Origin of the sequence: Thiothrix sp., assembly GCF_028714775.1 — a bacterium.
Classification (GTDB): Bacteria; Pseudomonadota; Gammaproteobacteria; order Thiotrichales; family Thiotrichaceae; genus Thiothrix.
In genome coordinates, this window is sequence record NZ_JAQTLS010000018.1 from 1 (window position 1) to 87,244 (window position 87,244).

Genomic DNA, 87,244 nt, shown 5'->3' on the forward strand with positions numbered 1-87,244 from the left:
ATCAGCGGGCGTTTTGCAATCGGTTAAAAGCTCATCCATCAGGACGGGATCAAGGGTTTCCATGTGACTGCTCCTTGCGGGGGGTCCGCTGTTATATAGCAGTTACACAGTTCAGTTTACAGTCTCCGTTCCTACAATTACACGTCTTGCCTAAAAAACTTTCCAGATAACTAATCTTTAGGCCGTCATCCAGACATTCCCGTTCCATCTGTTCCCAGTAGCGGCGAACAGGTGCGTGTTCTAGGAAGTAACACATGCCTTGTGCCCAATAACGCCAAGTTTCCTCGGGAATACGCCCTTTTTTGTATAACTGATACTCTTCAAGACAGAGATCAAAATACTGATGTACAACGGGTGGGAGAACCTCGACACGTTGCGTATCAACAGGGTCTTTGCTATTGAGGACATCATGGAGCTTGCCACTAAGCTCATGAAACCGTTTATTAAATTTCTCAAAGGAGTCTAAAAATAGTTTGTCTTCTTCAAGTTTTTGTTTTTGGAAGAAATACGTCCAACCTAATGCACCAGTGATTAGGGTCAGCCATAGTGGTTGATTTTCCTTATCCAGCCATTCCAGTCCGAGAGCAATTAGCAAAGCTAAGAAGACCACCACTGGAACAACCCAGTAGTAAGCAAACAGAAAAGTTTTTGCCTTATTACTCATTTCAAGTTCCCTGAATCAACAATGTTTCATTTTTCATAATCCAACACCTCCCAACATCCGCCTTTGGCAGAGCCAACCCGCTGAATTTTGTTTTCTTTCTGCAAGTTTTGGATATTACGTTCTATTGAACGCTCGGTAATGCCAATTGTGGCAGCAAGCTCAGGAATCGTGATTTCAGGATTATCGAGCATCGGCATTAGGATTTTCCTCGATGGTTTCTTTAAAATGGCAGCTTGTTTGTACTCAATGCGGCTGGGTTCGGTCATATTGGTTCCCCATAACCCAACACCGCCAAATTTTTACGGATCACCGCATCCAGCGTTTCCGCCTGCTGCATTTGTTGGTAAAGCGTGCGCGTGAGTTCTTCCATCTTGGTTTCAAACGCGATGCCATCGTCTTCGATTTCCGCCGCGCCGACATAGCGCCCCGGTGTCAGCACGTAGTCATTGGCCTTGATGTCAGCCAGCGTGGCGGCTTTGCAAAATCCCGCTTTGTCTTCATAGCTGCCGTCTTTCTTTTCACCCCGCCAAGCGTGATAGGTGCGGGCAATCTCGGCGATGTCGTCGTTGGTCAGTTCTTTGTGGGTGCGGTCAACCATTGTGCCCATGTTGCGGGCATCAATGAACAGCGTTTCACCTTCACGGTTGCGGAAATCGCGGTTGCTGTCCGCCCGTTTGGATTTGGTCAGGAACCACAAACACACCGGAATCTGCGTGGTGTAAAACAACTGCCCCGGCAACGCGATCATGCAATCGACCAGATCGTTTTCGACCATCTTCTGCCGGATCAAGCCTTCACCTGTGGTATTGGTCGACATCGAGCCATTCGCCAGCACAAAGCCCGCCACCCCATTGGCGGATAGCTTGGAAACCATGTGCAGAATCCACGCATAGTTGGCGTTGCCGATTGGCGGCACTTCGTAGCCTGCCCAGCGCGGGTCACTGGTGAGTTCATCCGCGCCGCGCCAGTCCTTCAGGTTGAAGGGCGGATTGGCCATGATGAAATCGGCTTTCAGGTCGGGGTGCTGATCCTTGAAAAAGGTATCGGCTGGCACATCGCCCAGATTCCCGGCAATGCCCCGGATGGCGAGGTTCATTTTCGCCAGCTTGTAGGTCGTGCCAGTATTTTCCTGCCCGTAGATGGAAATGTCTTTCTGGTTGCCGTGGTGGCTTTGCACGAACTTGATCGACTGCACGAACATGCCGCCCGAACCGCAGCAGGGGTCGTAAATCTTGCCCTTGTACGGCTCGATCATTTCCGCAATCAGGTTGACCACGCACTTGGGTGTATAGAATTCGCCACCGCCTTTGCCTTCCGCCGCCGCGAACTTGCCGAGGAAATATTCATACACCCGCCCGACCACATCGTTTTCCTTATCGTGGGTGGTGTCGATATTACTGATGGTGTCGATCAACGCCGCCAACTTGCTGGGGTCAAGACCAAGGCGCGAAAAGTAGTTGTCCGGTAATGCGCCTTTCAGCGCCTTATTGTGCTTTTCCAGCGTCGCTAGCGCGGTGTCGACCTTGAGGGCAATGTCGGGCTGTTTGGCGTAGGTCTGGATGTAGAGCCAGCGGGCGGTTTCGGGCAGGTAAAACACATTCTTCATGGTGTAAAATTCCACCATGTCGAGATAAGCCTCTTTGCCTTCGTCAATCAGCTCCTGTTCGCGGTCGGCGAACTTGTCGCTGGCAAATTTCAGGAAAATCAGGCTCAAGATCACGTGCTTGTATTCAGAAGATTCCACCGTGCCGCGCAATTTGTTGGCGGTATCCCACAGGGATTCTTCAAAACCTTTGGAGGTTTGCTGTTTGGCTATTGACGCCATGTCGTGCCCTTTTTGAGGTAGCGGTAAAGATGCCTATAAGAACCGGAGGCTGCACCAGCCATCCGAACACACCAGACGTTTGCAAGCTGCCCCAGCAGTTCGTGCCCTTTGCAGCCCTTTGGGGTAAGCCTGTTCCTTTATCCTTCCCCTTCCGTTATGCCCTTTTCCTTTTCTGGCTGCTCATCGGGAGGGAGGGTGATGCCTGCTTTGGCAAGTTCTTGGTGGACAACTTCAACCATCAAGTCTTTAACAACATCATTGAGAACAGTGCAGATAGTCCGCAATATTGTACCCTCAAGTGCCGTGGCGACATCGGTAGAATCCATTAGAGGATGTGGCAACCCCATTGAGCTAGGTGTCCATTTAAACCTATCCACTCCATCTACCAGTAATCCGAGTTTTCTCAGTTCCACAGCCCCTACGGCTTTTCTTACAAGCCGCTCAAAATCGGTCTCGGATTGTAGCCGCTTTTGCTCTTGTTTTTTCAGTAATTCATCGTATTCAGTGTCGATTAAGCCGCGTATTTTTTTAGCAGTTTTCGTGCCTTTCGTGTCACTTATCGCCAGTGGCGGCAATATTTTATCGTCGTTCTGCACGGGCTTCCGCTTGGCTTCTTCTTTCTGCTGCCTATTTTTTTCCTCTAAGTACGCAATCATCCGGGATTCTGCTGGTTTCCCTATCATAATGTTGGGGTTCAGGCCAGCAGCTTTTATAGCAGTTTCAAGTTCTGCGCGTAACTTTGGGTTAAGTCCCGTAGGATATGGAGCGGGTTTCAGTGATGAGTCAAGCCTCATGGCAATTTCAGCATTTAGCGAACGACCGTTCGCCTTGGCTATGGCTTCAAGTTCTGCGCGTGTGTCTGGCTCTATGGAGAAGAAGTCAGATGAGAGGGGGGCAACCTGATACCTTTCCCCTTTTCCAGTCAGAATCCAATCAAAAGATACGCCGAACTCTGCGAACACATATTCACACTCTGCGTAAGGAACACTTTGCCGTCTTCTCCAATTACCAACTGTTGATCTTGGTAAGTCCCGTAAAACCGCATAGTCGGTGTCATTTTTTGCCCCACAAACCAGTAATAAACGATCAATAACATCGTTTACGTTAATGGGTTGTTCTTTTTGAGTATCATCTGTTGACATATTTACCATAAAAGAGTAAAATTACTCATATTGAAGCTTTTGAATAAACATGAACACAGGATAAACCAGCATGAACCAAGAGTCATCTAGAGTAACCACAATAACCGCTCGCATCCCTGTCTCAATCGCCGATGAATTAAGGGCGGTGGCGCAACGAGAAGGGCGCACGATTAACAATTATCTTCGTAGGATGTTGCCAATTTGGATGCAACAAGAGAAGGAGGGAGAGAAGCAAAAACAGCTATCAGCATAAAAAGTTCGCCCCACCCCAGAGCTTCGACCTTCTGAGGTAGGACTTCACGACCCAATTTCACAGGAATTGAATCATGCAACGTCAAAGAATACACGATGCACGCCTATCTGTGCGTGCGAATTTCACACAAAAGCAGAGGGATACTACCCTGCATATCACTAGCCCAAAAGGGCGCATCACCCTCCACAGGATCATCGGGAGGGCAAAGCAATGAACGGACTACTTATATTTTTCCTTGGTATTTTTGCCGGTCTATGGGTATCTGCCCAAGCCAAAGTATTGCACCTGCCCGTGTTCCATCACGTCGATCCGCTTGCAGTCATTTTGTGTGCTGGTGTCGTGCTGGTTGCTCTGTCAATGCGCGGCAAACGCAATGGAGGCAGATAGATCATGAACAAGAATGCCAAAAAGTGGGTTGTTGCAGCATGGGAAACGGCGGCGGAAAAAAACACCGTTGAAACGTGGATTAACCTGCAATCAATGCTCTTAGTGCTCCAGTGTTGCGCTGGCAAGCCTCAAGAATCCGACGATTATTACACGCTGGTGCGCTTGTCCGGCGAACGCGCAAGGATGTTATTCATCAAGGATGGTGTTTAATGAAAAAGTACCAACACCATCAAGGCGTGTGCTACGGCATCAAGCCGGGTTCAAAGCGCAAGCCAGTAACCATCACCATTGAACCGCTGAAAGTGACAACACACGGAACTGAAAAGCCGCAGGACGGCGGAAAAGTTTTTGCTGCCGTGTTGTTGGTTCTGTTTGGTGCATTTGCCATTGCCATGCTGGTAATTGGGGGCAAGCCATGACAACACCAACAAAAGCAGCGGCGGCGGCTGGCATGATTGCAGGGCATAAGCTCTACGCAACCCGTGCAAACGGTGCAATCAGTAACTCCAGCATCCCAAACCCATACTACCGCAGCAAAACCATACCGGGTGCAATCTGTGAAATGGCATGGAGCGAAGGTCTTGCAGAAGGCATGAAGCTAGCCAAAGACGGCGTGACATTCAGAAAACTGTGCAAAGCTTTGGAGGTGTGCAAATGACCATGACACGACAAGAAAAACACAAGGCGCTGATGCAATGGGTAAGCCCGTATAGTGATGAACACCCACAAACCGAAGCGCCAGCAACAGCGCGTGAGGCATTCGCCGCTTTCATGGCGCGGCTAGACTGGCATCGGGTATTCGTTTTTGCAGTGGCAATAGTGGCACTGGCTAGCGTCCTGTTCGCCAGTTACAAGCTGATGGCGATTTATTGGGAATATCCCGGTCTTGCCTTCCTGCCATTTCTCGATATGCACTACCCGCTGATGCTGTTCAGTGCGGTATTCACCGCCAACTACATCCAGCACAGGGAAACCGAAGGCATGGCGCTTATCGCCCTGTTTTCCACCCTGCTGAATACATTGCTGGTTTAAGGGGGCAATCATGGAAAACAATACACTAGAGGCTAAAAAGCTGGAAATCCACCAAGAGCAATTGGCGGTTCATAAGGCGCAAGACAGACGGGCAGGCATGTTGCTTATCTTTGCAATGATCCTAACCGGGCTTTTGTACTTCATGTTTGAAAAGCACCTGTTTTTGGGTGAGGCGATCACATGGGGCGCATATTTTCAGGAATGGCATTCAGCGCTGGATTTTATGCTGATGTTTGTCATTGTGGTCATGAGCGCGGTTTTCTTGGCATGGACAAAACACCACGCCTATCTGCACTTTGGGCTGTACGGCTCAATAGGGCTGATTGTGGTAACGGTTATCGGCTTTGCACTCTTTGCTGAATTCTTTTCATCATCGGCAAGCCAAGACACGAAAAGTCGCGTGCTGCTGAACAATGACAAGGCATATCAAGCCACCATTGCCACAGCGGCTACCACACCAAGCCCTGCCCTGTTGGGTGACGGTAATGCTGCTGCCATTGCCAAAGCGGAACAGGTGTATGCACGGTGTCAAGCCAATTTAGGCAAGCCGGGATACAAGCATTGCAACGGCGACAAAGCGAATCTGGAAAGCCTGAAATCATCCGAAGCGCAAACCCTGCAAGCTGCCAAAGAAATAGCGATACAGACAAATGCCACCAACCAGAAAGCCAATTTTGAGCGTCAGGACAAGCTCAAGGCCGACAGTTACAACGCGGTTATTGTCTCCATTGCCCGCTTTCTTGGGGCGATAACTGGCACGGATTACAAGGACAACATCAAGACCGCTATTGTATTGACCATGCTGATAGTCGCTGCTGCCTTTGAAATTCTCCACCACTTCCTAAGCCATGCCAAAGAACGCGCACAAAATGCCGTGTACGGGCTTGAAATGGAACTGGCGAAGTATGGCGGGTTTGACGTTCCTGAAAAGCCAAAGAGCGTAATCCCCCATGCTGACGGCGCATTTAAAGAATCCAGCATCGGATTTACCGCACCCATCGGCAAATCTGCCACGGCCCAATACTCACCGGCTGACGCGGGAAATGGAAAGCCCACGTTCAAATACCAGCGTGATACCGGCGATATACCGAAAAAGCAGCCATTCGGTTTCATCCCAAATTGCACAGAAATGCCAGAAAGTGAGCATATCAAGCGCGACATACCCAAACCTGAACCAGTGGAAATACGCCAAGCTGATGGCTTCAAACAGTTACCCGGACAACTTGCCAACGTCCACATGCTGGCAGTGCAAGCGCGGGCAGAAAGTGCAAGTGAAGTGCAAGCTTGCACTTTGCCAGACAGTACTGGGGAAAGTGCAAGTAAACCGCCAGCTTGCACTTCTGAAGGGCTTTACCCGGCATGGGTGCAGGCAGTCAGGTCAGGCAGTTGCAGGCCATCGGTAAACGAAGCATGGCACTGGATACAAAAACACATTGCTCCCAACCAAAACGGCAGCAAGACCAACGACCCCACCCGAATAGGCAATATGCAGAAAGCTTTCTTTTCGCGTGCGATCCGCGAAGGGCTAATGCAGGTCAATGCCAACTACAAGCGGGGTGGCAAAAAATACATCTGGATAGGTTAACTATGGACACAAGCAACGAAACACCCAAAACCCAAACCATCTACTACTGGCGTGATGGTTACTGGATTACCGACAAGGCAGAAGCCGAACTGATGGACGAAATAAATGCCTTCGGTAGTCAGCACCAGTGGGCAGAGTTCCCCAAGGATGCTGACCCAGCATTAATTGATACCGAAATAGCCGCACTGTTGGCGGCATAACTCAACCGGGCAGAGGGGGGCTATCCTTTGCCCATTTATAAATCTAAATGGAGCTTCCAAAAATGGCAAAAGCCAAGAAAATGCAAGTCCTTAACATCGAGGATTATAAGCGTAAAGTTCGTAACACCAAACCTAAGCAAGAGATCGGTGAGCACTGGTTGGGTATTAATGAGATGCTAGTAAAACTAAGCACAAGCAGGTCAACTTTCAACAGAAAACGTGATGAAGGATTAGTGCCGAAGCCAACATATTTTGGGCTATCCCCTAAATGGTTGCTATCGGAAATAGATGCGTGGATGACCTCCGAAGAGGGTAAATTATGACTGCTACAAAAAGAAAAGTCCCTAGTGTTACCAGCACCAGAGACTATTCAAAGACCAACGATTTAAGCTCACATTATAGCGTAATTGGTGATAGTGTTGAATTACCATCTAATGAAATTTTACGAAATTTCCGGCAAGCAGTATTAGAAAATATCGGTTATGCACCTGACACTATCAACACATCGGGAATATTGCAACGTTTCTCTAGCAACGGTAAAGCCCACGATAAAGCAGGCTGGTACGTCTGCCACGAAACCCACCTATTGATCAATGGCGCGAACAAATGGGGTATTATTGGCACGTTTGGCGACTGGCGCACGGGCAACACCCACCAATGGAACAGTTACAGCACGTTTTTCAGGTTGTCCCGCGAAGAACGGAGCGAACTGGTACACCGCCAACAGGTGCAAGCCGCACAGTTACGGGCGCAACGCCAAGCCGCCGCCGACCAAGCCCACCGCAAAGCAGTGAAAATGTGGCTGTCTGCCCAACCAGCCAGCACTGCGCACCCTTACCTGATGCGCAAACGGGTAGGGGCGTACAACATTCGGCAGGTGGGCAACCTGCTACTCATCCCTCTGTGTGACCTTGACGGTACATTACACAGCGTCCAAACCATTGTCCCTAATGGCACAAAACATTTTTTATCCGGCACACCAAAGCGCGGCATGTTTCACCTGATAGGCGACCGCCTAGACCACCCACAAGGCGTTTATTTGTGCGAAGGTTACGCCACCGGAGCAAGCCTGTATGAAGCCTACCGTCTTCCTGTGCTGGTAGGCTTTGACGCAGGCAACCTGTTCCCTGTGGTTAGTGCTTATCGGGCACGGTTCCCGCACACTCCATTGACCATTTGCGCAGATAACGACCGTGATCCTGCCAGTAAAGGCTATATGGTTGGAGTGAAAAAGGCGCGGGAAGTGTGCGCAGCATTTCCCGGCGTGGGTTTGATCGTGCCAGAGTTTCCTGCTGCGGCTCCCCTGAAGCTGTCAGATTTCAATGATCTGGCTACGTTACTAGGTGGCAGCGTACACAAGGAGATCATCCCATGAACGCCCCAATACCAAATAATAATGGTAAGCCAGCCTTGTCCATCGTAGGCGGCTTTGTTCGCACCGAGAAACCAACGGTTGACGGTTGGGGAATTCCTGAAAGCCTGCTGGATATAGGCAGTGAGAGCGCAAGATACCCGCTTAATGTGCTTCCCGGCGTTGTCGGCGCGGCAGTGCGTGAAGTAGTGGAAATCGTCAAGTGCCCCCCGGCACTAGCAGCAAATTCGGCATTGTCGGTGCTGGCAGTCGCGGGGCAGGGTATAGCAAACGTGCAACCGAACATCAGGATAAAACCTTCACCATTAAGCCTTTACCTGCTTTCTATTGGTGAGTCTGGCGAACGTAAGACGACGGCGGATGACTTCTTTTCGGGTGTGCTTGATATGTGGGCACATCAGAAACAACAGGAAATAGAGCCAGACCTGATAAAAGGGCGGGCTGATGTTGTGGCATGGAAAGCAGAAATAGAAGGTATTAAAGATTCCATCAAGCAAGCTGCCCGGAAAGGGCAGGATAACCGTGAAAACCGCGAACGCTTAGCATTCGCGGAAGCCACACAGCCCAAACCAATATATGCCCCTAATATGGTTTCTGAGGATACCACCCCGCAATCTGTCGCTTTTGATTTGGTGCATGAATGGCCTAGCGTTGGCATCCTTTCCAGTGAGGCGGGCGTGGTATTTGGTGGGCATGGCATGAAAGCGGATAACATCACCGGCAATTTAGCCACCCTGAATAAACTTTGGGAGGGTGGCACGTTATCAGTAAAGCGGCGGGGTGAAGGTGGCAGTTTCAATGTTAGGGATGTACGTTTGTCTATGGGGCTTGCCATTCAACCGAGCATCATACGGGACTTTTATGAAATCAATGGTGAGAAAGCCAGAGGTTCAGGGTTTGCGGCACGTTTCTTGTTAGCGTTTCCCGCATCCACCAAGGGCAACCGGATTGAAACTATCGAAGAAATCAGCCAACAACATCCCAAAAAAGCCTTGAACCTGTTTTATGCAAAATTGCATGAAGTGCTAGAACAGCAATATGCCAACGCGAAAAATGGCAAACTGGAAAACCTGCCTATTCTGAAACTCTCAAGCGATGCCAAGGATGTTTGGCTAGAATACCTGAATAGCGCAGAAATCGAGCTTAGGGCTGGTGGCGATATGGCAGATTACAGCGATCTAGCCAGCAAAACCGCTAACAACGCAGCGCGAATTGCTGGATTGTTTCACTTGTTTAATGGCGGCGATGTGTTGGATACCATCAGTGGCAATACGATGGAAGCCGCTACCATGTTGGCAGGTTGGCACTTGTATGAAGCACGGCGGTTTTTCAGTGAAATTGCTGTACCCACCGACATCTCCAACGCCATCAAGCTGGATGCTTGGATTATTGATTATTGCCGTACCCACTATACGGACAATATAAGCCGTCGTGACCTTCAACGCCTTGCTCCCAACAAGGTGCGCAACGGCATAAATTTAGATAAGGCACTTGATGAGCTAGCGGATGCAAATCGGGTGCAGGTGCGTACTGAAGGGCGTAAATCTATCATCGACATTAACCCAGCATTGCTAGGAGGGTAGACTATGGCGTTACGTGATTGGCTGGTATGGGAAACGGATGCCCATAAACCAGCACCCCAAACACTTCAAGGCATACGCCTTTTGCGTGATTGGCTGACGTGGGAAACACCACCAAAGCCAGACCCAGAGGCATTGGCAGAACGGGCGGCGATCATGGAGCATGATGGCGGGTTAACCCGACAGGAAGCGGAAAGGCTCGCAGCCATCAAATGAACGTCAACCTTCACCAGCCGGGCATAGACCCGGTTTTTTTTATGCCTGCACTTTCTACTGTCGCAAGTGTCGCAACTGTCGCAGTCGCAAATGCTAAAGTGAGGAAACCAAGGGTGGATGGGTGGTTCTTATGATGGTTAATCTATATATAAATAATAAAAACAATAAGTTATATTATTTATATATAGATTAATTATTATGCATACCATCAATCTTACCCCTGAAAGACCGCTAACTGTCGCAAGTGTCGCAAGTGTCGCAACTTTTTTTGAAGAAAGCCGCCCCTTACAAAAAGCGAACCAAAACACCCACTATCATGGATGCAAGAAAGCCGGAAACTTGCCCGGCTTTCGTTGATGGTTTGTTGGTACTGGAAACCTACCCCGTTTTGGTTTTGAAGGTTAGAATTTGCCCTGTGTTGGCTTTCAGGTCGTCTAAGTAGTCTGCCCACACTTGCAGCATTTCACGTCGTTCGTCCAAATGCTCTTGGTGGTTGTAGATGCCCCTTATACTGGTGTCCTTATGGGCTAATTGCCGTTCTATGGCCTCCTTGTCCCAACGCCGCTTACCATCCGCCCCTTTCATGCCATTGAGTAGGGTTGATGCCATAGAGCGGAAACCGTGCCCCGTCATTTCCGTTTTGGTATACCCCATGCGCCGTAATGCCGCGTTTATGGTGTTATTGCTCATCGGCTTATCCGGTGTGCGGATACTGGGGAACAGATAGCCGCCACGGCTTCTGCCAGTGAGTGGGAACAAATCTTGCAGAATTTCTACCGCCTGAATGCTCAGTGGGATGTAATGGGATGTCAGGTTAGCTTCTTTGATGTGCGTCCGTGCCTTCATGCGCTTAATGGGGATTGTCCACAAGGCGTTTTCAAGGTCGATTTCAGACCATTGGGCATTAATCAGTTCAGATGGCCTAAGCATTACCAATGCCGCCAATTTCAGGGCGCAGCATGTCGTGAACTGTCCTTGATAACCGTAAATGGAACGCATCAGCCCGCCGACTTTGCCCGGTTCTTTGAGTGACGCAAAGTTGATTACTTGCCGTGGTTTCAGGATTAGTGATGTTTTCACATCCCGTGCTGGGTTGCGGATCGCTACGCCTATCGCTATGGCGTAATCGTACACTTGCTGGATATGTTGCTTTACCTTGCGAGCAGCACCACCAGCGCCGCGTTCATCCTGCCTGCATATCACTTTGACGATTTCCGGGGCTTCGATCTCGGCAATGGGGCTTGCACCAATCCACGGGAAAACATCTTTTTCAAAGTACCCCATCATTTTGTCAGCGTAGCTTTTCTGCCATGTGGGTAAAAACTTGCGGTGGTACTCCCTTGCGATGGCTTCAAAGCTGTTTTTTGATAGGGCCGCTTGTAAGTTCTTTTGTGCTTTCTTGTGGCTGGAAGGGTCAATGCCACGCGCCAGCAGTTCCCGTGCCTCTGTGTGTCGTTCCCGTGCAGCTTTCAAACCTACTTCAGGGTAGCTTCCAATAGCTAAGGTGTTGCGCTTGCCTTCATGCCGATAATTATAGCGCCAGTATTTACCAGACTTTTTTACCAGCAGGTAAAGCCCGCCACCATCAGTTAGGTTTAGGGGTTTGCCGTCGGGTTTGGACTTTGCGCTCTTGATGATTGAATCTGTTAGATTTCTTATCATTTTGGCTGTACCTCTTCATGTGTAATGTTGAAGTACAGACAATAATACAGTCTTTTCGGTGGGCCAGTATGGGTCAACATGATACACCCTGACACACAAAAGCCCTTGCAGATTGTGGCCTGCAAGGGCTTTTGGGGCATCATGATACATCATGAAACAGTGTATTGGTGGCTAAGGTGAGATTCGAACTTACGACCCCAGCATTATGAGTGCTGTGCTCTAACCGACTGAGCTACTTAGCCAAGAGCGGCGAATAATACGCTACTGTTTTGGTTTCTGTCAACGATAAAAGCCGCCAAATACGGCGGCTTTTATGAGCAAATGCCGCTGCGGGAAATTAACGCCCGAACAGTTTGCTTGCCAAGCCGATTGCGCCAGAAACGCCACCGACTGCATCCAACATACCGCCCAAATCAAGGGAGCCGTTAGGTGATGCTTTGTCGACGACTTGTGGGACTGCTGCTTGCAGGCCACTCAGGGCTTGATCTTGGCTGATGCCCAGTTGTTGGGCAAATGCGGCGATTTTGTCCTGACCGAACATCTGGGTCAGTTGCCCGCCGGAAACAGGTGCATTAGGGCCATTGCCTAACCAAGAAGCTGCCATTGACATCAGGTCTGAATTGCCGCTGCCTTGCATACCTGAGAGCATGGAGGCAATGCCACCCAGCCCACCAGCTTGTGCTTGGCCTTGTTGGCTGTTGCCCATCAGACCCATCAGCGCAGAAGCAATTTCAGGAAGTTCCAGTTGTCCGTCGTGGTCTTTATCCAGTTGGCTTTGGAACAGTTGTGCACCAATTTGCATTAAATCCATGTGTGCTCTCTCCAGTTAGATACTTTTGGGGATGCGAATTTTCTGACCTGGGAAGATCAGGTCAGCATTTTTGATAACTTCGCGGTTCACTTCAACGATTTTGGTGTACTTCGCGCCATTACCGTAAGCGTGTTCAGCGATTTTCCACAGGGTATCGCCTTTCTTGATGATGTAGAATTCATCATCGCCGCCTACTTGGCTACCGTCTGCGATGCTCATGCCATCAGCTTTGACTTCTTCGATGCCGAGCGCATTGCCCGCCATCAGTACTGCCTTCTCCAACGCTTCTGCCGAGGTGGCTTGACCTGTCAGGGTAGCTACGCCGTCTTGTACCTGTACCTGCAAACCGCTTACACCTGGATTGTCTTCATTGATGTGCTGCTCCAGCGCTGCCGGTGCTTCTTCTTCTTTACCAAACAGCTTTTTGCCAATATTACGGGCGAAATCAAACAGTCCCATTTGTTGTCTCCTTCGGGTTATCATATGGATGAATTTCCATGGGTAGTATAGCCGTTTTATTTCAAATAAACACAGGCTTACCCCTCAGTCGATGAACTGTTCCCGAAGGTTCAAATGCTTACGCCATGAATGTGCCAAACTTCACGAAGCGTTGCCGCCAGTAGCTTCTGTCTAGGCTATCGACAGTCACTTTCGCACCGCCCGAAGCTGCATGGATGAACTGCCCGCGCCCAATGTAAATGCCCACGTGATTGACACTGCTCCCGCTAGTACGGAAAAAAATCAGGTCGCCGGGACGCATCTGCTGAAAACTGATGGTGCGGCTGGCGCGGCTTTGTTCGGCGGCAGTGCGGGGCAGGGTGATGCCATTCGCATTTTTGTACACGTATTGTGTTAAGCCACTGCAATCAAAGCCTTCCCGGGGTGTTTCACCACCGAGGGTGTAACGTGTACCGAGTGCTTGGTGTGCTTGGGCAAGTAAGGCGCGGCGTGCTGGCGCGTCGGCGGGTTCGTATTGCTGCGGATAAAAAGGCTGTGGATTGTAGGCAAGTTGTGGATGGTAAGAGGCAAGATAAGGTCTTGCGCCGTAATTCTGTTGTGGCGGTGGCATGTATGCATACATTGTCCCTTGTGGGTATGGTTGCATAGGCGCACAGCCCCCCAATAAAGCTGCTGTAGCGCCCAGCCACAGCGTCGCTTGTAGTTTCCCCATGTTTTAACCCCTGTTTTTTGTTATGGATTAGGACAGGAATTAATTCTATAAGTTCTAAGCTGAATACAAACAAAAAAACCCGACCCCAAGCGATAACAGGTCAGGTTTTGGGAGAAATAGAGATTTTTTTTACCAGCGAGTGCCGAAACTTTTATCGGTTTCATGCCCCAAATTAGGTAAATCAGCTAAATCATGGATGGTGCTCAATGGCCCGTTGGGGAAAAGTTGGTACAAGTATTTGCGGCCTCCGCGTGTGCTGAATTCCGCTTGCAGCATGTCGGCTAAAGCGCGGGCATTTTGGCAATCATCGCAGTGTTCGTAAAAGTCCAGCACGAAATTGATGGCTTCCATGTGTTCATCGGTCAGGGCGATGCCTTGCGCGGCGGCATGTTTGCGGATACGGTTGTAAATGTTTTCGGTTTTTAGGATGGGAAGTGGGGCACGCATGACTGGCAGGGCGCGTGGGAACATTTCATCCAAAGTAACATTACTGAACATCATGGCTTGATCCTCCTGAGGGCGGTTTACGCTTAAGCGCTAAGCGCCATCTATCTCTATTGGTGTTGGTTTGGTGTGTTTGCGTACCTCAAAGGTAATATTTCCTAGTGATTAAGTCAAGTTAATCCTTGGCGCACATTGTATGGAGCATGACAGGTGACAATAACTCGCCCGCGTTTTTCTAGCCTTACCTTGGCAGCTTATGGTTGGTGTCCGGCAGATTGGTTGCAGGCTTTCTATCCTGATGATTTACCAGAAGATTGGCGTAACACGTATTACGCGAATGAGTTCAGCACGGTGCTGTTAGCAGCAGGGGATTGGGTGAAACCGGATGCACAAGCCAGCCGTTGGCGGGAAGATTTGCAGGCCGATTTCAGTTTCTATGTGGAAATTACCCCCGCGTTGCTAAGGGCTGACCATTGGAAGGCGGTGCTGGCGGCGATTGAAACCCATTTGTCGGGGCAAGTGAAAGGGTTATTACTGCCGGAGGCGTGTGTATCCGAGTTGCCTGCAAGCTGGCAGTTCCCGTTACACCTGTTATCCCCGGAACGTTTGTTAGCGGCAATGCCAGCAGGTGCAGAAGCACAAACCGGCATCCTCAGGGCAGAAACGCGGCTCTCACCGCAGGAATTGCGCAATACCTTTGAGCATTTGCAGCAAAACACGGCGCACAAGGATGTTGTCTTGTTTCTGGATACGCCGTGGGTAACGCTGGAGCAAATACGCCTGATGCAACAGCTTTACGGTGTTTAACGCGAATAGTTTTGGTTGCTCTGGTAAGGGTTACGGTGGCGGGGTGTAACCGGATGGTACTGCGGCTGCGGTACGGGTGGCTGGTAGTAAGTTCCCGTGTCCTGTTGTTCTACCGTTTGGTCGAACATGCCATTTTGATCCATGTAATAGCCAACACCGAACAGTATGCTCAGCCCGAGCACAACCGCGAGGGCGATCTTAATCACGCTGTAAGGGCGTTCACCTTGGGTTTCGCCATTACGCCCGTTGATGACGAAGCGGTAAGTTTCGCCATTGTAGCGGAACGCGGCAGACCATACGGGCAGCAACACATGCTTGAAGGTCGTGCCGGAATGTTGGGTTTCCAAGCTGCTGATGCGCTGTTGGTCGCCACCAATGTCACTGAGGACGGCACTGTTGATGCGCCCATCCATGATGCTTCGGGCTTGTTCAAAGCCTTCATCAAGGTCAACTTGGTAGATTTCGCTTTGGAAGCCACTGAGGTAGCTTTCGTTGTAGGGTACGAGATTGGGCAAATCCCACGGTTCCAATTCATCGAGGATCGCGCGGGGCAAGGTTTGGGTTGCACCGACCAGTACATCGTCGAAAAACAAGCGTACCCGCCCGCTGACGGGTGTCCAACGCACACGCGCAACGCTTTGCACTTGCTGGCGCGGTTGCCCGTTGACCATCACGGTGACGGTTTGTTGCTCGTAATAGACCGTACCGCGTTCACCCCGGTAGAAGGTGTCGGTATTGCTGTCATACGTCCAGTAAGGCACGTAGATGCCCAATAGTTTGTCATCCCGTTTCGCCTTGTTTTTCAGGGCGGAAGGTGCAAACCACAAGCCACCGATCCACTTATCAAAGGCGGCATGGGCATCCTTGTCGGTAATGATAAACGGCAGTAAAGATTTGGGTTGGAACAGCCGTATATGTTCGCTGCCTGTAACCACAGGCGTGCCGCAAAACGGGCAATCCCCGGCGTTATTATTGGTTTTTAGCTCGAAAGTGGCAGCACAATTCGGGCACTTGATGACTTGCGTATTATCCAGCGGGCGCAGTTTCACTTGTTCCATCGCACGTAATGCTTGGGCGAAACTGTATTCTTGGATTTTTACCGTACCTGTTTGGATAGCGTTCTGATGCCCGCAATAGGTACAGGCCAGCGTCTGCGTCCCCGGTTGGTAAACAAGGTCAGCGCCGCACTCCTCGCAGGGGAAGTGCTGTTGTTTTTCAGCGTTGTTATTGGTGGTTTCTGCCATATAAATACCCTAGCCCTCGCGAGTCAATGCCACGTGAAAGGGGCGTATGCGCCACGCCCCTTTCAGCGGATGTACTGTATTTCTTATTGCGTACTTTGTGGCGGCAGCGGCGGCGGTGTGTGCGCTGCAAATAAGCTATTCAGCGCGGCGACTCCCCCGGCTGCTTGCCACGTCGCCATGCCCGTTTGCCAAACCAGTGTTTCCGCTGTTAAGGAGCCACTTTGCACCATTTGTTGCAATTGCTGGAGGGAATGCGGGCCACTGGATGCCTGCCCAACAGCAACGTGCCAGTTGGTATCCGGTAATGGTGGTGGGGCAGGGGCTGCCGTGGGGGCGCTAGCAGGCTTATTCAGCACTTCCGCCATTTTGTTGGCGACAGCAAAGCCCATGCCCATGTCCAGGGCACTGTTGGAGTTGCCATTGCCGATACCTTGCGCCGTTTGGAATTGCAGGTATTGGTCAAGGTTGCCGATCACACCCATGCTGGTGCGTTTGTCGAGTGCTTCTTCCACTTCGCTAGGCAGCGAAATGTTTTCCACCAGAATCGAGGTCAGCTTGACGCCGTAAGCCTGAAATTCCGGGGCGATGCGCTGGGTGACAAATTGCCCAAACTGTTCGTAGTTGGCAGCCATATCCAAAACCGGGATATGGGCGGAACCGACCACGCTGCTGAAACGGGTGACGATCAGGCTGCGGAGTTGGTTGCTGATTTCATCGACGGTGAAATGCCCATCCGTGCCCATGATTTCCTGCATGAACTTACGGGCATCTTCAATACGGATCGAGTACGTGCCGAAAGCCCGCAAACGCACTGCACCGAATTCAGCATCCCGCGTCATGATCGGGTTGCTGGTTCCCCATTTCAGGTTGGTGAACTGTTTGGTGTTGAAGAAGTAAACTTCCGCCTTGAATGGGCTTTGGAAGCCATGATCCCAACTTTGCAGGGTGGAAAGCAGTGGCAGGTTTTTGGTTTCCAGCACATACATGCCGGGGGTCAGCACGTCCGCGACTTCACCTTCGTTGACGAAAATCGCCACTTGCGATTCACGCACGGTGAGTTTTGCGCCGTACTTGATTTCGTTGCCTTGGCGCTCGAAGCGGTAGACCATGGTGTCGCTGCTGTCATCTGTCCATTCGATGACATCAACGAATTCACCCATTAATTTGTCCCATAGTCCCATATCATGCTCCTGTGTTTTGGGTTGGTGCGTCGGCTTTGGCTTTGGCGGAAATCAGGGCTTGGCGTAATTCGCTTTCCATGACCTTGATTTCTTCTTGGGCTTTGGCACGCATGATTTTGCCTTCGTCGGCAATGCGCAGTGAGTCGTTGATGGTTTCGATCAAGGTTTTGTTGGCCTTTTTCACCGATTCAATATCGAATACGCCGCGTTCCATTTCTTTACGGGTCGCTTCGTTGCCCAAACGCAGGGTGTCAGCATTCTTTTCCAACAATTCATTGGTGAGGTCGGAAGCTTCTTTGACGACTTTGGCAGCGTCGCTCATGCGGAAAATGGTGACGGCTTGCGCCAACTGGTTTTTCCACAATGGCACGGTATTGATCAGGGTGGAATTGATCTTGTTGATCAGGGTTTTATCGTTTTCTTGCACCAAACGGATGCTGGGCAAGCTTTGCATGGCAACTTGGCGGGTCAGGCGCAGGTCGTGGACACGGCGTTCGAGGTCGTCACGCGCGGCACGCAAGTCACGCAGGTTTTGCGCCATGATCATGTCTTCTGCTTTGGCTTCGGCTTCAGCCACCAGCGCAGGGATTTCATGGGTTTCCAAGCGGCGCAGTTTTTCTTCGCCAGCGGTAATGTAAGTTTCCAGTTTGTGGAAGAAATCGAGGTTGGCTTCATACAGCTTGTCGAGCGTGATTACGTCGGTCAGCAGTTGGGTCTTGTGGCCTTCCATTTCATCGGTGATGGTGTCGATTTGCTTGCGCACGTCTTCGTATTGGTTGAGGAATTCGACCACAGGTTTGGCTTTGCCGATGAGCTTTTCCCACCAGCTTGGCTCGTCGCCGGGGTTGAGGGAATCAATGTCAAAACCTTTGATGGCGGTAATCATGCTGGTGAGGGATTTGCCCGCGCCACCGATGTCTTTGTTTTTGACGCCTTCCAGCATCTTTTCGGAAATGACCGTCATCTGTTCTTGGGTTTTCGTGCCGAAGAACATGATGCTGCTGCGGTCTTTCATGTCGATTTCGGTGATGATGCTTTCAATCGCTTGTTTTTTAGGGGCATCGGCCTGATCGTAGGCAACCAATTCGGTAGTCATTTCTGGCAGTGGAGCCAGTTCAGTGCCGGGGACTATAGCTGGCATGGTTTGGGTGGCAATGTTTGTTTGTGTTTCACTCATGATGGTAATCTCCGGGAAAATAGTTATGGTTAGATGACGCCTTCGCGTTGCAATTGGGTTTGCAGTACTTCTATTTGCACATCCAGATCAAAATGGTTGTCTTCCAGTAATTTAGTCTGTTGTTCTGTGAAAGTCTGTTCAATCGAATCCAACACCCGGCTGAAATTGGTTTCCAGTGCGGCGGGTGTTTGTTGCCCCTTGTGGGTGCGGGCGTAGCCTTCCGTCACCTGTTGGGTTCCATCCAGATACACTTTAAGGAACTTGCGGGCGCGGCTCAAGCGGGTTGGGTCGTCTTCAATGCTGTCCAGCACTTCACGCGCTTTGTTGGTAATGCGTTGCAGGCGGGCGCTGAATTCCGGGTTGTGGATGTTATGCCGGGCGTTTTCAATCGCGTCGATTTTGACGTTGGCAGAATCCAGCGCTTCCAGCACTTCTTCGATGGTGACGCCGAGGGAAAGCCCGGTGGCCTTATCTTTGCGTGGGTCAAGCCCGTAATACAGGGCAAACCCTAGGAACGTTGCCGCTCCCACCAGTACGGATGGCAGGATGGCTGACAGTGCAAAATTGGATGTCCACCAATCCAACGTACCTGTTGCCACACTGATGAACAGGGCAGCAATGGTTTTGTACGGGGTGGAAGGTGCACGGGCAATCTTGCGCCGTTCGTATTCACCTTGCAGCTTGAAACCGTGCCGGGCAATCGTCGCCCCTAGCATGTAGGTGGCAAATACCCCGCCCGTCACCAGCGTATCCATGACCGCGCCATGCATCAGCGAGGCCAATGCCGTGATCAGGATCGGTAAGGGTAATAGGAACAACAAGATACCTTTGATGCCGTAGCGCACAGCATGAAGGGTAGGGTCATAACGTGTTGCAGAAGCCATGATGCGCCGTTCCTAAAAAATGGGGGGGATGAGGTGGACAATGGACGATAAACTTACGCCACCAATGGTGACAAGCAACAAAATGAAACCAACCGTCTTTTTTAATGTATAGGCCATGTATTGAGTCGTCCCTTTTTGGTGAGCCAGTGTGCCCAGTATGTAGGTTATAGCCTACGCTATTCAAGTATTCTAGGGGCAAATAAGCTATCCGCTGAGCATGAACATTCTGTAACAAATCCGCAAGCCTGTTGTAATGTTGTTCCTGCGAAACTATCCGCCATGTAACAAGAATCCTCTAAGGAGAAAATCATCCATGTTTAAGCGTAACAAACTAGCGTTGGCAACCGGACTGTTGGGTATGGCAGTGCTAGGCGTTGCTGCCCTGCCAGTATTGGCGGAAACATCGACTGCTGTCCAACCAGCCCCGGTTCCAGCACCTGCGGTTGTAGCTGCACCTGCGCCCGCACCTGTTGCTCCGGCTGCACCTGCTGTAGCAGGAACCTTGCCAGAATTGACTACCCTGATCAAACAGAACAGCCCAGCGGTAGTAAGTGTCAGCGTGGAAGGTAAAGCTGGCGGTGGCATGGGAGGTTTGCCCGACGATCTGGAATTGCCCCCTGAACTGGAACGTTTCTTCCGGGGAATGCCGGGCATGGAAGGCGGCGACGGCAATGATGGCGGCGGTAAACGTTCCTCACAGGCGATGGGTTCCGGTTTCATCATTTCGGCAGATGGCTACATCGTAACCAACGCGCATGTGGTGGAAGGGGCTAAATCGGTCACGGTCGGCTTAGGCGACAAGCATGACGTGCCTGCTGAAATCGTGGGCATGGATAAGCTCAGTGACATCGCCTTGCTGAAAGTGAAAGCCGATAACCTGCCGGTGGTGCAAATGGGGGATTCCAAGGCGCTGGAAGTAGGGCAATGGGTCGTCGCCATCGGCGCACCGTTTGGCCTTGACCACACCGCTACCCAAGGGATTGTCAGTGCCCTGTCACGCAGTTTGCCGGATGGGACTTACGTGCCGTTCATCCAAACGGACGTGGCGGTTAACCCCGGCAACTCGGGCGGCCCTCTGTTCGACCTGAACGGGCGTGTCGTCGGTGTGAATTCACAGATTTACAGCCGTAGCGGCGGCTACATGGGCATTTCGTTCTCCATCCCCATTAACGTGGCGAAAAACGTGGTGGAACAGCTCAAAGCCAAAGGGCAAGTCAGCCGTGGCTGGTTGGGCGTCGGGATTCAGGACGTGAGCCAAGAATTGGCAGCCTCTTTCAACCTGAGCAAACCGCAAGGGGCGTTGGTTGGTAGTGTGGAACCCGGTGGCCCTGCGGATAAGGCGGGTATTCAAGCGGGCGACGTGATTATTGGTTTTGGCAGTGGCGAAGTGAAATCCGCCTCCGATCTGCCGTTGCTGGTGGGTAATACGCCAGTGGGGACGAAAGTTCCGGTCAAAATCCTGCGGGCAGGTGCGGAAAAAACGCTGGACGTGAGCGTTGACGAATTGGCGAATGCCGATGGCAAGGTGTCAAAGCCGCAGGCTGCTACGGATGCGAATCAAGGCGTATTGGGTTTGGTCGTAAATGACCTCACTGAAGCCGAACGCAGATCAAACCAATTAAGGGGCGAAGGCGTAATGGTGCAGGAAGTCCGTTCCGGCGGCGCAGCAGATGATGCGGGGCTATCGAAGGGCGACATTATCGTGTCGGTCAACAATACCCCGATCCATTCAGCGGATGAACTCAAATCGGTGGTTAATGCATCCCCGGCGGGTAAGCCGCTGGCGATGCTGATTATTCAGGATGGGCAGACACGTTTTATTGCGGTTAGTAAGCCGTAATAGCGGGCAGGGAAGCACATACAGGGCAGGCTGCGTCTCGGCGCAGCCTCATTTCCCGCCACTGCATATACTTCGCATCCAGTAACAACAAGCGCCCGCTCAAGGTTGGTAAATCCAGCAATACCTTGAGTGCTTCCGTGGCCTGCATACTGCCAATAATCCCCGCCACGGGGGCAAGGATGCCGGTGGTGCTGCACGTATCTTCCGTTTCCCCCTCTTCTCCATACAAGCAGCGGTAACACGCCACATCCGGCTGGCGGAAGTCGAAGGTGGTGATTTGCCCTTCAAGGCGGATGACCGCGCCCGATACCAGCGGTTTGCCCGCCGTTTTGCAAGCAAAGTTGATGTCGAAACGGGTCGGGAAATTGTCGCTGCAATCCAATACCACATCGTGTGCTTGCACCAATTCCAGCAAAGCATCGTATTCCAAACGTTGGTTTACAGTATGAATTTGGATGTGCGGGTTCAATGCGCGTGCTGCGAGCGCTGCGGATTCCACTTTCGCTTGCCCAATACTGGCGGTGGTATGGATGACTTGGCGCTGCAAATTGGTCAAATCCACCGTATCGAAATCGACCAGCGTCAATTGCCCCACTCCAGCGGCAGCAAGATACAGCGTGACGGGTGCGCCTAGCCCCCCGAGGCCGATAATGAGCGCCTTGGACGTGAGCAAACGTTCCTGCCCACTGATGTCGACGGCGGGTAGCATAATCTGGCGGCTGTAACGCAAAAGCAATTCATCGTTCATGGCAATCTATTCAGTCACGGTTCGGTTGGTCGCGGTATGATTTTCAGTATAGGCAAGCGTAATGCTTGGATTAATAAAATAATTTCGATCGTACATCGGGGCTGTCATGATAACAATAAAACCAAGGCACTGGACATTTTCCTTGTTGACATCCAAAGCACTGGTCTTGGGTGTGGCATGTGCGGCTGCACTACCTTCATTCGCCGCCACCCAAACTTTCAAACCCGTCGAAGCCGTCAATATGCAAGAGGCCGCTCCCCCGTGGGATGCCCGCCCGGACGCACTTGACCAAGCCGAAGCCCAACCCGAAGCGGCTGATACTGAGCAACCCGCAGCAGCAAACCAGCCTACTGCCGAAGCAGATGGGCCAGAAGAAGTTGCTGCGCCCGTAGAAACCGCAGAAGCAGCATCTGCCGCTGAACCAGAACCTGCCCAGCCAGTTGTTCTCGCCAATCTTGATACTAACGCCAGCCCCAGTACCAGCAGTGCCAAAGCCGAAGGCAATTCCACGATGGAAAACTGGTATCGCAACCGCCGCGAAAAGTCTGCCAAACCCGCCACCGCCATCAGCGAAATCGAAGCCGCTGCCAAAAGTGGTGATGCTGATGCCCAATACGAATTGGGGAGCATTTACCAAGGGGGCAGGGGTGTTGCGCAGGACATGGCGCAAGCCAAGCAATGGTTCACCCAATCCGCTCAGAAAGGCAATGCCCGCGCCCAATACGCCTTGGCCTTGCTTTACCGCAGCGAAGAGGGTGGCAATATCAGCCAGTCACTCAACTGGCAACGCCAAGCCGCGCAGTCCGGTTACGCGGAAGCACAATATGGCTTAGGTTTGCTGTTCGCCAATGGGCAATACCTTGGGAAAGACCCCGCCAAAGCCCGCGAATGGTTTGAAAAAGCTGCCGCGCAAGGGCATGTTGCTGCCCGTTTGGCCTTGTTGTCGCTGGGTGGCTCGGCTCCAGCAGTAGCAGCAAACGATGCCGCCGAACCAGTACCAGCCAGTGCAGCGGCGGAACCTGCCAAGCCTGCGCAGGAAGAAACCGCCGCCGTTGAAACAGTGCCCGATGAGCCGCCAATCACCGTGGCAGCGGTTGCGCCTGCACCGGCATCTGAGAAGACACCAGAATCCACTACGCCGCCTGCCGCCACGCAAGAACCAGATGCACCGGATGCAGGGGCTGCTGCCGACACATCCAACAGTGTAGATTTCACTGGCGTTGAACCAGCAGTGGTTAAACAATCTGCCGAAGCGGGCAATAAAAACGCCCAGCTCATGCTCGGAACCATGTACGAAGATGGCTTGGGCGGTTTACCCATTGACCTGCGTGACGCCGCTTACTGGTACGAACAAGCCGCCAAGCAAGGCTACCCCAAGGCGCAGTACAACCTCGGTTTGCTGTACGAAGATGGGCGCGGGGTAAAACAAAGTTACAAACAAGCCGCCTTCTGGTATGAAAAAGCTGCCAAATTTGGCTTCACCGAAGCACAGAACAATCTGGGCGTCTTGTACGTGCTGGGTAATGGCGTGAAAAAAGACCAGAAACGCGCCAAACAGTTATTCAGCGATGCCGCCGCCCAAGGCAACAGCAACGCCGAACGCAACTTGTCGATGCTGAAAAAGGGCTAAATATGCCCGGCGGTTTTCCGCTCCTTGCCTTGTTGCAACCAGCCCTGCGCGTGTTTGGTGATCGCCTCCACCGCAGGGTTGGCAATGCGTTTTTCCAACGAAATGGCGAAAAATTGCTGGGTAATTTTTTCTTCCCGCCCCAGCAAGATCAGGTCAGGTTCACGCAATAGCATCGGCTCCAACGCCGTAGGGGCAACGAATATCCCCGTACCGCCCAAGCCAAACGCCTGCATCAGGGCGCTATCATCAAATTCACCCACGATCCGGGGATTCACCTGCTGGTTGAAAAACCATTGGCGTAATTTATTGCGCATTGCTGTCCCCTCGGTGGGCAGCAACAGCGGGGCATTATCCAAACAGTGCGGAAACGGCTTGTCCAGTTCAGCCTGTAGCCGTCGGTGGGCGAAGAAGCTGATGCCGCTGATCCCCAATTCGTGGTTGAAACAGGGCACACCTAAGCTGGGCTGCATGGGGCTATCCGCAATGACCAATTCCATCCGGTGTGAAATCAAGGCATCCAATAAGTCGGGCAGTTTGCCTTCGGTGCAGACAATATTGACGGGGGATTGCAATTGGGTGGATGGTTCGAGCAGTTTGTAAGCAATGGCTTTGGGCACAATGTCGGATACCCCGACGCGGAACAACTGCGCCCCGCCTTTTAAGTACGGGCGTACTGCTTCCCGTAATTCCGTGCCTTGCTGGAAAATCTTGTCAGCGTATTCCCGTGTGACCCGCCCAGCTTCGGTCAGGCGCAAATTACGTCCGCTGTGTTGGAAGAGTTTTACTTCTAACGCATCTTCCAATTGCCCCAATTGTCCGCTGATGGTCTGTGGTGTCAGGTTCAGCATCTCGCTGGCGCGTGCAATGCTGCCAGCGTTGGCAACGGTGTGGAAGTAATACAGGTGTTTGTAGTTCAACATGCGGTACTCCTCAAAGCATCAAGTTTTCTCGATGTATTCATGTATTAAATTCGACTTTTTCTTATCTTCGGTGGCGACTATAGTTGTTGTCAAGGAAAAGAAAACGGAGACAGGAATCAAGAAATGAAACTATCCACTCAAGGTCAGCACGCCATTATGGCTATGTTGGCGCTGGCGATTCACGATGATGAAGGCGCTTTGCGTCTGGGTGATATTGCGAAACAGCAGGGGATTTCATTGTCCTATTTGGAACAGATATTTGCCAAGCTGCGCAATGAAGGGCTGGTTGAAGGGATCCGTGGCCCAGGCGGCGGCTACTGTTTGGTACTCGCGGCGGATGAAATCACTCTGGCGGAAATTGTGTCAGCAGCGGAAGATGAGGCCGAAGAGCCATGCGTTACTGGCAGTGCCGAGCAGCAAGCCATTTTGGGCATGTGGGAAGACTTAAGCAGCCAGTTTCACGAGTTCCTCAATGGGATCAGTTTGGCGAGTTTGATGGCAGGCCATAAGTTGCCGCGTAAAGTTTATAGGATGGGGGAAACTGCGAGCTTGATTGCGCGTATGTTCCCGGCACGGATGCCAATGTCAACCCCCGGCATGGCACATCACGCGGCGATGTAAACCCGCTTTTACTATACTAACAGTCACCTCCGATGTGCCGCCCAATACTCCTCCGGGGCGGCCTCTCCCCAGCGGGATTGCGTTTGAGCCACGTAATCCCGCTGTTTTTTTGCCTGTAACTCGCCCAATAAAAAAGGGAGTGCAAGCACTCCCTTTTAAATGGACTCCGTTTTAGTTAAGCGAGTTGTTTAACCGGAGAGTTTTTTTATTATTTCAGTCCATCAGCAGACAAGGTTTGCAGTTCAGCCGCTGCTTTAGCAGTTGCGTCACGCTTGTCTTTAGGCATTGGGATAAAGCCTTTGTCAGCCAGATAGCCATCATCGCCCCATGCTGCTTCGCTGGTAAATTCAGCTACGAATTCCTTGATGCCTTTCACTTGGTCAACGTGCGCGTTTTTCACGTACATGAACAGTGGGCGGGAAACCGGGTAGCTGCCGTCAGCAATCGTTTCAAAGGTCGGGGCAACGCCGCCAACTTTAGAGCCTTTCACCTTGTCTTCGTTCTGTTCCAAGAAGCTGTAGCCGAAAATGCCCAGTGCATTGGCGTTAGCTTCCAGTTTTTGCACGATCAGGTTGTCGTTTTCGCCTGCTTCGACGTAAACGCCATCTTCACGGATGGTTTGGCAAGCCGCTTTATGCTCTTTTTCTTTCGCTTCAGCTTCGTCTTTCTTGCCAGCTTCTTTCAGTTTGCCTGCTTCGGCTTTGATGGCGTCCAGTGTGGCAATACCTTTACAGCCGCCTTCCATGACCATTTCGGCGAAAGCGTCACGAGTACCGGAGGTTGGCGGTGGGCCAAGCACTTCGATTTTCGTGTCTGGCAGTGTGGCGTTGACTTCTTTCCACGTCTTAGCGGTGTTGTCGACCAGTTCGCCTTTGTCGTTAGGGACTTTCTTAGCCAGTGCCATGAACAGGTCTTTCAGGGTCAGGTCGTAAGCTGCTGCACTTTTAGCGTTAGCAATGGCGATGCCGTCGAAACCGATTTGTACTTCAGTGACTTTGTCGACGCCGTTTTTGCTGCAAGTTTCAAACTCGCCTTTTTTCATGCGGCGTGAAGCGTTAGCAACGTCCGGGGTGTCGATGCCTGAGCCTGAGCAGAACAGTTTGACGCCGCCGCCAGTGCCAGTCGCTTCGACTTTCGGGGCTGCATTGCCAGTTTTCTTGGCAAATTGCTCAGCAACGGTGGTGGAGAATGGGTATACGGTGGAAGAACCAACGATTTCGATGTTGTCACGGGCTTGCGCAACAGTAGCAGACAGCGCCAGAGCCGCAGCAATAGCCAGAGCGATTTTCTTCATGTGATAGTCTCCAAAGTTTCAGGCCAGTAATCAGACCAATTCAGTATCAGGGTTGAACTGCTGCGTACTTTACGGCTTGAATATGACAACTTTGTGACAAGCAGAAAAAATTTGTGTTGCGCACTTCCACTAGCAAGCAGAACCCCCTACTCTCGGCGGCCTGAACAAGGAGAATAAGATGAAACCATTACGCCGCGCTTTGCGCTTGAGCCGTCTGAGCCTGCATATCGTGAACGGCATTGTGCTGACGGCTGTGTTGGCGGGGGTATTGCGCCGTTCGTGCGATGAGCCGTTTTACCAGCAGTTGATCCGTTGGTGGTTGGGGAAACTGCCGCGCCTGATGGGGGTGACGGTGACGGTCAAAGGTGAACCCGCTAGCGAAACGGTATTAATGGTTGCTAACCACATTTCGTGGCTGGATATTCCGGTGTTGGGGAGTGTTGCCAAAGTCCGTTTTCTGTCCAAACAGGAGGTGCGCCATTGGCCGGTGGTTGGCTGGCTGGCGGATAAGGCTGGCACGTTATTCATTACCCGAGGGCAAGCGGGGGCAGCAGCGCAAGCCGCCGCGACCATTTCGCAGGCATTACAAGCGGGCAGGGCGGTACTGCTGTTCCCGGAAGGTACGACCAGTACCGGCAATGCGGTGCGCACTTTCCATGCGCGGCTGCTGGCTCCGGCGATGGATGCGCAACTGCCGGTGCAACCTGTGGCGGTACGTTATCCGGGTGCGGAAGGGCTGACCAATCCGCTAGTGCCTTACGTTGACCAGCAATCCTTGTGGGAAAACCTGCGTGCTATTTTGGGGGAACGCGAAGTGCTGGCAGAAATCCATTTCCTGCCGCTGGTGCAAACTGCCGGGCAAGAGCGCAAGGCAGTGGCGGCAGCGTGCGAACAGCACATCAGGCAAGCGCTATGGCCTTGAATTTACGCCCTTTAATTTTGCCGTTTTGCAGGCACGCGAGCGCTTGTTTGGCAACGCTGCGTTCCACCGCGACATAGGCAGCGTAATCCAGCACGTCGATTTTGCCTACGGCTTTGCCGTTAATACCGCCTTCGCCAGTCAGTGCGCCGAGGATGTCGCCGGGGCGGACTTTTTCCTTACGTCCGGCAGCGATACTCAAAGTAACATTCGGGGCGGGACGCGGGGTGAGGGTTGCGCCGCTGATGGCGGAAATCACTTCAAAATCCAGTTCGGTTTTTTGCGCAATGCCAATGTCGGCGAGCTTATGGCGCTCAGCATCGGTGAGCAGGTTGAGTGCCAAGCCTTCTTTGCCCGCCCGCCCGGTGCGCCCGACGCGGTGGATGTAAATGTCGGGGTCGTGTGGCAATTCGTAGTTGATCACGCAGGGCAGGTCTTCAATGTCCAAACCGCGTGCGGCGACATCGGTGGCAATCAGGAAGTTGAAGCTCTGGTGTTTGAATTGCACGAATACTTCGTCGCGGTCGCGTTGTTCCATTTCGCCATGCAGGGCTTTGACGCTGAAACCACGTTGCTTGAGGTGTTCGGCGACTTCGCGCACGCCCACTTTCATGTTGCAGAAAATCACCGCAGAACGTGGCTGGAAATGCGCCAGCAGGGTTTCGAGCGCGGGCAGGCGTTCGCTTTTGTTGCAGATGAACGATTGCTGGTTGATGGCGTTGGCTTGGTGCAAGGTTTCGGCTTTGACCTGTACCGGGCTGCGCTGGAATTGCTTGCTCAGGGCTTTGATGTCGTCGGGGTAGGTGGCGGAAAACAGCAGCGTTTGGCGGCGCGGAGGGGTGGTGCTGATGATCCGCGCGATGTCTTCCATGAAACCCATTTCCAACATTCGGTCGGCTTCGTCGAGTACCAGCGTGTGGATGCGGGTCAGGTCGAGGGTGCGTTTGCCGAGGTGGTCGTTGATGCGCCCCGGTGTGCCGACGAGCACGTGTGCGCCGTGTTCCAACGAGACGGCTTGCGGTGCGAGCGGTTGTCCGCCGGTTAAGGTCACGACTTTGATGTTGGGCTGGTAACGCGCCAAACGGCGGATTTCATTGGCGACTTGCGTGCTGAGTTCGCGGGTCGGGCACAGTACCAAGGCTTGCGCGGCGAAATTTTGCGGGTCGAGCTTTGCCAATAGGGTAATGGCGAATACGGCGGTTTTTCCGCTGCCGGTTTTGGCTTGCGCAATCAGGTCAGCACCTTGCAGCGCGTGCGGCAGGGCTTCGGCTTGGATCGCGGTCATCTTCTGGTAGCCGAGGTTGTCGAGGTTGGCAAGCTGGGCTTCGGGCAGGTTCAGGGTGGCAAAAGAGGTTGGCATGAGGCGGCTCGTAGGTTGGGGAGGTGCATGATAGCGGGTTTTGGGCGGGATGGTGCAGTGAAAATGCGATTGCCGTTTTAAGGGGTAAAGGGTTGGCAGCTACTTTTGCTCTTTGCCCGTTTGATGAGCTTGTCATCGAAGGTGGCAAACCGTCCGCAGTGTTGGCTCAGTGCTAAATGCCACGCATCGGCAAAGTCCATATTTTGCTGCCCGAACCAATCCAACGCCAGTTTGACAGCGAATGCATCGCGGACATGCACATTTTCCATCCCCAGCAGGTTGAGGAAGCCTTGCAAGATGGCATCTGGTGATAATCCATAAGCAAAACGCAGCACCCATTCCGTTTCGAGCATGACAGTATCGGGGATGTAAACGTCATGATGAGTAAGCAGTTTTTTTGCCCGTTGAAATTGTTCTGCGTCATCTTGTACCAGAAAGCGCACGAGGATATTGGTATCAACCGCGACCATATTGCGCCTCAATGCCTTGACGGATAGCGGCTTCCATCTCCTCCAGTGTTTTTGCTTCGCCAACATAGCTGTGTTTGAGGCAGCCAGCCGCTTGTTCCAGCGTTGTTTTGGGGAATAGGGCGAGTTTTAGCGGGCGAAGCAGGATGCCATCGGGAGTTTCTTCCACCCTAAATTGCTGGCCGCTTGTCCATTGGTGAGTGCGGCGGATACTTTTGGGGATAACGATTTGCCCTTTGCTGGACAGGTGAGTAACTTGTGCGGATTGCATGGCTTGCCTCAAGGTAAGACGAAAGTAAGTCAATTGTTTCATGTCGGTGTTTGCACTGTCAATGCCACTGTTGAAGTGGCAGGCTATGCCCTACCGTCCATCTGCTTGTGACTTGTTCATCATAAATTCCTTATATAACATAAGGCCATGCAGACAATAAAAATTTAAGCAGGTAGCCTACATGCAATATCCCCCTATCTCCCGCCCAACAGGGCAGGGTAGCCAACAGTTTCCCCATTTCCTAAAAACCATGCTGTTGTTGGCTTTCATGCTGCTGTCACCATTGACGCAAGTGTGGGCAGCCCCCGCCTCCTGCGGGTCAGATTACAGCTCTGCCATGAATAACTATGGTGGCTTTTACAATTCACCCAATTATCCTAATTCTGATACCTTTGTCGCACTCAAGGCTGATGGTTCTATCACTGCGTGGGGGACACGCACTATCGGTGTCCCCGCCGACAATGGGTTTGTCAGTATCGCCTCGAATGTATATGCTTTTGCAGCCCTCAAGGCTGATGGCTCCATCGCCGTTTGGGGGGATAGTGGATACGGTGGCAGCGGCGCACCAACCGAGACAGGCTTTGTCAGTATCGCCTCAAATGGATATGCTTTTGCCGCCCTCAAGGCTGATGGCTCCATCAAAGCTTGGGGGAACGTCAGCTACGGTGGCAGCGGCGCACCAACCGAGACAGGCTTTGTCAGTATCGCCTCGAATGGATATGCTTTTGCTGCCCTCAAGGCTGATGGCTCCATCAAAGCTTGGGGGGACGGCTACAAAGGTGGCAGCAACGCTCCCATCACCAGCAGCAACGGCTTTGTCAGCGACGGCTTTGTCAGCATTGCCTCGACAGATGCTGCCTTTGCCGCACTCAGGGGCGATGGCTCCATTAAAGTTTGGGGGGACAGCAGCAAAGGTGGCAGCGGAGCACCAACCGAGACGGGCTTTGTCAGTATCGCCTCGAATCAAAATGCTTTTGCTGCCCTCAAGGCTGATGGCTCCATCAAAGCTTGGGGGAGCGTCAGCTACGGTGACAGCGGAGCACCAATCGGGACGGGTTTTGTCAGTATCGCCTCTACTGGTGGAGCTTTTGCCGCCCTCAAGGCTGATGGCTCCATCAAAGCTTGGGGGGGCAGCAGCTACGGTGGCAGCGGAGCACCAACTGATACAGGCTTTGTCAGCATCGCCTCGAATTCAGTTGCTTTTGCCGCCCTCAAGGCTGATGGCTCCATCAAAGCTTGGGGGGGCGGCGGCTACGGTAACGGTGGCAGCGGAGCACCAACTGATACAGGCTTTGTCAGCATCGCCTCGAATTCAGTTGCTTTTGCCGCCCTCAAGGCTGATGGCTCCATCAAAGCCTGGGGGTACAGCGGTTACGGTGGCAGCGGAGCACCAACCGAGACAGGCTTTGTCAGTATCGCCTCGAATGGATATGCTTTTGCCGCCCTCAAGGCTGATGGCTCCATCAAAGCTTGGGGGGACAGCAGCAAAGGTGGCAGCGGCCTTCCCACCAGCAGCAACGGCTTTGTCAGCATCAATGGGGTTGCTCCCAAAATGCCGACCAATTGCCGTTTTACCCTCAAACAGTTAAATACAGTACCGTCAATTAGTTCTAATGCTGGCCAGCCGTTGTCAGTGAGTGTGCCTGAGAACGTTACTGTCGTGACGGACATTAATGCCAGCGACCCTGAAGATGGGAACGAAACCAATCTCCGTTATCGCTTGGAAGGTGTTGATGCTGCACTTTTCCAGATTGGGGTGGATGGAAAACTGGCTTTCAGTGTGGCTCCCGATTTTGAGAAACCACGGCAACAGGGAACGTCATCGAATGTTTACACCCTGATCGTGAAAGTCACGGATAAAGGTGGTTTGAGTACTAACCAATCCATCACTGTGACGATCAGGGATGTGTATGAGCCACCGCCTGTTTCACTTCCCCCGACGTTCACCTCATCTAACAACATCACGTTTGCTGAGAACAGTACCAGTGCAGTCATTGATGTAAATGCTACCGACGACAAGGATAGTGAAGGCAAGGGGCTGACCTACCAGTTGGACAGCAGTGTTGCATCAACGGACAATGCCCTGTTCAACCTTGACAGCACCACGGGTATCCTTGGCTTTAAAACCCCGCCTGCTTATGCCTCGCCTAAGGATGCGAACAAAGACAATACGTATATCGTCGCTCTGAAAGCGTGTGGCAGTGACAATGCTTGTACCACACAAACCGTGTTGGTGGCTGTTACCAATGTTCCTGTTCCTCCCCCGCCACCCAATGTTGGCGAACCGCTGGTGCTGGAATACAGCATCCGCCGTGATGGCGATTCCAACCGTTATCGTGTGTACATGCGTCCGCAAGCGACCCCGACCAAAAACATCAGCGTCACAGGGCAAATCACCCTTAAAGTGCCACATGGGACAGGCGTCAGCAAATTCGGCATCAGTGACCTGCAAAGTACTATCGGCAGCGTGACCTGGACACAAAACTCACGTAGCGATGCCCCCACGGAAGGCAGTAATGCCGACTACATTTCCTTCACCTTCTCCCCGGAAGGCAGTAATGCGTTTAACTGGAAAGCAGGGCAAGAGTTGGAGGTCTTCAACTTTGCCACTACTACCAACCAATGCAACGGTCTGGTCAGCGTGATGGAAAACACCGATGCGTTCAATACCGTGCCAAACTCGCGCAACAGCAATCCCGGCAACCAGTTTAATAATATGGGCTGGGGAGCTACCGGCGAGAATCATTACTTGGGTAACTACGGCACACCGCAGGATTGCACCACCGCTGTCAATGTTAAGGTACGCGCCTTCCTGCAAGGCTCTTACAGCAGTGTGGATGGTGTAATGGGCGATGGCTTGCGCAGTGCAGGATTTATCCCACCTACCCAACCGTACAGTATTGCACCGTGGGTATATCGCGGGGCGGAAAAACTGGGGTCAACAGTAAATGGCATGATGGGCAAGAATGCGGTGACTGACTGGGTATTGGTGGAATTGCGTGATGCTGCCAACCCGGCAGTGATAGTTGCAACCCAAGCCGCCATCTTACAGCGTGACGGTGATATTGTGGATGCAACAACCGGCTCACCAATCCTCGCTATCAGTGGGGTTAGGGCAGGCAATTACTACGTCAGCGTGCGTCACCGTAACCATCTGGGGGTGATGAGCAAAACTGCTTTAGCACTCTCCAAAAATACGCCGATAACCGTGGTGGACTTTACCCGCCCCACAACCGCAGTGTACGGCACTTATGCCCGTTTGGATGGTGCAACCGTTTCCCTGATGTGGGCGGGCGACACCAATGCTAACGGCACTGTCGTTATCAGCGGCGGTGGAAATGATATTTCCCTCGTGTTGGGAACCGTGCTGGGGCAATCGGCGAATACCGAAGCCAACGTCAATTACCTGCTCAAAGGGTATTACGGCACGGATGTGAACATGGATGGGCAGACCTTGTATGCAGGCCCAAATAATGACATTGCCCAACTGGTAGGGAATGTCTTGCTGCATCCGGGCAATACGAGCTTTGCGGCTAACTACATCATTAATGGGGGTATCCCAAAGTAATAGGGGTGCTCGTTTTACAAAGCGGGGCAGTAACAAGCCCCGCTTTCAAACGGAACAATAGTCACCGACGCTCCAGCTTCCATTTAAATCCCAGAAAAAAGCATATCCAGTGCCGCCATGATTTCTTGGCGTTGCCCCGCTAACGAGCAGACGTATTCACCCAGCGAACGGGCATGAATGCCTGCCAATTCCGGGGTAGACATCATCACGGTCACGCCTTCGATACGGAATGTTGGGGTAAGCCGTTGCGCGGCTGGGAATTGGCTGCATTCTTCCAGCGGTACAACCACGCGGGTTTTCAGTAGGTCGAGCAAGCCGGTTTGCACATCCAGCAGGTAGGGGATTTCTGTGCAAGTGGCGGGGTTAGTGTTGCGGTAAACGTCGAATTGAGCCATCAGAAACGCCTCAATCCATCGCTGAATACGCCGCGTCCTTCAATCCGTTGGTTGTAAGCTTCCAATGCGGCGCGGTTCTGCGCCAACCATTCAATACGCTTTTTCTCGGTGAGTGTTTCAACCAGTGCTTGTTCCAGCAATTTGGACAAGTTGACTTTGTACTTGCGGGCTTCTTCCTGCAAGTTGCTGTTGATGCTGAGGTTCAAGGCACGTTTGGGGGCATCGGCGTCGTAGATCAGCGTTTGCATGGTACTACCTCCATATTCTATTGCGCCTAGTTTATGCGTATTATTGGTGCGCATCAATGTGAGGCAGTAACAAATTTCGCTTACAGCAACCCTTCAAACGGAACAATAGTCACCGCCGTTCCCGCTTCCACGTCGCCCCATTCGAGCGGCAAGGCGATAAAGCAATTGGCTTGGCTCATGGAGCGCAAGATGTGTGAACCTTGCCCGCCGGTGCTGGCTACCCGCCATTGCCCGTTGGTATCGCGTTGGCAGATGCCGCGCTGGTAATCTTTACGTCCGGGGGCTTTTTTCAGTTTGCTGTCACAGATGGCACTGTATTCGGGCACGAGCGGCACGCTTTCCCCGCGCATTTTGAGGATGGCAGGGCGTACCAGCAGCAAGAAAGTTGCCATGACCGCCACCGGATTTCCCGGCAGGCCAAAGAAGAAACAGTCGCCCAGTGTGCCAAATGCCAACGGTTTGCCCGGTTTGACGGCAATTTTCCAGAAGTTGACTTGCCCCAAGCGTTGCAAGGTTTGGGCAACGTGATCTGCTTCCCCCACCGAAACGCCGCCGCTGGTGATCAATACGTCAGCGCTTTGGCTGGCTTGTTGGAAGGCGTGTTCCACCGCTTCTGGGGTGTCGCGGATCATGCCTAGGTCAATGATTTCCACATCCAGCTTTTGCAACAGGCCATACAAGGTGTAACGGTTGCTGTCGTAAATGTCGCCGGGTTGCAGGGTTTCGCCGATGCTTTTGAGTTCGTCGCCTGTTGAGCAAAATGCCACACGCGGGCGGCGCAATACGTCCACTTCGCCGATGCCGAGCGATGCCAAGAGTCCCAAGTCAGCAGCATTCAGCTTACGTCCCGCCTCCAGCACGGTGTCGCCAACGCGCATGTCTTCGCCGGGATGGCGCACGTTTGCCCCTGCTTTGGGTAGGGTGGAAAGCTGGATGTGCTCACCGTCACGCTGTACATGTTCCTGCATCACCACGGTATCTGCACCCTCCGGGACGGTCGCCCCGGTCATGATGCGGATACATTCACCCGCTTGCACCGCGCCCGCAAACGGGTGGCCTGCGAACGAACTACCCACGACCCGCAACGGTTGGTTGCTGGCAAGGTCAGCGTGGCGTAGCGCGTAACCATCCATCGCGGAATTGCGGTGCGGCGGCACATCCAGCGGTGCGGTCACGGTTTGCGCAAGAATACGCCCCTGCGCCTGCCACAGGCTTGCCCGTTCTGTCGCCTGCAAGACAGGGATGCTGTCAAGGATACGGACTTGCGCCTGTTCGAGGCTTAGCATCATTTAAACTACTGACCCATCGGCATTCATGCCTTCGATCTTTTCCTCTTCTTTCGGGATCATGTGTTCGCGCTTGAGACCAAACAGCAGCAGCAGCGGGGAGGCGACTAGTACGGATGAGTAAATACCGAACATGATACCGATGGTCAATGCCAGTGCGAAGTTATGCAGCGCTTCGCCACCGAACCACAGCATGGATGTGACCATGGTCTGGGTTGCCATGTGGGTAATGATGGTACGTGACATGGTGGTGGTAATGGCGCTGTCGATAATGTCCGGGATGGTGGTGTCACGCATCATGCGGATATTTTCCCGAATCCGGTCAAACACGACCACTGATTCATTCACCGAGTAGCCTAACACCGCCAAGATGCCTGCCAATACCGTCAGGTCAAACTGCCATTGGAAGAAGGCAAACAAGCCGAGGATGATTACCACGTCATGCAAGTTTGCCACTGCCGCAGAAATGGCGAAGCGCCACTCGAAGCGGAAAGCGAGGTACATAATGATCCCCGCCGCGACCAGCAACAGTGCCAGCCCGCCGTTTTCATACAATTCCTTACCGACTTGCCCGCCAACGAAATCCACCTTGCTGAGTGTAACGTCCGGTGCTTGTGCTTTCAGTGTGCCCATGATTTGCTCGCTGACTTGGGCGCTGGAAACGCCTTCTTTCAGTGGCAAACGGATCAGCACGTCCTGTGTGGAACCAAAGTTCTGCACGGAGACTTCGTGATAACCCACGGTTTTGATGGACTCGCGGATATTATCCAGCGGCGCAGCCTGTGAGTAACGCACCTCCATCACCGTACCGCCGGTGAAGTCTACGCCCAGATTCAGGCCGTAATAAAACAGCGAGAACACCGCGAACAGGAAAGTTGCCAGCGAGATGGCGGTCGTTACTTTGCCATACCGCATGAACGGGATGGCGCTTTTAAAATGGAAAAACTCTATCATGACCTTAAGCCCTTAAATCGCGATCTTTTGCAGACGTGGTTTGTAACCGTAAACGAGATTTACAATCGCACGGGAAACCGTTACGGCACTGAACATGGAGGTCAGAATGCCAAGGCACAATACCACCGCGAAGCCTTTGATCGGCCCGGAACCGAGCATGAACAAGGCAATACCGGCAATCAGTGTGGTCACGTTGGAGTCAAGGATAGTGCCCCACGCCCGTTCGTAGCCTGCAAAAATCGCTTGTTGGGGCGGCATTCCTGCCCGCAGTTCTTCTCGGATGCGTTCATTGATCAGAACGTTGGCGTCAATCGCCATACCCAAGGTCAAGGCAATACCCGCCAAGCCGGGCAAGGTCAGGGTTGCTTGCATCACCGACAGCAACGCAAACAGGAATACCCCATTGATTGCCAGTGATATGCTCGAAATTACCCCGAACATACGGTAGTAAACCAGCATGAACGAAACCACCGCGATAAAGCCCCACAAGTTGGACTGGAAGCCTTTGGCAATGTTTTCTTTACCCATGCTCGGGCCGACGGTGCGTTCTTCCACCACGTAAACCGGGGCAGCCAATGCACCTGCACGCAGCAACAGCGCTAAGTCGCGTGATTCTTTGGGGGAATCCAGCCCGGTAATCTGGAAGCGTTTGCTCAACTGCTCCTGAATCCGCGCTACATTGATGACTTCTTCGGTGGTTTTGCTGGTTTTAACCTGTTTGCCGTCGACTTCCTTGCTCTCGATTTTGGTTTCGATGAACACGACCGCCATCAGCTTTTGCACATTTTCACCCGTGGCTTTGGCGAAACGGCTAGCGCCTTTGCCATCCAGCGAGATGTTGACCGATGGGCGGTTGTTTTGGTCAAAGCCGGATGATGCATCGGTAATGTAATCACCTGTCAGCATAACCTTGCGTTTTAGCAGGATCGGGCTACCGTTACGCTCTTTGTACAGCACGGAACCAATCGGCGGATGCCCGGATTCCACCGCTTGCGCAGGGCTGTTTTCTTCATCCACCATGCGGAATTCCAGCGTGGCGGTTGCACCGAGGATTTCTTTGGCGCGGGCGGTATCTTGCACGCCGGGCAATTGCACCACGATGCGGTTTAAGCCTTGCTGCTGGATGACAGGTTCTGCCACACCCAGTTCATTGACGCGCTTACGCAGGGTGGTGATGTTCTGTTGCAGGGCAAACTTCTGGATATTGATCAGCGCCACTTGGGAAATGCTGGCCTGCACGTCATTACTGCCTTCCGGTACACTGAATTGCAGGGTGTCGTTGTATTCCTTGCGCAAGGTTTCCATCGCCAAGTCACGCACGCCAGCATCAGCAAATTTGGTCAGCAGGGTATCGCCTTCGCGGGCAATGCTCAGGTATTTGATGTCCTTTTCGCGCAGGGCATCACGGAATTCATCTTCATAACGGTCAATCTGCTTATCTAGTGCTGCCTTCATGTCCACTTCCATCAGGAAATGCACGCCGCCGCGCAGGTCAAGGCCGAGGTACATGGGGTTGGCATTCAAAGCACGTAACCAGCTAGGGGTGGAAGGTGCTAGGTTGAGTGCCACCACAAATTGCTGGCCTACCGCTTCTTTCAGTGCTTCGGCGGCTTTGAGCTGTACATCCGTATCTTCAAAGCGAAACAGCGCTTCGTGCCCGTTGTTTTCACTGGCACGCACGGTCAGCCCCTTGGCCTGCAATGCCTGCTCGAACCGTTGCATGGTTGCCGGGTCAATCGCTTGGTCAAGCTTTGGGCTTAACTGGACGGCAGGTTCGGAGGGGAAAAAGTTAGGAACAGCGTAAATCACCCCAACCAGCAGGATGACTGCGATCATGAGGTATTTCCAAAGTGGATAGCGATTCATTGTTATTTATTCCGTTAGGTTGGGGTGAGGGGGATACCCTCACGCGCCTTTCATCGTGCCTTTGGGCATGACAGAAGTGATGGCCTGTTTTTGAACCTTAATGGTCACATTGTCAGAGACGCTCAGTTCAACGAAGTTTTCGCTGATGCCTGCGACTTTACCGAGGATGCCGCCGCCAGTGACAACTTCATCACCTTTGCTCAGTGCATCCAGCAGTTGCTTGTGTTCTTTAGCACGTTTTTGTTGCGGGCGGATGATCATGAAATACATGATGGCGAAAAATACTGCCATCATCAGGATCATTTCGATGCCACCACCGGCTGGTGCAGCGGCAGCGCCTTCTGCGTAAGCGTTAGAAATCAGAAAGTCCACGTTAAATCTCCTTGGTCTTTATTGCGGTGGCTATTATGCCACCTCCCATGAAAAAGCGATAACCTGTTTCAGGTCATTTACTTGCATCCGGCACATCAATACACGGTCAATGCCGATGGCAACCCCAGCACATTCGGGCAAGCCTTGTTCCAATGCGACGAGAAAATGTTCATCAACCGCTATCCCGTCGCCGCGTGTTTGCGCATCTTGTTGCAGAATCTGGCGGTTACGGACGGCATCGGTTTGTTCCTGATAACCGTTGCCAAGTTCCAGTACACCGAGATAAACCTCGAAACGTTCCGCCACCCATTGCCCGTTTTCTTGCCGAACCTTCGCCAATGCGCTTTGTGACGCCGGGTAATGGTAGAGGAAAGTTAGCCGGTCGGTGGGAAATCGGGTTTCCACGCAGTGCGTCAATAATAGGTCACGCCACGCTTGCGCGGGCATATCACCGTCAATATTAATGCCATTAGCGCGGGTGCAAGCCGCCAATGCCGCCTCATCCGCAGTATGGGGATCAAGGTGCAGGGTTTCAAGGAAGGCGTCCCGGTAGGTCACAAAGCGCGGTGGCTTTTGTAAGTGCGGGATCAGCGTATGCAGCAACTCGGCGACTTCCTGCATCAGTTGCTGGTAAGTAAATCCAAGCCGATACCATTCCAGCATGGTAAATTCGGGGTTATGCCGCCGCCCGGATTCATCTTTGCGCCACACTTTACAGAGCTGGTAGATGTCGCCAGAACCCGCCACCAACAAGCGTTTCATCGGGTATTCGGGGGACGTATGCAGCCAGCGCAGCCCTTGTGCGGTATTGACGCTGAAACTGTCAATAAACGGGTCAGTATTGCCCGCTTGCGAGAGTGCTGGGGTTTCAACTTCCAGCACATCACGCTCGGCAAAAAAAACGCGCACCTGATGGTTCAGTTGTGCGCGTTCTTTGAGTACGGCTAGATTCACGCCTTGACGCGGGAAACGTATTCGCCAGTGCGGGTGTCGATTTTGAGGATTTCGCCTTCTTCCATGTAAAGTGGCACTTTCACGACTGCGCCAGTTTCCAAGGTGGCAGGTTTTGTGCCGCCAGTGGCAGTGTCACCACGCACACCGGGGTCGGTTTGGGTGATTTTCAGTTCGGCAAAGTTGGGGGTGGTAACTTGCAACGGTACGCCATTCCACAGGGTAACGATGCACTTTTCGTTGCCTTTCAGCCATTTGACGGCATCAGCCATCGCGGTTGCATCGGCTTCAAGTTGTTCAAAGCTGCCGCTGTCCATGAATGTCCATACGCTGCCATCGGTGTAGAGGTATTCCATGTCGCGGTCTTCAACATCAGCACCTGTGACAGTTTCGGTGGATTTGAAGGTTTGCTCAATGGTGCGCCCAGATTTGAGGTTGCGGACGCGGGCGCGGGTGAAGGCTTGGCCTTTGCCGGGTTTTACGAAGTCACTTTCTACGACCGTGTAAGGGTCGCCGTTGATGATAATTTTTACACCGACACGTAAATCATTTGCACCATAGGTAGCCATTGTCCATCTCCAAAATCGTTCATATCCAAAATAGCCCGCTATGATAACCGCAATCAGGGGGGAAAATCATGCCTAGAATTTGCGAATTCCGTGCTGATTAAAATAATTGCTATGCTTTTCAAGGGTATTGATACCGTAACACGGACTCGTCATAAAACGCCTATTGAATGTGATTAGAATCTTTACTAGAGTTATCGGCAGGCTGCTGGGTAGGTCAGCACTTTGCGAGGGTTAAGCGCTATGAAAGATAGGAAAGTACAATACCTGCTGTATTGTTTACTGAGTGTTATGCTGTTGTTTTGCAGCCCTTCCTCGTGGGCAGCTACGGCTTGCCAAGTCAGTTATAAAATACCTAACCAGTGGGGCAACGGTTTTACGGGTGATGTCACCCTTACCAACCTTGGTGATGCGTGGAAAAATTGGACAGTCACTTGGGATATGCCCAATGGGCAGAAGGTTACTGGCCTGTGGAACGGTAACGTTACCCAAACGGGCGCGGCAGTCAAAGTCACCAACGTCAGTTGGAATGGCAGTGTCGCGAAGAATGCCGCTGCCAAATTCGGTTTCAACGGTTCCCACACTGGCACAAACAATATCCCCACCAATGTTTCCGTGAATGGCGTGTTGTGTTCTGGCAATGCCGCACCGCCCAAACCGCCCGTTGTCGCTTGTGACGTGAAGTATTCGTTGGTTACGGAATGGGACACGGGTTATACCGCTGATGTATCCATCAAAAATACCGGCGATGTGGTCAGTGACTGGACGGTAGCGTGGGATATGCCCGATAGCCAGCAAGTGATCGGGATGTGGAATGGCGTTTACAAGCAAACCTTTGGTCGCGTGGATGTTACCAATGCGGGATGGAATCGGGTGGTCACAGCAGGTTCCACGCTCCAGTTTGGCTTTAATGGCCTGCACTTCGGCTTAAACCGCGTACCGGGTAATATTTCCCTCAATGGCGTGAAATGTACTGGGCAGGTTGATCCGCCGCCACCGCCACCACCGTCCTGTGAAGTGAAATACCAAATCCAAACCCAATGGGACACAGGTTTCACAGGTACAGTAGACATCAAAAATACTGGCGTGCCGTGGAATACGTGGAGAACCACATGGACAATGCCGACAGGACAGCAAGTCACTTCCGGTTGGAATGCGCAAATCAGCCAAACTAACGATAAGGTTACAGCGGGCAACGTCGACAGCAATAAAATTATCCGTCAAAACGGCAGCATTTCTTTTGGTTTTAATGCTTCCCACACGGGTCTGAATATTGTCCCGATTGATGTGGCAGTGAATGGCACACGTTGTAACGGTCAAGCCGATAAGCTGGTATTGCCGCCCAAAGCACCGACACAGTTGCAGGGTTCGTTGGTGGATAACAGTTACGTTAACCTGACGTGGCAGGATAACAGCACCGACGAAGCCAATATGGTGCTGGAACGCCGTGAAAACGCGGGCAATTGGGCTGTGCTTGCGACTTTAGCGGCGGATACCGTCACTTATCAGGACAAAACACTGGTGATTGGCAGCACCTATGAGTATCGGGTGAAAGCTGCCAATACTGCTGGTGCATCGGCTTACACCAATACGCTCAGCTTCAAACGCCAAGACCGCACAGACATCCGCGCCGCGATGCTGGTCAACAACTGCGCGTCTTGCCACGGTACGGACGGCTACAGCTCTGGGCCGGGCATTCCGTCGATTGCTGGTTTGAACAAAAACTATTTGGTCAAAACCATGAAAGCCTACCGTTCCGGTGAACGCTATTCCAGCGTGATGGGGCGCGTTGCCAAAGGTTACAACGACACACAAATTGAGCGCATGTCGGATTACTTGTCCAAATTGACCTTCAAAGCGGCAAAGCAAACCACCACACAAGCACTGGTCAACCGTGGTAAGGCCGTCCACGAAAGCAATTGCGTGTTCTGCCATGCCGGGACTGGTAATGACCCAACCTTGACCGGCACACGGCTGGATGGGCAGTGGTCAACTTACCTGCACGCCACGCTGGAAGATTACAACGCAGGCCGTAGCAGCAATATGCCGGTTGAAATGGCGAATCAGATGAAAAACCTGAAGACCCTGTTCGGCGATGACGTGCTGTTGGCATTGGCGCAGTACTATGCGGCGGATGCTACAGCTAAAGCCGGGGGCGATACTGGCGGCGGTAATACAGGTGGTGGTACTGGCGGCGGCGGTTCAGGTGGTGATCCGGGCGTGGCTCCTGTTGCCCCAACTGCGATGACTGCTACGGTGGTTGATAACAGCAAAGTAAATTTAAGCTGGAAAGACAACAGTAATAATGAAACAGGTTTCCGCGTCGAACGCCGTGCGGCAGGCGCAAGTGATGCAGATTGGGCATCCATCGCGGTACTGGGCAGTAATACCCAAGCTTACACCGATACTAATGTGGTGATGGGCGTAGGTTACGACTACCGTGTGTTTGTATTTAATGCGGTGGGCAGTACTGCCAGTACGGTTGCTACGGCAAGTTTGTCAACGGCATTGCAATACGGTCAGACACAGTACCAACGCCAAGGTTGCGCAAGTTGCCACGGTGCGGATGGGCAAGGTGGTTTCACCAAAATTTCGTTGACCAAATACTCTGCTACAGACTTGGCGAACCTAACAAAAATTATCCACGATACCATGCCGCCGGGGAATCCGGGTGCGTGTAGCGGGACGTGTGCTTCCACGATTGCCTCGTACATTACCGATGTACTGACACCAGCCGCGAATGGTGGCACTGGCGGGGGTGGCACTACCCAAGCGTGCCAAGGCACACCACCTGCTGGAATCCGCAGCCTACGCCTGCTGACCCGTCTGGAATACCAAAACACTGTCAATGACTTGTTCGGCCTGAACCTGAATCTGGTCAATAGCCTGCCGGATGAAAACCAAGTTGGTGGTTTCGACAACAATATCGCCCAGAACCAAGTTTCCAGCCTGCGTATGGATGCCTACCTGACCCAAGCGGAAAAGGTCGCGGCACAAGCGGTGCTGAATAGTTGGGGCAAGATCGTACCTTGCACCCAGCAGGATACAGCTTGCGCACGGCAATTCATCCAGACCTTTGGCAAACGCACTTTCCGCCGTCCGCTGACCACGGCTGAGGTGGATGCGTTCGCTACTAACTTCAACGCTGTGGCTTTCAAAGATGCGGTGGAAAAAACCGTGATGGCAATGTTGGTGTCGCCCAACTTCCTGTACCGTTCCGAACTGGGCGAATTACAGGCGGATGGAACCTACAAGCTCACTCCGTATGAAGTTGCCAGCAGCTTATCGTACCTGTTCTGGGGTTCGATGCCGGATGATGCGCTGTTCCAAGCAGCCGACCAGAACGCACTGGATACGCCTGCTCAACGTATCAGCCATGCTTCGCGCCTGTTGGCAGCCTCTCGCAGCCGCCAGCAAGTGGGCAATTTCGTCGGGCAATGGTTGCTGAAAGCCAGCCCGTTCAGCCTGCCATCCAAGGATGCGACGGTTTACCCGGCCTATACCGATGCGGTGAAAGCGGCGCTGTCACAGGAGTTGATCAACTTCTTCAACTACGTGACGTTTGATTCCACCCAGTCGTTCCGTGAGCTGTATACGGCGGATTATGTGATTGCCAACAAGACGCTGGCGGACTTCTATCACCTGAGTGGGCCGACAGGCAGTGCGTTTGAGAAAACCCCGGTCACGGATGGCACACGCAGCGGTTTGCTGACGCTGGGTTCGGTGCTGGCACGCTATGCCAACAGTAATGAATCGCATCCATTCAAGCGCGGGCGTTTCTTCTTCGAGCGCATCCTGTGCCATGACTTGCCGGAGCCTGCCAACTTTGGTCTGGTGCAGCCGCCTGACCCTGACCCGAACATGACCACGCGGCAACGCTTTGATTTCCACAGCAAGGCGTTCCCGAGCTGCTATAGCTGCCACCAATACTTGGATGGCCCTGGCTTCGGCTTCGAGAATTATGATGGGGCAGGGCAATACCGCCAGACTGAAAATGGCAATGTGATCAGTGCTAGCGCTATCCTGCGTGGCATGGAAACTTACACGCCGACCGAGGAGTTGACCTTCAACGACCTTAACCACCTAGGCCAGTTAGTGGCGGATAGCCCGACCGCAGCGCAATGCGTGGCGCGGCAATACTACCGCTATACCACCGGGCATCAGGAAACGGCGGCAGACCAGTGTGCGCTGGATAGCTACCTGCAAACCTACAAGGACAATGGCTACAACCTGCAAACCATGTTGCTCAGCATTGTCAATGCACCCAACTTTACTTCGCGTCGGGCGCAATAAGGGGATCGTGACATGAATATCCATCAGGAACGCCGCAATTTCATGAAATGGGTCGCTGCTGCCGGGTTGGGCACAGCCGCACTGCCGTTTGCCAGCATGGCCTATGCCGGGGAAGCCCCGCGCCGCGCCATTTTCGTGTTTTTCCCTGACGGAATGCGCCCGGAAAACTGGCACGCTGTCGGCACAGGTACGAATTTTACCCTGCCACGCATGACCGCGCCGTTGGAGCGGGTACGCCAGCATTGCGTGTTCCTCGGCGGGGTGGACATGAAAGGCCCCGGTTCCACCCATGAAGGCGGAACCCTGAAACTGCTGACCGGCGCGGATGGCATGTCATCTGACAAGGCAGTGTCGCTGGATTATCATCTGGCGCAGGCATTCAAAACCCAGACGGTGCGCCCGCACCTGAACCTCGTCATTGTGCCGACGTGGGGCGTTACCGCCATCACCTATGATTACAACGGTGTGCAAGTGTTGCCGGAACCGAATCCGCTGGCAGCGTTTGAGTCGCTGTTTGGTTCCAATGCGCAAAGCAATTTCCTCGCCCAGCGGCGGGTGAGTGTGTTGGATGCATCCCTTGCCGAACTGAATGCCCTGCGCAGCAAACTGGGGGCGGTGGAAAAGACCAAGCTGGATGCCCACGCCGAATCCATCCGTGAACTGGAGCAGCGTCTCAATGCTAACGCGGGGGCGTGTGCGCCGTGGAACTTCAACCCGACCGGCTTTACGGTTGATCCGAAGAAAAGCTATTGGCAGGGTGCTGAATACCGCGACCCGTACAAGATGGGAACCATCAGCGACTTGCAGCGTGACATTGCCGTCCATGCGTTGGCTTGTGATTTGACCCGTGTTGTTACCCTGAAATGGTCGCAGGGGGTGAATGAAAACCTTGTGCCGGAATCGGGCAGTTCCATGACTTGCCACGGTGCATCCCATGCGGGCGGGGAAGATTTCATCAAGATCAAGGCGTGGTACACCGAACATCTGGCGCGGCTGGTGGAACAGCTTGCCAGTGTGCCGGAAGGCAATGGCACGTTGCTGGACAACACCGTCATCTTCGTCGGCAGTGACCTTTCCAACGGTGGCTGGCATAACCACACCGACATGCCGTTCATCCTTGCCGGTGGTCATGCGGCTGGCATCAGCGGTGGGCGCAGCCTGAAGTTCAGTGGCACGCCACACAACAAGATTCTGGTGTCCATCGCCCAGTTCATGGGGCTGAACATCAACAGTTTCGGTAATCAAGACAGCACTCCAGGGCCATTGCCCGGACTGTTGGGTTAAGAGGGGCAGACCATGATGGACATGCACAATATTCGCCGTCGTACATTTCTGAAAACCCTCGCCGCAGGCACTGCCGCCAGTGTCTTAGGATTCCCCGCTATCGTTGGCGCTGCCAGCCAGCGCGTGGTCGTGATCGGTGGTGGTACGGGCGGGGCAACGGTTGCCAAATACCTGCGCCGCCTCGACAGTAATTTGGATGTGACCCTGATTGAAAAAAGTGCGATTTACACTACCTGTTACATGAGCAATGAAGTGTTGAACGGCGAACGCACGCTGGAATCGCTGCAATTCAATTACGATGGTTTGAAAGCGCACGGCGTGAAAGTTGTGGTCGACGAAGTGACAGGCATCGACTACAACGGCAAGTTGGTATTGACCAAGGGCGGGATCAGTTACCCCTATGACCGTTGCGTGCTGTCGCCGGGAATTGATTTTAAATACGACGCGATTGCGGGTTTCAGTGAAGCGGCTATCGACACCGTTCCCCATGCGTGGAAAGCGGGGCCGCAAACCCTCGTGCTACGCGACCAACTGAAAGCCATGCAAAACGGTGGCACGGTGGTGATTGCCGCACCGCCCAACCCTTACCGCTGCCCGCCCGCGCCGTATGAACGTGCCAGCCAGATTGCCTATTACCTGAAAAAGAATAAGCCGAATTCCAAGGTCATTATCCTTGACCCGAAAACCAGCTTTACCAAACAGGCGCTGTTTGAACAGGCGTGGACGGAGCTTTACGGTTACAAAACTGACAATGCCATGATTGAATGGTGGGCGGGTGACACCAAAGCTGCGGGCGTGGTGGAAGTCGATGTGGCTTCCAAAACCGCCATTACCCAGTTCGGCGACCGGGTGCAGGGCGCGGTGCTGAATGTGATTCCGCCGCAGAAAGCAGGCAAGTTGGCATTCGACGCGGATTTGGTGGATAGCACGGGCTGGTGTCCGGTCAACAAGCTGACATTTGAATCCACCCGCCATGCCAATGTGCATGTGATTGGCGATGCGTGCATGGCGGATTCTTTACCCAAGTCCGGTTTTGCGGCGAATTCGGAAGGTAAAGTCTGCGCTGCTGCCATTTACGCGCTGCTCAATGGGCAGGAAGTGGAAAGCCCGTCGTTCTCCAACGGTTGTTACAGTCTGGTCGGCAAGGATTACGCAATTTCCGTCGTGGGCGTGTATCGCCTGTCGGATGACGGCAAAATCGTCGAAGGTATTCCGGGCAGTGGCGGTACGTCATCGCTGACCGCTACGGCGCAAGACCGCTTGTTTGATGCCAGTTATGCGTACAGTTGGTATAACAATTTTACCCAAGATGTCTTCAACTGACGGCACTGCTTTGCTGGGGCAGCGGTAGGGTAATCTCTACCCGCAGCCCCTGTTCTGCCCGGTTGCTGGCGCGGATCGTGCCACCGTGGCTTTCAATCGCCCGCCGCGCAATTGCCAACCCCAAGCCATAACCGTTGCGGCTGTTGCTGCCCGTGCTGCTGCGTTGGAATGGCTCGAAAATATTCTGCAATTCCGCTTCCGGCACACCCGGCCCTTGGTCATCCACGGTGATATGCAGGTTGGATGAGCTTGCGTCCCGGTAAACGCCCAGTGTCACCAGCGTATCCGGCGCAGTATGGTGGATGGCATTGCGCACCACATTTTCCACCGCCCGGTAGAGCAATTCACCACGCCCTTGAATGACCGGGGAATCTTCCAAGTCGCACTGGAACGATACCCGCCGTGAGAGCGAATTGGCTTCAAACCGCGCATCGTCAATCACGGTATCCAGCAATTCCAGAATGTCGATGTATTCGTCCATCGGTTGCGGCACGCCGGATTCAAGGCGCGAAAGGGTCAGCACTTCCCCCACCAGTTTGTCCAAACGTCCGGCTTCGTGTTCGATGCGCTCAAGGCTGCTGGCGATCTTTTCCGGTTGCTGGCGGGCAAGGCCGATACTGACTTGCAGGCGGGCGAGGGGGGAACGCAGTTCGTGTGATACGTCGTGCAGCAAGCGTCGTTGTGATGACATTAGGCTTTGTAATTGCGTTGCCATGTCGTCGAAATCGTGTCCAAGGTCAGCTAATTCATCGCGCCGCGAACCCATTTCTGGGGCAACCCGCCGGGTCAGGTCGCCATTTGCGAGTGCGCGGAAGGCTCCACGTAGCGAACGGATCGGATGGGCGAAATACCACGCCAGTAAAAAGCTGGAAACGAAACTGGCAATCATGCCAGCGGCAAATAGCGCGAAGGGGAAATGACGCGGGGGATGATGGTTTGCTGCATTGGGCGGCGGGGGCGGGGGATGGTCGCTAAAGGGGGTGTCTGTGCGTTGGTGCTGCCACCACACCGCGATGCCGGATGCAGTGCCAGCAACTAGCAGGGTGAGCCAGAAGGTGAAGAATATTTTCCAGAATAGCCTGCCCATTGCTTACTCCCGCACCAGTTGGTAGCCAACGCCGCGCACGGTTTGGATGCAGGAATGCCCATCCGGTAGCTGCCCCAGTTTGTGGCGGATGCTGCTCATGTGGACATCAATGCTGCGGTCGTAACGGGTCAGCGGTCGCCCCAATCCGTGGGTGGATAAATCCGCTTTACTGACGGTTTGCCCTGCCTGTTGTGCGAGCACTTCCAGTAAGTTGAATTCGGTGCTGGTGAGGTCAAGCGTTTGCCCGTTGAGTGCGGCGTGGCGTTTTTCAGGCCACAGGGTTAATGCGCCGATTTGCAAGGGATCGTGGCTGGAAATAAGGCTTTCCGGGCGGGCGCGGCGCAAAATGGCACGGATACGCGCTACCAGTTCGCGGGGCATACAGGGTTTCGGCACGTAATCATCCGCTCCGAGTTCCAGACCGATGATACGGTCAATATCATCGCCGCGTGCGGTCAGCATCAATACTGGCATTTGGCTGTGCATACGGATGCGGCTGAGTGCTTCGATCCCGGTCATGCCGGGCATCATCACGTCCATCACTGCCAGCGCGTAATCTCCGTGCAGGGCTTCGCGCACCGCAGATTCGCCATCGTTGACGGCGGTGATGCTGAAGCCTTCGCGCTCCAGATAGTCTTTCAGCATGGTGGTCAGGTCGACATCATCATCGACCAATAAGAGTTTGCTCATGGCGGCTTGCCTTTGCAGCGTTTATATAAGAAGGATAATACGGGGATTGTGGAAAAAAGCAGGGTGTTTTACATCCCTTTACATTCCATTTACCCATTTTTACAGTCCATCGGTGGATACTTGTAGGCTCTACAATAAGATGAGGCTATCAAGATGAAAAAATTACTGATCATGACGTTGCTGGCAAGTTCTCTCGTTGGCTGCAATGGTGCGGGGGCAGCGCCAGACGGTGTATCCGGCGCGTCGGCTGTCAGGCCATCCCACGAGGGAGGTCGCCATACGGAACGTTTACAAACCGAACTGGGGTTATCGGCGGAACAAGCCAGCCAAATCGACGCGATTGAACAATCCCAACGTGGGCAGATGGATGCTATGCACGCGGATTTCCAAGCACGCATCAAAGCGGTGTTAACGCCCGAACAAGCCGCCAAGTTTGAGCAAATGCGTCCGCAACGCCCAGACGGTCAACGGCACGAAGGGCATCGCCCGCCACCGATGGGCATGGGCAATCCACCGGATAACATGCAGCAAGGCAGGGGGCAAGCGCTGATGGGGGGTATGGCAAGCCGGATGCAGGCCGACCTTGGCCTGAGTGCTGAACAAGTCAGCCAAATTGATAGCATCCAGCAAGAACAGCGCCGCCAAATGGATGCCCTGCACAGTGACAGCCAAGCCCAGATCAAACAAGTGCTGACCCCAGAACAGGCGGCAAAGTTTGAGCAAATGGAATCACAACACCGACGCGGTGGGCGTGGCGGTTTTGACGGGCAACGCCCTCCGCAGCGTTATTCGGATGGGGTCGCGTAAACCTTGCGCCAGAGTTCGCCTAACGCGGTTTCCCGATAGATGGGGTAATCGCGGTACTGCCCGAACGCCCATGCCGAATCGGGTGCAAACAAGGCCAAGCCGCATAAGTCCGTGCTGGCTTGGCTGTTGCGGTGTGCCAGCGCTACGATGAGCCGCTGTTGCAGCCACGTTTTGAAAGGTTCAAGTGCTTGCAAGTCGCCGCCGTTTTGCTGGAAAGTTGCTTCCAGCCATGCCAATAAATCGTAATTGCATTCATTGCCGTGCCGAAAGCAGGGTTCGATACCTGTCGCGGGTAGCGGGGTTTTGCCATCCCGCAGCAGTTCTGCAACCACGGGAGCAAGCGCGTTGGGCAATTCGTCCAGTATTGCGCCATCCACACACACGTAAAGGCTGAAATCCGTATCGTTTGCCATGATCTGGCGGGCAAGTTCTAGCCCGGTGGCGATTTTGTTGGCGGCGAGCCATCGCAAGGTGGCGGCGTAGTAAGTGTTGGGTGCGCCTACTTTCAGCGGGGAAGCCATGATCGTGGCGGCAGTTCCCTGGAAATTGTAGAGGTTTTCGACAGTACCCCGTCCGCATTGCTGCAAAAACAGCAGTTCAAGTTTGCCTTCCGTCGCGGCACAAAACTGCCTGATGACCGATCCGCTCAATTGGGCGCTGAGCCAGTGCTTCGTTTCACCTTGTCCGGGTGATTCGTCGAGGCACATTTCATCCAGATTGCCACCATGATCAAGAAAGCAGAGGGCGTAATGCCGTGCAGGGTAGTGTTCCGCCACCCACGAGAGGTAGTCGCCCAATACGCTTTCAGAGGCGCTGTTGTCGGTTGTGAGCAGCGCGGTTTCGTGTGCTTCGGCGCTCAGGGTATGGCGTTTCAAACCCGTTGTCGCTTTATCATCCTGCAACACTGTCACCAGCAAGTCGCTGTTTTTCACCCCGCATTCCAACGCTGACAGGATGGTGGGCGCGTGGGGCGCAAGGTCATTGTCGTAAGACATGTAGTACACGAGTACCCAGTCGCGGGTCGGCGGTGTTGGTGCGGGCATTGGTGTTACCAGTTGGAAAGGGCGTGTTTGGAGTGTAGCAGGTGGGGGTGGGGCATAAGTATCTATACAATTTTGTGGGCTATATTCACTGTCTCACTCCGAACTTCCCCCCATCCCCAACCCTTCCCCCGCAAGGGGTGAAGGGGGCAAGAAGTGCTGTCTATCGGTGAATGTTGCATGACAGGGCGGGGTTGCTGACACTGACGGGATGGACAAACAACACAACAAGATTCATCGCGATCTTGCCCGAAACCTGCGCAAGAACATGACGACACCAGAACAGCGGTTATGGGAAGTTTTGAGAAAACGTCGACTCGATGGCTACCGTTTTCGCCGTCAAACGCCACTGGGACGTTACATCACTGATTTTGTTTGCCTAGAAGCGCGGCTAGTGATTGAGCTGGATGGCAATCATCATCTTGAACAGCAAGATTACGACAGCGAACGCGACAACTGGATGCGGCAGCAACAATTCAGAGTGCTACGCTTTTGGAATGATGAAATTCTGAATTATCAGGAAGCCGTTTTACAACAAATTCGTCATGCCTTACACAGCCAGTTCCGGCATGTCTTAGCCCCTTCACCCCTTGCGGGGGAAGGGGTTGGGGATGGGGGGGAGTTCGGGGTGGGGACGGAATCGTTTCAGGTTACATCGCTAGAAGGTTGTTCCAACCCGGCTACTTGCCCAGTTACAATGGGTGCAATGATCACCTACACCCCCCCACCCAACACCGGCCTCCAAATCCTCCACCTCGACGATTCCCTAATCATCGTGGACAAGCCCGCTGGCCTGCTTTCCGTCCCCGGTCGGGGTGCGGATAAACAAGACTGCATGATTAGCCGCGTACAGGCGGAATTTCCCGATGCACTGATTGTCCACCGCTTGGACATGGGCACATCCGGCATTCTGGTATTGGCGCGGGGCAAGGAGATGGAGCGGGCGTTGAGCATCCTTTTTCAAAGCCGCCAAGTGCATAAGCGTTATGTCGCGGTGGTGGCGGGGCGCGTCGAACCCGCTTGCGCTGAAATCAACTTGCCGCTGATTACCGATTGGCCTAACCGCCCCAAGCAGAAGGTAGATTTTGAACTGGGCAAGCCATCCTGCACGCGCTATCAGGTGTTGGCCTACGATGCCGCCAGCGACGCCACGCGGGTGGAACTCGAACCTGTCACCGGGCGTTCCCACCAGTTGCGGGTGCATTTACAGGCATTGGATCACCCGATTTTAGGCGATGAGTTGTATGCCAGCGAAGCTGTGTGCGCAAAGGCTGGGCGCTTGCTGTTGCACGCCACCGCAATCCGTTTCCCGCACCCGTTGACGGGGGAGGTGCTTTCAGTCAATAGTGCCGTTCCTTTTTAACAACACCCGTAAACTGTGTAAGCCGTATGCAAATCCGCGAAAATGTCAGCTTGAAAGCCCTCAATACCTTTGGTTTGGATGCCAAGGCGCGTTATTTCTGTTCCCTGCACAAAATGGGCGGGCTGCGCAGTGTCATGCAATGGGCGCAAGAACACCCTGATTTGCCAGTGATGTTCCTTGGTGGCGGCAGCAATATGCTGTTCGTGGCGGATTTTCCGGGGCTGGTGGTGCAAGTGCGTTTGCTGGACAAGGAAATTCTGGGGCAGGACGACAACTATTTCTACGTGCGGGCAGCAGCAGGCGAAAACTGGCATGATTTCGTGCGTTGGACAATCGACCAAAACATGGCAGGGCTGGAAAACCTGTCCCTGATCCCCGGTACGGTGGGGGCAGCGCCGATGCAAAATATCGGTGCGTATGGCGTCGAGGTGAAGGACTGCATTTACGAAGTGCAGGCGATTGATTGGCGCACCGCCGAAATCCGCGATTTCAGCGTGGAAGAATGCCGTTTTAGCTACCGCGACAGTTTCTTCAAATCGGTCGAGCCGGGGCGCTGGCTGATCGTGACAGTGGTATTCCGCCTGCCACGCAAGCCGCAGTGGAAAACCGCTTACGCTGGGGTGCGCGAACAGCTCGAAGGCAAAACGCTAAATGCCCGTCTGATCAGCGATGCCATCATCAATATCCGCCAAAGCAAGCTGCCCGATCCGGCAGTAATTGGCAATGCAGGCAGTTTTTTCAAAAACCCGATGATCCCGCAAGCGAAGTGGGAAACGTTACAAGCGCAATTCCCCGGTATTCCCGGCTGGCCTCAAGGCGACGAGGTGAAACTTTCCGCAGGCTGGCTGATTGACCAATGCGGTTGGAAAGGCAAGCGCGACGGCGATGCGGGCACGTTTGAAAAGCACGCTTTGGTGCTGGTTAACCACGGCAATGCCACGGGGGCGCAAATCTGGGATTTTGCCTACGCGATTGTTACCTCGGTACAAGCTAAGTTTGGCGTGACCCTAGAGCCAGAGCCATGGGTAGTTAAATAATTGTGTTACGTTTCACCATTTAAGCATGGAAACCTAGCAGCTATACCTATAGAATTCCCTGATTGCAAAAATGCAAAATTATATGCAAGCGAGGGATATGATGGGAATGCAAGCTCTGTGGCAGCGTGTTGTCCTGAATGGATTGTTTTCAATTTTCCTATTTTTAGGGAGTGCAGGCGCAAGCGTATCCGCTGAGGATTTCGCTAGCCACGCTTATGCGCTCTATCCTACTGATCCTACGCTGGAAAAAATCAGTCCATTACACCGTATTTCCCTCCAACAACTGACCGATCAGGCCAGTATCAGCCAAGCGGTCAGTGCTGCGTTTGCCGCTGCCAATACGATGCCCGTAGGCCACCGCGCCTTCCTGAACCTCGACCTTGATTTCCTGCAAATCGCTAAAACAGCCAACCTGTTGACGGATGTTAATGGCAAGCCTTTGGTAGTCGTGGTGGGTGACGGTTCTAACTTGCCTGATCATGGTATTTGGCTGGATAAGGGCGTGACGGCGGTTGCGGCGCGGGTCAGTGAGTTTTTCCGGCAATACAAAGTTGCGGGTGGGGCTGCGGATTTCATTAGCTTGGATTACCGCGCTCTGGCCTTGAATGCGGATGAAATCAAAGCGGCGGGTGAAGCTTCCGGCGACTTGGCAGCTTATTTACTGGCGATCCAAACCGATACACGCTTTGCTACTGTCCAGACCCAGTTGGGTTTTTCTGATTTGATGTCCATGTATGCGGGGGATGCGCAGGCTACCCAGCGCCAGCAAACGTGGAATGCGGTAATGAAGGCGCGGATGGCGGCTTACTTGAACCAAGCGTTCTACACACCGTTGCAAGCACAATTCCGCTCGGCGCAAGTGGTGGCGCGTGACCAAGCCTATTATTCAAGCAGCGTGGCGATTCCCGGCGAAAACACCAAGGCCAGTGCTGCTATCGGAACAGGGCAGAGCAAGACCTTGAGCGGGCAAATGCCGGATGCAGGTTTGTCGATCAACCAAGCCACCTATGCTGCCAGCGCGTTTAATGCTTTCCGCTATGAAGTCAACCGTTTGCGTGGTTCGGCCTTGGCTTCTACTACGCGCCCGCTTTACCCGTATATGGGCGGCAAAAGCCAAGCAGCGGCAACGCCGGGGTATACTGCGTTGTTGACGGGTTCCGACCTGTATCAAGAAATGCTTATTCACGCCGGGCTGACCGGGGCACGGAAATTCGTGTACTGGAACGGTACGAATTCAGCAACCGACGATGCGCTAGTAAACAAGGTATTCCGCGAGTTTGACCAGCAGGTGGGGACGACCGCCGCGTTGGGGCGTTTGGCAGATAACGGGGTGGATTGGGCGCAACCGTTTGTGCTGACTCCTGCGACTACCGCGAATGGCAAGGTTTGGCGTTTTACCCCGAATTTGGCGGCTGGTGCGGACGTGGCGAGCGTGACGGAAAGTGCCTATCCGGCTAAGTTTGCCTTAGATGGCGGAATGCACGTTACCGTGCCGGGTGCGCGGCTCCAAACTGTTGATGGTGCGGTGTCGAACCAAGGTGCTTGGTTGCGCGAAGAGGCTTCCGCCCCACTGCTTTCCTGTCAGCAACCTGTTGCAGGGCAGTCTTGTGTGGCGTATTACAAGGGTACGGATACTAGCACTCAACCGGGCTTGATTGTGGAGCAACCCGCAGGTGTGGATGACACTGGCAGCAATTCCCCCTTGTTCGTGAAGAACTGGACTTCGGGCGGGCCGGATGCGGGCGTCGGGGCTGATGGGTTTACCGCGCAATACAATGCTTCGATGACTTTGTTGGGCGGCGATTACCGCTTTACCTTGAAGGCGGATGACAGTGTGCGCCTGTGGGTTGACGGCGTGTTGGTGGTGGATGGCAATGCGGCAGTGGCGACTGCTACCCGCACCTTGACGGCAGATTTGTCGTTGGCAGCGGGGGCGCATACGGTGCGTTTGCAATACACCGACATCAGTTCCAGCGCAGCGGTGGATTTGTCGTTCAAACGGCTGGCTTGTAACTTGTCTAATGGCAAAATGTGTCTGACTTTCGTCGATAAAACCAGCAAAATACTGATTGCCGATACGACTCCGACCCAAACGGCGAATGGCCTCCAGTTCGATTTCAGTAAGTTTGCCTTCCCTGCGGGAATTGACCTTTCCAGTGGCCTGTTAATGCGTTGGGATAGCATGTTCAATGTTGCCAATGCTGGGGATTATGCGTTTGAAATCCGTCACGGGCGGGGGGCGCTGAAAATTTGGGTGGACGGTGTATTGCTGTACGAAAGTTCCGGTTCCACCGCGAGCACTATCAGCCAAGCCCTGAAAAACCTGTCGGCGGGTGATCACCGCGTGCGCGTGGAATTGAAGGCTGTACCGGGCAGTTATTTGGATGTCCGCTGGAATCCTGCTTTGGTGGATTGCGCCACCGTGCCTGAAGGTTCGTTTTGCGGAGAATTCTTCGACAATATGACGGCGACAGGGACAGCGAAACGTTTCCAAGCCACCGATGAGGTCAATTTTGATTGGGGTGGTTTTGCACCTGTAGCGGGCGGCACGATTCCCGTGGATCGCTTCTCAGCGCGTTGGACAGGTGATTTCACCTTTGAGGCAGGCAATTATACGTTTACCACCACTACCGATGACGGGGTGCGGGTATGGGTGGATGACCGCTTACTGATTGATTCATGGACAGACCAGTGGAACGGCATCAATAAACAAGGTATGCCGATCAGCGCCGGTAAACACCGCGTGAAGATGGAATATTACGAGAACGGCGGTGGTGCGCTTGCCAAGCTTGGCTGGGTAAAAGTGGCTGATGGCTGCACGACAATCCCGGACAATAAGTTTTGCGCGGAGTATTACGCCAACAACGGCCTTGCGGATGGCCCTGTCAAAGTGGTGGAAAACGCTAAAGTAGATTTTGCTTGGCAAGATGCTTCCCCAATCCCTGACGTGATCCCGGTGGACAAATTTTCAGTGCGCTGGCAAGGCAATTTCGACTTTACGGCAGATAAGTACCGTTTCATTGCCCAAGCAGATGATGGGTTGCGCTTGTGGGTGGATGGCAAGTTGGTACTCGACCAGTGGCAGGCTAACGGCAATCTGGAATATACCTACGATATGCCCATGACCGCAGGTAAGCACCTGATTAAGGTGGAATACCACGAGGAATCCGGTTGGGCAACGGCGCGTTTCTCATGGGAAAAAATGAATGAATGCAGCGGAGCGCCTGTCGGTAGTTTCTGTGGGACATTCTTCGACGGCGATGCCTTGGCAGGAACAGCGGTACGTACCCAAGCGGCTCCAGCAATTGATTTTGACTGGGGTGCAAGCCGCCCAATGCAGGGGCTGAAATCTGACCTGTTCTCGGCGCGTTGGTTGGGTGCATTTGATTTCAACGCAGGTTATTACCGTTTTGCAGGTGAGGCGGATGACGGTATCCGCATCTGGATTGACGACGTACTGGTAGTTGACCATTGGGCGATGGATTGGCAGTGGCAGGGCAAGATACAAGCCGTGCCGTATGTGTCCGCCGGGCGGCACACTATCAAGGTGGAATACCGCGAAGGTTACGGCAGTGCCAAAGTTAAGCTGGGCTTGGAAGAGGTCGGTGGTTGCGCGGTTACACCTGAAAATGCTTTCTGCATGGAGTTGTTCAACAACCAAGATTTGAGCAGTTTCTCCCGGCAAGTGCTGAAAATAGATGCCGTGAATTTTGATTGGGCAGAAGGGCAACCCGACCCGCTGGTTGGCAAAGATGGCTTCTCAGCACGTTGGACAGGTAAATACCAATTTACTGAAGGTAACTACCGCCTTGTTACCGATACTGACCAAGGGGTACGTTTGTGGGTGGATGGCGTGCTGGTCATTGACAAATGGGCGCAGCAAAACAGCAAACAGCAAAAAATCCTCAAGTTGGCGGAAGGCTGGCACACGCTCAAAATGGAGTACTTTGATTCTTGGTCAGCGGCAAAAGCCAAGCTGAACTGGGAAAAGTTACCTGAATGCAGCGCCACCCCAGAAAACCAGTTGTGTGGCGAGTTTTACGCAACACCTGATTTTACGGGCGACGTGGCGGACATCGTGCTGGCAGACCAGATCAATTTCGATTGGGGTGCTAATGCCCCTAGCGGCTTTGTCCAACCTGACCGCTTTACTGCCCGTTGGACGGGGAATATCCGTTTTGACCAAGGTTCATACCGTTTCCTCACCGATGCGGATGATGGTGTCAAAGTTTGGGTAGACGATGAATTGCTGATTGACGCATGGACAGCCAAATGGCCTTGGTATGGCAAGCAACGCAGGCTCAAAACCATGACGGCTGGCCTGCACAAAGTCAAAGTGGAATACCGCGAAGATTGGGGTAGTGCCAAAGCCAAAGTCTGGTGGGAAAAGTCGCCGGATTGCAGCACGGAAATCCCGCAAGGCAAATTCTGCGCCAGTTTCTATAACAGCAATGATTTGAGTGGCGAAACAGCGGATACCCGCTATGACGATGCCATTAACTTTGATTGGGCAAGCGGTTCTCCGCAAGATGGCCTCAATACAGACAATTTCTCCAGCCGTTGGCAGGGTAAGTTCGATTTTGCCGAGGGTGAATATACGTTTACTGCCAGAAGCGATGATGGTTTCCGCTTGTGGGTAGATGGGCAAAATCTGGTTGATGCATGGAAGCCGCAAGCCGCAACCACTTACACCAAGCGCGTGTTCCTGACGGGTGGGTTGCATACCGTCAAAGCGGAATACTATGAGCTGGGTGGTTATGCCGTAGCGCAAGTGGGTTGGAAAGCCGAGCAATTGAGTGAGCCGCAAATTCCGGCAAACTTACGCACCACTGCTTTGGCTCAGGATAAAGTCACCTTGGCGTGGGATAGCCAGCCCATCGTTAACCAGTACAACATTTATAAAGATGGCGTGTTGTTGACGACAGTGACAAGCAATAGTGCGGTTGATACGGCGGTTCAAGCGGCTAAAACCTATGCTTACACCGTGGCAGCCTTATGGCCTAATGGTAAGGTATCGCGCACTGCGGCACTCAATGTCACGGTTCCCGACACCCAAGCGCCGATTGTCCCTGCGAAACTGGCGGTGCAAGCACTGACACCCGTATCTGTGACGCTGGCGTGGACTCCTTCCACGGATAACGTCGCCGTTAAGAACTATCAGGTCTGGCGTGATAATAAACTGATCGCAGAAACCAGCACGGCTGGGTTTGTCGATACCAGTTTGCAAAGTGCGGGCAAGTATTCTTATAAAGTGATGGCGGTGGATACCTCCGGCAATGTTTCTGCCCCGTCTGCTGCGCTGAGCGTGACCACTAAAGATGGTACGGAGCCAACCACTCCAACGGGTTTGGCTGCGGATGTGCTGACACCAACCCAAATTACCTTGGCGTGGGCGGCTTCGGCGGACAATGTGGGTGTTGCCAGTTACCGAGTCCTGCGGGATGGGGTGCAAGTGGGTACTAGCACCCAAACCCGTTTCACGGATAAGGCTGTCCAGCAGGTCGCACTGTACCATTATCAAGTGGTAGCACTGGATGCAGCAGGTAATGTTTCTGCACCTTCAGCAGCGGTGGAAGTGACCAGTGGTGATGCTACTGCGCCTAGCTTACCAACCAACCTGACGGCACAAGTCAATGCTGCCCAACAAGTACGTCTTGAGTGGGGTGCTGCGACTGACAACAAAGCAGTCAGCAAATACCGTATCGTGCGCGATGGACGCTTGCTTGGCCTGACTGATCTGTTGGCCTATACCGATGCCACCGCCCAAACGGGGCACAGCTATACCTACACCGTCAAAGCCTTGGATGCAGCGGGTAACGCTTCACTCGACAGCAATGCCGTGACCATCAGCCCTGATGGAATTTGTGAAACCACCCAGTTGTATTACCAACAGCATGTGGAAGGTTCGATGAATAACTGTATCACTTGTCACGTGGCGGGCGGTATGGGTCAGAACACCCGCTTTATCCTGTCCACGGCAGCGGATGCCAGCGCCCGTAATCTCGGCGCAATCAGTAGCATTACCCAAACTTTAGGTAAGCAAGCCGTGCTGGATAAGGTCAGTGGCAGGGTAGCGCACGGCGGCGGTGCGGTGTTCGCGGCAACTTCCAATGACTATACGATGCTGTCTGGCCTCTTAGGGCAATTGGAATCACCGGGGCAATGCACCAATGTGCCGGATGCTAATGAGCCTGTTATGACTGCTTCATTGGCAGCTAACTGTGCCACTTGCCACGGCACGGGCGGTGTTAGTGGTGGCCCCGCAACCCCCGGACTGGGCGGGATGGGTAAGCAATATTTGGGCAAAGTATTGGCGGATTACCAAACTGGTAGCCGCGCATCCACCGTGATGGGGCGCATTGCCAAGGGGTATTCTGCCGATGAGATCAGCCGCTTGGCAGAGTTTTTCTCCCAACAACCTTTTGCCGCAGCTATCCAAGAAACGGATGCTGTCCAAGTAGCGCGGGGCAAGGGTTTGCACACGCAATATTGCGCTTCTTGCCATACCGCAGATGGGAAAGATGTCAGCCTGACTGGGACACGTCTGGCAGGGCAATGGAAGCCCTACATGCAGCATACCCTGAAAGATTACGCCGCAAACCGTAGCCAAACTAATACCCAAATGGCGACGGCAATGCGTACCTTGTTTGCAGCGGAAGGCGATGATGGCATTGCGGCACTGACGGAATTCTACGCCAGTACTTCACAGGATACCCAGCCACCGGAGCAACCTGCTGGATTGGATGCGGTTTCCTACACACCGACCAGCACGACGCTGACGTGGATGGACTCCAGCGACGATTGGGGTACGCTCTACTACGACATTTACCGCGATGGCGTATGGGTTGGCAGGACGCGCTTCAACACGTTCACCGATTCTGGGTTGAAGGCAGGTAACTACCACTACACCGTGGTGGCAGTGGATGTCTTCGGCAATAAGTCGGTAGTAAGCGACAGCGTAACGGCGACTATCGCCAGTGATGAGGCTGCACCTGATGGCGTGCAATTGCTGAGCTACCCTGATACTTTGCGTAAGGCATCATTGATCCTGCTCAACCGTTTGCCGACGCAAGCAGAAACGGATACGACGAGTACCGAAGAAGGTTTCCGCACAACCTTGCGTCAGATGATGGATACGAAAGGGGCGATGGATCAGTTTGTCTACCGCGCAGGACATGAAGTGTTCCTGAGTGGCGGGGCGGCAACTATCGGTGCTGCTTCGGGGCTTTCTGCCAACGACTTCCCAGCTATTAATAGTCTGACACCGGAAGAGAAAAATGCTGCCAGCGATGCCGAGCGCAAAGAGCCGGTATTCTTGCTGCAATATCTTGTGGGCAATGATAAGCCGTGGACGGATGCGTTAACGGCTGATTACACCGTGACGAACCCGCAATTGGCGAAAGCCTTGGGTGCGCAACCTATTGGTGGTGGTTTCAGTAATGCCGCAGATGCCAAAGAACTGCGTCCAGTACGCATCCCGCAAGTGTCTGCCCGTTATCCGGGTAAAGCATTTGCCCATGCTGGGGTGTTAAGTACCAATTCATGGTTGTCACGTTTCCCAACCACGGACACCAACCGTAACCGTCACCGTGCATCCAAGGTGTACAAGCAGTTCATGGCGCTGGACATCGAAGCCTTGGCGCAACGTCCGCTGGATGACAGCAAGAACGGCAATTACCTCGTGCCTACCATGCAGAACCCTAACTGTATGGTTTGCCATACCATTATGGAGCCTGTGGCAGGGGCGTTCCGCGACTGGGGAACGAATGCCCGTTACTTGCAAAACTTCGACGGGACTAACGGTGGCAAGGATTCCTTAGCGGGCGTGTACAAGTCCGGTAGCTACCCGTTGGATAACAATGGGCAACCTTGGTATCACACGGGTGATACGTGGTATCGGGATATGTTCCCGGCAGGTCTGAACAACCGTTCCGCGCCCGGTGGCTATGGTGCTTATGGCAGTGCGACATGGGCAAGTTCCGCGAACTTGCTGCAAAGTCCATCGGCTGAAAACGGTGTGACAGGCTGGGTAGTGAGCAAAGGTGTGCTGGAAGCGGGTAATACTGCATCCTGTTCGCGTATCCCCCGCGCCGCGAAGACGGGCAGCAAGCTCTACCAACTGGGTTCTTGCAATACGCAATTGAATGAAACCTTGGCATGGCAGGACGTGGACATCAGTTCATCTGCCACCACAGTTGACCAAGGTAAGGCGGAAATCGACTTCGGTGCGTACTTCACATCCTTGGGTGGGCAGGATACCCCGTCAATTTGGGTGGAATATCTGGACAATACGGGTAAGAGCCTTAGCAAAACGGCAGTGCTGACGGATAAGACTTCGTGGACGTGGACGAACAAGACCGCGACAGCGAAAGTGCCGAAAGCTGCCCGTAAGCTGCGCTTTACCGTGCAGGGGCTGCGTTCTGCCCAAACATGGGCGGATAAGTATGTCGATGCCTACGTTGATGATCTGTACCTGATTTTCAGAGTGCCTGACAGCAATGTGCTGAACATTCCGGGGACGCAAGACAACCTGCAATGGATGGGTAAACAGTTGGTGCAAGACCCACGCTTTGCCAAGGGCGGTGTGTATTTCTGGTACAAGCCGTTGTTCAAACGCGACCCGCTGAAAGCGCCAGTTGACCCGAATGCCGCAGGCTATGCAGCCCAGATGACGGCCTACAATGCGCAGGATGAAATTCTGGAGCAGTTCGCCAAACGCTTTGCCTACGACCAAGGGCACGGGGCATGGAACGTCAAAGATTTGCTGGTGGATATGACGGCAAGCCCGCTGTTCCGCGCCAAAGCAGGCAACTTGTCGGCAGAGCAAAAGCAGGCATTGCCTGACACCGGGCTTGCCCGCTTGCTGACACCGGAAGAGCTGAACGCCAAGGTCAAATCCCTCAGCGGCACTGACTGGTCTTCCTTCCGCCCAGAAAATGCGTGGGGCAGCAGCATGGGGCTGTTCTACGGCGGGTTTGACGGCGGCAGGTTGCAAAGCAAGCCGAATACCGACATGAACAGCTTGATGGGTAACATCCCTGAACGTATGGCAATCGAACTCAGTTGCAATGCGGTAGCGGACGATTTCCGCCTCTCCGCAGGCAGCCGTAAGCTGTTCCCATTTGTGGAGGCGACCGATACGCCGGTATATGAGGAAATTGATACCAGCGTCCTCAACTTGCTGGTCAATGCTGGCGCGGAAGCGGGCATGGATGGTTGGACTGTTGAGCAAGGCACGGCGCGGGCACTGTCCGGTAAAGCGGGTTGTGACGGCGGGCCTTCCATCAAGAGCGGTAAGGCGATTTTCAACCCTGGCAGTATTTGTACTAACCCGACTCCGCTGGGACGCATGTACCAAGATGTGGATGCCACCGCTTGGGACGATTCTATTGATACCGGGCAGGCCAAAGTGCTGTTCGGTGCGGCTTTGCGCGGCTGGAGCGTGGATAACGACGAGGCCAGTGTGTACCTGAGTTTCCGCGATGCTGGTGACAACGAGTTGGGTACTAGCCAGTTGCTGTCCGGCAAAGAAGGCTATTGGAAAACGGAAATGGCTTACGCGCCTGTTCCAGCAAAAACCCGTAGCATCCGCTTCTATATGCAGGGAAAGCGCATCGACACCAGCACTAACCCGAACAATGACTCGTTCGTGGATGATGCTTACTTGCGCGTGGTGACACCGGACAGTGGCTACATGCCAGCCGGGGAAAAACGTGTGCGTGCCAACTTGCAATACCTGTACCGGCAATTCCTGAATGAGAAACTGGCAGTGGATGACCCTGAAATCACCCGCAGCTTCAACTTGTTCAGTGAAGCGTGGGCAAGCCGTAGCGACAGTGCCGATGCTGCCTGCCGCCTGTATTCCAGTTGGGAAGACCCGACCTACACCCAACGGGCGTGGGGCGTGGTGATGATGTACCTGATGAACGATGCCCGTTTCCTGTATGAATAATCAGCGTATAGGAAAGGAGGATAGGCCATGAATAGACGTAACTTTCTGAAACTGGCGGGCGCTGCGGGGCTGGCTGGTGTGTTCGGCGGGGCAGGGCATAGTGCCTATGCGGCTAACTTGCATACCGGCAAAGTGTTGCTGACCGTGCATCTGGGCGGGGGCTGGGATCACAGCTCCTTTTCCGACCCGCGTGAAAATCCTGCCATTAACCGTTGGGCGAGTACCCTGAAAGCTGGGGTGGCAGGCAACTTGCGCTACGCGCCGATGGCGGAGAACGCGGCTTTTTTCAATAAGTATTACAACTCGCTCTTGCTCATCAACGGGATCGACATCCAAACCAATGGGCATGATGCCGCTAGCCGTACCCGCAATACCGGCAACTTGATGGATGGTTCGCCTTCCACCAATGAGTTGTTCGCAGCGGCGGTGGGCGCAGGCTTGCCGATGCCGTTCGTGCGCCAAGGCGGGTTTGATGGCACGGTCGGGATTATGCCGTTTACCGCATTGCCGGATGAAAACCTGCTGCGTACCTTGGCGAACCCGAACTTTAATTACGGCACGAAGACCTATTACGCGCCATCCCATCTGGATTTGCTGCACCGTTACGAGCAGGAACGTTTGGCGGTGCAACAGCAGCAGCCGGACAACTTGCCGCGCTGGCAGCGTAAGTTAGATGAATTGCAACGCGCCCGTGCTGGCAGTGCGGACATCAAAGCCTTGGGGACTGTGTTGCCTTCTACCCTAGATACCAATGACCTGTCAGGTGTGCGGCGCAATGGCATCCGTGAATTGCACATGTTTTTGGTGCTGGCGGCAGCAGGGATGACCGCGACGGGGAGTTTCAGTACGGGCGGCTGGGATTCGCACGGCAACCACGATACGGCTCACACTAACACCTTGACTGACATGACCCGCTTGCTGGATTACTTGTGGACGAAAGCTGATAGCATGGGGCTGAGTGATCGCTTGGTGGTGCATGTCACCTCCGATGTCGGACGTACCCCCGGTTACAATTCCACTAACGGTAAAGACCACTGGTCATTGGGCAGCGATTTCATCATGGCGAAAAACGCACCGTGGGCAAACCGTATTGTGGGTATCAGCGGCCCCGGACACGAGCGCGTCAAGATCAACCCTGACACCTTGTTGCCAGATGCTAACGGTGTTTATTTGCAGACCAAACACGTCCACGCCGAGTTGCGTAAGTTGTTAGGCATTGACGGTCATGCGTTGGCGCAGCGTTACAGCCTCAAGGCGGAACCGATGGCCTTGTTTAACCCCGCCGTTTCCAGTGGCATCACGGTTTAAGGAGAAAATAACTATGACACGAGTAAACCGTCGGGACTTCCTCAAAGCCTTGGGCGCGGGTGGTTTGGTGTTGATGTCCGGCATTTCGGCGCGTAGCTGGGGTGCAAACGCGAATGTGGTGATTATCGGTGGCGGTACGGGCGGGGCGACAGCAGCCAAGTATTTGAAGCTGGCAGACCCGAGCATCAATATTACGCTAATCGAAAAGAACCCGTTCTATTACACCTGCTACATGAGTAACGAGGTGCTGAGTGGTGACCGCACGCTGGATTCCCTGAAATTCGGTTACGCTGAATTGCAAAAGCGCGGTATCAATGTGGTGCAAGCCGAAGTCACTGCCATTGATGCGAGCGCGAAAGTGGTGAAAACCAGCGCAGGCGATTTCAGCTATGACCGCTGCATCGTGTCGCCGGGGATTGATTACCGCTACGAAACCGTTGCGGGTTACAGCGCAGAGGTTGCCCAGCAAATTCCTCATGCGTGGAAGGCGGGGGAACAGACCACTATCTTGCGTTCCCAGCTTGAGGCTATGCCCAACGGTGGTACATTCGTGCTGGTTGCGCCACCTAACCCTTACCGTTGCCCGCCCGCACCGTATGAGCGTGCCAGCCAAGTTGCCAACTATTTCAAAAAGCACAAACCGAACAGCAAGGTCATTATCCTTGACCCCAAAGCCAGCTTTACCAAGCAGCCCTTGTTTGAAGAGGCGTGGATGAAGCTCTACGGTTATGGCAGCAATAATGCCATGATTGAATGGGTTTCCGGTGCGGATAAGACCGTGGTTAGCCTTGATGCCGCGAATAAATCTGTTACCACCGTAGGCGGGCAAACTGTCAACGCGGGTGTCTTGAACCTGATTCCGGCGCAGAAAGCGGGGGCGTTGGCATTTACTGCTGGTTTGACCGACGCCAGTGGTTGGTGTCCGGTGGGTTTTGCCAGTTTTGAATCTACCCTGCGTGAAAACATCCATGTCATCGGGGATGCTTGCATTGCCAGCCCCTTGCCCAAATCTGGGTTTGCGGCAAATTCTGAAGCGAAAGCCTGCGCATTAGCTGTAGCGGCCTTATTGAATGGGCGTGAACCGGGGCGGACTTCGTTCAGTAACGGTTGTTACAGCATTGTCGGGGATGGTTATGCCATTTCCGTGGTCGGCCTGTATCGGCTAGCAGCAGATCGGCAAAGTATTGAAACCCTGCCGAATTCGGGCGGTATGTCGCCGTTGGCGGGTTCCGATGAAGATCATCTGATTGATGTGCAATACGCTTATAGCTGGTACAACAACTTTACACGTGATGTCTTTTTCTGATCGTTAGCAGGCCAACGTAACGGTTGGCCTGTTTGCTTAGGCAACGGCTTCGACTTGTTCCAACCAACGTTTCACCAGCTTCAATAGCTCATCTTGCTTGACGGGTTTGGGCAGGTAATCGTCCATTCCCACAGTTAGGCATTTTTCCTTGTCACCTTTCAACGCATTGGCTGTCATGGCAATGACAGGGGTGCGGTCTTTGAGGAGACCTTCTTTTTCCCATTTGCGGATGTAGCGGGTGGCGGTGTAGCCATCCATTTCCGGCATATTGATATCCATCAGTACCAGCTTGTAAGGGCGGGTGCGCATGGCTTTGAGCGCCAGTTTGCCGGTGGTGACGTGATCAACTTGGATAGCGACCTTTTCCAGCATGGTAATAGCGATCAGGGCGTTGACCGGGTTGTCTTCTGCCAGCAGGATGGCGGGTGACTGTATCTGTTTGGGCGGTGGTTTGACGGCAACAGGTTTGCTGGGTTCGGTTTTGGGGCGGGCGTAACGCCGTAAGGTGTCGCTTAGCACATCACGCAAGGTGACGGAACGCACGGGCTTGGTAACGGCAGATTGCACCCCGGCCTGTTTCTGCTTTTCCTGTGAAATGCCGTAAGAGGTGAGCATCACAATCGGGGTGTGGTCATGGCGCGGGTCAGAGCGGATAGCTTTCGCCAGTGCGATGCCATCCATTTGCGGCATAAACCAGTCCAACAGCAGGATGTCGAACGGTTTGTCTTCCAGCAAGGCTTCATCCAACTTAAGTAAGGCATCAGGGCCATTGCTGAGGATCACGGCTTCCGCTTTCCAAGCGTGCAGGTAGTTTTCCAAAATCCGCCGGTTGGTTTCATTGTCGTCGACCACCATCACGCGGCAACCTTCGAGTTGCTGGATTTTGGTGCTGGCATGGTGGTTTTCAACAATCAAGGTGGGAATTTCAAACCAGAAGACACTGCCTTGTCCGATAACGCTTTCCAGCCCTACGCGCCCGCCCATCATTTCGGCAAACTCGCGCACGATGGTCAAACCAAGGCCCGTTCCCCCGTAACGGCGGTTGATGCTGGCATCGACCTGCACGAAGGATTCAAAAATGCTTTTGTGCATGGCGGCGGGAATACCAATGCCGGTGTCGCGTACTTCAAAACGCAGTACGGCATGTTCGCCCTTGACTTCACGCAGTTCCAGCCCGGTATAAACTTCGCCTTGGTCGGTAAACTTGATGGCATTGCCGATCAGGTTCATCAGCATCTGGCGTAAGCGTGCTGGGTCGCCTTTAACGCGGGCAGGGATGGTTTCAGGAATGTAGGATTGGACTTCGAGGTTCTTTTCCTGTGCCATCGTCGACATGATGCTGCTGATGCTTTCCACCAATTCACGCGGGGAAAACTCAATGATTTCCAGCTCAATATTGCCCGCTTTGAGTTTGGAAAAGTCGAGGATGTTATTGATGACATCCAGCATGACTTCGCAAGAGGCGTAGGCGGTATCGACAAACAGTTTTTGGCGGGTATCGAGTTCTGTGCCCTTGACGATTTCCAACGAGCCAAGGATACCGTGGATCGGGGTGCGCAACTCGTGGCTCATGTTGGCCATGAAACGGGTTTTCTGCTCGGACTTGTGCAGGGCTTCGATGCGCTGTTCGGTTTCGGCCTTGAGGTCATCGTAGAGCTTGCGCATTTCCTGCGAGGAAACTTCCAGCGAACGTTCCAGCAGGTATTGGGCATCACTCGACCCGACGTAGGAGCGGTCAACCAAGTGCAGGAATTCCTGCCACTGGCTTAAGTCGTTGGGCAGGTTGCTGTCGGTCAGGCCGCTACGCTTGAGTTGTTTTTCTAAGCGGCGGTTGAGGGGCTTAACTTCCTTCATACAATACCGTCAATGTCATGGTGGCGTTTTGGTGGGCGCAAGCACCCCCCTGTTCGGTGGGCGCAAGTTCGCCGAAGGTATAGAACCCGAATTGCTGGCTACCGGGTGGTAAGGTATCCAGTACGGTTTCCAGCTCTTGGTCGGTATCATCGCCCATTGTAAGTTTGCGCACCGCACAACTGATAGTGAGTGCCAAGATCGGGGTATTAGGGGGCAAGTGCCGGATAAGGTTACGGGCAGCGGCTTCCGCACTGTCAACCAAGTCGTCAGTATTGCCGTACATAAATTGGGTGCGGTAGCCCGTGGGGATGTCCGCCACGAAACTCAAGCTATTGTCGGCCTCATTCACCGCGACTGGGACGCGCACTGCGTAGTGCCTTTTGTCATCCTGCCAGATTGCCAGCGGGTAATGCAGCGCAGAGGCAGGCAGGTCGTTAGCGTGTTCGCCAAGGTATTCCTTGTAAAGTTCCAAGGCTGGGCGATGGTCGATTTCGTACAGGGTACGGTCATCGGCGCGGGTAATCAGGCGTTCGGGGCCGAAAGGTTTGAAACCGTCTTTGGCTTGCCCCGCAAATACCATATTTTTACCGTAAAAGCCGATACCGCAAACCCGGTGGGAAGCGGGAACCCCATCACACAGTACCCACGTTGATTTAAACTGCATGGCGTCGCTGGCTAAACCACCTACAACATTCACCTGCTGCGGGTTGATGTAAGTGCTCATGCCGCGCAGCAACTCTGTGCCGTGGGTATTCAAACCATCGGTGAGGATGAGGATGCCTTTCAAATCGGGGGCATTCAGCGTTTCCGCAATTTGATGGCCCGCGCGTTGGGAATCACTTTGGTCGCGCAATTCAGCAATGGCTAGTGATACGCGGCTGGTTTTGAAACGGATGACACCGACCACTAAAGCGTTTTCCAACACTTTCTCATTGAAGATGCCAGCAACGGTGGAACAGCCTACAATCACGGATGTAGGGTATTTGCGCCGAAGCTCGTCGAGTGTGTGTTGGTAAGGTTTGCCATCGGGTTCACCAAATACCAGTACCAACGTTTGCGGCGAATCAAGGTCAGGCAGCGGTTTATGCCATCCCGTCGTTTGCGTGAAAAATGTTAACACAACCTGCATTGGTCATTATCCCCTGTCGCGGCGGGTGCGTTACCCGTGATTTTTATGTATTTTTGCTCAAAAAATAATATCACAGGAAGGTTCATTGCCGCGTCTACCATTTGTCGGAATGGTTGAACCTGCCCGGTGTGCTGGCTATACTCTAAAGCCTGAATAATTTACGGAATTTTCCGTTTCCTTGAGCACTACAAACATAACTGCGGCGGCTGATGACAGGCACACCGTCCAGATTGAACTTGAACCTGCCGATACCGGACGCCTCATGAACCTTTGCGGTCAGTTTGACCAGCATTTGCGTCAACTGGAAAACCGTTTAGGTGTTGAAATCAATAACCGTGGTAACCTGTTCCAGCTTACTGGAACGCCGCAGTCCGTCCAATTAGGCATTAATCTCCTGCACGACCTGTACCGCGAAACCGCCGATACCGTGCTTAGCCCGGAAAGCCTGCATTTATTCCTGCAAGAAGCCAATCTCGACAAAGTGGCTGCGAATAGCAGTGATGATGTGCGCATCCGCACCCGGCGTGGCTACATCAAGCCCAAAGGGTTGGCGCAAAGCCACTACATCCAGAATATCCGCGCCCACGATGTCACTTTCGGCATCGGGCCTGCCGGTACGGGTAAAACGTGGCTAGCGGTGGCATGTGCGGTCGAAGCGCTGGAACGCGATGAAGTACGGCGTTTGGTGCTGGTGCGTCCTGCGGTGGAAGCGGGGGAGCGCTTAGGGTTTTTGCCCGGTGATTTGAGCCAGAAAATCGACCCTTACCTGCGCCCCATGTATGACGCGCTGTACGAAATGATGGGCATCGAAAAGGTCAGCAAGCTGATCGAACGTAACGTGATCGAAGTCGCACCGTTGGCCTACATGCGCGGGCGTACCTTGAACGATGCCTTCATCCTGTTGGACGAAGCACAAAACACTACCGCCGAACAGATGAAAATGTTCCTCACCCGTTTGGGCTTTGGCTCTTCTGCGGTGATTACCGGCGACATTACCCAGATTGACTTGCCGCGTAACCAGAAATCCGGCCTCAAGCAGGCAGTGGAAATCTTGGAAGGGGTAAAGGGTATCAGTTTCAACTGGTTCAGTGGGCGCGATGTGGTGCGGCATAAGCTGGTGCAGAAAATTGTTGAAGCCTACGAAGGCTATGACCGGGAAAGGCGTGAGTATGAGTCTGCTGATTGACATCCAAAACCCTGAAAATTACAGCACGCTTCCTGCTGAGGCCGATGTATTACACTGGGCGCAAGCCGCATGGCAAGGCGATGGTGAAGCCGGGGTCGTGGTGCGTATCGTGGATGTGCCCGAGAGTCAGGAACTGAACCGCGATTACCGCCAGAAAGATTACCCGACCAACGTGTTGTCATTCCCTTACGATGTCCCGCCGATTCCGTTGGAAGACGATGAAACCGAATACCTCGGCGATTTGGTCATCTGCTTGCCGGTAGTCGAACGCGAAGCAGCAGAGCAGGGCAAAACCCTTACCCAACATTGGGCGCATTTGCTGGTACATGGTTTGTTGCATTTACAAGGCTATGATCATATAACGGATAGCGAAGCCGAAGAGATGGAAACGCTGGAAACGGAAATCTTGGGGAAACTCGGCTTTCCCGACCCTTATCAACTACCGATTGAGGAAAAATGAAAAGCGATATAGGTGACTCGCGACCTCGACCGCGATGGAAACAATGGCTGATACAAAAACTCGACCTCACTTCCCAAAGCCGGGAAGACTTGATGGCAGACCTGCAACGGGCGAATGAAAAAAATTTACTGCCCACTGAAATGGTCGGGATGATACAGGGGATATTGGACTTTGGGGCGTTACAAGTACGTGACGTTATGGTTCCGCGTTCGCAGATCAATTTCATCCATTACCAAGACGATTTCACTAAAATCCTTCAGCGTATTGCCGTGACCGAACACTCCCGCTATCCGGTGGTGGACGAAGACCGTGATGACTTGGCGGGGATTTTACTGGCAAAAGACCTACTCAAATACATTGGGCGCGAACACGAATTCAATATTGACGCGATTATCCGCCCCGCTTTGATCGTCCCTGAAAGTCAGCCCCTGAACAAGCTACTGGCAGAATTCCGCAATACCCATAACCACATGGCGGTGGTGATTGACGAGTATTCGGGGATTGCGGGTCTAGCGACGTTTGAAGATGTGTTGGAACAGATTGTCGGTGAAATCGACGATGAACATGATGACGATGAAGACACTGCCAACCACATCCTACCGCAGGGTGATGGCAGTTTTATCGTGGAGGCTGCTACCCCGATTGCTGAATTCAATGCTGCTGTGGGTACGCAGTTCGATACCGATGAATTCGATACCATTGCGGGCATTATTATTGATGAATTGGGAAAAATTCCCTGCCAAGGGGAAGAACTGGTGCTGAGCGGCTGGCTGTTCCGTGTGCTGCGCTGTGATATGCGCCGCATCTTGCTGCTGGAAGTGTTGCCGCACACTGATTGTCATATCTCGGGACAAGAGCCTGCGTTATAATGCGCGGCAGTTTTGTTGGCTGGATAACCTTATGCTGTCTTTCCGTGATTCCCTGAATAAGTTTGACTACCTGTTGGCCTTCCTTGCGGGGGGCGCAATGGTGCTTGCCTTTGCCCCGCTCGAACTGCGCCCCTTGGCGTGGTTGGCTCCGGCGGTATTTTTCTGGTTAAACCTGAAGTCCGTTTCCCTGAAACAACGTCTGCGCTTGTCGTGGGTATTCGGCATTGGCTTGTTCGCAGGCGGGGCGCACTGGATTTATGTCAGCATTCATTTTTTCGGCGGGGCAAATAATTTCGTTGCCGTGTTGATGGTGACGCTGTTTGTGGTGATTGTGGGCTTGTGCCTGATGCTGTTTGGCTGGCTGGCGTCTTATGCGGATCACTTGTCGGCAATCATGCGATTACTTGTTATTTATCCGGCAGCATGGGTGCTGACTGAATGGTTCCGGGGTTGGTTCCTGACCGGGTTCCCATGGTTGCAATTGGGGACGACGCAGATTGATACGTGGCTGGCAAGTTACGCGCCGATTACTGGGGTATTAGGGGTAAGCTGGTTGGTGGCCTTGGGCGCGGGCGCATTGGTGGTGTTGGTCGTTGGTTCCATGCGCGAACGCATCATTGCCGTCAGTTTGGCGGTGGTCACGACTGCTGGGGGCTTTGGTTTGGGGCAAATTCAGTGGACACAACCGAGTGGCGCACCTTTATACGTCAGCATGTTGCAAGGCAATGTTGATCAGCTAACCAAGTGGGATCCCACCTTCCGCAATGAAAATGTGCAGGCATACCTGAATTTGATGGACGGGGACAAATACCCCGATGTTGAAACCTCCCATCTGGTGATCTGGCCGGAAACGGCGCTGTCGGATTTCTTCCATTTCTCCAAAGACGATGTGATGCTGCCGCTACAGCAATGGACGCACGACGCAAATACCGAGATGCTGGTGGGTGGCTTTTTCCGCGATGCCGAAAAAGAGGCAGTCTATAATGCAGTGATGGCGGTGGGTGGCTCGCACGATGTCGAAAAGTCCGTGGCAACCGGGGTCGATGTGTACGGCAAGCAGCATCTGGTTCCCTTCAGCGAATACATTCCCTTGTTAGAATACCTGCGTTTTCTGGAAAACATCATCAAGCTGCCGTATGACAATGTAACGTCGTGGAAAGGGGCTAATACCCTGACCGTTGCGGGTCAGCCCGTGCGTATGTCGGTATGTTACGAAGATGCTTACGCCGAAGAAATGATCAAAGGTTTGCCGGAAGCCACGCTGTTGGTCAATGTCAGCAATGACGGTTGGTTTACTGGCTCAATTGAACCGACACAACACGCTGAAATTGCGCGGATGCGGGCGTTGGAAGCTGGGCGTTTCTTGTTGCGTGCCACCAATAACGGGGTGAGCGCGATCATCAATGAGAAAGGTAAGGTGACGGCATCCATTCCGCAGTACCAAGCAGGTGTGCTGTCGGGTTATGCTGTGCCGATGACTGGCTGGACGCCTTACGTCAAAGTGGGTAACTGGCTGATTATTTCGCTGATGCTGCTGTTGTTTGTAGCGCCATTGGCATGGATGCGCGGCAAGTTTTATTGATGTATTTACTTAGCGGCGAGTTGTTGCTTAAATCTGCCGATATTCAACACTAAATACCTTGCTAAGGATCGTCATGCCAAAGATTTCTGTTTCCCGCAAGCTCGCAGGTTTTGCCCTGTGCGCCGCAGCCTTACTCAGCTTGCCTGCCCACGCGGGTAAAACCTTGGATACCATTAAGTCACGCGGTCAGTTGGTGTGCGGCGTCAATGTTGCGCTCGCTGGTTTTTCCGCCGCTGACAGCAATGGCAACTGGAGCGGGATGGATGTGGATTACTGCAAAGCCCTTGCCGCTGCCGTCCTTGGTGATGCCAGCAAGGTGAAATGGGTTCCGCTCAATGCCCAGCAGCGTTTTACTGCTTTGCAATCGGGTGAGGTGGACATCCTTTCGCGCAATACCACGTGGACATTGACTCGCGATGCCTCCTTGGGGGCGAACTTTGTCGGGGTGATGTATTACGACGGTCAAGGCTTCATGGTGGATAAGAAACTCAAAGTCACCAGCGCTAAGCAGCTCGACAATGCGACCGTGTGCGTGCAGTCCGGCACGACCACCGAAAAGAACCTCACCGATTACGCCCGCGCTAATAACCTGAAAATCAAACCGCTGGTGTTTGAAAAGAACGAAGCCGCGACTGGCGCGTACCACAGCGGACGTTGCCAAGCCTACACGACTGATGCTTCCGGGTTAGCTGCTGAACGGGTTGCCGCGAAAGTGCCAGATGACAACATCATCCTGCCGGAAATCATTTCCAAAGAACCGTTGGGGCCATTGGTACGCCGTGGCGATGACGAGTTTTTTGCCATTTCCAAGTGGGTGCTGAATGCACTGGTCGAAGGCGAAGAATACGGTCTTACCCAAGCCAACCTCGACGAAAAGAAAACCAGCACTGACCCCAATATCCAACGCATCCTCGGCACAAGCGAAGACATGGGCGCATTACTGGGGCTGGATAAGGAATGGGCTTACCGTGCGATCAAAGCTACAGGCAATTACGGCGAAATTTTCGAGCGTAACGTCGGCAAGGGTTCCCCGCTGAAACTGGAACGCGGCCTCAATAATTTGTGGAACAAAGGCGGTATTTTGTACGCGCCACCGATCCGTTAATGCAGATGGAGCCATTATCCCTCGTTGAGCCTATTTGCAGTTTCCAATTGCAATACGAACACGCTAATGGTCGTTTGTATCAGGGGGATTCATTGGCGTGGTTGGCTTCGTTGGCGGATGCGAGTGTGGATTTGGTGTTTGCCGATCCACCCTACAATATTAAAAAAGCCGACTGGGATAATTTTGACAGCCAAGAAAAATACATCGAGTGGTCTATTCAATGGATCAAGCAAGCCTCGCGGGTATTAAAGCCTACGGGGTCTTTGTATGTGTGCGGCTTTTCAGAGATTTTGGCTGATTTGAAACACCCCGCCTCAAAGTATTTCAAGCATTGCCGTTGGCTTATTTGGCACTACAAAAATAAGGCGAATTTAGGCGGTGATTGGGGGCGTTCACACGAAAGCATCATTCATTTCCGCAAATCTGACGTTGCCAAACTGAATATTGACGATGTGCGCACACCTTACGGGGCGCATACACTGAAATATCCCTCTCATCCACAGGCTGATACCAGTGCCTATGGCAAGGGGGCGAGCAAGCCACGTGATAATTGGACACCGCATCCTAAGGGTGCGAAGCCAAAAGATGTGATGGATATTCCCACTACTTGCAACGGCATGGGGGAAAAGACACCGCATCCCACCCAAAAGCCCGAAGAGTTAGTGCGTAAATTTGTACTGGCTTCCTCCAATGAAGGGGATTTGGTTGTTGACCCGTTTTCCGGTTCTGGCACAACAGCAGTGGTGGCAGAGCAACTTAACCGCCGTTGGCTGGCGTGTGACCTTGATCCGCAATACAACCGCTGGGCGATTGGGCGGCTAGAAAATGTACGTCGCATGACTAAAGACGAGTGGATTGCCCACGACCGGAAAACCGCAGAACGCAGGGAGTCTATCCGATGAACCTCTCTGATTTAGTGGGTTACGCGACAGATAAAGAGCGTTTCCGTAGCGTTGCCGATTACATCGACTTTTGTACCCGGTACTTGGAGTACGTCGATACGGGCTTGCAGGCGCGGATCGTGTCGCAAAATGAAAGCCACTACCAGTTTTTCCAGTACAGGGAAGAGGGTGGTTTTAACATTACGCGCCCGGTCAATTCACGCTTGATGTACGGTGCGGAAGGTTTTCCCCAAGCAGCGCAGCAGTTCACTGCAACACTTGAACAGTTACGGGATGGTCAGCAGCCTGCCGATGATTTACGGGAAAACCTGATCCGTACCATTTACACGCTTCAACAAGCTATTGGTGCAGCGTTGGATGCATTGCCTGCCGGAAAGTCAAACCAAGCCAGAAAAGTCAACGGTGATTTATTCGAGCGATTGATCCGGCTGCTGATTGTATCGCTTAACGTGGATTGCGTATCAGGGACAATGCAAGTTCCTGTCAAAGACGCGGATGGGAGTGAGCTTTTCAAGTCCAGTTACCAGCATGATTTGTTGCTTAGTAAAGATGGTGAACTGAAAATCATTGGTTCGGTGAAAACTTCCAGTAAAGACCGTATTGATAAAGTCTTTATGGATAAGTTCTTGTATAACCGTCTCACTGATACGGCTTTGCCGCACATTGCTATATTCCTGAATGATATTCAACGTAAGAAAACCAAGCGTGAGAATGAATACGGCGTTAGTGCAACCTTCTTGCCCGGTCATTTCAAAGCGTATACGGTCAAACTGAATCCGTTGGATGGCGTGTATTATTGTGACATTCGCCCGAATATGCGTGAGGACGCGCTGCTTTCACAGCATATCAAAACCATTGACCACTTTTTCTATGCTGACCTTTGGTCACTGCTGGCTAAGCATGGGCAGAATCTTGACGGCATTGCTATTGATCCACAACAAAATGGGGACGTTAGATGATGGCACTCTGGCGTAACCAGAAAATACGCGGGTGGATTTACCAGCTTTTGGTGTTGCTGCTGGTGGCTTTCTGCATCGCGGTGCTGGCGAATAATACGCTGGAAAACATGCGTATCCGTGGCATCCAGAGCGGTTTTGGTTTCTTGTGGCAGCCTGCCGGGTTTGACATCAGCGAAAGCCTGTTTAGTTTTGAATCTACCCAATCTTATTGGAAAGCGTTCCTCACGGGGTTTGGCAATACCTTACGGGTGGCAGTGTTGGGGATTATCCTTACCACCTTGCTCGGTGTCTTGCTGGGGGTAGGGCGATTTTCCCGCAATGTGCTGATACGCGGCTTGTGCCTGACGTATGTGGAAACTTTCCGCAATATCCCCGTGTTGTTGCAACTGCTGATGTGGTATCTGATTTGCGTCGAATTGCTGCCGGATGTGATGGATGCTGAACCTTTCCTTGGTATGTACCTGACCAAAGCGGGGCTGGCCTTGCCTTGGTTTGGGGATATGCCCGTCAAAGCGGGGTTTGGCATTAACGGCGGGATTACGGTATCGCCGGAATTCCTCGCGTTGCTGCTCGGCCTGACGCTTTACACCGCATCCTACATTGCGGAAATCGTGCGCAGTGGCATTGCCTCTGTCCCGCGTGGTCAGCATGAGGCGGCAATGGCTTTGGGTTTGAGCCGTGCGCAAACCATGCGGCTGATTCAGTTGCCGCAAGCTTTGCGCGTCATAATCCCGCCGCTGACCAACCAATACCTGAACCTGACCAAGAACTCGTCGCTGGCAGTGGCGGTGGGCTACCCCGATTTGGTGTCTATTGCCAATACGTCGATCAACCAGACGGGCAGGGCGGTGGAATGCATTGCGCTGATCATGCTGATTTACCTCAGTTTGTCGCTGCTCACCTCGGTGTTGATGAACGCTTACAACCGCCACGCGGCGATCAAGGAGCGTTAATATGCTGCAAACACAAGACACATTGGCATGGATTCGCACCAATCTGTTCAGCACTTGGTTTAACAGCGGCATCACGCTGGCCTTGGGCGCATTGCTGTTGTACACCGTGCCGCAAGCATGGGGCTGGGCAATCAGCCACGCGGTTTGGGGTGCGGACGTGGAACAGTGCAACGCGGCGCGGGGTACGGGCGCGTGTTGGGGTGTGGTTGCTGAAAAATACCGCCCCATCATTTTCGGGCGCTACCCGTTTGAAGAACAATGGCGACCTTTGCTGGCAACCCTATTGCTGATGGCCTTACTGCTGGCAAGTTGTATGCGCGTCTTCTGGTGCAAGTGGCTGGGGGCGTTGTGGGTGGTGGTGCTGGCAGCCTTTTTCATCCTCATGCACGGCGGTTTGCTTGGCTTGGCGCTGGTGGAAACGGGCTTGTGGGGCGGTTTGCCGCTGACCATTTTACTGGCTTCCTTGTCGGTAGTCGGGGCATTTCCCTTGGCGGTATTGCTGGCATTGGGACGGGTATCGGAGTTGCCGGTTTTCAAAACGCTGTGTACGGTGTATGTGGAACTGATCCGGGGTGTGCCGCTGATTTCCGTGCTGTTTATGGCATCGTTCCTGTTCCCGCTGTTCATGCCGGAAGGTTTTTCCATTGACGTGCTGCTGCGCGTGCTGGTGGCAATGGTGTTGTTTGCAGCGGCGTATTTGTCGGAAGTGATCCGGGGTGGTTTGCAGGCGATCCCGCGTGGGCAATACGAGGCGGCAGCGTCTTTAGGGCTGACTTACTGGCAGATGCAGCGCAAGATTATCCTGCCGCAAGCCTTGGCAACGGTTGTGCCGGGGATCATGAACAATTTCATTTCCACCTTTAAAGACACCTCGCTGGTGACAATCGTGAGCTTGTACGAACTGACAGGCTCGCTTGATTTGGCGGTAAACAGCCAGCCAGACTGGATGCCGTACAAGCTGGAAGGGTATTTGTTTATCGCTGCCATTTATTTCGTATTCTGTTTCAGCTTGTCACGCTACAGCCAGTGGGTGGAGCAGCAGGTGAACCGGGGAAAGGTGCATTAAGTATGTCGGACTACATGATCGAATTCGCCAAAGTCAACAAATGGTACGGCAACCACTTCCACGTGCTGCGTGACATCGACTTGCAGGTACGCAAGGGCGAACGCATCGTCATTTGTGGCCCTTCCGGTTCTGGCAAGTCTACCTTGATCCGCTGTATCAACCGCTTGGAAAGCCACCAGCAAGGCAAGCTGACCGTGGATGGCATCGAACTCAGCGATGATGTGAAAGCCCTCAATACCGTGCGCCGCAAAGTTGGCATGGTATTCCAGCAATTCAACTTATTCCCGCATTTAACAGTGTTGGAAAATCTCACGCTTGCACCCATCCAAGTCAATAAGCTCTCTAAAACGGAAGCCGAAGAACGTGCCATGACACAATTGCAACGGGTGCAAATTGCCGAGCAAGCGCACAAGTACCCGCTGCAACTCTCCGGCGGTCAGCAACAACGGGTCGCTATTGCCCGCACCTTGTGTTTGACCCCGCAAATCCTGCTATTCGACGAACCGACTTCCGCGCTCGACCCTGAGATGATCAAGGAAGTATTGGATGTCATGACCGAGCTGGCGGAGCAAGGTATCACCATGCTTTGTGTCACCCACGAGATGGGTTTTGCCAAGTCGGTTGCTGACCGCGTGATCTTTATGGATCAAGGCCAGATCGTGGAAGAGAACAACCCACACGACTTTTTCAGCCGCCCGCGCAGTGAGCGTACCCGCGAATTCTTGACAAAAATCCTGACACACTAAATCACGTCCCAAACACCCAATTTGGGTCATTGACAGAAATATTACAACGCGATATGTTGCAGTGCAGAAAACATTTGTGGCTGCAATATCTTGATATATATCAAGTAAGTGTTGCCACGTAATTTTGTCAATGTCATCTACCTTGGAGGCTTGGATATGATGCCATCCGAAGACCATTCAACCGATTTCAGTGCTCCGCCGATGGTGGAGGGCATTGCCCGCGTGGTAGCGGTGGAAGGCTCCGTGGTTTGGCTGGAACCAGAGCAAACTTCCACGTGCGGCGCGTGTTCTTCATCGTCCATGTGCGGCGCAAAAGGCATTGGCACGGCTGCCAACAGCTTAGAACGCCGCCGTTTTCCGATGGATAACCAAGAGAAGCTCACCTTAGGTGAGCGCGTGGTGGTGGGCGTGCGTGAAAATGCCTTGGTTAAAGCCTCGCTGACTGCTTACGCTATCCCCCTGATTACCTTGCTGGTAGCCGGGATCGTCGCACAAGGGATGGTAGGCAATGATGCCATCACCATGCTGGCGATGGTTGCTGGGCTGGTTATCGGGCTGATCGTGGCACGCATCAGTGCGAAACGCCTGTCTACACGCGGCGACCTTGCCCCCCAATTCCTACGCCGCGCTCACGCGGGCGAAACCTGTCATATTGAGTAAACCTAAGAGGCCAACACATGGGAGAGTATGTATTATTAATGGTGAGTGCCGCGTTGGTTAACAACGTTATTCTGGCACGTTTCCTTGGCCTGTGTTCATTCATGGGCGTTACTACGCGGGTCGATACTGCCGTCGGGATGGGCATGGCGACGACTTTCGTTATCACGGTTTCGTCAATGGCGGACTGGGCGGTTGAAACTTACCTGCTGCAACCTTACGGTTTGGGTTATTTGCGTACTGTTACCTTCATCTTGGTGATCGCGGCGGCGGTGCAGTTTACTGAAATGACCGTGCGGAAGGTGTCCCCACCGCTGTTCCAGATGCTGGGTATTTACCTGCCACTGATTACCACCAACTGTGCAGTATTGGGCGTTGCCCTGTTGCTGGTGGAAGGCAAAATGAACTTCATCGAAGCTACTTTATTCGGCTTTGCGTCCTCGCTGGGTTACAGCTTGGTTATGGTGATTTTCTCTGGCCTGCGTGAGCGCTTGGCATTGGCGGAAGTGCCGCGCCTGTTTGCAGGCCCGCCCATCGGCTTTATCGTCGCTAGCCTGTTGGCGCTGGCGTTTATGGGTTTTTCTGGTATGCAGACGAATTAAGGGGGTTATATGTTGCTTGCTGTTGGTAGTCTTGCCGTTATGGGTGTTGCACTGGGTGGCATCTTGGGAGCAGCGGCGCGTTTCCTCGCAGTAGAGGAAAACCCGCTGGAAGAAGAATTGAAGGCGATGTTGCCGGGTTCACAATGTGGGCAATGCGGTTTCGTTGGCTGTGGGCAAGCGGCTGCGGCGTTGGCTCGCGGTGAAGCACCCGTGACCTTGTGCCCTCCCGGTGGCAAAGCGGTGGTGGAAGCGCTGGCTAAGAAACTCGGTGTGACGGCTGATTTGTCCGAACACGAGGAAAAGCTGCCAGAACACGCATACATTATTGAAGACCTGTGCATTGGCTGCACGCGCTGCATCCGTGAATGTTCGGTTGATGCCATCCTTGGTGCAAACAAGTTGATGCACGCCGTCATTACTGACGTTTGCCACGGTTGCAAGAAATGCGTCCCGGTTTGCCCAACCGATGCGATTATCATGAAACCTATCGAAGTGACCGTCGGCACTTGGCACTGGTCTAAACCCGAAGCCGCGCAGCCTGTAGTGCATTAAGAGGAATCAGGAAAGATGAAGTTATTCCCCATCCGTGGCGGTATCCACCCCGATTACCGCAAGGAAACCACCTGCGAAAAGGCCATCGTGGCAATGCCGATGCCTAGCGCACTGCATATTCCTTTGCAGCAACACATTGGCGCACCGGCTGAAGCCTTGGTAAAAGCTGGCGACACCGTGAAAAAAGGGCAGTTGATTGCCCGCAGCCAAGGTGCCATTTCTGCCCCGCAACACGCACCGACTTCCGGTACGGTAGTGGCGGTGACTGATGAAACCGCGCCACACCCTTCCGGTTTGCCGCAAGCGACCATCGTGATTGAACCCGATGGCAAAGATGAATGGGCAGAACTGCCCGCGCCTATCGCCGACCCGTTCGCGGCAGATGCGCAAACCATCGCTAACCGCGTTGCCGAATCCGGTATCGTTGGGATGGGCGGTGCGGCGTTCCCTTCTGCCGTCAAGCTCAACCTCGGTTCTCGCCACAAGCTGGATACCTTGTTGCTCAACGGTGCGGAATGTGAGCCTTACCTCAGTTGTGATGACCGCGTAATGCGCGAACACGCTGATGAAGTTATCGACGGCGCACGCATCATGGCGCACGCACTGGGCACTCCCAATATCGTTATCGGTATTGAGCAGAACAAACCGCAGGCGATTGAAGCCATGACCAAAGCCGCTGCTACGTTCAGTAACGTGACGGTGGTGGGCGTGCCTGTGCAATACCCGATGGGTTCCGAACGCCATTTGGTGCAAGCCATTACCGGGCGTGAAACCCCAGCCCGCAAATTGACTGCTGACATTGGCGTGGTGGTACACAACGTTGCTACAGCGCGTGCGGTACAACAAGCCGTGCGTTTTGGGCGTCCATTACTGGGGCGGGTGGTAACGGTCGGCGGCGGCGCAATGCGCGAACCGATGAACGTTGATACCCTCGTCGGTACACGGGTTTCCGACCTGATTAATTTCTGCGGTGGCTTTGCTAGCCAACCCGCACGGATGGTTAACGGCGGGCCAATGATGGGTCAACCGCTGCCGAGTCTGGAAGTGCCGGTGGTTAAAGGCATGTCTGGCATCCTCGCTTTGACGGCGGCTGAAACCAACGAACACCCGGTACAAGCCTGCATCCGTTGCGGTACGTGCGTCACCATTTGCCCCTGCGGTCTGGTTCCGGTGGAAATGGCGGCTTTCATCCGCAAAGACCATCTGGATGTTGCTGCCAAGCTGGGCGTCATGGATTGCGTATCTTGCGGCAGTTGCTCGTGGATATGCCCGTCACACATTCCGCTGGTGCATTACTTCAACTACGCCAAAGGGATGCTCAACGCGCAGGATCGTGAAAAGCGCAAGAATGACCGCGTTAAAACCGCTTCCGAAGCGCATACCCTGCGTTTGGAAAAAGCAGCGGAAGCCAAGCGTGCCGCCGATGCTGCCCGCAAAGCAGCACTTAACAAATCCACGCCAGCAACTTCAGAAGAGGCCAGTGCATGAGCATTGTTACCAGTAAAAGCGGGCCGTTTACCCATGCGGCCTCCAGTGTCCAAAAAACCATGACCTTGGTGCTGTTGGCGTTAGCGCCAGCCACCTTGTTCAACCTGTATCTGTTCGGCTGGCCTGCCATCCTGCTGTTCATCGTTACTGTCGGGGCGTGCGTTGCCGTTGAGGCTGGCGCTCTGTCATTGGGCGGTCGCCCGGTGAAATCGACCCTGTTGGACGGTTCCGCTGTCCTTACAGGTTGGTTGTTGGTGATGAGCTTGCCACCTTGGGCGCCTTGGTGGGTCGGCGTGCTGGCAGCGGTATTTGCCGTCGGCTTGGCGAAACACGCTTTCGGCGGTATCGGTCAGAACGTCTTCAACCCGGCAATGGTCGGGCGGACAGTGTTGCTGATTTCCTTCCCGGTTGTCATGACCGCGTGGGTTGCGCCACATCCACTGTTTAGTGCCGATGCACCTAGCTTGATGGATGCTTTCAGCATTACTTTCGGCGGCAATATGCCGGATGCGATGAGCGCGGCTTCAGCTTTGGGTCACGTCAAAACCGAACTGTCTCGCGGCATTCCTGTATCGGAATCTATGGCGCAAGTGCCTAACCTGTTTGACATGGCGGTGGGCTACCGCGCAGGCAGTATGGGTGAAACCTCCGCACTGCTGATCCTTGCGGGCGGTTTGTTCCTGATGGCGCGTAAAGTCATTTCTTGGCACATCCCGTTTACCCTGATGGCAACCGTGTTCCTGATGGGCACGCTGTTCAATGCGGTTAACCCTGAGCGTTTCGCTAGCGGCTTGTTCCACCTGATGTCGGGTGCGACTTTCTTGGGCGCATTCTTTATTGCTACGGATTACGTGACATCGCCTGTTTCCAAGTTGGGGCAGATCGTGTTCGCGGTTGGTTGCGGGATCATGGTTTGGATTATCCGTACTTTTGCTGGATACCCAGAAGGGATGGCGTTTGCCGTGCTGTTCATGAACGCACTGACACCGATCATTGACCAATACACCCGCCCACGCCTGTTTGGACGTACCCGCAAGGGCGAGCCACTGCCATTGAAGGGGGACAACTAATGAAACAAGGTACTATGATCCATGCTGCGATCTTAGGGGCGTTCTGTCTGGGGTTTGGTATCATGCTGGCACTTATCGAACAGGTGACAGCGGAAGACATTAAGGCGCGGGCGATGGAAGACCGTCAAGCGTCACTCAGCCAAGTGCTGCCAGCAGAGATCCTCGACAACAATCCGGTCACGGATACCGTCGTTATGAAAAATGACGAAGGTAAGGAAATCACCGTGTTCCGCGCCCGTAAAGGCGGTGAAGTCACAGGCATGGCCTATGAAATCTTCGGTTCCGGCTATGCGGGTGAAATGAAGCTGATGCTGGGTGTTGATGCGGCAGGTAATGTGTTGGGCGTGCGTGTGCTTGCCCACAAGGAAACACCGGGACTGGGCGACAAGATCGAAACCAAGAAGGGTGACTGGATTTTGAAATTCACCGGCCTGTCACTGGGCAACCCACCCGTGGACAAATGGAAAGTGAAAAAGGACGGCGGTCAGTTCGACCAGTTCTCTGGTGCGACCATTACCCCGCGTGGCGTGGTTGGCGCAATCCGCAAAGGGCTGGAATTCTTCGCGGTACACAAAGCTGAAATGATGGGAGGGGCACAGTAATGGAAACGACGCAATACGGCAGGATAGTCCGCGACGGGCTATGGGAAAACAACGGCGTACTCAGCATGTTACTGGGCATGTGCCCAGCGATGGCGATGACCACCAGTGCCACCAACGGCTTCGGCATGGGCTTGGCAACTGCGGTGGTTATGGCAGCGTCCAACTTACTGGTGTCGCTGTTCCGCAATTACATCACGCAGGAAGTACGGATTCCGGTCTTCATCCTGATCGTTGCCGCGATGGTGACGCTGGTTGACCTGACCATGAATGCGTGGATGCACGAACTCTACAAAGTACTGGGTCTGTTCATCCCGCTGATCGTTTCTAACTGCTTGCCACTGGCACGTTTGGAAGCATTCGCTGCCAAGGAGAAACCGCTGCCTGCATTGATGGACGGTATTTTTATGGGCTTGGGCTTCACGCTGGCGCTGACTGCCATCGGTGCGGTGCGTGAAATTACAGGTTCCGGTACGCTGTTCGCTGATGCATCCCTGTTGCTGGGGCCTGCGTTCAAGTTCATGGAAATGCGCTTGTTGCCTGCGGATATGGGCATCCTGATGATGATCCTGCCACCCGGCGGCTTCCTCGTGACAGGTTTGCTGGTTGTTGCTAAGCGTCTGATTGACCTAGCGGCGGGCAAAGAAATCCAAATGGGCGGCGCTCACAGCGTTGCGTAAGGAGGCAAAGATGAAAGTTGGAATCGCTTACGCATTATTGAATCGGCAAGCATGGTACGACGTGGAATTACCGGAAGGGGCGACTGTCCGTGACGCTATTGAGCGTTCCGGCGTCCTCAAACAGTTCCCTGAAATTGATCTGGCAACGCAGAAGGTGGGGATTTTCAGCAAAATCACCCCACTGGATGGGGCAGTCAGTGACGGCGACCGGGTGGAAATCTACCGTCCGCTGACTTGTGATCCGGCAGTGGTGAAAGCCAAAGCTAAGGCGAGCAAGAAAGAAGCGTAGTTTTTATGCTTGGGTGACTTGCATAGTGAAGAGGGGCGTACTGGATACGCCCTTTTTTATTAGTGATCTTCGCTTTTCGGGTCAATGAGTTTAAGTTGTGGATAGTAAGTATTATATTTAGCCGAGTCTCTAGTTATTAGCTCAAACTGAGATACAGTCGCGTGTGCGCCAATAAAAAAATCAGGTAGAGGTGATTTCTTTGTGCCTTTATTTCTTCTATATTGTAGAAATACTTTTCCAGTCAAAAACAACGCCTCTCTCGGAATTTCCAATACTTTGATGCCAAGCTCAGATATGGCTGCCTCTACCTCTTCGATTTTATCGAATCCAATTGAGACTTCTGTGTAAACAATTGAGTTGATATATAACGTATTTGTCTTGCTATACTTCTCAAGAACATTCTCTGACCAATCAGCCGAATTAGGATCATCTGTAAACAAATCAAGCAGCACGCATGAGTCTACAAAAATGCCATTCATTATGATTCCCTTGTCAGACCCATGATTTGATCTGTTGACATTTTAGCCGTTGCTATACCTCTAAATTTGTGAAATTTTCTTGTGATTGTGGGTTCATCAACTCTGACTATGTAGAAACGTCCATTTTCTTCTCTGAAGTCGATTTCGGTTTCAGGAGAAATGCCTAGTATCTCTCTGATATTTCTAGGAATAGTGACTTGTCCTTTGATGGTTACTCTCATGGCACATACTCTATATATGTAAGTAAGACCCTTATGGTATTACTTGCGATGGCAACAAGCAACTATGTATCAGCGCGGCACACGAACCCAATATATCTGGTGTTTGAATCTGGCACTGTTTTTCCCGCGCTAACGCATGACGAAATCATCTTTATTCGGTTATTAAATCTGGTGCTGTTTATCGTCACTTTATAAGGCCAACGTCCGAATTGACGGGCGGCGCGGGGAGTAGAAAGTAAGAATCGCGGGCTGTCACGCCGTCCGTCGTCGAATGATTTGTTAGCATCTTAATCTTGTGCAATCTTGGTTGATATTGAAATTAATAATCTAGGATTATCAGTATAAATACGATCAATGCCCATTAATAGAAATCTCTCCATCTCTATTTTCTCATTTACTGTCCATACCCCTATCTTTATTCCATATTTATGAGCCATATCTATTAAATATGGGCGGGCTCTTGTTTTGTGAATCATTATGTATTCAAATTCTAGCTGTTGCGCATTTTTTATGTCACGACTGATTATAGTGAATGGATGGCGATCCCAAAAAACTGGAATTTCAGAATCAATTTGTTTTACAAGAGCCATCTTGTTAATGCTAATATCATTGAAACCAATGTTTTTTATAACATCCATTTCTTTTGCTAGATTAATAATCTCTTTTACACAATTGCATTTTGGTTGAACAGATAGTTTAACTTGATTATGAAATTTTATAAGTTGAAAAGCTTCTGATAGCAAGGGTATTTTTTGAAGTTTAATATTGGGTATGTTATTAATTTTTTTGAAATTATATGACATATCAAGATTCATAAGTTCTTGGTATGTTGATTTAGAAACTAATAAGTTAAGATTGGCTACTCTGCCTGTACTTTTATCATGTATAACTACGAGTTGATTATCTTTTGTTTTATGTATATCAACCTCTATCCAATCCACTTTTAGATCGATGGCACTTTTAATTGACGAGAGGGTATTTTCAGGGAATTCGATTGAATTCCCTCTGTGGGCAGTAACGCCTTTATGAATATCAGCCATAATATTAAATGTTAATAGATATAATAAAATAAAAAATGTTAGTTTCACTAAAATATTTTTTCAAGAAACGGACTTGCCAATGGTAATATTATTGAACTTAATATGGTTATAATGGCTTTGCTATCAAAAGGCCACTCTTTTATGCTTTGTATGTGTTGGTATGCGCTATAAATATTTTCAACATCATCTTTATTTATAGTTAAATCGTTGCTTGATGCATCTAAGATGTTTTCTTGGTAAATCATTAGCTTATCTTTTGTTTTTTTATGTAAATGTTGAAGGTATTTTTGTTTTTGAACTCTAATCTCATTATAAAATGGGGATAATGGCAGGATTAAACTCAGTGGCAGTATAGATATTAAGAATAAAAATGAAATAGGAACGGCTTTATATTTAAGGAAAACTTCTAATGTTGTTATGTTTGGTTGCGCTATAAATTTCTCAAGAAACTGAATAAGAACAAAAATAATTAAAACGAAAACTATTAAATATATTTTTGTCGCTACTGAGCCAAAAATTGACAAGCCCGCTGACTTATCTGGATGAAATAAAATTGGGGAAAATATAATTCTCTCTTTGTCTGAAACAATGGTTTTTGCTAATCTTGTCCATAGAATAAAGTCAAATAATAAATTTAATATCAAAAAGCTCTCAAATAACCAAATTAAAACGGATGTGTAGAAAAGAAGAGAAAATCCAAAGTAGTGACCATAACACCATGTCTTTTCTTGAAGCATCTGAGTTGGACCAAGCCAATATGCAGAGGTCATTATCAATGATGCGATCAAAACTATAATTAATTTCATTTTTGATTTTGACAAAAGTATATCTTTATTTATTAAATCGTCTTTTTTTGTGAATTTTATAACTCCATTTGATATTGCATCATTTATTGCTGATGTTGATGCCGTATAAAAAATATAACACAATGAATTTAATATTGGGAAGATAACTATGAAAGATATTGGCCATACAATAAAATCACCAAAAAAAGAGAACTGTGGAAATTCTGTTGATTTGAATGCATTTCCCTCAAGTATAGAAATTATACTTGGAATAACTCCAATTATTAAAAGTGACGTGATGAAAACTTTTCCAGCACTTAATTTTTTAAGTATGGGATACCAGTCTTGATTTGTCATTTTGTGGCTCGGTTGGGACTGAATAATGCTAACGTTATGCATGACGGGCGCGGCGGGGAGTCGAATGGGCGGAGTCGCGGGCTGTGAGTCTGTCAAATAAACTGTGTAACAAATTTTCATAGGGCGGAGAGCGGGACGCGCTCTTCGCCGAACATGAGTAAAAAGGTCTGCAAAGCAGGCTTCCAGTGGTGGATAACCGACCACTTTTGCG

The 87,244-nt window shown here is 52.7% G+C and carries 80 protein-coding genes and 1 tRNA gene; 44 read left to right on the plus strand and 37 right to left on the minus strand.

The window, feature by feature from the left end:
* Positions 1-91: 91 nt before the first annotated feature.
* The 4 genes from PHE17_RS15500 to PHE17_RS15515 form a co-directional block, all read right to left on the minus strand.
* Positions 92-664: a hypothetical protein gene (locus tag PHE17_RS15500; protein WP_301016807.1), complete on the minus strand. Its 573-nt coding sequence runs from the start codon at positions 662-664 to the stop codon at positions 92-94.
* A 26-nt stretch (positions 665-690) separates the two neighbouring features.
* Complete coding sequence (locus tag PHE17_RS15505; RefSeq protein ID WP_301016808.1) at positions 691-930, minus strand: winged helix-turn-helix transcriptional regulator; 240 nt, start codon at positions 928-930, stop codon at positions 691-693.
* Positions 927-2,489: a class I SAM-dependent DNA methyltransferase gene (locus PHE17_RS15510; RefSeq protein WP_301016809.1), complete on the minus strand. Its 1,563-nt coding sequence runs from the start codon at positions 2,487-2,489 to the stop codon at positions 927-929. Before PHE17_RS15510 ends, PHE17_RS15505 begins: the two co-directional genes overlap by 4 nt.
* 137 nt (positions 2,490-2,626) lie before the next feature.
* Positions 2,627-3,631 (minus strand): helix-turn-helix domain-containing protein, encoded by a 1,005-nt coding sequence (locus PHE17_RS15515; protein WP_301016810.1) that lies wholly within the window; start codon positions 3,629-3,631, stop codon positions 2,627-2,629.
* A 463-nt stretch (positions 3,632-4,094) separates the two neighbouring features.
* On the opposite strand from PHE17_RS15515, the gene PHE17_RS15520 reads away from it, so the two are divergent.
* From PHE17_RS15520 to PHE17_RS15570, 11 genes are all read left to right on the plus strand, one after another.
* On the plus strand, positions 4,095-4,271 hold the full coding sequence (locus tag PHE17_RS15520; protein WP_301016811.1) for a hypothetical protein: 177 nt from the start codon (positions 4,095-4,097) through the stop codon (positions 4,269-4,271).
* Between the two features lie 3 nt (positions 4,272-4,274).
* Positions 4,275-4,481: a hypothetical protein gene (locus PHE17_RS15525; RefSeq protein ID WP_301016812.1), complete on the plus strand. Its 207-nt coding sequence runs from the start codon at positions 4,275-4,277 to the stop codon at positions 4,479-4,481.
* Positions 4,481-4,690: a hypothetical protein gene (locus PHE17_RS15530; protein WP_301016813.1), complete on the plus strand. Its 210-nt coding sequence runs from the start codon at positions 4,481-4,483 to the stop codon at positions 4,688-4,690. Before PHE17_RS15525 ends, PHE17_RS15530 begins: the two co-directional genes overlap by 1 nt.
* Entirely contained in the window at positions 4,687-4,929 is a 243-nt protein-coding gene (locus PHE17_RS15535) for a hypothetical protein (protein WP_301016814.1), read from the plus strand. Before PHE17_RS15530 ends, PHE17_RS15535 begins: the two co-directional genes overlap by 4 nt.
* Positions 4,926-5,303: a hypothetical protein gene (locus tag PHE17_RS15540; RefSeq protein ID WP_301016815.1), complete on the plus strand. Its 378-nt coding sequence runs from the start codon at positions 4,926-4,928 to the stop codon at positions 5,301-5,303. The genes PHE17_RS15535 and PHE17_RS15540 overlap by 4 nt, the downstream gene beginning before the upstream one ends.
* A 10-nt stretch (positions 5,304-5,313) precedes the next feature.
* Positions 5,314-6,888: a hypothetical protein gene (locus PHE17_RS15545; RefSeq protein ID WP_301016816.1), complete on the plus strand. Its 1,575-nt coding sequence runs from the start codon at positions 5,314-5,316 to the stop codon at positions 6,886-6,888.
* Between the two features lie 2 nt (positions 6,889-6,890).
* Positions 6,891-7,088, plus strand: coding sequence for a hypothetical protein (locus PHE17_RS15550; RefSeq protein ID WP_301016817.1), 198 nt, complete (start codon positions 6,891-6,893; stop codon positions 7,086-7,088).
* Between the two features lie 62 nt (positions 7,089-7,150).
* On the plus strand, positions 7,151-7,411 hold the full coding sequence (locus PHE17_RS15555) for a hypothetical protein (protein ID WP_301016818.1): 261 nt from the start codon (positions 7,151-7,153) through the stop codon (positions 7,409-7,411).
* 191 nt (positions 7,412-7,602) lie between these two features.
* The gene (locus tag PHE17_RS15560; protein ID WP_301016819.1) at positions 7,603-8,463 is read left to right on the plus strand and encodes a toprim domain-containing protein; all 861 of its coding nucleotides are present in this window, start codon (positions 7,603-7,605) and stop codon (positions 8,461-8,463) included.
* Complete coding sequence (locus PHE17_RS15565; protein ID WP_301016820.1) at positions 8,460-10,043, plus strand: YfjI family protein; 1,584 nt, start codon at positions 8,460-8,462, stop codon at positions 10,041-10,043. The genes PHE17_RS15560 and PHE17_RS15565 overlap by 4 nt, the downstream gene beginning before the upstream one ends.
* A 3-nt stretch (positions 10,044-10,046) precedes the next feature.
* Positions 10,047-10,256, plus strand: coding sequence for a hypothetical protein (locus tag PHE17_RS15570; protein ID WP_301016821.1), 210 nt, complete (start codon positions 10,047-10,049; stop codon positions 10,254-10,256).
* A gap of 378 nt (positions 10,257-10,634) precedes the next feature.
* Here the strand turns inward: PHE17_RS15570 and PHE17_RS15575 are convergent, their stop codons facing one another.
* From PHE17_RS15575 to PHE17_RS15600, 6 genes are all read right to left on the minus strand, one after another.
* Complete coding sequence (locus PHE17_RS15575; protein WP_301016822.1) at positions 10,635-11,918, minus strand: integrase arm-type DNA-binding domain-containing protein; 1,284 nt, start codon at positions 11,916-11,918, stop codon at positions 10,635-10,637.
* Between the two features lie 165 nt (positions 11,919-12,083).
* A tRNA-Met gene (locus PHE17_RS15580) sits at positions 12,084-12,160 on the minus strand.
* Positions 12,161-12,255: 95 nt separating this feature from the next.
* The gene (locus PHE17_RS15585) at positions 12,256-12,729 is read right to left on the minus strand and encodes a YidB family protein (protein ID WP_301016823.1); all 474 of its coding nucleotides are present in this window, start codon (positions 12,727-12,729) and stop codon (positions 12,256-12,258) included.
* A gap of 15 nt (positions 12,730-12,744) precedes the next feature.
* Positions 12,745-13,188, minus strand: a complete 444-nt coding sequence (gene lysM / locus PHE17_RS15590; RefSeq protein ID WP_301016824.1) for a peptidoglycan-binding protein LysM — start codon at positions 13,186-13,188, stop codon at positions 12,745-12,747.
* 118 nt (positions 13,189-13,306) lie between these two features.
* Complete coding sequence (locus PHE17_RS15595; protein WP_301016825.1) at positions 13,307-13,900, minus strand: C40 family peptidase; 594 nt, start codon at positions 13,898-13,900, stop codon at positions 13,307-13,309.
* 129 nt (positions 13,901-14,029) lie between these two features.
* Positions 14,030-14,401, minus strand: coding sequence for a TusE/DsrC/DsvC family sulfur relay protein (locus tag PHE17_RS15600; protein ID WP_301016826.1), 372 nt, complete (start codon positions 14,399-14,401; stop codon positions 14,030-14,032).
* 153 nt (positions 14,402-14,554) lie between these two features.
* Here PHE17_RS15600 and PHE17_RS15605 point away from each other — a divergent pair, with 153 nt between their 5' ends.
* Positions 14,555-15,151, plus strand: coding sequence for a hypothetical protein (locus tag PHE17_RS15605; RefSeq protein WP_301016827.1), 597 nt, complete (start codon positions 14,555-14,557; stop codon positions 15,149-15,151).
* Here the strand turns inward: PHE17_RS15605 and PHE17_RS15610 are convergent.
* From PHE17_RS15610 to PHE17_RS15625, 4 genes are all read right to left on the minus strand, one after another.
* Complete coding sequence (locus PHE17_RS15610; RefSeq protein WP_301016828.1) at positions 15,148-16,395, minus strand: primosomal protein N' (replication factor Y) - superfamily II helicase; 1,248 nt, start codon at positions 16,393-16,395, stop codon at positions 15,148-15,150. The two genes, PHE17_RS15605 and PHE17_RS15610, sit on opposite strands and share 4 nt — an antisense overlap.
* A gap of 83 nt (positions 16,396-16,478) precedes the next feature.
* Positions 16,479-17,576 carry an SPFH domain-containing protein gene (locus PHE17_RS15615; RefSeq protein WP_301016829.1) on the minus strand — a complete coding sequence of 366 codons (1,098 nt, stop codon included), beginning with the start codon at positions 17,574-17,576 and terminating at the stop codon, positions 16,479-16,481.
* 1 nt (position 17,577) lies between these two features.
* Entirely contained in the window at positions 17,578-18,753 is a 1,176-nt protein-coding gene (locus tag PHE17_RS15620) for a toxic anion resistance protein (RefSeq protein WP_301016830.1), read from the minus strand.
* Positions 18,754-18,782: 29 nt separating this feature from the next.
* Positions 18,783-19,637 carry a 5-bromo-4-chloroindolyl phosphate hydrolysis family protein gene (locus PHE17_RS15625; RefSeq protein WP_301016831.1) on the minus strand — a complete coding sequence of 285 codons (855 nt, stop codon included), beginning with the start codon at positions 19,635-19,637 and terminating at the stop codon, positions 18,783-18,785.
* Between the two features lie 313 nt (positions 19,638-19,950).
* Here PHE17_RS15625 and PHE17_RS15630 point away from each other — a divergent pair, with 313 nt between their 5' ends.
* Complete coding sequence (locus tag PHE17_RS15630; RefSeq protein ID WP_301016832.1) at positions 19,951-21,477, plus strand: DegQ family serine endoprotease; 1,527 nt, start codon at positions 19,951-19,953, stop codon at positions 21,475-21,477.
* Here the strand turns inward: PHE17_RS15630 and PHE17_RS15635 are convergent.
* Complete coding sequence (locus tag PHE17_RS15635) at positions 21,464-22,225, minus strand: molybdopterin-synthase adenylyltransferase MoeB (protein WP_301016833.1); 762 nt, start codon at positions 22,223-22,225, stop codon at positions 21,464-21,466. The two genes, PHE17_RS15630 and PHE17_RS15635, sit on opposite strands and share 14 nt — an antisense overlap.
* 142 nt (positions 22,226-22,367) lie before the next feature.
* Between PHE17_RS15635 and PHE17_RS15640 the strand changes: the two genes are divergently transcribed.
* Positions 22,368-23,855 carry an SEL1-like repeat protein gene (locus tag PHE17_RS15640; protein ID WP_301016834.1) on the plus strand — a complete coding sequence of 496 codons (1,488 nt, stop codon included), beginning with the start codon at positions 22,368-22,370 and terminating at the stop codon, positions 23,853-23,855.
* On the opposite strand, the gene nhaR is transcribed toward PHE17_RS15640, so the two are convergent.
* On the minus strand, positions 23,852-24,775 hold the full coding sequence (nhaR, locus tag PHE17_RS15645; RefSeq protein WP_301016835.1) for a transcriptional activator NhaR: 924 nt from the start codon (positions 24,773-24,775) through the stop codon (positions 23,852-23,854). The two genes, PHE17_RS15640 and nhaR, sit on opposite strands and share 4 nt — an antisense overlap.
* 123 nt (positions 24,776-24,898) lie before the next feature.
* Here nhaR and PHE17_RS15650 point away from each other — a divergent pair, with 123 nt between their 5' ends.
* Entirely contained in the window at positions 24,899-25,396 is a 498-nt protein-coding gene (locus PHE17_RS15650) for an Rrf2 family transcriptional regulator (RefSeq protein WP_301016836.1), read from the plus strand.
* 208 nt (positions 25,397-25,604) lie between these two features.
* Here PHE17_RS15650 and PHE17_RS15655 read toward each other — a convergent pair whose 3' ends face one another.
* Positions 25,605-26,690, minus strand: coding sequence for a substrate-binding domain-containing protein (locus PHE17_RS15655; RefSeq protein WP_301016837.1), 1,086 nt, complete (start codon positions 26,688-26,690; stop codon positions 25,605-25,607).
* Between the two features lie 178 nt (positions 26,691-26,868).
* Between PHE17_RS15655 and PHE17_RS15660 the strand changes: the two genes are divergently transcribed.
* Positions 26,869-27,612: a lysophospholipid acyltransferase family protein gene (locus PHE17_RS15660; RefSeq protein WP_301016838.1), complete on the plus strand. Its 744-nt coding sequence runs from the start codon at positions 26,869-26,871 to the stop codon at positions 27,610-27,612.
* Here the strand turns inward: PHE17_RS15660 and dbpA are convergent.
* From dbpA to PHE17_RS15675, 3 genes are all read right to left on the minus strand, one after another.
* Entirely contained in the window at positions 27,590-28,969 is a 1,380-nt protein-coding gene (gene dbpA, locus PHE17_RS15665) for an ATP-dependent RNA helicase DbpA (RefSeq protein WP_301016839.1), read from the minus strand. The genes PHE17_RS15660 and dbpA overlap by 23 nt on opposite strands.
* Before the next feature lie 77 nt (positions 28,970-29,046).
* Positions 29,047-29,439, minus strand: a complete 393-nt coding sequence (locus PHE17_RS15670; protein ID WP_301016840.1) for a type II toxin-antitoxin system VapC family toxin — start codon at positions 29,437-29,439, stop codon at positions 29,047-29,049.
* Entirely contained in the window at positions 29,426-29,749 is a 324-nt protein-coding gene (locus PHE17_RS15675) for an AbrB/MazE/SpoVT family DNA-binding domain-containing protein (RefSeq protein WP_301016841.1), read from the minus strand. Before PHE17_RS15675 ends, PHE17_RS15670 begins: the two co-directional genes overlap by 14 nt.
* Positions 29,750-29,888: 139 nt before the next feature.
* On the opposite strand from PHE17_RS15675, the gene PHE17_RS15680 reads away from it, so the two are divergent.
* Positions 29,889-33,275, plus strand: a complete 3,387-nt coding sequence (locus tag PHE17_RS15680) for a hypothetical protein (protein WP_301016842.1) — start codon at positions 29,889-29,891, stop codon at positions 33,273-33,275.
* 83 nt (positions 33,276-33,358) lie between these two features.
* Here PHE17_RS15680 and PHE17_RS15685 read toward each other — a convergent pair whose 3' ends face one another.
* The 8 genes from PHE17_RS15685 to efp all read right to left on the minus strand — a co-directional run bounded on the left by PHE17_RS15685 (position 33,359) and on the right by efp (position 39,916).
* Positions 33,359-33,670 carry a CcdB family protein gene (locus PHE17_RS15685; protein WP_301016843.1) on the minus strand — a complete coding sequence of 104 codons (312 nt, stop codon included), beginning with the start codon at positions 33,668-33,670 and terminating at the stop codon, positions 33,359-33,361.
* Positions 33,670-33,918: a type II toxin-antitoxin system CcdA family antitoxin gene (locus PHE17_RS15690; protein WP_301016844.1), complete on the minus strand. Its 249-nt coding sequence runs from the start codon at positions 33,916-33,918 to the stop codon at positions 33,670-33,672. Before PHE17_RS15690 ends, PHE17_RS15685 begins: the two co-directional genes overlap by 1 nt.
* 80 nt (positions 33,919-33,998) lie before the next feature.
* Positions 33,999-35,207 (minus strand): gephyrin-like molybdotransferase Glp, encoded by a 1,209-nt coding sequence (gene glp / locus PHE17_RS15695; protein WP_301016845.1) that lies wholly within the window; start codon positions 35,205-35,207, stop codon positions 33,999-34,001.
* Positions 35,208-36,158: a protein translocase subunit SecF gene (secF, locus tag PHE17_RS15700; RefSeq protein WP_301016846.1), complete on the minus strand. Its 951-nt coding sequence runs from the start codon at positions 36,156-36,158 to the stop codon at positions 35,208-35,210.
* Between the two features lie 12 nt (positions 36,159-36,170).
* Positions 36,171-38,024, minus strand: coding sequence for a protein translocase subunit SecD (gene secD / locus PHE17_RS15705; RefSeq protein WP_301016847.1), 1,854 nt, complete (start codon positions 38,022-38,024; stop codon positions 36,171-36,173).
* A gap of 39 nt (positions 38,025-38,063) precedes the next feature.
* Entirely contained in the window at positions 38,064-38,396 is a 333-nt protein-coding gene (gene yajC / locus PHE17_RS15710) for a preprotein translocase subunit YajC (protein ID WP_301016848.1), read from the minus strand.
* Positions 38,397-38,429: 33 nt separating this feature from the next.
* A complete protein-coding gene (gene epmA, locus PHE17_RS15715; RefSeq protein WP_301016849.1) occupies positions 38,430-39,350 on the minus strand; it encodes an EF-P lysine aminoacylase EpmA in 921 nt (306 codons plus the stop codon).
* Positions 39,347-39,916 carry an elongation factor P gene (gene efp, locus PHE17_RS15720; protein ID WP_301016850.1) on the minus strand — a complete coding sequence of 190 codons (570 nt, stop codon included), beginning with the start codon at positions 39,914-39,916 and terminating at the stop codon, positions 39,347-39,349. Before efp ends, epmA begins: the two co-directional genes overlap by 4 nt.
* A 240-nt stretch (positions 39,917-40,156) precedes the next feature.
* Between efp and PHE17_RS15725 the strand changes: the two genes are divergently transcribed.
* The 3 genes from PHE17_RS15725 to PHE17_RS15735 are packed head-to-tail and all read left to right on the plus strand — an operon-like array spanning position 40,157 to position 46,813.
* Positions 40,157-44,206 carry a cellulose binding domain-containing protein gene (locus tag PHE17_RS15725; RefSeq protein ID WP_301016851.1) on the plus strand — a complete coding sequence of 1,350 codons (4,050 nt, stop codon included), beginning with the start codon at positions 40,157-40,159 and terminating at the stop codon, positions 44,204-44,206.
* A 12-nt stretch (positions 44,207-44,218) separates the two neighbouring features.
* On the plus strand, positions 44,219-45,490 hold the full coding sequence (locus PHE17_RS15730; RefSeq protein WP_301016852.1) for a DUF1552 domain-containing protein: 1,272 nt from the start codon (positions 44,219-44,221) through the stop codon (positions 45,488-45,490).
* Between the two features lie 12 nt (positions 45,491-45,502).
* On the plus strand, positions 45,503-46,813 hold the full coding sequence (locus PHE17_RS15735) for an FCSD flavin-binding domain-containing protein (RefSeq protein ID WP_301016853.1): 1,311 nt from the start codon (positions 45,503-45,505) through the stop codon (positions 46,811-46,813).
* Here the strand turns inward: PHE17_RS15735 and PHE17_RS15740 are convergent.
* Positions 46,806-47,900 carry an ATP-binding protein gene (locus PHE17_RS15740; RefSeq protein ID WP_301016854.1) on the minus strand — a complete coding sequence of 365 codons (1,095 nt, stop codon included), beginning with the start codon at positions 47,898-47,900 and terminating at the stop codon, positions 46,806-46,808. The two genes, PHE17_RS15735 and PHE17_RS15740, sit on opposite strands and share 8 nt — an antisense overlap.
* A gap of 3 nt (positions 47,901-47,903) precedes the next feature.
* A complete protein-coding gene (locus PHE17_RS15745) occupies positions 47,904-48,590 on the minus strand; it encodes a response regulator transcription factor (RefSeq protein ID WP_301016855.1) in 687 nt (228 codons plus the stop codon).
* A 153-nt stretch (positions 48,591-48,743) separates the two neighbouring features.
* On the opposite strand from PHE17_RS15745, the gene PHE17_RS15750 reads away from it, so the two are divergent.
* A complete protein-coding gene (locus PHE17_RS15750; protein WP_301016856.1) occupies positions 48,744-49,397 on the plus strand; it encodes a hypothetical protein in 654 nt (217 codons plus the stop codon).
* Here PHE17_RS15750 and PHE17_RS15755 read toward each other — a convergent pair.
* Positions 49,376-50,440, minus strand: coding sequence for a clostripain-related cysteine peptidase (locus PHE17_RS15755; protein ID WP_301016857.1), 1,065 nt, complete (start codon positions 50,438-50,440; stop codon positions 49,376-49,378). The genes PHE17_RS15750 and PHE17_RS15755 overlap by 22 nt on opposite strands.
* Positions 50,441-50,648: 208 nt before the next feature.
* On the opposite strand from PHE17_RS15755, the gene PHE17_RS15760 reads away from it, so the two are divergent.
* The 5 genes from PHE17_RS15760 to PHE17_RS15780 all read left to right on the plus strand — a co-directional run bounded on the left by PHE17_RS15760 (position 50,649) and on the right by PHE17_RS15780 (position 65,403).
* Positions 50,649-51,800, plus strand: coding sequence for a DUF559 domain-containing protein (locus PHE17_RS15760; RefSeq protein WP_301016858.1), 1,152 nt, complete (start codon positions 50,649-50,651; stop codon positions 51,798-51,800).
* A 26-nt stretch (positions 51,801-51,826) separates the two neighbouring features.
* Positions 51,827-52,837 (plus strand): UDP-N-acetylmuramate dehydrogenase, encoded by a 1,011-nt coding sequence (gene murB / locus PHE17_RS15765; RefSeq protein ID WP_301016859.1) that lies wholly within the window; start codon positions 51,827-51,829, stop codon positions 52,835-52,837.
* Positions 52,838-52,943: 106 nt separating this feature from the next.
* Positions 52,944-62,789, plus strand: coding sequence for a PA14 domain-containing protein (locus tag PHE17_RS15770; protein ID WP_301016860.1), 9,846 nt, complete (start codon positions 52,944-52,946; stop codon positions 62,787-62,789).
* Positions 62,790-62,816: 27 nt separating this feature from the next.
* Positions 62,817-64,097 (plus strand): DUF1501 domain-containing protein, encoded by a 1,281-nt coding sequence (locus PHE17_RS15775; protein WP_301016861.1) that lies wholly within the window; start codon positions 62,817-62,819, stop codon positions 64,095-64,097.
* A 13-nt stretch (positions 64,098-64,110) separates the two neighbouring features.
* On the plus strand, positions 64,111-65,403 hold the full coding sequence (locus PHE17_RS15780) for an NAD(P)/FAD-dependent oxidoreductase (RefSeq protein WP_301016862.1): 1,293 nt from the start codon (positions 64,111-64,113) through the stop codon (positions 65,401-65,403).
* Positions 65,404-65,439: 36 nt separating this feature from the next.
* Here the strand turns inward: PHE17_RS15780 and PHE17_RS15785 are convergent, their stop codons facing one another.
* Both PHE17_RS15785 and PHE17_RS15790 read right to left on the minus strand, forming a co-directional pair.
* Positions 65,440-67,257 carry a response regulator gene (locus PHE17_RS15785; protein WP_301016863.1) on the minus strand — a complete coding sequence of 606 codons (1,818 nt, stop codon included), beginning with the start codon at positions 67,255-67,257 and terminating at the stop codon, positions 65,440-65,442.
* Positions 67,244-68,386 (minus strand): FIST N-terminal domain-containing protein, encoded by a 1,143-nt coding sequence (locus PHE17_RS15790; RefSeq protein WP_301016864.1) that lies wholly within the window; start codon positions 68,384-68,386, stop codon positions 67,244-67,246. The genes PHE17_RS15785 and PHE17_RS15790 overlap by 14 nt, the downstream gene beginning before the upstream one ends.
* Before the next feature lie 262 nt (positions 68,387-68,648).
* Here PHE17_RS15790 and PHE17_RS15795 point away from each other — a divergent pair, with 262 nt between their 5' ends.
* The 18 genes from PHE17_RS15795 (at position 68,649) to PHE17_RS15880 (ending at position 84,151) form a co-directional block, all read left to right on the plus strand.
* Positions 68,649-69,572: a PhoH family protein gene (locus PHE17_RS15795; protein ID WP_301016885.1), complete on the plus strand. Its 924-nt coding sequence runs from the start codon at positions 68,649-68,651 to the stop codon at positions 69,570-69,572.
* The gene (gene ybeY, locus PHE17_RS15800) at positions 69,556-70,032 is read left to right on the plus strand and encodes an rRNA maturation RNase YbeY (RefSeq protein WP_301016865.1); all 477 of its coding nucleotides are present in this window, start codon (positions 69,556-69,558) and stop codon (positions 70,030-70,032) included. The genes PHE17_RS15795 and ybeY overlap by 17 nt, the downstream gene beginning before the upstream one ends.
* A complete protein-coding gene (locus PHE17_RS15805) occupies positions 70,029-70,901 on the plus strand; it encodes a transporter associated domain-containing protein (protein ID WP_301016866.1) in 873 nt (290 codons plus the stop codon). The genes ybeY and PHE17_RS15805 overlap by 4 nt, the downstream gene beginning before the upstream one ends.
* Positions 70,902-70,932: 31 nt before the next feature.
* Positions 70,933-72,483: an apolipoprotein N-acyltransferase gene (lnt, locus tag PHE17_RS15810; protein ID WP_301016867.1), complete on the plus strand. Its 1,551-nt coding sequence runs from the start codon at positions 70,933-70,935 to the stop codon at positions 72,481-72,483.
* Between the two features lie 73 nt (positions 72,484-72,556).
* Positions 72,557-73,588, plus strand: a complete 1,032-nt coding sequence (locus PHE17_RS15815) for an amino acid ABC transporter substrate-binding protein (RefSeq protein WP_301016868.1) — start codon at positions 72,557-72,559, stop codon at positions 73,586-73,588.
* 5 nt (positions 73,589-73,593) lie between these two features.
* Positions 73,594-74,490, plus strand: coding sequence for a DNA methyltransferase (locus tag PHE17_RS15820; protein ID WP_301016869.1), 897 nt, complete (start codon positions 73,594-73,596; stop codon positions 74,488-74,490).
* Entirely contained in the window at positions 74,487-75,449 is a 963-nt protein-coding gene (locus PHE17_RS15825; protein WP_301016870.1) for a hypothetical protein, read from the plus strand. The genes PHE17_RS15820 and PHE17_RS15825 overlap by 4 nt, the downstream gene beginning before the upstream one ends.
* Positions 75,446-76,402: an ABC transporter permease subunit gene (locus tag PHE17_RS15830; protein ID WP_301016871.1), complete on the plus strand. Its 957-nt coding sequence runs from the start codon at positions 75,446-75,448 to the stop codon at positions 76,400-76,402. Before PHE17_RS15825 ends, PHE17_RS15830 begins: the two co-directional genes overlap by 4 nt.
* 1 nt (position 76,403) lies before the next feature.
* Positions 76,404-77,468, plus strand: a complete 1,065-nt coding sequence (locus PHE17_RS15835) for an amino acid ABC transporter permease (protein ID WP_301016872.1) — start codon at positions 76,404-76,406, stop codon at positions 77,466-77,468.
* Between the two features lie 14 nt (positions 77,469-77,482).
* Positions 77,483-78,214 carry an amino acid ABC transporter ATP-binding protein gene (locus tag PHE17_RS15840; RefSeq protein ID WP_301016886.1) on the plus strand — a complete coding sequence of 244 codons (732 nt, stop codon included), beginning with the start codon at positions 77,483-77,485 and terminating at the stop codon, positions 78,212-78,214.
* 156 nt (positions 78,215-78,370) lie between these two features.
* Complete coding sequence (locus PHE17_RS15845) at positions 78,371-78,874, plus strand: SoxR reducing system RseC family protein (RefSeq protein ID WP_301016873.1); 504 nt, start codon at positions 78,371-78,373, stop codon at positions 78,872-78,874.
* Between the two features lie 17 nt (positions 78,875-78,891).
* A complete protein-coding gene (rsxA, locus tag PHE17_RS15850) occupies positions 78,892-79,473 on the plus strand; it encodes an electron transport complex subunit RsxA (protein ID WP_301016874.1) in 582 nt (193 codons plus the stop codon).
* Positions 79,474-79,482: 9 nt separating this feature from the next.
* Positions 79,483-80,025, plus strand: coding sequence for an RnfABCDGE type electron transport complex subunit B (locus tag PHE17_RS15855; RefSeq protein ID WP_301016875.1), 543 nt, complete (start codon positions 79,483-79,485; stop codon positions 80,023-80,025).
* A 15-nt stretch (positions 80,026-80,040) separates the two neighbouring features.
* Complete coding sequence (gene rsxC / locus PHE17_RS15860) at positions 80,041-81,513, plus strand: electron transport complex subunit RsxC (RefSeq protein ID WP_301016876.1); 1,473 nt, start codon at positions 80,041-80,043, stop codon at positions 81,511-81,513.
* Positions 81,510-82,583 (plus strand): RnfABCDGE type electron transport complex subunit D, encoded by a 1,074-nt coding sequence (locus PHE17_RS15865; RefSeq protein ID WP_301016877.1) that lies wholly within the window; start codon positions 81,510-81,512, stop codon positions 82,581-82,583. Before rsxC ends, PHE17_RS15865 begins: the two co-directional genes overlap by 4 nt.
* Positions 82,583-83,185: an electron transport complex subunit RsxG gene (gene rsxG / locus PHE17_RS15870; protein ID WP_301016878.1), complete on the plus strand. Its 603-nt coding sequence runs from the start codon at positions 82,583-82,585 to the stop codon at positions 83,183-83,185. Before PHE17_RS15865 ends, rsxG begins: the two co-directional genes overlap by 1 nt.
* A complete protein-coding gene (locus PHE17_RS15875; RefSeq protein WP_301016879.1) occupies positions 83,185-83,862 on the plus strand; it encodes an electron transport complex subunit E in 678 nt (225 codons plus the stop codon). Before rsxG ends, PHE17_RS15875 begins: the two co-directional genes overlap by 1 nt.
* A 10-nt stretch (positions 83,863-83,872) precedes the next feature.
* Positions 83,873-84,151 carry an RnfH family protein gene (locus PHE17_RS15880; RefSeq protein WP_301016880.1) on the plus strand — a complete coding sequence of 93 codons (279 nt, stop codon included), beginning with the start codon at positions 83,873-83,875 and terminating at the stop codon, positions 84,149-84,151.
* Between the two features lie 59 nt (positions 84,152-84,210).
* Here the strand turns inward: PHE17_RS15880 and PHE17_RS15885 are convergent, their stop codons facing one another.
* The 4 genes from PHE17_RS15885 to PHE17_RS15900 all read right to left on the minus strand — a co-directional run bounded on the left by PHE17_RS15885 (position 84,211) and on the right by PHE17_RS15900 (position 87,033).
* Positions 84,211-84,630, minus strand: a complete 420-nt coding sequence (locus PHE17_RS15885) for a PIN domain-containing protein (protein WP_301016881.1) — start codon at positions 84,628-84,630, stop codon at positions 84,211-84,213.
* The gene (locus tag PHE17_RS15890) at positions 84,630-84,851 is read right to left on the minus strand and encodes an AbrB/MazE/SpoVT family DNA-binding domain-containing protein (RefSeq protein WP_301016882.1); all 222 of its coding nucleotides are present in this window, start codon (positions 84,849-84,851) and stop codon (positions 84,630-84,632) included. The genes PHE17_RS15885 and PHE17_RS15890 overlap by 1 nt, the downstream gene beginning before the upstream one ends.
* Positions 84,852-85,138: 287 nt before the next feature.
* Complete coding sequence (locus tag PHE17_RS15895; protein WP_301016883.1) at positions 85,139-85,891, minus strand: glycerophosphodiester phosphodiesterase family protein; 753 nt, start codon at positions 85,889-85,891, stop codon at positions 85,139-85,141.
* Between the two features lie 47 nt (positions 85,892-85,938).
* Positions 85,939-87,033, minus strand: a complete 1,095-nt coding sequence (locus PHE17_RS15900) for a hypothetical protein (protein WP_301016884.1) — start codon at positions 87,031-87,033, stop codon at positions 85,939-85,941.
* Positions 87,034-87,244 lie beyond the last annotated feature (211 nt).

Coding starts and splice junctions, on each gene's coding strand:
- PHE17_RS15570 (WP_301016821.1), top strand. CDS start 10,047: ATGGCGTTACGTGATTGGCTGGTATGGGAAACGGATGCCCATAAACCA.
- PHE17_RS15535 (WP_301016814.1), top strand. CDS start 4,687: ATGACAACACCAACAAAAGCAGCGGCGGCGGCTGGCATGATTGCAGGG.
- PHE17_RS15855 (WP_301016875.1), top strand. CDS start 79,483: ATGTTGCTTGCTGTTGGTAGTCTTGCCGTTATGGGTGTTGCACTGGGT.
- PHE17_RS15620 (WP_301016830.1), bottom strand. CDS start 18,753: ATGAGTGAAACACAAACAAACATTGCCACCCAAACCATGCCAGCTATA.
- PHE17_RS15830 (WP_301016871.1), top strand. CDS start 75,446: ATGATGGCACTCTGGCGTAACCAGAAAATACGCGGGTGGATTTACCAG.
- PHE17_RS15735 (WP_301016853.1), top strand. CDS start 45,503: ATGATGGACATGCACAATATTCGCCGTCGTACATTTCTGAAAACCCTC.
- PHE17_RS15545 (WP_301016816.1), top strand. CDS start 5,314: ATGGAAAACAATACACTAGAGGCTAAAAAGCTGGAAATCCACCAAGAG.
- PHE17_RS15770 (WP_301016860.1), top strand. CDS start 52,944: ATGCAAGCTCTGTGGCAGCGTGTTGTCCTGAATGGATTGTTTTCAATT.
- efp (WP_301016850.1), bottom strand. CDS start 39,916: ATGGCTACCTATGGTGCAAATGATTTACGTGTCGGTGTAAAAATTATC.
- PHE17_RS15840 (WP_301016886.1), top strand. CDS start 77,483: ATGATCGAATTCGCCAAAGTCAACAAATGGTACGGCAACCACTTCCAC.
- PHE17_RS15740 (WP_301016854.1), bottom strand. CDS start 47,900: ATGGGCAGGCTATTCTGGAAAATATTCTTCACCTTCTGGCTCACCCTG.
- rsxC (WP_301016876.1), top strand. CDS start 80,041: ATGAAGTTATTCCCCATCCGTGGCGGTATCCACCCCGATTACCGCAAG.
- PHE17_RS15790 (WP_301016864.1), bottom strand. CDS start 68,386: ATGCAGGTTGTGTTAACATTTTTCACGCAAACGACGGGATGGCATAAA.
- PHE17_RS15625 (WP_301016831.1), bottom strand. CDS start 19,637: ATGGCTTCTGCAACACGTTATGACCCTACCCTTCATGCTGTGCGCTAC.
- rsxA (WP_301016874.1), top strand. CDS start 78,892: ATGGGAGAGTATGTATTATTAATGGTGAGTGCCGCGTTGGTTAACAAC.
- PHE17_RS15635 (WP_301016833.1), bottom strand. CDS start 22,225: ATGAACGATGAATTGCTTTTGCGTTACAGCCGCCAGATTATGCTACCC.
- PHE17_RS15530 (WP_301016813.1), top strand. CDS start 4,481: ATGAAAAAGTACCAACACCATCAAGGCGTGTGCTACGGCATCAAGCCG.
- PHE17_RS15600 (WP_301016826.1), bottom strand. CDS start 14,401: ATGATGTTCAGTAATGTTACTTTGGATGAAATGTTCCCACGCGCCCTG.
- secF (WP_301016846.1), bottom strand. CDS start 36,158: ATGATAGAGTTTTTCCATTTTAAAAGCGCCATCCCGTTCATGCGGTAT.
- PHE17_RS15805 (WP_301016866.1), top strand. CDS start 70,029: ATGAAAAGCGATATAGGTGACTCGCGACCTCGACCGCGATGGAAACAA.
- glp (WP_301016845.1), bottom strand. CDS start 35,207: ATGATGCTAAGCCTCGAACAGGCGCAAGTCCGTATCCTTGACAGCATC.
- PHE17_RS15520 (WP_301016811.1), top strand. CDS start 4,095: ATGAACGGACTACTTATATTTTTCCTTGGTATTTTTGCCGGTCTATGG.
- PHE17_RS15595 (WP_301016825.1), bottom strand. CDS start 13,900: ATGGGGAAACTACAAGCGACGCTGTGGCTGGGCGCTACAGCAGCTTTA.
- PHE17_RS15500 (WP_301016807.1), bottom strand. CDS start 664: ATGAGTAATAAGGCAAAAACTTTTCTGTTTGCTTACTACTGGGTTGTT.
- PHE17_RS15900 (WP_301016884.1), bottom strand. CDS start 87,033: ATGACAAATCAAGACTGGTATCCCATACTTAAAAAATTAAGTGCTGGA.
- PHE17_RS15825 (WP_301016870.1), top strand. CDS start 74,487: ATGAACCTCTCTGATTTAGTGGGTTACGCGACAGATAAAGAGCGTTTC.
- PHE17_RS15835 (WP_301016872.1), top strand. CDS start 76,404: ATGCTGCAAACACAAGACACATTGGCATGGATTCGCACCAATCTGTTC.
- PHE17_RS15755 (WP_301016857.1), bottom strand. CDS start 50,440: ATGCCCGCACCAACACCGCCGACCCGCGACTGGGTACTCGTGTACTAC.
- PHE17_RS15510 (WP_301016809.1), bottom strand. CDS start 2,489: ATGGCGTCAATAGCCAAACAGCAAACCTCCAAAGGTTTTGAAGAATCC.
- PHE17_RS15675 (WP_301016841.1), bottom strand. CDS start 29,749: ATGAAACAATTGACTTACTTTCGTCTTACCTTGAGGCAAGCCATGCAA.
- PHE17_RS15785 (WP_301016863.1), bottom strand. CDS start 67,257: ATGAAGGAAGTTAAGCCCCTCAACCGCCGCTTAGAAAAACAACTCAAG.
- PHE17_RS15565 (WP_301016820.1), top strand. CDS start 8,460: ATGAACGCCCCAATACCAAATAATAATGGTAAGCCAGCCTTGTCCATC.
- PHE17_RS15845 (WP_301016873.1), top strand. CDS start 78,371: ATGATGCCATCCGAAGACCATTCAACCGATTTCAGTGCTCCGCCGATG.
- PHE17_RS15895 (WP_301016883.1), bottom strand. CDS start 85,891: ATGGCTGATATTCATAAAGGCGTTACTGCCCACAGAGGGAATTCAATC.
- secD (WP_301016847.1), bottom strand. CDS start 38,024: ATGAATCGCTATCCACTTTGGAAATACCTCATGATCGCAGTCATCCTG.
- PHE17_RS15690 (WP_301016844.1), bottom strand. CDS start 33,918: ATGCAAACGCTGATCTACGACGCCGATGCCCCCAAACGTGCCTTGAAC.
- nhaR (WP_301016835.1), bottom strand. CDS start 24,775: ATGTTGAACTACAAACACCTGTATTACTTCCACACCGTTGCCAACGCT.
- PHE17_RS15875 (WP_301016879.1), top strand. CDS start 83,185: ATGGAAACGACGCAATACGGCAGGATAGTCCGCGACGGGCTATGGGAA.
- PHE17_RS15880 (WP_301016880.1), top strand. CDS start 83,873: ATGAAAGTTGGAATCGCTTACGCATTATTGAATCGGCAAGCATGGTAC.
- PHE17_RS15815 (WP_301016868.1), top strand. CDS start 72,557: ATGCCAAAGATTTCTGTTTCCCGCAAGCTCGCAGGTTTTGCCCTGTGC.
- PHE17_RS15630 (WP_301016832.1), top strand. CDS start 19,951: ATGTTTAAGCGTAACAAACTAGCGTTGGCAACCGGACTGTTGGGTATG.
- murB (WP_301016859.1), top strand. CDS start 51,827: ATGCAAATCCGCGAAAATGTCAGCTTGAAAGCCCTCAATACCTTTGGT.
- dbpA (WP_301016839.1), bottom strand. CDS start 28,969: ATGCCAACCTCTTTTGCCACCCTGAACCTGCCCGAAGCCCAGCTTGCC.
- PHE17_RS15525 (WP_301016812.1), top strand. CDS start 4,275: ATGAACAAGAATGCCAAAAAGTGGGTTGTTGCAGCATGGGAAACGGCG.
- PHE17_RS15670 (WP_301016840.1), bottom strand. CDS start 29,439: ATGGTCGCGGTTGATACCAATATCCTCGTGCGCTTTCTGGTACAAGAT.
- PHE17_RS15775 (WP_301016861.1), top strand. CDS start 62,817: ATGAATAGACGTAACTTTCTGAAACTGGCGGGCGCTGCGGGGCTGGCT.
- PHE17_RS15585 (WP_301016823.1), bottom strand. CDS start 12,729: ATGGATTTAATGCAAATTGGTGCACAACTGTTCCAAAGCCAACTGGAT.
- PHE17_RS15820 (WP_301016869.1), top strand. CDS start 73,594: ATGGAGCCATTATCCCTCGTTGAGCCTATTTGCAGTTTCCAATTGCAA.
- rsxG (WP_301016878.1), top strand. CDS start 82,583: ATGAAACAAGGTACTATGATCCATGCTGCGATCTTAGGGGCGTTCTGT.
- PHE17_RS15515 (WP_301016810.1), bottom strand. CDS start 3,631: ATGTCAACAGATGATACTCAAAAAGAACAACCCATTAACGTAAACGAT.
- lnt (WP_301016867.1), top strand. CDS start 70,933: ATGCTGTCTTTCCGTGATTCCCTGAATAAGTTTGACTACCTGTTGGCC.
- PHE17_RS15745 (WP_301016855.1), bottom strand. CDS start 48,590: ATGAGCAAACTCTTATTGGTCGATGATGATGTCGACCTGACCACCATG.
- PHE17_RS15615 (WP_301016829.1), bottom strand. CDS start 17,576: ATGGGACTATGGGACAAATTAATGGGTGAATTCGTTGATGTCATCGAA.
- PHE17_RS15795 (WP_301016885.1), top strand. CDS start 68,649: ATGAACCTTTGCGGTCAGTTTGACCAGCATTTGCGTCAACTGGAAAAC.
- PHE17_RS15685 (WP_301016843.1), bottom strand. CDS start 33,670: ATGGCTCAATTCGACGTTTACCGCAACACTAACCCCGCCACTTGCACA.
- PHE17_RS15575 (WP_301016822.1), bottom strand. CDS start 11,918: ATGATAAGAAATCTAACAGATTCAATCATCAAGAGCGCAAAGTCCAAA.
- PHE17_RS15865 (WP_301016877.1), top strand. CDS start 81,510: ATGAGCATTGTTACCAGTAAAAGCGGGCCGTTTACCCATGCGGCCTCC.
- PHE17_RS15550 (WP_301016817.1), top strand. CDS start 6,891: ATGGACACAAGCAACGAAACACCCAAAACCCAAACCATCTACTACTGG.
- PHE17_RS15650 (WP_301016836.1), top strand. CDS start 24,899: ATGAAACTATCCACTCAAGGTCAGCACGCCATTATGGCTATGTTGGCG.
- PHE17_RS15555 (WP_301016818.1), top strand. CDS start 7,151: ATGGCAAAAGCCAAGAAAATGCAAGTCCTTAACATCGAGGATTATAAG.
- PHE17_RS15655 (WP_301016837.1), bottom strand. CDS start 26,690: ATGAAGAAAATCGCTCTGGCTATTGCTGCGGCTCTGGCGCTGTCTGCT.
- PHE17_RS15680 (WP_301016842.1), top strand. CDS start 29,889: ATGCAATATCCCCCTATCTCCCGCCCAACAGGGCAGGGTAGCCAACAG.
- PHE17_RS15730 (WP_301016852.1), top strand. CDS start 44,219: ATGAATATCCATCAGGAACGCCGCAATTTCATGAAATGGGTCGCTGCT.
- PHE17_RS15505 (WP_301016808.1), bottom strand. CDS start 930: ATGACCGAACCCAGCCGCATTGAGTACAAACAAGCTGCCATTTTAAAG.
- PHE17_RS15750 (WP_301016856.1), top strand. CDS start 48,744: ATGAAAAAATTACTGATCATGACGTTGCTGGCAAGTTCTCTCGTTGGC.
- PHE17_RS15660 (WP_301016838.1), top strand. CDS start 26,869: ATGAAACCATTACGCCGCGCTTTGCGCTTGAGCCGTCTGAGCCTGCAT.
- PHE17_RS15890 (WP_301016882.1), bottom strand. CDS start 84,851: ATGAGAGTAACCATCAAAGGACAAGTCACTATTCCTAGAAATATCAGA.
- PHE17_RS15780 (WP_301016862.1), top strand. CDS start 64,111: ATGACACGAGTAAACCGTCGGGACTTCCTCAAAGCCTTGGGCGCGGGT.
- lysM (WP_301016824.1), bottom strand. CDS start 13,188: ATGGGACTGTTTGATTTCGCCCGTAATATTGGCAAAAAGCTGTTTGGT.
- PHE17_RS15540 (WP_301016815.1), top strand. CDS start 4,926: ATGACCATGACACGACAAGAAAAACACAAGGCGCTGATGCAATGGGTA.
- ybeY (WP_301016865.1), top strand. CDS start 69,556: ATGAGTCTGCTGATTGACATCCAAAACCCTGAAAATTACAGCACGCTT.
- PHE17_RS15725 (WP_301016851.1), top strand. CDS start 40,157: ATGAAAGATAGGAAAGTACAATACCTGCTGTATTGTTTACTGAGTGTT.
- PHE17_RS15760 (WP_301016858.1), top strand. CDS start 50,649: ATGGACAAACAACACAACAAGATTCATCGCGATCTTGCCCGAAACCTG.
- PHE17_RS15885 (WP_301016881.1), bottom strand. CDS start 84,630: ATGAATGGCATTTTTGTAGACTCATGCGTGCTGCTTGATTTGTTTACA.
- PHE17_RS15610 (WP_301016828.1), bottom strand. CDS start 16,395: ATGGCAGAAACCACCAATAACAACGCTGAAAAACAACAGCACTTCCCC.